Origin of the sequence: Bradyrhizobium sp. ERR14 (assembly GCF_014198235.1) — a bacterium.
Classification (GTDB): domain Bacteria; phylum Pseudomonadota; class Alphaproteobacteria; order Rhizobiales; family Xanthobacteraceae; genus Bradyrhizobium.
The window spans coordinates 57,672-170,085 of sequence record NZ_JACIHD010000011.1 but is presented as its reverse complement, the minus strand read 5'-3'; the positions used below and the strand labels follow the sequence as shown (position 1 = coordinate 170,085).

107 protein-coding genes and 1 pseudogene (2 of these 108 only partly in view) are annotated in these 112,414 nt (G+C 64.7%); 37 read left to right on the top strand and 71 right to left on the bottom strand.

Annotated features, from left to right (window positions below; all coding sequences use genetic code 11):
- Positions 1-1,586, top strand: partial view of an AsmA family protein gene (locus tag GGD62_RS27270; RefSeq protein WP_018317832.1) — the 3' portion only. The gene continues 355 nt to the left of window position 1, outside the view; only the last 1,586 of its 1,941 coding nucleotides appear in the window; the start codon falls outside the window, past its left edge; it ends in the stop codon at positions 1,584-1,586.
- A 110-nt stretch (positions 1,587-1,696) separates the two neighbouring features.
- Here GGD62_RS27270 and dctA read toward each other — a convergent pair whose 3' ends face one another.
- Positions 1,697-3,082, bottom strand: a complete 1,386-nt coding sequence (dctA, locus tag GGD62_RS27265; protein ID WP_183711170.1) for a C4-dicarboxylate transporter DctA — start codon at positions 3,080-3,082, stop codon at positions 1,697-1,699.
- Positions 3,083-3,151: 69 nt separating this feature from the next.
- The gene (locus GGD62_RS27260) at positions 3,152-4,225 is read right to left on the bottom strand and encodes a 4-oxalomesaconate tautomerase (RefSeq protein WP_183711168.1); all 1,074 of its coding nucleotides are present in this window, start codon (positions 4,223-4,225) and stop codon (positions 3,152-3,154) included.
- Between the two features lie 118 nt (positions 4,226-4,343).
- On the opposite strand from GGD62_RS27260, the gene GGD62_RS27255 reads away from it, so the two are divergent.
- The 5 genes from GGD62_RS27255 to GGD62_RS27235 all read left to right on the top strand — a co-directional run bounded on the left by GGD62_RS27255 (position 4,344) and on the right by GGD62_RS27235 (position 10,027).
- The gene (locus GGD62_RS27255; protein ID WP_183236209.1) at positions 4,344-5,324 is read left to right on the top strand and encodes a LysR family transcriptional regulator; all 981 of its coding nucleotides are present in this window, start codon (positions 4,344-4,346) and stop codon (positions 5,322-5,324) included.
- 395 nt (positions 5,325-5,719) lie between these two features.
- Positions 5,720-7,105: an ABC transporter substrate-binding protein gene (locus GGD62_RS27250; RefSeq protein WP_092254779.1), complete on the top strand. Its 1,386-nt coding sequence runs from the start codon at positions 5,720-5,722 to the stop codon at positions 7,103-7,105.
- Between the two features lie 95 nt (positions 7,106-7,200).
- Positions 7,201-8,073, top strand: a complete 873-nt coding sequence (locus GGD62_RS27245; protein ID WP_018317828.1) for a carbohydrate ABC transporter permease — start codon at positions 7,201-7,203, stop codon at positions 8,071-8,073.
- Positions 8,070-8,921, top strand: a complete 852-nt coding sequence (locus tag GGD62_RS27240) for a carbohydrate ABC transporter permease (RefSeq protein ID WP_018317827.1) — start codon at positions 8,070-8,072, stop codon at positions 8,919-8,921. Before GGD62_RS27245 ends, GGD62_RS27240 begins: the two co-directional genes overlap by 4 nt.
- 113 nt (positions 8,922-9,034) lie before the next feature.
- Positions 9,035-10,027, top strand: a complete 993-nt coding sequence (locus tag GGD62_RS27235; RefSeq protein WP_183236208.1) for a hypothetical protein — start codon at positions 9,035-9,037, stop codon at positions 10,025-10,027.
- On the opposite strand, the gene GGD62_RS27230 is transcribed toward GGD62_RS27235, so the two are convergent.
- The gene (locus GGD62_RS27230; RefSeq protein ID WP_183711167.1) at positions 10,028-10,525 is read right to left on the bottom strand and encodes a DUF6622 family protein; all 498 of its coding nucleotides are present in this window, start codon (positions 10,523-10,525) and stop codon (positions 10,028-10,030) included.
- A 58-nt stretch (positions 10,526-10,583) separates the two neighbouring features.
- On the opposite strand from GGD62_RS27230, the gene GGD62_RS27225 reads away from it, so the two are divergent.
- Both GGD62_RS27225 and GGD62_RS27220 read left to right on the top strand, forming a co-directional pair.
- A complete protein-coding gene (locus GGD62_RS27225) occupies positions 10,584-11,237 on the top strand; it encodes a hypothetical protein (RefSeq protein ID WP_312014300.1) in 654 nt (217 codons plus the stop codon).
- Positions 11,238-11,421: 184 nt separating this feature from the next.
- Positions 11,422-11,808: a hypothetical protein gene (locus GGD62_RS27220; RefSeq protein WP_018317823.1), complete on the top strand. Its 387-nt coding sequence runs from the start codon at positions 11,422-11,424 to the stop codon at positions 11,806-11,808.
- A 14-nt stretch (positions 11,809-11,822) separates the two neighbouring features.
- Here the strand turns inward: GGD62_RS27220 and GGD62_RS27215 are convergent, their stop codons facing one another.
- The 5 genes from GGD62_RS27215 to GGD62_RS27195 form a co-directional block, all read right to left on the bottom strand.
- A complete protein-coding gene (locus GGD62_RS27215; protein ID WP_091956459.1) occupies positions 11,823-12,635 on the bottom strand; it encodes an ABC transporter permease in 813 nt (270 codons plus the stop codon).
- A 4-nt stretch (positions 12,636-12,639) separates the two neighbouring features.
- Positions 12,640-13,554, bottom strand: coding sequence for an ABC transporter permease (locus GGD62_RS27210; protein ID WP_183236206.1), 915 nt, complete (start codon positions 13,552-13,554; stop codon positions 12,640-12,642).
- On the bottom strand, positions 13,551-14,720 hold the full coding sequence (locus tag GGD62_RS27205) for an ABC transporter ATP-binding protein (RefSeq protein ID WP_183711166.1): 1,170 nt from the start codon (positions 14,718-14,720) through the stop codon (positions 13,551-13,553). Before GGD62_RS27205 ends, GGD62_RS27210 begins: the two co-directional genes overlap by 4 nt.
- A 52-nt stretch (positions 14,721-14,772) precedes the next feature.
- Positions 14,773-16,251: a glycerol-3-phosphate dehydrogenase gene (locus GGD62_RS27200; protein ID WP_183711198.1), complete on the bottom strand. Its 1,479-nt coding sequence runs from the start codon at positions 16,249-16,251 to the stop codon at positions 14,773-14,775.
- A 138-nt stretch (positions 16,252-16,389) separates the two neighbouring features.
- Positions 16,390-19,077, bottom strand: a complete 2,688-nt coding sequence (locus GGD62_RS27195) for an EAL domain-containing protein (RefSeq protein WP_018317818.1) — start codon at positions 19,075-19,077, stop codon at positions 16,390-16,392.
- A gap of 202 nt (positions 19,078-19,279) precedes the next feature.
- Between GGD62_RS27195 and GGD62_RS27190 the strand changes: the two genes are divergently transcribed.
- Positions 19,280-20,383: an NAD(P)/FAD-dependent oxidoreductase gene (locus GGD62_RS27190; protein WP_179739049.1), complete on the top strand. Its 1,104-nt coding sequence runs from the start codon at positions 19,280-19,282 to the stop codon at positions 20,381-20,383.
- 174 nt (positions 20,384-20,557) lie between these two features.
- Here the strand turns inward: GGD62_RS27190 and GGD62_RS27185 are convergent, their stop codons facing one another.
- The gene (locus GGD62_RS27185; protein ID WP_026201910.1) at positions 20,558-20,737 is read right to left on the bottom strand and encodes a YdcH family protein; all 180 of its coding nucleotides are present in this window, start codon (positions 20,735-20,737) and stop codon (positions 20,558-20,560) included.
- Between the two features lie 329 nt (positions 20,738-21,066).
- Between GGD62_RS27185 and GGD62_RS27180 the strand changes: the two genes are divergently transcribed.
- The 3 genes from GGD62_RS27180 to GGD62_RS27170 all read left to right on the top strand — a co-directional run bounded on the left by GGD62_RS27180 (position 21,067) and on the right by GGD62_RS27170 (position 21,888).
- Positions 21,067-21,273 (top strand): YdcH family protein, encoded by a 207-nt coding sequence (locus tag GGD62_RS27180; RefSeq protein WP_008546179.1) that lies wholly within the window; start codon positions 21,067-21,069, stop codon positions 21,271-21,273.
- 121 nt (positions 21,274-21,394) lie between these two features.
- Positions 21,395-21,613 (top strand): hypothetical protein, encoded by a 219-nt coding sequence (locus tag GGD62_RS27175; RefSeq protein WP_026201909.1) that lies wholly within the window; start codon positions 21,395-21,397, stop codon positions 21,611-21,613.
- A 23-nt stretch (positions 21,614-21,636) separates the two neighbouring features.
- Positions 21,637-21,888 carry a hypothetical protein gene (locus GGD62_RS27170; RefSeq protein ID WP_018317814.1) on the top strand — a complete coding sequence of 84 codons (252 nt, stop codon included), beginning with the start codon at positions 21,637-21,639 and terminating at the stop codon, positions 21,886-21,888.
- On the opposite strand, the gene GGD62_RS27165 is transcribed toward GGD62_RS27170, so the two are convergent.
- Complete coding sequence (locus GGD62_RS27165; protein WP_183236203.1) at positions 21,885-22,610, bottom strand: GGDEF domain-containing protein; 726 nt, start codon at positions 22,608-22,610, stop codon at positions 21,885-21,887. The two genes, GGD62_RS27170 and GGD62_RS27165, sit on opposite strands and share 4 nt — an antisense overlap.
- 141 nt (positions 22,611-22,751) lie before the next feature.
- On the opposite strand from GGD62_RS27165, the gene purE reads away from it, so the two are divergent.
- On the top strand, positions 22,752-23,240 hold the full coding sequence (gene purE / locus GGD62_RS27160; protein WP_018317812.1) for a 5-(carboxyamino)imidazole ribonucleotide mutase: 489 nt from the start codon (positions 22,752-22,754) through the stop codon (positions 23,238-23,240).
- Positions 23,237-24,343: a 5-(carboxyamino)imidazole ribonucleotide synthase gene (locus GGD62_RS27155; protein WP_183711165.1), complete on the top strand. Its 1,107-nt coding sequence runs from the start codon at positions 23,237-23,239 to the stop codon at positions 24,341-24,343. The genes purE and GGD62_RS27155 overlap by 4 nt, the downstream gene beginning before the upstream one ends.
- 137 nt (positions 24,344-24,480) lie before the next feature.
- On the opposite strand, the gene aqpZ is transcribed toward GGD62_RS27155, so the two are convergent.
- Positions 24,481-25,203 carry an aquaporin Z gene (gene aqpZ, locus GGD62_RS27150; protein ID WP_183711164.1) on the bottom strand — a complete coding sequence of 241 codons (723 nt, stop codon included), beginning with the start codon at positions 25,201-25,203 and terminating at the stop codon, positions 24,481-24,483.
- Positions 25,204-25,464: 261 nt separating this feature from the next.
- Here aqpZ and rpsU point away from each other — a divergent pair, with 261 nt between their 5' ends.
- On the top strand, positions 25,465-25,761 hold the full coding sequence (rpsU, locus tag GGD62_RS27145; protein ID WP_008546194.1) for a 30S ribosomal protein S21: 297 nt from the start codon (positions 25,465-25,467) through the stop codon (positions 25,759-25,761).
- 271 nt (positions 25,762-26,032) lie between these two features.
- Positions 26,033-26,683 (top strand): tetratricopeptide repeat protein, encoded by a 651-nt coding sequence (locus GGD62_RS27140; protein ID WP_183711163.1) that lies wholly within the window; start codon positions 26,033-26,035, stop codon positions 26,681-26,683.
- A 25-nt stretch (positions 26,684-26,708) separates the two neighbouring features.
- On the opposite strand, the gene GGD62_RS27135 is transcribed toward GGD62_RS27140, so the two are convergent.
- From GGD62_RS27135 to GGD62_RS27080, 12 genes are all read right to left on the bottom strand, one after another.
- Positions 26,709-27,665, bottom strand: a complete 957-nt coding sequence (locus tag GGD62_RS27135) for a hypothetical protein (protein ID WP_183236199.1) — start codon at positions 27,663-27,665, stop codon at positions 26,709-26,711.
- A 92-nt stretch (positions 27,666-27,757) separates the two neighbouring features.
- Positions 27,758-28,042 (bottom strand): cupin domain-containing protein, encoded by a 285-nt coding sequence (locus GGD62_RS27130; protein ID WP_179739041.1) that lies wholly within the window; start codon positions 28,040-28,042, stop codon positions 27,758-27,760.
- A gap of 27 nt (positions 28,043-28,069) precedes the next feature.
- Complete coding sequence (locus GGD62_RS27125; protein WP_183711162.1) at positions 28,070-29,167, bottom strand: calcium:proton antiporter; 1,098 nt, start codon at positions 29,165-29,167, stop codon at positions 28,070-28,072.
- 50 nt (positions 29,168-29,217) lie between these two features.
- Positions 29,218-30,660: a sodium:proton antiporter gene (locus tag GGD62_RS27120; RefSeq protein ID WP_210317946.1), complete on the bottom strand. Its 1,443-nt coding sequence runs from the start codon at positions 30,658-30,660 to the stop codon at positions 29,218-29,220.
- A complete protein-coding gene (locus GGD62_RS27115; protein WP_183711194.1) occupies positions 30,650-31,447 on the bottom strand; it encodes an alpha/beta hydrolase in 798 nt (265 codons plus the stop codon). Before GGD62_RS27115 ends, GGD62_RS27120 begins: the two co-directional genes overlap by 11 nt.
- 217 nt (positions 31,448-31,664) lie before the next feature.
- On the bottom strand, positions 31,665-33,062 hold the full coding sequence (locus GGD62_RS27110; protein ID WP_183711161.1) for an NAD(P)(+) transhydrogenase (Re/Si-specific) subunit beta: 1,398 nt from the start codon (positions 33,060-33,062) through the stop codon (positions 31,665-31,667).
- A 38-nt stretch (positions 33,063-33,100) separates the two neighbouring features.
- Entirely contained in the window at positions 33,101-33,418 is a 318-nt protein-coding gene (locus GGD62_RS27105) for a proton-translocating transhydrogenase family protein (protein ID WP_018317801.1), read from the bottom strand.
- 11 nt (positions 33,419-33,429) lie between these two features.
- A complete protein-coding gene (locus GGD62_RS27100) occupies positions 33,430-34,557 on the bottom strand; it encodes a Re/Si-specific NAD(P)(+) transhydrogenase subunit alpha (protein ID WP_018317800.1) in 1,128 nt (375 codons plus the stop codon).
- Positions 34,558-34,694: 137 nt separating this feature from the next.
- The gene (locus GGD62_RS27095) at positions 34,695-34,847 is read right to left on the bottom strand and encodes an aa3-type cytochrome c oxidase subunit IV (protein ID WP_018317799.1); all 153 of its coding nucleotides are present in this window, start codon (positions 34,845-34,847) and stop codon (positions 34,695-34,697) included.
- Between the two features lie 97 nt (positions 34,848-34,944).
- Positions 34,945-35,340: a type II toxin-antitoxin system death-on-curing family toxin gene (locus tag GGD62_RS27090; RefSeq protein ID WP_179739033.1), complete on the bottom strand. Its 396-nt coding sequence runs from the start codon at positions 35,338-35,340 to the stop codon at positions 34,945-34,947.
- Positions 35,341-35,352: 12 nt separating this feature from the next.
- Entirely contained in the window at positions 35,353-35,577 is a 225-nt protein-coding gene (locus GGD62_RS27085; protein WP_179739031.1) for an AbrB family transcriptional regulator, read from the bottom strand.
- Between the two features lie 99 nt (positions 35,578-35,676).
- Positions 35,677-37,584: a M3 family oligoendopeptidase gene (locus GGD62_RS27080; protein WP_183711160.1), complete on the bottom strand. Its 1,908-nt coding sequence runs from the start codon at positions 37,582-37,584 to the stop codon at positions 35,677-35,679.
- A 127-nt stretch (positions 37,585-37,711) separates the two neighbouring features.
- Between GGD62_RS27080 and GGD62_RS27075 the strand changes: the two genes are divergently transcribed.
- The 3 genes from GGD62_RS27075 to GGD62_RS27065 all read left to right on the top strand — a co-directional run bounded on the left by GGD62_RS27075 (position 37,712) and on the right by GGD62_RS27065 (position 43,654).
- On the top strand, positions 37,712-39,208 hold the full coding sequence (locus GGD62_RS27075; RefSeq protein ID WP_018317795.1) for a sigma-54 dependent transcriptional regulator: 1,497 nt from the start codon (positions 37,712-37,714) through the stop codon (positions 39,206-39,208).
- Between the two features lie 347 nt (positions 39,209-39,555).
- Positions 39,556-41,769, top strand: coding sequence for a murein L,D-transpeptidase (locus tag GGD62_RS27070; RefSeq protein WP_183711158.1), 2,214 nt, complete (start codon positions 39,556-39,558; stop codon positions 41,767-41,769).
- Positions 41,770-42,037: 268 nt separating this feature from the next.
- The gene (locus tag GGD62_RS27065) at positions 42,038-43,654 is read left to right on the top strand and encodes a DUF882 domain-containing protein (protein ID WP_183236193.1); all 1,617 of its coding nucleotides are present in this window, start codon (positions 42,038-42,040) and stop codon (positions 43,652-43,654) included.
- Positions 43,655-43,780: 126 nt separating this feature from the next.
- Here GGD62_RS27065 and GGD62_RS27060 read toward each other — a convergent pair whose 3' ends face one another.
- From GGD62_RS27060 to GGD62_RS27050, 3 genes are all read right to left on the bottom strand, one after another.
- Entirely contained in the window at positions 43,781-44,206 is a 426-nt protein-coding gene (locus tag GGD62_RS27060) for a DUF1801 domain-containing protein (protein ID WP_183711156.1), read from the bottom strand.
- Between the two features lie 148 nt (positions 44,207-44,354).
- Entirely contained in the window at positions 44,355-44,627 is a 273-nt protein-coding gene (locus GGD62_RS27055) for a DUF2312 domain-containing protein (RefSeq protein ID WP_014492426.1), read from the bottom strand.
- 197 nt (positions 44,628-44,824) lie between these two features.
- A complete protein-coding gene (locus tag GGD62_RS27050) occupies positions 44,825-45,136 on the bottom strand; it encodes a DUF1244 domain-containing protein (protein ID WP_028140305.1) in 312 nt (103 codons plus the stop codon).
- A gap of 177 nt (positions 45,137-45,313) precedes the next feature.
- Between GGD62_RS27050 and GGD62_RS27045 the strand changes: the two genes are divergently transcribed.
- Complete coding sequence (locus GGD62_RS27045; RefSeq protein ID WP_183711154.1) at positions 45,314-45,907, top strand: DUF1036 domain-containing protein; 594 nt, start codon at positions 45,314-45,316, stop codon at positions 45,905-45,907.
- Positions 45,904-47,340, top strand: a complete 1,437-nt coding sequence (gene pyk, locus GGD62_RS27040; protein WP_018317789.1) for a pyruvate kinase — start codon at positions 45,904-45,906, stop codon at positions 47,338-47,340. The genes GGD62_RS27045 and pyk overlap by 4 nt, the downstream gene beginning before the upstream one ends.
- A gap of 151 nt (positions 47,341-47,491) precedes the next feature.
- Here the strand turns inward: pyk and GGD62_RS27035 are convergent, their stop codons facing one another.
- Positions 47,492-48,172 carry a TetR/AcrR family transcriptional regulator gene (locus tag GGD62_RS27035; protein WP_026201906.1) on the bottom strand — a complete coding sequence of 227 codons (681 nt, stop codon included), beginning with the start codon at positions 48,170-48,172 and terminating at the stop codon, positions 47,492-47,494.
- Between the two features lie 114 nt (positions 48,173-48,286).
- On the opposite strand from GGD62_RS27035, the gene GGD62_RS40965 reads away from it, so the two are divergent.
- The gene (locus GGD62_RS40965; protein ID WP_246800306.1) at positions 48,287-48,466 is read left to right on the top strand and encodes a hypothetical protein; all 180 of its coding nucleotides are present in this window, start codon (positions 48,287-48,289) and stop codon (positions 48,464-48,466) included.
- A gap of 140 nt (positions 48,467-48,606) precedes the next feature.
- On the top strand, positions 48,607-48,897 hold the full coding sequence (locus GGD62_RS40960) for a phosphatase PAP2 family protein (RefSeq protein ID WP_246800308.1): 291 nt from the start codon (positions 48,607-48,609) through the stop codon (positions 48,895-48,897).
- Here the strand turns inward: GGD62_RS40960 and GGD62_RS27025 are convergent.
- Complete coding sequence (locus GGD62_RS27025; RefSeq protein WP_018317786.1) at positions 48,890-49,054, bottom strand: Flp family type IVb pilin; 165 nt, start codon at positions 49,052-49,054, stop codon at positions 48,890-48,892. The two genes, GGD62_RS40960 and GGD62_RS27025, sit on opposite strands and share 8 nt — an antisense overlap.
- Before the next feature lie 415 nt (positions 49,055-49,469).
- On the opposite strand from GGD62_RS27025, the gene GGD62_RS27020 reads away from it, so the two are divergent.
- The 4 genes from GGD62_RS27020 (at position 49,470) to GGD62_RS27005 (ending at position 54,476) form a co-directional block, all read left to right on the top strand.
- Positions 49,470-50,960: a hypothetical protein gene (locus GGD62_RS27020; RefSeq protein ID WP_183711152.1), complete on the top strand. Its 1,491-nt coding sequence runs from the start codon at positions 49,470-49,472 to the stop codon at positions 50,958-50,960.
- A gap of 102 nt (positions 50,961-51,062) precedes the next feature.
- The gene (locus GGD62_RS27015; RefSeq protein ID WP_183711150.1) at positions 51,063-52,655 is read left to right on the top strand and encodes a hypothetical protein; all 1,593 of its coding nucleotides are present in this window, start codon (positions 51,063-51,065) and stop codon (positions 52,653-52,655) included.
- Positions 52,656-52,788: 133 nt separating this feature from the next.
- Complete coding sequence (locus GGD62_RS27010; RefSeq protein ID WP_183711148.1) at positions 52,789-53,784, top strand: glycosyltransferase family 2 protein; 996 nt, start codon at positions 52,789-52,791, stop codon at positions 53,782-53,784.
- Between the two features lie 8 nt (positions 53,785-53,792).
- On the top strand, positions 53,793-54,476 hold the full coding sequence (locus tag GGD62_RS27005; RefSeq protein WP_210317944.1) for a class I SAM-dependent methyltransferase: 684 nt from the start codon (positions 53,793-53,795) through the stop codon (positions 54,474-54,476).
- A gap of 2 nt (positions 54,477-54,478) precedes the next feature.
- On the opposite strand, the gene GGD62_RS27000 is transcribed toward GGD62_RS27005, so the two are convergent.
- From GGD62_RS27000 to tolQ, 11 genes are all read right to left on the bottom strand, one after another.
- A complete protein-coding gene (locus GGD62_RS27000; RefSeq protein WP_183711144.1) occupies positions 54,479-55,924 on the bottom strand; it encodes a hypothetical protein in 1,446 nt (481 codons plus the stop codon).
- Positions 55,925-56,094: 170 nt separating this feature from the next.
- The gene (ftsH, locus tag GGD62_RS26995; RefSeq protein WP_018317780.1) at positions 56,095-58,020 is read right to left on the bottom strand and encodes an ATP-dependent zinc metalloprotease FtsH; all 1,926 of its coding nucleotides are present in this window, start codon (positions 58,018-58,020) and stop codon (positions 56,095-56,097) included.
- A gap of 264 nt (positions 58,021-58,284) precedes the next feature.
- Positions 58,285-59,343 (bottom strand): tRNA lysidine(34) synthetase TilS, encoded by a 1,059-nt coding sequence (gene tilS / locus GGD62_RS26990; RefSeq protein WP_183711142.1) that lies wholly within the window; start codon positions 59,341-59,343, stop codon positions 58,285-58,287.
- Between the two features lie 77 nt (positions 59,344-59,420).
- Positions 59,421-60,467: a tol-pal system protein YbgF gene (gene ybgF / locus GGD62_RS26985; RefSeq protein WP_183711141.1), complete on the bottom strand. Its 1,047-nt coding sequence runs from the start codon at positions 60,465-60,467 to the stop codon at positions 59,421-59,423.
- Between the two features lie 201 nt (positions 60,468-60,668).
- The gene (gene pal / locus GGD62_RS26980; RefSeq protein WP_018317777.1) at positions 60,669-61,157 is read right to left on the bottom strand and encodes a peptidoglycan-associated lipoprotein Pal; all 489 of its coding nucleotides are present in this window, start codon (positions 61,155-61,157) and stop codon (positions 60,669-60,671) included.
- A gap of 321 nt (positions 61,158-61,478) precedes the next feature.
- Positions 61,479-62,204 (bottom strand): N-acyl amino acid synthase FeeM domain-containing protein, encoded by a 726-nt coding sequence (locus tag GGD62_RS26975; protein ID WP_018317776.1) that lies wholly within the window; start codon positions 62,202-62,204, stop codon positions 61,479-61,481.
- A 190-nt stretch (positions 62,205-62,394) separates the two neighbouring features.
- Entirely contained in the window at positions 62,395-64,725 is a 2,331-nt protein-coding gene (locus tag GGD62_RS26970; RefSeq protein WP_018317775.1) for a bifunctional diguanylate cyclase/phosphodiesterase, read from the bottom strand.
- 252 nt (positions 64,726-64,977) lie between these two features.
- Complete coding sequence (tolB, locus tag GGD62_RS26965; RefSeq protein ID WP_177237051.1) at positions 64,978-66,324, bottom strand: Tol-Pal system beta propeller repeat protein TolB; 1,347 nt, start codon at positions 66,322-66,324, stop codon at positions 64,978-64,980.
- 41 nt (positions 66,325-66,365) lie between these two features.
- Complete coding sequence (locus tag GGD62_RS26960; RefSeq protein WP_179739004.1) at positions 66,366-67,325, bottom strand: protein TolA; 960 nt, start codon at positions 67,323-67,325, stop codon at positions 66,366-66,368.
- Positions 67,326-67,329: 4 nt separating this feature from the next.
- A complete protein-coding gene (tolR, locus tag GGD62_RS26955; protein ID WP_018317772.1) occupies positions 67,330-67,779 on the bottom strand; it encodes a protein TolR in 450 nt (149 codons plus the stop codon).
- Positions 67,780-67,822: 43 nt separating this feature from the next.
- Positions 67,823-68,539, bottom strand: coding sequence for a protein TolQ (gene tolQ, locus GGD62_RS26950; protein ID WP_018317771.1), 717 nt, complete (start codon positions 68,537-68,539; stop codon positions 67,823-67,825).
- Positions 68,540-68,951: 412 nt separating this feature from the next.
- On the opposite strand from tolQ, the gene GGD62_RS26945 reads away from it, so the two are divergent.
- Positions 68,952-69,470 carry a DUF2231 domain-containing protein gene (locus tag GGD62_RS26945; RefSeq protein WP_183231684.1) on the top strand — a complete coding sequence of 173 codons (519 nt, stop codon included), beginning with the start codon at positions 68,952-68,954 and terminating at the stop codon, positions 69,468-69,470.
- A gap of 112 nt (positions 69,471-69,582) precedes the next feature.
- On the opposite strand, the gene GGD62_RS26940 is transcribed toward GGD62_RS26945, so the two are convergent.
- The gene (locus tag GGD62_RS26940) at positions 69,583-69,840 is read right to left on the bottom strand and encodes a hypothetical protein (RefSeq protein ID WP_018317768.1); all 258 of its coding nucleotides are present in this window, start codon (positions 69,838-69,840) and stop codon (positions 69,583-69,585) included.
- Between the two features lie 128 nt (positions 69,841-69,968).
- Positions 69,969-70,733 (bottom strand): serine acetyltransferase, encoded by a 765-nt coding sequence (locus GGD62_RS26935; protein ID WP_183711138.1) that lies wholly within the window; start codon positions 70,731-70,733, stop codon positions 69,969-69,971.
- Between the two features lie 322 nt (positions 70,734-71,055).
- Between GGD62_RS26935 and GGD62_RS26930 the strand changes: the two genes are divergently transcribed.
- Entirely contained in the window at positions 71,056-72,219 is a 1,164-nt protein-coding gene (locus tag GGD62_RS26930; protein ID WP_018317766.1) for an acyl-CoA desaturase, read from the top strand.
- Between the two features lie 89 nt (positions 72,220-72,308).
- Here the strand turns inward: GGD62_RS26930 and GGD62_RS26925 are convergent, their stop codons facing one another.
- The 7 genes from GGD62_RS26925 to GGD62_RS26895 all read right to left on the bottom strand — a co-directional run bounded on the left by GGD62_RS26925 (position 72,309) and on the right by GGD62_RS26895 (position 77,230).
- Complete coding sequence (locus GGD62_RS26925) at positions 72,309-73,010, bottom strand: peptidoglycan-binding protein (protein ID WP_018317765.1); 702 nt, start codon at positions 73,008-73,010, stop codon at positions 72,309-72,311.
- Positions 73,011-73,117: 107 nt separating this feature from the next.
- Positions 73,118-74,011, bottom strand: a complete 894-nt coding sequence (locus GGD62_RS41710) for a peptidoglycan-binding protein (protein WP_183711136.1) — start codon at positions 74,009-74,011, stop codon at positions 73,118-73,120.
- A gap of 403 nt (positions 74,012-74,414) precedes the next feature.
- Positions 74,415-74,906 (bottom strand): DUF2852 domain-containing protein, encoded by a 492-nt coding sequence (locus GGD62_RS26915; RefSeq protein ID WP_018317763.1) that lies wholly within the window; start codon positions 74,904-74,906, stop codon positions 74,415-74,417.
- 121 nt (positions 74,907-75,027) lie between these two features.
- On the bottom strand, positions 75,028-75,780 hold the full coding sequence (locus GGD62_RS26910) for a TetR/AcrR family transcriptional regulator (protein WP_018317762.1): 753 nt from the start codon (positions 75,778-75,780) through the stop codon (positions 75,028-75,030).
- A 129-nt stretch (positions 75,781-75,909) separates the two neighbouring features.
- The gene (locus GGD62_RS26905) at positions 75,910-76,275 is read right to left on the bottom strand and encodes a YciI family protein (RefSeq protein ID WP_018317761.1); all 366 of its coding nucleotides are present in this window, start codon (positions 76,273-76,275) and stop codon (positions 75,910-75,912) included.
- Between the two features lie 58 nt (positions 76,276-76,333).
- Positions 76,334-76,738: a YciI family protein gene (locus GGD62_RS26900; RefSeq protein ID WP_179738990.1), complete on the bottom strand. Its 405-nt coding sequence runs from the start codon at positions 76,736-76,738 to the stop codon at positions 76,334-76,336.
- Between the two features lie 126 nt (positions 76,739-76,864).
- The gene (locus tag GGD62_RS26895) at positions 76,865-77,230 is read right to left on the bottom strand and encodes a nuclear transport factor 2 family protein (RefSeq protein WP_183711134.1); all 366 of its coding nucleotides are present in this window, start codon (positions 77,228-77,230) and stop codon (positions 76,865-76,867) included.
- Between the two features lie 314 nt (positions 77,231-77,544).
- Between GGD62_RS26895 and GGD62_RS26890 the strand changes: the two are divergent.
- The 4 genes and pseudogenes from GGD62_RS26890 (at position 77,545) to GGD62_RS26875 (ending at position 81,605) form a co-directional block, all read left to right on the top strand.
- Positions 77,545-79,208: pseudogene (locus GGD62_RS26890) on the top strand (PAS domain-containing protein).
- 174 nt (positions 79,209-79,382) lie between these two features.
- Entirely contained in the window at positions 79,383-80,171 is a 789-nt protein-coding gene (locus GGD62_RS26885; protein ID WP_183711132.1) for an SDR family NAD(P)-dependent oxidoreductase, read from the top strand.
- A gap of 89 nt (positions 80,172-80,260) precedes the next feature.
- A complete protein-coding gene (locus GGD62_RS26880) occupies positions 80,261-80,698 on the top strand; it encodes a hypothetical protein (protein ID WP_018317756.1) in 438 nt (145 codons plus the stop codon).
- 544 nt (positions 80,699-81,242) lie between these two features.
- Positions 81,243-81,605 (top strand): hypothetical protein, encoded by a 363-nt coding sequence (locus GGD62_RS26875; RefSeq protein ID WP_183711130.1) that lies wholly within the window; start codon positions 81,243-81,245, stop codon positions 81,603-81,605.
- Between the two features lie 109 nt (positions 81,606-81,714).
- Here GGD62_RS26875 and GGD62_RS26870 read toward each other — a convergent pair whose 3' ends face one another.
- From GGD62_RS26870 to GGD62_RS26855, 4 genes are all read right to left on the bottom strand, one after another.
- Complete coding sequence (locus tag GGD62_RS26870) at positions 81,715-82,128, bottom strand: VOC family protein (RefSeq protein WP_183711128.1); 414 nt, start codon at positions 82,126-82,128, stop codon at positions 81,715-81,717.
- 30 nt (positions 82,129-82,158) lie between these two features.
- Positions 82,159-82,698, bottom strand: coding sequence for an SRPBCC family protein (locus GGD62_RS26865; protein WP_183711126.1), 540 nt, complete (start codon positions 82,696-82,698; stop codon positions 82,159-82,161).
- 138 nt (positions 82,699-82,836) lie between these two features.
- Positions 82,837-84,129, bottom strand: coding sequence for an RNA polymerase sigma factor (locus tag GGD62_RS26860; RefSeq protein WP_183258030.1), 1,293 nt, complete (start codon positions 84,127-84,129; stop codon positions 82,837-82,839).
- Positions 84,126-84,494, bottom strand: coding sequence for a YciI family protein (locus GGD62_RS26855; RefSeq protein ID WP_028138414.1), 369 nt, complete (start codon positions 84,492-84,494; stop codon positions 84,126-84,128). Before GGD62_RS26855 ends, GGD62_RS26860 begins: the two co-directional genes overlap by 4 nt.
- A gap of 140 nt (positions 84,495-84,634) precedes the next feature.
- On the opposite strand from GGD62_RS26855, the gene GGD62_RS26850 reads away from it, so the two are divergent.
- Positions 84,635-85,600 carry a glyoxylate/hydroxypyruvate reductase A gene (locus tag GGD62_RS26850; protein ID WP_018317749.1) on the top strand — a complete coding sequence of 322 codons (966 nt, stop codon included), beginning with the start codon at positions 84,635-84,637 and terminating at the stop codon, positions 85,598-85,600.
- A 206-nt stretch (positions 85,601-85,806) separates the two neighbouring features.
- Complete coding sequence (locus GGD62_RS26845) at positions 85,807-87,774, top strand: methyl-accepting chemotaxis protein (protein ID WP_183711124.1); 1,968 nt, start codon at positions 85,807-85,809, stop codon at positions 87,772-87,774.
- A 191-nt stretch (positions 87,775-87,965) separates the two neighbouring features.
- Here GGD62_RS26845 and GGD62_RS26840 read toward each other — a convergent pair whose 3' ends face one another.
- Positions 87,966-88,646 (bottom strand): TetR/AcrR family transcriptional regulator, encoded by a 681-nt coding sequence (locus GGD62_RS26840; RefSeq protein ID WP_183711122.1) that lies wholly within the window; start codon positions 88,644-88,646, stop codon positions 87,966-87,968.
- Positions 88,647-88,749: 103 nt separating this feature from the next.
- Here GGD62_RS26840 and GGD62_RS26835 point away from each other — a divergent pair, with 103 nt between their 5' ends.
- On the top strand, positions 88,750-89,394 hold the full coding sequence (locus GGD62_RS26835; RefSeq protein ID WP_092254634.1) for a glutathione binding-like protein: 645 nt from the start codon (positions 88,750-88,752) through the stop codon (positions 89,392-89,394).
- A 975-nt stretch (positions 89,395-90,369) separates the two neighbouring features.
- Here the strand turns inward: GGD62_RS26835 and GGD62_RS26830 are convergent.
- The 9 genes from GGD62_RS26830 to GGD62_RS26790 all read right to left on the bottom strand — a co-directional run bounded on the left by GGD62_RS26830 (position 90,370) and on the right by GGD62_RS26790 (position 102,275).
- Complete coding sequence (locus GGD62_RS26830; RefSeq protein WP_092254631.1) at positions 90,370-91,674, bottom strand: TRAP transporter large permease; 1,305 nt, start codon at positions 91,672-91,674, stop codon at positions 90,370-90,372.
- Positions 91,675-91,705: 31 nt separating this feature from the next.
- Positions 91,706-92,299: a TRAP transporter small permease subunit gene (locus GGD62_RS26825; RefSeq protein WP_092254628.1), complete on the bottom strand. Its 594-nt coding sequence runs from the start codon at positions 92,297-92,299 to the stop codon at positions 91,706-91,708.
- 10 nt (positions 92,300-92,309) lie between these two features.
- Positions 92,310-93,311: a TRAP transporter substrate-binding protein gene (locus GGD62_RS26820; RefSeq protein ID WP_183711120.1), complete on the bottom strand. Its 1,002-nt coding sequence runs from the start codon at positions 93,309-93,311 to the stop codon at positions 92,310-92,312.
- Between the two features lie 34 nt (positions 93,312-93,345).
- Entirely contained in the window at positions 93,346-95,004 is a 1,659-nt protein-coding gene (locus GGD62_RS26815) for a hydantoinase B/oxoprolinase family protein (RefSeq protein ID WP_183261279.1), read from the bottom strand.
- Positions 95,005-95,006: 2 nt separating this feature from the next.
- Entirely contained in the window at positions 95,007-97,091 is a 2,085-nt protein-coding gene (locus tag GGD62_RS26810) for a hydantoinase/oxoprolinase family protein (RefSeq protein ID WP_179738963.1), read from the bottom strand.
- A 141-nt stretch (positions 97,092-97,232) separates the two neighbouring features.
- Positions 97,233-98,054, bottom strand: a complete 822-nt coding sequence (locus tag GGD62_RS26805; RefSeq protein ID WP_179738961.1) for an NAD-dependent protein deacetylase — start codon at positions 98,052-98,054, stop codon at positions 97,233-97,235.
- Between the two features lie 74 nt (positions 98,055-98,128).
- Complete coding sequence (locus GGD62_RS26800) at positions 98,129-99,928, bottom strand: cation:proton antiporter (protein ID WP_183236169.1); 1,800 nt, start codon at positions 99,926-99,928, stop codon at positions 98,129-98,131.
- A gap of 116 nt (positions 99,929-100,044) precedes the next feature.
- Complete coding sequence (locus GGD62_RS26795) at positions 100,045-100,881, bottom strand: SDR family oxidoreductase (protein ID WP_183711118.1); 837 nt, start codon at positions 100,879-100,881, stop codon at positions 100,045-100,047.
- A 74-nt stretch (positions 100,882-100,955) separates the two neighbouring features.
- Complete coding sequence (locus tag GGD62_RS26790; protein ID WP_183711116.1) at positions 100,956-102,275, bottom strand: solute carrier family 23 protein; 1,320 nt, start codon at positions 102,273-102,275, stop codon at positions 100,956-100,958.
- 140 nt (positions 102,276-102,415) lie between these two features.
- On the opposite strand from GGD62_RS26790, the gene GGD62_RS26785 reads away from it, so the two are divergent.
- On the top strand, positions 102,416-103,750 hold the full coding sequence (locus GGD62_RS26785; protein WP_018317736.1) for a dicarboxylate/amino acid:cation symporter: 1,335 nt from the start codon (positions 102,416-102,418) through the stop codon (positions 103,748-103,750).
- A 186-nt stretch (positions 103,751-103,936) separates the two neighbouring features.
- Here the strand turns inward: GGD62_RS26785 and GGD62_RS26780 are convergent, their stop codons facing one another.
- The 9 genes from GGD62_RS26780 to GGD62_RS26740 form a co-directional block, all read right to left on the bottom strand.
- Positions 103,937-105,550, bottom strand: a complete 1,614-nt coding sequence (locus GGD62_RS26780) for an ABC-F family ATP-binding cassette domain-containing protein (RefSeq protein WP_183711114.1) — start codon at positions 105,548-105,550, stop codon at positions 103,937-103,939.
- A gap of 163 nt (positions 105,551-105,713) precedes the next feature.
- Positions 105,714-106,061 (bottom strand): RidA family protein, encoded by a 348-nt coding sequence (locus tag GGD62_RS26775; protein ID WP_027545617.1) that lies wholly within the window; start codon positions 106,059-106,061, stop codon positions 105,714-105,716.
- Positions 106,062-106,185: 124 nt separating this feature from the next.
- Entirely contained in the window at positions 106,186-107,313 is a 1,128-nt protein-coding gene (locus GGD62_RS26770) for an FAD-binding oxidoreductase (RefSeq protein ID WP_179738949.1), read from the bottom strand.
- Complete coding sequence (locus tag GGD62_RS26765; protein ID WP_183711112.1) at positions 107,310-108,728, bottom strand: NAD(P)/FAD-dependent oxidoreductase; 1,419 nt, start codon at positions 108,726-108,728, stop codon at positions 107,310-107,312. Before GGD62_RS26765 ends, GGD62_RS26770 begins: the two co-directional genes overlap by 4 nt.
- Positions 108,725-109,021 (bottom strand): (2Fe-2S)-binding protein, encoded by a 297-nt coding sequence (locus GGD62_RS26760; protein ID WP_018317731.1) that lies wholly within the window; start codon positions 109,019-109,021, stop codon positions 108,725-108,727. The genes GGD62_RS26765 and GGD62_RS26760 overlap by 4 nt, the downstream gene beginning before the upstream one ends.
- Before the next feature lie 28 nt (positions 109,022-109,049).
- Positions 109,050-110,186, bottom strand: a complete 1,137-nt coding sequence (locus GGD62_RS26755; protein WP_183236163.1) for an FAD-binding oxidoreductase — start codon at positions 110,184-110,186, stop codon at positions 109,050-109,052.
- A gap of 8 nt (positions 110,187-110,194) precedes the next feature.
- Positions 110,195-111,004 (bottom strand): ABC transporter permease, encoded by an 810-nt coding sequence (locus GGD62_RS26750; RefSeq protein ID WP_018317729.1) that lies wholly within the window; start codon positions 111,002-111,004, stop codon positions 110,195-110,197.
- Positions 111,001-111,876, bottom strand: coding sequence for an ABC transporter permease (locus GGD62_RS26745; protein WP_183711110.1), 876 nt, complete (start codon positions 111,874-111,876; stop codon positions 111,001-111,003). The genes GGD62_RS26750 and GGD62_RS26745 overlap by 4 nt, the downstream gene beginning before the upstream one ends.
- Positions 111,873-112,414: the 3' portion of an ABC transporter ATP-binding protein gene (locus GGD62_RS26740; RefSeq protein ID WP_183711109.1), read on the bottom strand. The gene runs 499 nt beyond the window's last position; the window shows 542 of its 1,041 coding nt (coding positions 500-1,041); its start codon lies off the right edge, out of view; the stop codon is at positions 111,873-111,875. The genes GGD62_RS26745 and GGD62_RS26740 overlap by 4 nt, the downstream gene beginning before the upstream one ends.

The window sequence follows — 112,414 nt, the reverse complement described above, 5'->3', positions numbered from 1 at the left end:
TGAAGCCGGACGGCCAGAGCAACTGGACGCCCTTCATCCAAACCATCGCGCGCACCATGAAGCCCGGGGCTGAAAACCAGCTCTCGTTCTCCGAAATCCGGATCCAGGACGGCGTGCTCGACTACCAGGACGCCGCCACGCACGGCACCGAGAAGTTCGAGGACATCGACCTGTCGCTGGCCTGGCCTTCGATCTCGCGCTCCTTCGCCGCGACCGGACAGTTCGACTGGCGCGGCGAGCGTGTCGACGGCTCGATCAGCTTTTCCGACTTCGTCGCCGCCCTCTCCGGCGAGCGCTCGGGCTTGAAGGCGCGGATCGCCAGCGCACCGCTCAAGCTCGCTTTCGACGGCAGCGTCGCCAACCGCACCAGCCCGATGATGGAAGGCACGCTGACGATCGACAGCCCCTCCTTGCGCAACGCGCTGCGCTGGACCGGGCAGCCGCAACCCGCCAGCGGCGGCTTCGGCCGCTTCGTGCTGAAGGCGCGCGCCAACGTCGTCGGCGCCTCGATCGCGCTCACCAACGTCAATGTCGAGCTCGACGGCAATGCCGCCGAGGGCGTCATGACCTACGCCAATAACGGCCGGCAGACGCTGCAGGCGACGCTCGCCGCCGACGCGCTCGACTTCACGCCTTATATTTCCACCTTCCGACTGCTCGCGAGCGGCGCGCGGGACTGGAACAGGCAGCTGTTCGATCTCAACGGATTGTCGACGACCGATCTCGACATGCGGCTGTCGGCAGCAAAGCTGACGGTCGGGCCGACCAGGCTCGGCCGCACCGCGATCGGCGCCAATCTGCGCAACGGCACGCTCGCACTCTCGGTCGGCGAAGCCCAGGTCTATGGCGGCATCGCCAAGGGCTCGTTCGGCATCGCGCGCTCCGACACCGTCGCCGACATCAAGGCGCAATTCCAGTTCACCGACGTCGACCTCCAGGCCTGCGCCACCGAACTGTTCGGCCTCAGCAAGCTATCCGGTCGCGGCAACATCAACGTGTCGCTCTTCGCCTCGGGCTCGAGCCCGTTCGGCCTCGTGCAGTCGCTCGACGGCAGCGCCACCGTCACCGGTCATGACGGCGCGATCTCGGGCTTCAATGCCGAGCAGCTGCTGAAACGCCTGGAGCGGCGACCGCTGTCGGGCGGCGGCAATTTCCGCAACGGTTCGACGCCTTACAACAATCTCACCATCGCCGTGAAATTCTCCGATGGGGTCGCCACCGCCGAGGACATCCGTGTCGAAGGGCCGGCGGCCAAGATTACGCTCACCGGCACCGCCTCGGTGCCGACGCGCGAATACGACATGAAGGGCGTGGCGAGCCTCAACAGCACGTCGGGATTCGAGTTGCCATTCGTGGTGCAGGGTCCCTGGGACGACCCCCTGATCTTCCCCGATCCGGAAAGCCTGATCCGCCGCTCGCCGGCCTCCGCGCCGCTGCTCGACATGCTGAAGGATCGCAAGGGGGGCGACGCCGTGCGCTCTGCGATCGAGCGCATCACCGGCAGCGGAAAGCGTCCTCCACCGGCGGAAGCGCCGACGGCGGAGAACGCCAAAGAGAACGTGAAGGAGAACGCCAAATCCAACTAGGCTGATCAACGCAGCCTTCGCGGATTTCCCCGAGCTCAACAAGCTCGACATGCCGGCGACTTGGCAAACCCGAATCGAGCAGTGCGGCCGATTTCATCCCGGAGGTGGCGTCAAGCGGCCGATTGCGTCGTCGAAATCCAGGCCTTGTCCCCCTGCAGCACGGCTCCTCCGCCGATCTTCGATCCGGCCGCGACCTTGAGAGAGCCACTCCCTCCCAGTTCGCGAGCCAACACCTCTCGGTCACAAGCGTCCTCCCACAGCGAAACGGTGATGGCTGCGACGCAGTTGCTGATCATACTGGTCAGCGCCCGCGCTTCCGACATGAAACGGTCGATGCCGACGAGCAGCGCAACGCCGGTCACGGGCAGATCCGGCATGACGGAGAGGGTCGCGACAAGCGCGACGAAGCCGCTGCCGGTGACGCCGGCCGCGCCTTTGGACGTCAGCAGCATCAGTCCGAGCATCGCCGCGATCTGCCCCCACGACAGGTGGATGTCGCAGGCCTGCGCGATGAAGATGGAGGCCAGGGTGAGATAGATGGCGCTGCCGTCCAGATTGAAGGAATAGCCCATCGGCAACACGAGTCCCGACACGCCTTTGCGGCATCCGAGCTGCTCCAGCTTGCGCAGCGCCCCGGGTAGCGCCGGTTCCGACGATGACGTGCCGAGCACGATCAGCAGCTCTTCCTTGAAGTAGCGGATGGTCTTCCACAGGCTGAAGCCATTCAGCCGCGCCAGCGTGCCGAGCACGACGACCACGAAGAATGAGCAGGCGATATAGAATGTCAGGATCAGCAGTCCGAGCGAGCCAATCGATCGAATGCCGTAGCGGCCCACCGTGAACGCCATGGCGCCAAAGGCGCCGAGCGGCGCGAGCTTCATGACGAAGCCAAAGGACACAAACAGGACCTGAGAGAAGGAATCGACGGCCTTCGTCACCACGGCGCCCCCATCGCCGGCACGGCTCAGGCCAAAGGCGACCAGGATGGAGACCAGCAGGACCGGCAGCACTTCGCCGTCGGCAAACGCGCCAAAGAAGGAATGCGGAATGATGTGCAGCATGAAGTCCGCAAATCCGGTCGCACTCGCCTGCTTGGTGAATTTCGCGGCCACCGACGGATCCAGCGTGCTGACGGACACATGCATGCCGACGCCCGGCTGGATCAGCGACACGGCGACCAGTCCGGCCAGCAATGCGAGCACGGTCAGCAGGTAGAACAGCGCCATGGATTTCACCAGCGTGCGGCCGACCTCGCGCGAATCGCTGATGCTGTTGATACCGCTGACGATGGTGCAGAACACGATCGGCGCGATCATCATCTTGACCAGCTTGACGAAGCCGTCGCCGAAGGGCTTCAGCGCGGCACCGAACTCAGGCCAGAGATGGCCGGTGAGGACGCCCAACATGAGACCGATCAGCACCTGGACGTAAAGAATCCGGTAGAATGGTTTTCGCGTCTCACCGTTCGCGGGCCCGACCAGCGCTTGCTTCTGCATTCTCGTTTCTCCCATGGCTCTGATTTTTCATGGCTCTGATTCTTGACGGCTTTGAAAAGCGGTCCGGCTTCAGGCCGCCAGGACCGAATGAGGGACTTGCGATCGACGGGCGAAGACATGGCCCTCGAGAATTCGCCGGGCTGTCCGCTGCACCCGGGCAACCGGGCCGGGCTCGAGCCGAACCACGAGCCGGCCGGAGGGATGGGCGAGGGTGATCGGTACCGGCGGTGCCAGCGATCCAACCATCTCTGCGGCGATCGTCCCGGGCGTCACACAGGCGGTCGCGATCGCGACGGCACCGGTCACCGCCAGCGCGCTATGGCAGTCGTGCGGCATGAAGTACCTGACGTTCAACGTCGCCCCGCTTGCGGGCGCGATCAGAACCGGCTTTGGAATCACCATTGACGCGGAATCCGGAAAACCCATCCGGCGTCCAGCCTCGATGCGCAAATGTTCGAGCCGCCCGCGGAAGGCGCCGTCGGCGAAGGCCGGAGGGGCCTCGCGGCCGGTCCATCCGAGATCTACCGCGCGGACCAGCATGACGGGCATGGCTGCGTCGATGCAGGTCACGTCGATCCCTCCGATGCGATCGACCGGACGTCCTGTCGGCAACAGACGGCCGGTGCGTGCGCCGGCGGCGTTGGGGAACGACAGTTCGATGGGCGCGGCCGTTCCCGGCACGCCGTCGATCCGCGCTTCTCCCTCATAGGTCACCCGTCCTCCCGGAGTGGCGACCGTCGCGTCGATCAGCTTGCCGGTGTTGACATTATGAATACGCACATGGGTGCGATCTGCGGTAGCGGCGACCAGGCCGGCTTCGATTGCGAATGGCCCGACCGCCGCAAGCATGTTTCCGCAGTTCGGCGAGGTATCGACGATCCCTTCACGGACCCTCACCTGGGCAAACAGGTAGTCGACATCGGCGCCGGGCACCGTTGCCGGTCCGATGATCGCGACCTTGTTGATCACGGCATTGCCGCCGCCGATTCCATCGATTCCCAGATCGTGCCCACCTCCCATTACCGACAACAACACCGCGTCGCGCGAGCTGGGGTCGGCCGGAAGGTCGCGGGCCAGGAAAAACGGTCCGCGCGAGGTCCCACCGCGCATGACCACACAGGGAATGGCAATCTGATCGTTCATGATGTTCTTCCGTTCGGCGACATGCCCGTCCGAACCAGAGCATCCTCCGTCCGAACTATTTTGTGAAATGCAAATATCTGAGGTATTATTTCGCTGTTCGACATAATGGAGCCCTGGCATGAACGCAGAACTGCTCGACCTCAAGGCGTTCATCACCGTCGCGGAGATGGGCAGCTTCGTCCGGACCGCGAAGGCGCTGAACTTGTCCCAGCCGGCGCTCAGCCGACGCATTCAGAAGCTGGAGGAAAGCCTTGGTGCGCCGTTGCTCGAACGGTCCACGCGCCACGTCAATCTCACCATGACGGGACGCGACTTCCTGCCGAAGGTCCGCCGCCTCATCGACGAGTTCGAGACCTCGGTGCTCGCCATCCATGATATCGGCGCGCGAAGTTCGGGTTTGGTCTCCGTGGCTGCGGTGCCGACGGCGGTGTTCTATTTTCTTCCGCGAGCGATCGGTCGGTTCGCCGAAGCCTATCCGCGAATTCGCATCCGCATTCTGGACATCGGCGCCAATGAGGGGTTGGAAGCGGTCGCGCGCGGAGAAGTCGACTTCGGCATCAATTTCATCGGCGCTTCGCATGCCGAAATCGAATTCGAGAAATTGGTTGAGGACCCGTTCGTGCTGGCCTGCCGCCATGACCATCCGCTAGCATCGCGCAAGCAGGTGAGCTGGTCGGAGATCGTGTCGCACCGGGTCATCACTGTCGGTCGCAACAGCGGCAACCGCGCGCTGATCGACAATGCGCTCGCGCGGCAGGGCCTGCAGCTGAACTGGTCCTATGAAGTCGCGCACCTCTCCGGCTCGCTTGGTCTGGTCGAGGAGGGATTGGGCATCGCCGTGCTGCCGAGGCTCGCGACGCCCGCCGCCGGTCATCCGATCATTCACACCGTTCGGCTGGTCGAGCCGGAAGTGTCGCGGACGATCGGAATCGTGCGCAGGCGCGGGGCGACGCTATCGCCGCATGCCAGCCAGTTTCTCAAGATGCTGCTCGAAGCATGGCGCTCTCCATTGCGGACGAGCGGGCAAGGCAGGTCGCGGCCCCGATCAACCGAGGCAAGTTCGAATGCCACTTCGACGGGGCCAAAGCGCAGACGCTGACAATTCACCCGCAGAACGGCGCCACACTGTTCCCGAGCCAAACCGGAACCCCTCGGATCGCCCCTGTAATGTCTTCAAAGGCATGTTGGATCCACCGCCGCGGCGGTGGCGCGGGTGCCTGCCACGTTGCACCCGGTGCTCGCACCGCTTACAACAGCCGGTCTTTCGGCGATCCGGCGTTTGACGTCGCGGATGGCCCGGCGAAGCCAGAACGCACAAGGCGAATTGATTGCCGCGAATTGATGCGGCGATTGGATCGATGCACGCGTTAAGCATCTCCGCAAGGCCCGTCCCCACGACCTATGTCTGACAACATGCCGCTAGATCGGGTTAACGCCATGCGCTAGTGTTTTATACGACCGGTTAAAAAGACCGGCCGTTTGAGGGAGAAAAACGTGAAATCCAAGGTTATTGGCGCAGTATCACTGGCGGTCGCTGCGGCCGGGCTGTTTGCAGCCGCTGCACCCGCATTTGCGCAGCAGAAGACGATCACGGTGTGGTGGGGCAAGGGCTTCTATCGCTCCGAAGACGACGCGCTGATCGAGACGATCAAGAAGTTCGAAGCCAAGACCGGCATCAAGGTCGAATTGTCGCAATACGCGATCCAGGACATGATTCCGAAGACGGTCGCCGCGCTCGATGCCGGCACCGTGCCCGATGTCGCCTATTCCGACTCTTATGACGTGCAGGCGCAGGGCAAGTGGGCCTATGAAGGCAAGCTCGAGGATCTCTCCGACGTGATGGAGCCGATCAAGGGCCGGTTCGTGCAGAACACGCTGGATGCGTCGATCCTCTATAACGACGTCACCAAGAAGAAGGCCTATTACGGTTTCCCGCTGAAGCAGCAGAGCATGCACGTCCAGATCTGGAACGACATGCTGGAGAAGTCTGGTTTCAAGCTCACCGATATCCCGAACGACTGGACCGGCTACTGGACGTTCTGGTGCGACAAGGTGCAGCCGGCGATCCGCAAAGCTACCGGCCAGCGCATCTATGCCGTCGGCCAGCCGATGGGCGTGGAATCCACCGACGCCTTCCAGTCGTTCTACACCTTCATGGACGCCTACCACGTCAAGCTGGTCGACGACGACGGCAAGCTCACGGTCGACGATCCCAAGGTTCGCGAGAACCTGATCAAGGCGATGAAGGATTACACCGACACCTACATCAAGGGTTGCACGCCGCCGTCCTCCACGACCTGGAAGGATCCCGACAACAACGTCGCCTTCCACAACAAAACCATCGTGATGACCCACAATTTCACGATCTCGATCGCCGCGAAGTGGTTCGAGGATTCCCAGAACCAGGCGCTCACGCCGGAACAGCGCGAAGCCGGCAAGAAGGCCTATGAGCAGGACATCGTGACGGCGTCCTTCCCGAAGGCGCCGGATGGTTCGACCATCCGCTACCGCTCCGACGTCAAGACCGGACTGATCTTCACCGCGGCCAAGAACAAGGCCGAGGCCAAGCAGTTCATCAGCTTCCTGCTCCAGGAAGAGAACGTCCGTCCCTACATCGAGGGTGCGCTCGGCCGCTGGTTCCCGGTGACGAAGGAAAGCCAGGAAAGCCCGTTCTGGCAGGCTGACAAGCACCGCAAGGCCGTCTACACCCAGTTCAAGGGCGGCACCGCGGCGTTCGACTTCACCAAGAACTGGAAGTTCACGATCCTCAACAACGAGAACGTGTGGGCGAAGGCGATGAATCGCGTCGTCAGTGAGAAGGTTCCGGTCGACAAGGCCGTCGACGAACTGATCGCCCGCATCAAGCAGGTCGCGGGCTGAATCATCCTTTACCTCTCCCCGCTGTGCGGGGAGAGGTATAAGAACAACACCGGCCGCGTTTCGCGGCCGGCATCTCTTTGAAGAGTCCGAAAAGAATGGCGATCACGCTCTCTGGCGACCAGGCAATCCCCGCCCCGCCCCTGTCGTCGCGGCTGACCCCGGCGCAGGTCTGGGGCATCGTGCTGCTTGCGCCCTATCTGCTCGTTTTCCTTGCCTTCGTCGTCTATCCCGTCGGCTACGGGCTGTGGCTGGCGCGGGCCCCGTCGAATTATGTCGCGCTTTACAACGATCCGATCTTCGCGCGTGCCGCGGTCAATACGCTGATCTTCCTGGTCATCGGCATCAACATCAAGATGCTGATCGCGCTATTCCTCTCCGGCTTCTTCGCCGTGCAGCGCCCCTGGATCAAATGGCTCTCGGTGATCTTCATCCTGCCCTGGGCGGTGCCGTCGATCCCGACCATCCTGTCGGTCCGGTTCATGCTCAATCCCGAATGGGGCATGGTCAACCATTTCATCTTCTCCCTGACCGGCGATGACGGCCCGAACTGGCTGAACGATCCGACCGTGGCACTGACCATGGCGATCGCGGTGCATATCTGGAAGTCGCTGCCGTTCTGGACGCTGATCCTGATCACCGGCCGCCTTGCGATCTCGCACGATCTGTTCGAGGCCGCCGAGGTCGACGGTGCGAGTTGGTGGCAGAAATTCCGCTACATCACCTGGCCGTCGATGCAGACGCTCTACGTCACCTGCACGCTGCTCTCGATGATCTGGACGCTCGGCGACTTCAACAGCGTCTATCTGCTCACCGGCGGTGGCCCGGCCGACCTCACGCACGTGCTGTCGACCCTCGGCATCCGCTATCTCCGGCTCGACCAGCTCTCGCTGGCCATGGCATCGATCGTCTGCGCAATGCCGTTCGTCCTGCCGCTCGTGTACTTCATGATGAAACGGTTGTCGCGATGAAGCTCCCTACCCTGCGCGAAGTCGCAACCGAAGCGCGGTTGCTGCTGATCGGCATTCCCGTCTTCCTCTGGACGATGATTCCGATCTACCACATGTTCCTGTTCGCGATCTCGCCGAAGGAGGACGCATTCTCCGGCAAGCTGTGGCCGGACCATCCCACGCTGCACAACTTCGAAATCGTGTTCAAGCAGCAGCACTACTTCCTGCGCGACTTCTACATACAGTTCTGGAACTCGCTGGTGATCGCGGCATCCGTCGGCGTGCTGACGCTGTTCATCGCCACCGCCGCGGCGTTCTCGATCTCGCGGCTGAAGGTGCCCGGCGGGCGGGTCGTGATGAATCTCGCGCTGTTCACCTATTTCATCCCGGCGGCATTCCTTGCCGTGCCAATGTACCGCACCATGGGCAATTACGGCCTGCTCAACAATCACTGGTCGCTGATCCTGGCGATGGTGACCATCGCCAGCCCCTACGCGATCTGGGTGCTCAAGCAGGCCTCCGACAAGCTGCCGGTCGAATTGGACGAAGCCGCCGTGATGGACGGTGCGACGACGCTTCAGATCTTCCGCTTGGTCTACCTGCCGCTGATGATGCCCTCGCTGGTCGCGATCGGCACCTATGCGGTGCTGCTGGCCTGGAACGAATATCTCTACGCGTTCCTGCTGCTCTCGAACGACCGCGAGATCACCCTGCCCGTCGCGCTCGGCAACTTCCTCGCCGCCGACGACTCGCCGTGGGAGCTGTTGATGACGACCGGCTTCATCTACGCACTGCCGCCGGCCGCGATCTACTATGCCTTCCGCCGCTACATGGTGGGCGGGCTCACGGCAGGTGCGGTGAAGTCCTGACGCGACAGGACGCATCGGGTCGCCGCAAGCAGGACGTTCGAGCGACAAGGTGGACAATTGCGGGTTGTCCACGCCTGCTCTAACCTCCGTGCCCCAATGCAGGGCACGGCATCATGCGCAGCAACGACGCGATCCATCTCGGCCTGATGCTGCTGGCGCTCGCGGCGGCCTATCTGATGCCGTTCGAGCTGTTGCTGCTGGCTTATGTCGTGCTCGGCCCGGCGCACTACTTCACCGAGATTTCATGGCTGCACGACCGCAGCTACTACCTGCCCCATCGCGGGATTGCGGCAGCCCTCGCAATCATCGCCGTGGTCGCGGCCCTGATCGACAACGCCTCCTGGTTCGGCTTTGCGATGTGGGGCGCGCTGATCGTCTGCGCCATGCTTGCGGCCACCACCTCGGCGATCGAGAGCATGTTGCTGTTCATGACGGCGATCGCACTGTCCGCGCTCATGTATTCGAGCGGATCCTCGCTCGCCGTGATCGGCATCCTGATTCCGACCTTGATCCACGTCTCGCTGTTCACGCTGATCTTCATGGTGCTCGGCGCGCACCGATCCGGCAGCCGCGTCCAGGCTGCGCTGGTGGCTGTCTACCTCGTCGCGATCGCTACGATTCTGCTGCTGCCGCCAACTGCTGAAATCCGGATCGCGAGCTTTGCCCGGGTCGGACAGGACTATTTCGGCAATGTCGGCCCGGCCCTCAGCCGGCTGTTCGGCGTGCCCGGCCTCGTCCTCGACACCAGGCTGACGAGCCTGCTCGCCTTCGTCTATACCTATCATTACCTCAACTGGTTCATCAAAGCCGACGTGATCCGCTGGACCGCGGTCCCGAAGGCGCGGCTGGCGGCGATGGCCGCCGCCAGCGCAGCTTCCACCGCGCTCTATTTCTACGACTACGCGTTCGGTTTCACCTTCCTGCTGGCGCTGAGCCTGATCCATATCCTGCTGGAATTTCCGCTCGACGCCCTGGCGCTGCGGCAGCTCGGGGCGGCGGCGCAGGGCGCATTGCGCGCGCGGTATGCCGCCCCCGTCGCAGCCACCGCAACGCGGCCGCGTCCCACAGGCACCAGAGGCTCGAAACGTCCGCCCCGGTCGCGCTGATCATCCGAGGGTGCGTTTTCGTCGATAGGTCATCACCAGCGCGATCGTCGAGCCGATGAAGTAGCCGGCGGTCGCGCCCGAGATGGCGCGGCCGATGATGATTGCCAGTGCGCGGTCGCTCGCATCGATCACCGAGATCACGCCGACCGCATATTGCAGTGAGAACACGACAAGGTTGCGGATCAGGGCAAACGCGCTGCCCTGGCGGATGATCTCACCTGTCGTGTGATCGACCTCGAAAGGACGCGGCGTCAGCACGCCCAGCGGCAGCAGTGCCAGCGCGGCCGCGATCCACGCGATCAGCGGCCACGCGTTGCCCTGAGGCCCGAAGCCGATCCGAGACATCCCCCAGACGATGAACACGACCGGCAGGATCAGCGCGCGCCAGATCGGCGTCGTGCGTGGCTGCATCGACTGGATACCTTGCCAGACCAGATAGGCGAACAAGATCCAGACCCATGGCGGGGTATGGGCGGCGATAGCGAGCCAGCTCTTCATGAGACCTCCAGTCCTACCGACCGGGCCGAGAAAGGCAAGAATCGGATTGACAACCTAAGTGTGCGCGCAGGATATTCTCTACTTATTGCCTGTGCCGCGTATTTTTCAATTCAATTGCCCGACGGATAGCAAAATGCTGCTACACCGACTGACGAGATTTGCCCTCATCGTGCTGATGCTTCTCTGCGGCGGCCTGGCTTGTGCGCAACAGCCTCCCGACAATCCGAGCCCCAGCGCCACCGCGACGCCCTCAGACGTCAGTCAAGATCAACGGATTACCAATCCGCCGCCGACGGGACAATCGCCCGCAAGCGTGGGGACCGGCAAGCCGGCGCAGCAACAGGGTTACATCACCTACAAGACGCCTTATGAATTCTGGTTGACCGGCCTCGCCATCGCATTGGTGGTCACAATGGCAATCCTGCTGTGTGTAATGGCGGCGATCGGCAAACTCACACAGGAGTTCTATAAGGCCTTCCTACTTCTCGTCGTGGTTTTTGCCGCGTTGTTCTTGATCGTAGCCGGCTACACCGACACGCAGACCGCACCCGTATTCAGTCTCCTCGGCACGATCGTCGGGTATATTTTCGGCAAGTCGGCGGCCGGGGCGGCCGAAGAACCTCAGGGCCAACCGCCAGCCCTCAATGCTGCCAACGCGGCTCCTCCCAATCAAGCGGCACCGCCGGGCACCGCGACCTCACCTAGAGGTTAACGTTAGACAAGAGGGCATCGTCATGGACTGCCTACGCACCGCAGTAGCGACCGCCGGCCTTATTCTGATTTCGGCGCCCCAGTTGGCATCGGCTCAATCAGCCTCGCCTGGAAATCTTGGTTTGCGAGCCCCAAATCCGCAGACCGCGATCGAGAGAAACGCGATAAGGCCTGATCTGGCCCCGATGACTCCCTATGTGACCCAGATGCCGCTCCAAGTCCCCGGACTTGCGCCGGGCCACGTTCCAACAGCCACAGGGCTGGCTCCGAATGGCAATCAAGGTCTCACCGTTCCCGTCCGCTCGCTCGCCGAGCCGGTGGTCGCAGCAAACAGCGTCGGCTTTTACAACGACGCCGGTCAGCCACTCGGCTTCCAGTTCGTTGTCGGGGGAGTTTCACAAAAGATCGAGCTGGCGCCACGGCAGATCCTGACCGTACAAGCCGATGCAGCCGGCAGCGAGCTCAAGGCCATCATCGGAACGGGAAATACCGACTTCCAGACCGTGTTGGCGCGCGGCAAGCTATACATCTTACGCGCGGACGGAGCCAAGTGGGTGTTGGCTGCTTTCTGAGAAGCGGGCCCCGCTTACAGCGGCGCGGCGCTCTCGCCCTGCGAGCTCGACAGTTTTGAGGCGAGCGAAGCGATCACGATCACCACCGCGATCAGGGCGATCACCAGCGTGCAGATCGCGTTGATCTCGGGTTTCACGCCCAGCCTCACCTCGGAATAGATCCGGATCGGCAATGTCGCCGAGCCGGGGCCGGTGGTGAAGCTCGCGATCACGAGATCGTCCAGCGACAGCGTGAAGGCCAGCATCCAGCCTGCGACGATCGCGGGGGCGATCAGCGGCAGCGTCACCGAAAGAAAGGCGCGCACCGGGTCGCAGCCAAGGTCCATCGCCGCCTCCTCCAGCGAACGATCGAGCGAGCCGAGGCGGGACTGCACGACCACGGCGACGAAACACATCGTCAGCGTGGTATGGGCGATCGTCACGGTCCAGAAGCCGCGCTCGGCGTTCAGCGCCACGAACAGCAATAGCAGCGACAGCCCCGTGATCACCTCGGGCATCACCAGCGGCGCGTAGAGCATGCCGGAGAACAGCGTACGGCCTCGGAAGCGCTCGCCGCGCGACAAGGCGACCGCGGCGAGCGTGCCGAGCAGCGTGGCGATGGTCGCCGAGGAGACCGCCACGCGAAAACTCATCCAGGCCGCCTCGATCATGGCGCGGTCGTTGAAGAACTCGTGATACCAGCGCAGCGACCAGCCGCCCCACACCGTCACCAGCCGCGAGGCATTGAAGGAATAGATGACGAGGATGAGGATCGGCAAGTAAAGGAACGCCAGCCCCAGCGCGAGCGAGGCGACGTTGAAACGGGACAGGCGCGAGACCTTGCGCATCGCGTCAGCGTCCCTGTTCCAGCTGCCGCTTCTGAAGCCGCTCATACAGCAGCAGCGGTACAAGCAGCACCACCAGCAGCACGATGGCCGCAGCAGAGGCGACCGGCCAGTCCTTGTTGGTGAAGAATTCGAGCCACAGGGTCTGGCCGATCATCAGCGAATTGGAGCCGGCCAGAAGGTCCGGGATGACGAATTCGCCGACGATGGGAATGAAGCACAGCAGCACGCCGGCACCGACGCCGGGCAGCGACAGCGGGAAGGTGACGAGCCAGAACACCTGCCACGGCGGCGCGCCGAGATCGGAGGCCGCCTCCTCCAGCACCGGCTCCATCTTGGCGAGCGTGGCGTAGAGCGGCAGGATCATGAATGGCAAATAAGAATAGACGATGCCGATATACATTGCGCTGTCGGTGGAGAGCCAGACCACGGGCTGGCTGACCAGATGTAGCGCCAGCAGGATCTGGTTCAGCAGGCCGTCGTGCTGGAGGATGTTGATCCAGGCATAGATGCGGATCAGGAACGAGGTCCAGAACGGCACGATCACCAGCACCATCGCCACCGCCTGCCAACTCTTCGGCAGCCGCGCCATGCCGTAGGCGATGGGATAGCCGATCAGCAGCAGCAGCGCAGTCGCGGTCAGAGCGACGGTGAGGCTGCGCACATAGGCGAACACATAGATGTCGTCGGAGACGAGCAGCCTGAAATTGTCGATCGACAGTGCGGCAAAGGCCGCCTTGAGCGCGTCCCACCCCGCCGTCGGGTCAAATACCGGCTCGTAAGGCGGCTGCGCGATCGCCGTCTGCGACAGGCTGATCTTGAGCACGAAGGCGAATGGCACCAGGAAGAACAGCGCCATCCAGACATAGGGCGCGATCGCGGCAAAGCGCGCCGGGCGCGCAAAGATGCGGCGGGAGCTCATGACGGCAGCACCACGCAATCATCCGGCGTGAACCAGGCGACGATTTGCTGGCCCACGCTATAGGCGTCGACATCCAGGCGGGCGCTGTTGGCGACCGAGGCCCGTACGATTCCGCCGGTATCGAGCTTCACTTTATAGGTCGTGGTGCCGCCGAGATAGCAGATGTCCGCGACCACGCCGTCCAGGCTGTTGATCGTGGTTTCACGACCGGCTTCGCTCACCGGGGCGCGGCGCGACAACTTGATCTTCTCGGGACGAATCGCGATCGAGAATCTTCCCGCACCGACCGGTTCGCGCGGCTCCGCCACCACCAGCGTCCCCGCATCACGTGTGCCAATGACCAGACGATGACCGTCGCGCAATTTCGTCTCGCCGTCGAACAGGTTGACGTCGCCGACAAACTCCGCGATCCAGCGCGAGCGCGGCGCTTCGTAGAGCTCGCGGGGCCTCGCGACCTGAGCGAGCTTGCCTGATTTCATCACGCCGATCCGGCTCGCCATCGTCATGGCTTCCTCCTGGTCGTGCGTGACGACGATGAAGGTCATGCCGAGACGGCGCTGCAGCTCCATCAGCTCGCCTTGCGTATTCTCGCGCAGCTTCTTGTCGAGCGCCGCGAGCGGCTCGTCGAGCAGCAGCAGTTGCGGCCGGCGCGCCAGTGCGCGGGCAAGCGCCACGCGCTGGCGCTGGCCGCCGGAGAGCTGATCCGGCTTGCGCTTCTCGAGCCCTTCGAGCTTCACCAGGGCGACCATCTCGGCCACACGGGTGGCGACGTCGGCGCGTGCCATGCCGGCGCGCTTCAGGCCGAAGGCAATGTTGTCGCGCACCGACAGATGCGGAAACAACGCATAATTCTGGAACATCATATTGATCGGGCGCTCATGCGGCAGCGCCTGCGCGATGTCCTTATCACCAAGCAGGATGCGCCCCTCGTCCGGCGCCTCAAAGCCGGCGAGCATGCGCAGCAGCGTGGTCTTGCCGCAGCCGCTGGGCCCGAGCAGCGCGAAGAATTCGCCGGCCTTGATGTCGAGCGAGACGCCATCCACCGCGCGGAAAGTGCCAAAGGTTTTGACGACGCCCTCGATGCGCAGCAGCGGCCGGCCCGCCGCGGGTGCGTCTCCATCGGCCGCACCTGTCGCGGCGTGCGTTTTGGGCAATTCGTCCGTCATGTTCCCTGCCAACCCCGATTCCGCCGCACGCTAGCGGCCGATCGGCTTTTGCTCAACCAATTAGCGGTGCATCTTTCACACCCGCCATGAACGCCGCCAGAGCGTCACGATCCGCCGCGGGCATGGTCAAGCCGAGCTTGGAGCGGCGCCAGAGGATATCGTCCGGAAAGCGCGCCCATTCGCTGGCCATCAGATAACGCACCTCGGCACCGGTCAGCTCGGGGCCGAACGCCGGGCCAAGTTCGTCGCGGGTCTTCGCCTCGCCTAGCACTGCGGACAACCGCGAGCCATAGGCTCCGACCAGACGCTGGGCTTCTGGCTCCGACAGAAAGCGCCAGCGGTCGCGCGCGAGGTCGACTTCGATGTCGAAACGGTCCCAGGCGAAATCTCCGCCGGGCAGCGCAGCTCCAGCAGTCCAGGGCGGCGACATCGGATAGAACGGCGTCAGCTTCGTCACCGCCCACTCCGCGCGCAGGCGCGAGGTGGTGACGTCGCCGCCGAACATCGTGAGCAGCGGCGCCTTGCGCCGGCGCGCATGGAACAGCATCGTGCCGTCGCGTCCGCGCACGGACGCCAGCGTCAGGTTGACGCCGGAGACCGTCCGGACCACGTCGGTCGGGGCGACGCGCTCACGAAAATAGCGGCTCGCCGCTTCGCAGAGATAGCCGACGTCGGCCCCAGGCATCGCCACGATTGCGGGATCGCCGGTGAAGGCGTGCGTGACCGTGCCGATCAGCGTGAAGTCGCGCTCGAAGGGCCGGGCAAAGATCAGCCGTCCATCATTGTTCTGAAAGACGTAGACGTTCTCGGAGTCGAACAGCCTGGGCACGATGATCTGGCTCATTTGCGTGGCCGCCATCGCGGGCTGCGGCTGCCGCAGCACGGTCTCAGCGACCATTGGCGTCCAGCCGCCGGTGGCGTTGGCCAGAGCCCGCGCCGTGACCGTGCGGCGGTGGCCGCGATCGACCACCGCGAGCCGCCAAATGTCGGTTCTGTCGGCACGGACGCAACGCGCACCGGTCCGGATCGCCGCGCCATGCTCAGCGGCATCCAGTGCCGTCAGCGCCACCAGGCGGGAGTCGTCGACAACGCAGTCCGAATATTCGAACGCCGTACCGAACGGGCGTTTCAGCGCGTTGCCGACCGGATGATGCGTGATGTCGATGGTCGCCGAGGGTGGCAGACCGCCCCGGTTCGTGAGACCGTCATAGACATAAAGGCCGACCCGCAGCAGCCATGGTGGACGCTCGTCGGCATGCGCGGGGATCACGAAGCGCATCGGCCGGACCAGATGCGGCGCGATCCGGAGCCAGGTCCGGCGCTCGGCCAGGGCCCGGCGCACCCGCCGGAACCGGCGCCGCTCCAGCACCGACAGATCGCCATGGATCAGCCGCGGTGTTGCCGAGGAGGCCGCGCCGCCGAGATCGCCCTGCTCGAACAGGATGACCCGCAAGCCGCGGCCGGCCGCATCGCGCGCGAGGCTGACACCGTTCAGCCCGCCGCCGATGATCGCGAGATCGTAATCCGCCATGAAGCCGTCGAATGGGAGCAAAGCGCCCCATCATCACTAGAGCCATTTCCGTTCCGATGAAATCGGAACGGGGCTCTAGATTCTTATTCTGACGCTTTTTCTTGACGCGAACCGGCGTCCACTTCGCTCGAAAATGCTCTAACCGGTCTTGAGCGCAAGCTCCATGAGTTCAGCGCGGCCGACCAGCCCGGCATATTTCCCGATCGGCAGGGGCTTGCCGAGCAGATAGCCCTGCACGCCGTCACAGCCCTCCTTGGCGAGGAAGGCGAGTTGCTCGACCGTCTCGACGCCCTCGGCAATGATCGACATTTCGAGGCCGTGGCCGAGATCGATCACCGCGCGAACGATCGCAGCCGATTGCGGGTTGCGGCCGAGATTGATGATGAAGGCCCGGTCGATCTTGATCTTGTCGAACGGGAACGCCTGGAGGTAGCTCAGCGAGGAGTAACCGCTGCCGAAATCGTCCATGGAGATGCGCACGCCGAGCGCCTTCAGGCGGCGCAGCAGCGCAAGGCCCCGGTCGAAATCCTCGATCAGCACACCCTCGGTGATCTCCAGCTCGAGCCGGCCGGGTGCAAGGCCGGTCTCGATCAGGATCGAATGGACGAGGCCGACCACGTCGCCGTGCATGAACTGCGCCGGCGACAGATTGACCGCGACCTGAAGCGGCTTCGGCCAGGACGCCGCCTCGCGGCAGGCCTGGCGCAGGATCCACTCGCCCATCTCGACGATCAGACCGCTCTCCTCGGCGATCGGGATGAATTCAGCCGGCGAGACCTGGCCGCGCACCGGATGCTGCCAGCGCGCCAGCGCCTCGAAACCGATGATCTCGCTCTCGGCAACGCTGTGGCCGGCGACGCCCTGCGGCTGGAAGGCAAGCGAAAGCTCGCCGTTCTTGATCGCCACCGACAGGTCCTGGTGCAGCACGCGGCGGTCGCGGATCTGATGGTCCATCTCGGGCTGGTAGAGGCTGATCGTGCCGCGCGACTTCTGCTTGGCGCGGAACAGAGCCGCACCGGCATTGGCGAGCAGCGAGGCGCCATCGGCGCCGTTGTGCGGGAAGATCGACATGCCGGTGGTGACGCCGGCGCGGACCGCACGGCCGTCGATCTGGAAGTCCTTCGCGACGGCGTCGCCAATCTGCTGCGCCAGTGCAAGACCTGCGTCCGGCTGCTTGCCGTCGATGATCAGGCCGAATTCGTCGCCGGACAGGCGCGCCACCACGCCGCCACGGGCGGAGTCCTGGAGCCGCTGGGCCACCTCGATCAGGAGCTTGTCGCCGAGCGCATGACCGAAGACGTCGTTGACCTCCTTGAGGCCGTCGAGGTCGACGCAGAGGACCGCGAACTCCTCGCCGGTGCCTTCGCAGGCCTCGATCATCTGGGTCAGCGCCTGGAGGAAGGCGGCGCGGTTCGGCAGATCGGTGAGGCCGTCGTGATAGGCCATGTGCGCCATGCGCGACTCGGTCTGCCGGCGGTCGGTGACGTCCTCGTGGGTCTTGATCAGATATTGCGGCTCGCCGGTATCGCCGAGCACCGTGGCACGCCGGGTCAGGAACAGCCGCAGGCCGTCCTTGGTGGAGATCGGATGCTCCTCGGTGATCATCCCGCGTTTCTTGATCGCGGCCTCGTCGCGCGCGATGATCAGCTTGGCTTCCTTGGGGTTGAAGATGTCGGACGCGGTCAGGCCCGTGGCCTCCTCGCGCCGGCGGTTGAGGATCGTCTCCGCGCTGCGATTGGCGAGCAGATAGCGGCCGTCCTTCACCTGCTCGACGATCAGCGCCACCGGGATGTTGTCGACCACGAGCTCGAGGAACTTCTTGGTGCTCTCCAATTCCTGCGACAGCGACCGGCGGTCGGTGATGTCCTCGAACACCAGCAGCAGAAACTCGGGCTTGTTGCTCTCGTTGCGGACCACGATCCGGATCGAGGCGACCATGCGCCGCTCGCCGCCGCGGTCGACCTCGAATTCGTTGCGGAACTGGCCGTCCGGGGAGTTGAGCGCCGCCCGGTCGGTCGCCTCGATAATGGCTGCCGAGACCGGCGCAAACAGCTCGCCTGCGTTCTTGCCGACGGCGTGATCCCGCGAGAACCCCCAGAATCGCTCATAGGCGCTGTTGGCGAAGATGTAGCAACCATCCTCGATGTTCTTCGCGGCCACGCAGGCCGGCACATGGTCCAGCACCGATTCCAGGAATTGCTTGGTGGAAGCGAGCTGTCGCGACAGCTTGCGCTGCTCGCTGACGTCCAGATGCGTCGCCACCGAGCCGCCGTTCGGCAGCACGAAAAACTTCACCAGGATGGCCCGGCCGTCGGGCAGCTCGGTGATCAGGCCGTTGTGGCTTGCCGCCTTCTCGTAGAACTCATCGTCGGAGATGCCGCCAAGCACCCCGCGCTTGCGCCTGAGCTCGAGAAGCTCATGGCCGTCCATATTGGCCCAGAGTTCCGACCGCGTCAGGCCGTAGATCTCGAGATAGCGGTCGTTGCAGAAGATGATGCGGCGCTGCGCATCCGTCATCACCACGCCCTGATTGAGATTGTTCATGGCGGAGGAGACGAAGGCGTTGCGCCGCAACTGCAAGCGCCTGGTCCGGCGCAGCGAGGAATGGATCCACAGCACGATCGCGGCGAGGAACGCGCAGACGACGATGCCCGCGATCAGGACCTCCCAGACCACGTTGGGATCGAGCTGGCCGAGATAGCTCGGCGCGGCGAAGCTGTCCGACAGCGCAAAGGCGCGCGCAGGCGCAACCGTGCCGGCCAGGCACACAACGGCCTGCACAGCAATCGGAAGCGTGCTGCCCTCGTGCCAGTTCTTCTCAGCCATCAGCCACCCGCGATTTCAACGTCGGATTGTCTGGCTTCACGCGTTTGGATCGGGTAAACGCCTGTACGCGCAACAGAAAAATGTGACGTGAAATACGGCAATTGCCCTGACATGATAAATTCTTCCTTAACGGAGAATGGCCCCGCGGCATTCTCTCCAGGCCTGACGCCACCGGCGCTTCCAGCGGACATCCTGCACAACCATGGATAGGGTCGATTGCGTGGTCATCGGAGCCGGCGTGATCGGGCTCGCGGTGGCTCGAAAGCTTGCGCAGGCCGGGCGCGAGGTCATCGTGCTCGAGGAGGCCGAGGCGATCGGCACCATCACCTCCTCGCGCAACAGCGAGGTGATCCATGCCGGCATCTACTACCGCGCCGGGAGCTGGATGGCGCGCATGTGCGTCGACGGCAAGCACGCACTCTACCGCTACTGCGCCGAGCGCGGCATCCCGCACAGGAATTGCGGCAAGCTGATCGTCGCGACCAGCCCGCAGGAGACCGCGAAGCTGCAATCGATCAAGGCGCATGCCGAGGCCAATGGCGTGCTCGACATGCAGCTGCTCACAGGCGAGGCGGCACGCGCGCTGGAGCCGGCGCTGGCCTGCGACGCCGCACTGCTGTCGCCCTCGACGGGCATCATCGACAGCCACGCCTACATGCTCTCGCTGCGCGGCGAAGCCGAGGAAGCCGGCGCGGCCTTCGCGTTTCACACCCCGCTGATCCGCGCCAAGGCGGCGAACGGCCTGATCGAGATCGACGCCGGCGGCGAGGCGCCAATGACGCTGCAATGCAGCCTCCTCGTCAACGCCGCGGGGCTCTCGGCGACGAATGTGGCGCGCAACATCGACGGCATGCCGCTGGACCGAATTCCACGGGCCTATCTCGCCAAGGGAAATTACTTCAGCTGCAATGCCAAGGCGCCATTCTCGCGCCTGATCTACCCGGTGCCCGAGCCCGGCGGGTTGGGAGTGCATCTGACGCTGGACATGGCAGGCCAGGCGCGCTTCGGCCCTGACGTCGAGTGGATCGAGACGATCGATTACGAGGTCGACCCGTCACGCGCCGAGCGGTTCTACCCGGCGATCCGCAAATACTGGCCGACGCTGCCTGACGGCGCGTTGATGCCGAGCTATTCGGGTATCCGGCCGAAGATCGTACCGCCCGCGGTGGCCACGCAGGACTTCCTGATGCAGGGCCCGCGCGATCACGGCGTCGCTGGCCTGATCAATCTGTTCGGCATCGAATCGCCGGGACTGACGTCATCGCTCGCGATCGCAGATCACGTCGCCGAGCTCGCAGACATCTGAAAGCGTTTTCGAGCGAAGCGGGTACCGGTTCGCGGCAAGACAACGCGTTCAGACAAAAACGAAACACCGCGCAAACTTCTTTGCACGGTGCGCACTTTGCTGCAGGGATGAGCGCAAAAGCTCTCACCCCTGCGGGATAAGGGTACGATCAACTCTACGCTGTTACGGGGGTCACTAGTGGAGCGTGTCGCCGTGCCTCAGACGCTCGATCTGGTCCTTGACCATCAACTTCCGGCGCTTCAACTCAACAATTTGCAGGTCGTCTGTTGAAAGGTGCACGAGAGCTTCGTGCAATTCGTTTTCGAGAAGTTTGTGCTTCCGCTCCAATTCAACGAGATGTGCCTGAATTGTCATTCGAAACCTCCTCGGTAGGGTTGAACCTCAGGATTCGATCCGGACAAGGAAGTGTACATCAGCGATTCGTTCTGTCGATGGGTAACCGTCGCCGCAGCTTCATTTTTGAAAATTCATATGTAACGAAGCGTGAGTAAAGGAACCGCGCGGGAAAAATCCATGATATCAATGCGCTTGCGCAGCGCCGCGGCGATCAGCGGAAATATGTCGCTGGAGATCGGCGAACGGTGGTCGCAGATCGCTTGCGATCACGCCGCGCAAGGACGATAATTTCCACAGGGCATCCACAGCCTTAATCCCACGCCTATCGGTTTTCGGCCACCGCAGACATGACCAATGAAGACGAGCGTGAGCTCGAAGCCGAGCTCACCCGGTTGCAGCAGGAACACCGAGATCTCGATGCGGCGATCGATGCACTGCATCAATCGCCCGCCCCCGACCTATTGCGGTTACAGCGCTTGAAGAAGCGCAAGCTGTTGTTACGAGACCGCATCGCGTTCATCGAAGACCAGATCACCCCCGACATCATCGCCTGACCTGCGAGCCGGCTTCCCTCGTGCGGATGAATCCGCTTGACTCGAATAGAACAAAATAGGAACATTTGAGCACCCCAGCGCCCCCAGGAAACGTCCAGCACAACTGACAAGGACAATGCAGATGTCGACCGCCGCCCTTCTCGACAACAGCCATTATGAACAGGCCTGCGATCAGGCGATCGCGATGTGCGACGGCAATCTGCGCAGCACCATCAAGGCGCTGATCATGGCCAACGAATATCTGGAGGCCGAGCTTGAGGAATTGCAGGCGGCGATTTCCGCCGGCTGCATTCCGGAGACCTCGCGCAGCAAGATGCGGAGCAAGAGCAGCGCCGCCTGAACCGTCAGCTATCGGAGCCGACCATGCCCGACGTCACCTACTACGTTGCATTGCCCTTCCTGATCGACGAGGACGGATCGCCGGTGGCAGGTGCGGCCGAGGAATGCCAGACATCGGCTGCCGCCCTGCGCCGTGCGGAAATGCTGGCGCACGGCGCCGGCCATATCGGCGCCGTCGCCTTCAGCCGCAGCGGCGATCCCCTGACCGGCGAGTTTGGCGACGCCAAATTGCTGCGGACATTCGGTAACGTACCGCCGGATCTCAGCGCGCTTTAGCTGCCGACCAGCCCGATCCGCGGCTCGTGCCGCCGGTGCGCCTTGCGCACATACATGGCGGCATCGGCCTCCTCCAGGGCACGACCCGCGTCGGACTGCGCTCCCAGCAGCGCGACACCGGCGGAGGCGCCCGCAGTCACGTGCTCGCCGCGAAAGACAAAGGACAATTCGTCGACCGCCTGCTCGAAGATGGCCGCCTTCGCCTTGGCGTCGGTCTCGCTGAGATTCCACAGCAGCAGCGCGAACTCGTCGCCCCCGAGCCGGCCGACCACGTCGGAGGCGCGGACCTGCCGCGTCAGCGTGGCGGCAATCGCCTTGAGCACCTCGTCACCGGCGCCATGACCGAACGAATCGTTGATCGGCTTCAACCTGTCAACGTCGAGCACGATCAGTGCCCCGCTGGCGCGGTAGCGCTTCATGTAGGCGATGGCGCGCGCCAGCTCGCGCTCGAAGCCGCGCCGGTTGGGAATCTCGAGCAGGAAATCGGTGTCGGCCGCAGCTTCCAGTTCCGCGACCCGGCGCTGCGCCTCCTTGAGCTTGGTCCGCAAGCCGCGGATCGTCGCCCTGACGGTATCCTTGGCCCCATCATCGCCCGACGCGTCACGCCCCGGCGGCTTCGCCGGCCGCCTGGTCAGCCGTTTTGGGGCGGTTTTGGATCGGCCGGCACTGGACTTCCGGCCCTTTTTGGCCTTCGCAGCGCCTGCCCTTTTTGGTTTCTTCATGGGCATCCTGCTCAATGAAGGCTTGCGGGGATTCACCAAGACAGGATAGTGGATTCCCTTCTCCTTGCCACCGCCTTGCGAGCCGCCGGCCGGAACCGTTAATCTGGCCTATCTTTCTGTTTTTCGGGCACAATTAACGTCATGACCGCGCCGATCGCCATCATCATGGGAAGCCAGTCGGACTGGGACACGATGCGGCATGCCGCCGACACGCTTGCCGCGCTCGGCGTCGCCGCCGACACCCGCATCGTCTCGGCCCACCGCACCCCCGACCGTCTCTTTGCTTTCGCCAAGGGCGCCAAGGCCGCGGGTTACAAGGTCATCATCGCCGGCGCAGGTGGCGCTGCACACCTGCCCGGCATGGCGGCGGCGCTGACCGAACTCCCGGTGTTCGGCGTTCCCGTCGAATCCAAGACGCTCAAGGGCCTCGATTCGCTCTATTCGATCGTCCAGATGCCCGCCGGCATCCCGGTCGGCACCCTCGCCATCGGCAAGGCTGGCGCGACCAACGCCGCGCTGCTGGCGGCGGCCGTCCTGGCGTTGTCCGACCCGGCCTTGTCCGATCGCCTCGCGGCCTGGCGCAAGGCGCAGACCGAGGCGGTCGCCGAGCGCCCGGAGGACAAGGCGTGACCGACACCAGGCAGGTGAAGCTGAAGCCCGGTGACACCATCGGAATTCTCGGCGGCGGACAATTGGGCCGGATGCTGGCCATGGCTGCGGCGCGGCTCGGCCTGCGGTGCCAGGTTTTCTCGCCCGATCCGGACTCGCCGGCCTTCGACGTCGTATTGAACGCGACCTGCGCCGAATATGCCGACGTCGAGGCGCTCGAACTGTTCGCCAACGACGTCGACGTCATCACCTACGAATTCGAGAACGTGCCATCGGCCGCCGCGATGGTGCTGGACGCGCGCCGACCCGTGCTGCCCAACCGCAAGATTCTCGAGACCACCCAGGACCGGCTCGCCGAGAAGGATTTCGTGACGCGGCTCGGCATCGGCACCGCAGCCTATGCCGACGTCACCTCCGTGTCCTCGCTGCGCGAGGCGATCGCCAGGATCGGCCTTCCGGCCGTGCTCAAGACCCGCCGCTTCGGTTATGACGGCAAGGGCCAGGCCATCATCCGCGAGGGCGACGACATCGCCAAGGTGTGGACCAGCCTCGCCACCAAATCGGCGATCCTGGAGGCCTTCGTGCCCTACGAGCGCGAGATCTCCGTGATCGCCGCACGCTCGGTCACAGGCCAGGTCGAGTGTTTCGACGTCACCGAGAACGAGCACCGCGACCACATCCTGAAGATATCGCGCGCGCCCGCGCCGATCCCGCCTGCGCTTGCCGAGGAAGCACGCAGCATCGCCGGCAAGATCGCGAGCGCGCTCGACTATGTCGGCGTGCTCGCTGTCGAGATGTTCGTGCTCGCCAACGGCACCGGCCCGAAGGTGCTGGTCAATGAGATCGCCCCGCGCGTGCACAATTCAGGGCACTGGACGCTCGACGGCGCCTCGGTATCGCAGTTCGAGCAGCACATCCGCGCCATCGCCGGCTGGCCGCTCGGCAAGCCCGTGCGCCACGGCGAAATCGTCACCATGACCAATCTGATCGGCGATGAGATCAATGATTACGAAAAGTGGCTGAGCGTGCCGGGCGCGACCGTGCACATCTACGGCAAGGGTACGCCGCGGCCCGGCCGGAAGATGGGCCACGTCACCGAAGTCAGGCCGACGAAAGGCAAGTAGCGGGACCGCAGCTTCGAGCTGCGATCCCGCTCCGCTCTAAAGCGCGATGAGATTTGGATGAATCGTCATCGCACTTTAGGTTGATGTTTGCGCATGATCTTTCCGGAAAACCGCTTCGCACTTTTCCGGATCATGCTTTAGGCCGTCTTCGCGCCTGCGACGACGCCCGTGGGCTCCTCGCTGAGCCAGCGATAGATCACCCCGCCCAGCGCGCCGCCGATCAGCGGTGCGACCCAGAACAGCCAGAGCTGCGCCGTCGCCCAGCCGCCGACGAACAGCGCGGGGCCCGTGCTGCGCGCCGGGTTCACCGAGGTGTTGGTGACGGGGATGCTGACGAGATGGATCATCACCAGCGCGAGCCCGATCGCGAGCGGCGCGAAGCCTGCGGGCGCGCGGCCATGGGTCGCGCCCATGATGATGAACAGGAACATCATGGTCATCACCACCTCGGTGAGGAAGCATACGATCATGCTGTACTGGCCGGGCGAATGCGCATCATAGCCGTTGGATGCGAAGCCCTTGCTGACTTCGAATCCGGGAGCTCCGCTCGCGATGACGTAGAGGAGCCAGGCGGCCACGATCGCGCCGGCCACCTGCGCGATCACATAGGGCAGGATCTGCCCGGCCGGAAAACGCCCGCCGGCGGCAAGACCGACCGTGACGGCCGGGTTGAGATGGCAGCCGGAGATATGGCCGATCGCATAGGCCATGGTGACCACGCTCAGTCCGAATGCGAGGGAGACACCGACCAGACCGATTCCGACCTGCGGAAAGCCGGCAGCGATCACCGCGCTTCCGCAGCCTGCGAATGTGAGCCAGAAGGTGCCGATGGCTTCAGCAGCGTATTTCTTGATATCCATGTGTAGTCCCCTGCTTTCAAGATTCCGGAACAAAGCTCCGGAAACGGCCCCATCCCTGGCGTCGAATCGCCCAAATCAGGGCCGCACAGAGGTATTTTTGCCTCATTTAATGGCTGAACTTGGCCCGAAAACCCGCTTGTCCGGTGGACATCCCGGGAATTGTCTGATACATCCGCGCCCTCAAGGTTAAGGGCTTGCGCGTTTTCGCCATCCCCTTCGTCTTACCAGAATTCAAATCCGATCCACTGAAGAGGATGCCGCGTGCAGGTTCTCGTTCGCGATAACAATGTCGACCAAGCCCTCAAGGCGCTGAAGAAGAAGATGCAGCGCGAGGGAATTTTCCGCGAGATGAAGCTCCGCGGTCATTACGAGAAGCCCTCCGAGAAGAAGGCCCGCGAAAAGGCCGAAGCCGTGCGCCGCGCGCGCAAGCTGGCCCGCAAGAAGCTGCAGCGCGAAGGCCTGCTGCCGATGAAGCCGAAGCCGGTGTTCGGCGCAGGTCCCGGCGGTGATCGCGGCGGTCGTGGCGGCCCGGGTGCAGGTCCGCGCGGACCGCGCTGATTAACCGAATTTTGCAAGATTTCAGTTTCGATGACGCGGGCCTCTGGCCCGCGTCATTGTTTGTGCGCGCTGCTCTTTGGGCCAGGCACCACGGATGCGGCACGCAAACGCGATGAGATTTGGATTGAACGTCGTCGCGCTTTAGTTTGTTGTTTGACCTTGATCTCTACGCAAGCGCGTTCCGCCTTTGTCGCGAGGGAAAACCGCTGCATACTTTTCGTCAACGCGGCCCTTCGGGTCCGGATCATGCTCTAGCGCGAGCGAACCGCAGATGGCCTCCCCCTTCCCCGAGCGCGGCTTGGCGCGGCGACGCCAGATCTGGCGGCAGCCGTGCGCGCTGGCCTTGATGGGGATTGCGCTATGCGGCTGCTCCTTCGATCTGGGATCGTTGATGCCGGAGAAGGACAAGCCGCAGGAAGCCCCCCAGGCGGCCGCGCCCGCCGAAAGCGCGGTGAGCGCCGGCAACGTCACCGAAGCTCAGGCCCACACTGCAAAAGCCCAATCCCTGGCCAAGTCAGGCGAGGTCGCGGCAGCGCTCGACGAGTTCAATCGCGCGGTCGGACTCGATCCCTACAATGCGCAGGCGCTGTATGGCCGTGCCCTGATCTACCAGGGCAACAATCAGCACGCCTTCGCCATCGCAGATTTCAGCGCTGCGAGCGGACTCAATCCCCAGAAGGTCGAGCCGCTGCTCGGCCGCGCCACCAGCTATCTCGCGCTCGGCAAGGTCAAGGAGGCCACGGCCGATCTGGATGAGGCCTCCGAGGCCGATCCGCACAACGCCCAGGTCTGGACCACGCGCGGACAGGCCTATGAGCGGCTGGGCGACAGGGCCAAGGCGGCGGCGTCCTACACCAGGGCTGTCTCGCTTCGCCCACGCGACGACGCCGCGCGCAGCGGTCTTACCCGCGTCGGCGGCTGACGGTTTTGACGGCGCAGGCGCCGTCTTAATCGGGGGTGGCGCTCTTCGGCAGAACCGAGTGGAACATCGACTTCATGCCCGACAGCATCTCGTCGGCGACATTGGTCTTCTTCGGCCGCGGCATGGAACCACCGGCGTCGGCGCGCAGATCGAGCGGTGGCGCGATCATCGGCACGGGAATGTCAGCCGGCGGCGTCATCCGATTCGGATCATCGTTGCCGACCGAGGCCGTGTAGGGCGGACTGGCCGGCGAGAAGCCATCCTTGCCATAGGCCTCCGGTGAGGGCGTCGATACCGTGATCGGCGGCGGCAGCGGACGGACCGCAGCCGGCTCCATGCTGACGACCCGCGGGGCCTCGGGCGTGCGGGCTGCTTCCCGCACGGCAGGCTCAGTCGGCCTCTCGGCTGACCTGGTCTCGGACGGCCTGACCTCGGCAGGTTTGGTTTCGGCAGACGACTTTCCTTCGGAAGACTTGCCCTCGGAAGATTTGCCCTCAGGAGTCTTGCGCAGGCGCTCGATCGCGGCACGCACGAGGTCGTTGGCGTCGGGGGCCGGAGCCGCAGCAGCCGGCGCCGAATTGGCCTCGACCACCGGAGCGGCGGGGGCGGGTGTGCTGGTGGCCGGGGTCGACTTGGCGACCGCCTTCTCGCGCGCCGACGGCTTGCCACGCGGGCTGGCCTCGGCCGGGGCCACATCGGCAGCCTTGTGCTCGGCGGACGGCTGATCGGCAGCCTTTTCGACCGCCGGCTTGTCCGTCACGCTCTTCTCGGGGATGCCTTTGGCCTTGACGCCGGGCGCAGGGAGATTGGCGACATCGGCGGGTTTGCCGTTCTTGCCGGCCTCGGCAGGGGCCACGACGGCCGCAGGGGCATCAGCCGCCGGCTTGGCGTTGATGTAGTGGTTAACGATGTACGCCCCGATGATCGTCGCGAGCACCGAGGGGAAAATATCCATCGAGATTTTAGCGAGGTATTTCAGCATTCCGGCCACTCCCCGCGCGATCTGATGCGGGAACTTTAGGGCATTGTAAGGGATCAACTGCGACGGATCGATGGCAAGTGTTAAGGCCGGATCTACGGCTTTAGCTCGATCTCAAGGAACACGATCTCGGTTGAGGTTTCGTTAAGTACGTCATGTTGGACGCCCGCCTTGCGGAAGTAGGATTTCCCGGCTGCCAGTTGCGCCTTGGACCGCTCGCCGCCCGGCGCCACGATGGTCATCTCCCCCGCGACGACGGGAACAATCACATAGTCCATGCCGTGGGTGTGATGCCCGGTGGCGCTACCGGGCGGAAGCCGCCATTCGGTCACCCGGACCTCCTCGTTGTCGACCTGGATCTCGGACTTGGCGGCAAGCATCTGGAACCTCTCTTGGGACGTCGCGCTTCAGGGCACGAAAACCATGAACGCGTAGACGGCAAATACCACCATATGGACCAGCCCGAACAGGACATTGGTCCTGCCGGTGCCGAAGGTCAGCATGCTCAGGAAGAAGGTCAGGAGCAAAAGCACACTGCCCTGGGCGCTGAGGCCGAGCGTGAGCTCCTTGTCGAGCGCGTAGGTGGCGACCCCCACCGCCGGGATGGTCAGCCCGATGGTGGCGAGGGACGAGCCGAGCGCGAGGTTGATGCTCTTCTGGAGGTCGTTCTTGCGGGCCGCCGATACGGCCGCGACGCCTTCCGGCATCAGGATCAGGAGCGCGACCAGAAGGCCGGCAAAGGCCGGCGGCGCGCCGATCTTGGCCGCGACGGCGTCCACCACCAGCGAGAACTTCTTGGCGAGCAGCACCACGGCCAGCAGCGCAATCAGCAGCAGCACGACGCTGACCACCAACATCCGGCCCGGCAGATGCGCCTCGCCGCTGCCGCCGTCCGCCCGTTCATGGACGAAGTAATCCTTGTGCAGGACGGTCTGGGTGTAGAGGAACACTCCGTAAAGCGCGAGCGTGACCACGTCGACGAAACCGAGCTGAACCGCCGAATAGACCGGCCCCGGCGCGGTGGTCGTGTAGTTCGGCATGATCAGCGTGATGGTCGCGAGCGCGAACAGGACGCTGAGATAGACGTTGGCCCCCGAGAGCTGAAAGCCCTGCTCGCGATAGCGCAGGCCGCCGATGAAGATGCAGAGCCCGACGAGGCCGTTGCAGACGATCATGACCACGGCGAACACGGTGTCGCGCGCCAGTTCCGGGGCGGGCTTGTCGCCCAGCATGATCGTGGTGATCAGCGCCACCTCGATGACGGTCACCGAGAGCGTCAGCACCAGCGTGCCGTAGGGCTCGCCGACCCGCTCGGCAATCACTTCGGCATGATGAACCGCGGCGAACACCGTGCCGAACAGGATGATGAGCAGCACGGTCGCGAAGGCGAGCCCGCCCAGCGACAGCGTGAAGACGTAGCCCGTCGCGCTGACGGCTGCGAACAACAGCACGGCCAGCGCCGGAAAGATCCAGGCCGACCGGGGCATCGGATTATGCGCGCTCATCTACCGGCTCCAATCACTGAAGACGAGCAGTAGCAAATCGGCCGGCAGATTCAATGCCAGCGCAGGATCGGGGCGACCGGCAGCAGCGTCAGCAGCATGAACAGCGGGATCAGCACGGCGCCGGCGCGCAAGAGATAGCCGAAGAAGCTCGGCATCTCGATGCCGTTCTCGCTCGCGATGCTGCTGACCATGAAGTTCGGCGCATTGCCGATATAGGTGAGCGCTCCCATGTAGACGGCGCCCATCGAGATCGACGCGAGCGTGCCCGACAGCTCGTGCATCAGCGTTTGCGGATCGCCGCCGGCAAGCTGGAAGAACAACAGATAGGTCGGCGCATTGTCGAGAAACGCTGACATCAGGCCGGTGAACCAGAAATAGGCGACCTCGCGCGGCGCACCGTCCGGTGCCGTCACGGCCGACAACAGCCAGGCGAAGGCGCCGTGGTGGCCGGCATTGAGCATGGCAATGACCGGGATGATGGCGACGAAGATGCCCGCGAACAGTTTTGCGACCTCGCGGATCGGCTCCCAGGTGAAGCCGTTGGCCTCCCTGTGCTCGTCCGGTGTCAACCACACCGACAGCGCCGCAATGGAAAGCAGCGCCACATTGCGCGCGATGTCTTCCAGCCCCAGCTTCGTTCCGAGAATGTCGAAAGCAACAGCGGGCTTCCACATCGCCGAGGCCAGCAGGCTCGCGACGATGGCTGCGATCAGCACGAGGTTGACGAGACCGCGAATGCGGACCGGATCCGCGGGACCGGCGTCGCTGAGCCGAGGTTCGCTGCGGAAGCGCCAGAAATCGATGGCGGTGAAGATCGCGAGCAGCAATCCGGCGACGATCGCGGTCTGCAGCCAGATGCTCCGCGTGGTCCAGAAGAAGTCGACGCCGTGCAGGAAACCGACGAACAGCGGGGGATCGCCGAGCGGGCTCAGCGCGCCGCCGACATTGGCGACCAGGATGATGAAGAAGATGATGACATGGGCATTGTAGCGCCGCGGCTGGTTGGCGCGGATCAGCGGACGGATCAGGATCATCGCGGCACCCGTGGTGCCGACAATGCTTGCACCCAGCGTGCCGAGCGCGAGGATGCCAGCATTGATCGCTGGCGTGGCCTTGATGTCGCCGGTAATGAGAATGCCGCCGGCCACGACATAGAGCGCGAACAGCAGCACGATGAAGCCAAGATATTCGGCGAGCAGAGCGTGCACGAGCACAGCCAGCGTGACCGCGCTTCCGGCAAAAATCACGAGTGAGACGAGCGCCGCCAGCGACCAAGCAGCGGCGATCTTGCCGTAATGATGGTGCCAGATTTTCGGAAACAACAGCGGTCCGAGCGCGATCGACAGCAACAGGCCGGCAAAGGGCAGCGCATAGGGCCAGCGCATCGCCGCACCATCGAGCCCGGCTGCGGCCCAGGCCGGCTGCGGCAACAAGGTGAGGATGGCAACGAGCGATACGGCCGGGATTCGCGTGACGAGTCGTTTATTGTCCAATGAAGCGCCTTGCCGTTTCGATCGCACCGAAGCTATCGAGATTGTCATGTCCGCCGCCCGCAAAGCGAACGAACTGCTTCGGTTCATGCGCGAGCGCGAACAGACGCTCTCCGAACACGATCGAAATGACAAGGTCATTGGTGCCATGCATCACCAGGAGCGGCACCGTGACGCGCGTGATCCGCTGGTCGGAAGGGAACGGATCGCGCATCAAGAGGCGCACCGGCACGAACCAGAATGACGAAGATGCAATGTCGGCCGTCGACGTATAAGGCGCCTCCAGGACCAGCTTTCCAACACGCTGTTCTGCGGCGAGCGCGACCGCCACGCCGGTCCCGAGCGAGAAGCCCCAGGCGACGATTCGTTCCGCCGTGTAGCGCGCCGTGGTGAAGGCGTAGGCGGCGGCGGCATCGCGCAGCAGCCCCTCCTCGCTCGGCGCGCCGCTCGAGCCGGCATAGCCGCGGTAGGACAGCGCGACGAGGCCGGTGCCATCTGCCGTCATGGCCTTGAAGCGGCTGACACGGCCGGCAAGAAAGTCGCCATTGCCCGGAAAATACAGGATCACGGGACGACCGGGCCTCGCCGGCACGTGCCAGACGATGATCTTCTCGCCATCCGAGGTGGTCAGGACATGCTCCTCCGCCTCGGGACAATCTGCCGCCTCAGGCGGGGTCCGCTTGGCGGTCGGTATCGGAAACAGCATCTCGCGCTGCCGGGCATAGAGCACGAGGAGCCCGGCGAGATAGACGGTCGCAAGCAGGATGACGGTCCATTTGGCGATGGTGATCATTGCGCGGCCGGCCCCAGGTTCAGCTCAGGGCTTGCGACGGCTCCGCAGCAATTTCATGACGTCGGGCCGGAGGCTCGCCGGTACGTCCCGGCAGCCGCATGCCGCCTTGTGGGCGGCATGCCATGCGACGCGCTGCTCGCGCGTCGCCTTGAGGGGCATGCGATGAGACCGGTGCCAATCCCTGTTGATGGCCACGGTCCGTTTCCTTCGCGTGCTACATCGCCTTGACGATGTTCTCGGTGACCTTCTTGGCGTCGCCGAGCAGCATCATGGTGTTGTCGCGGTAGAACAGCGGATTGTCGATGCCGGCATAGCCGGAGGCCAGCGAGCGCTTGATGAACATCACGGTGCCGGCCTTCCAGACCTGCAGCACGGGCATGCCGTAGATCGGCGAGGTCTTGTCCTCCTCGGCCGCCGGGTTGGTGACGTCGTTGGCGCCGATCACGAAGGCGATGTCGGCCTGTGCGAACTCGGAGTTGATGTCCTCGAGCTCGAACACCTCGTCGTAGGGGACGTTGGCTTCGGCGAGCAGCACGTTCATGTGGCCGGGCATGCGGCCGGCGACCGGGTGAATGGCGTACTTCACCTCGACGCCTTCCTTCTTCAGGATGTCGCCCATCTCGCGCAGCGCGTGCTGCGCCTGCGCCACCGCCATGCCATAGCCGGGCACGATGATGACCTTCTGGGCATTCTTCATGATGAAGGCCGCGTCGTCGGCCGAGCCGAGCTTGGCGGGCTTCTGCTCACCGCCGCCACCGCCGGCGGCCGCGGTCTCGCCGCCGAAGCCGCCGAGGATGACCGAGATGAAGGACCGGTTCATCGCGTGGCACATGATGTAGGACAGGATCGCGCCCGAGGAGCCGACCAGCGCGCCGGTGATGATCAGCGCGGAATTGCCGAGCGTGAAGCCGATGCCGGCCGCAGCCCAACCCGAGTACGAGTTCAGCATCGAGATCACGACCGGCATGTCGGCGCCGCCGATCGGGATGATCATGAGCACGCCGAGCGCCAGCGCCAGGATGACGATCAGCCAGAAGTCGAGCGCGCCGCCGGTGAGGACGAGGCGGACGATGAAGAACACCAGCGCCACCGCAATCGCGATGTTGATGATGTGACGGGCGGGCAGGATGATCGGCGCGCCGCTCATGCGCGCGGACAGCTTCAGGAACGCGATCACCGAGCCGGTGAAGGTCAGCGCGCCGATGGCGACGCCGAGCGACATCTCGACCAGGCTCTGCGGATGGATGTTGCCGGGGATGCCGATGTCGAAGGCTTCGGGCGCGTAGAACGCGCCGGCGGCGACCAGCACCGCGGCCATGCCGACCAGCGAGTGGAAGGCGGCGACCAGTTCCGGCATCGAGGTCATCGGCACGCGGCGGGCGATCACCGCGCCGATCGCGCCGCCGATGGCGATGCCGACGATGACGAGCACCCAGGCGAGGCCGTCTGCCGGCGGATGGTTGGCCAGCGTGGTGGCGACCGCAATCGCCATGCCGATCATGCCGAACAGATTGCCCTGGCGCGACGAAGCCGGGCTGGACAGCCCGCGCAGCGACAGGATGAACAGCACTCCCGCCACGAGATACAAAAATGCAGAGAGGTTGGCGCTCATCTCAGGTCCCCATTAATCCTTCAGCCCGAGGTGGCCGCTTACTTCGACTTCTTCTTGTACATCGCCAGCATGCGCTGGGTGACAAGGAAGCCGCCAAAAATGTTCACGCAGGCGAAAATGAGCGCGACAAAGCCGAAGGCGCGAGCCCAGCCCGAGCCACTCGAGACGTTCGCGACGCCGCCGGCAAGCAACGCGCCGACCACGATCACCGAAGAGATCGCGTTGGTCACGCTCATCAGCGGCGTGTGCAGGGCCGGTGTCACCGACCACACCACGAAATAGCCGACGAAAACGGCGAGGACGAAGATCGACAGCCGGAAGATGAAGGGGTCGACGACCTGTGCAGCATGCTCCATGGCGGGTCTCCTTAAACCTTCGGCTGGAAGTTCGGGTGGATGACGGCGCCGTCTTTCGTGAGCGCGGTCGCCTTGACCAGTTCGTCATCCCAGTTCACGGCGAGCTTCTTCTCTTTCTTGTCGACCATGGTCTCGATGAAGGAGAACAGATTGCGCGCGTAGAGGCTGGAGGCCGAGGCCGCGACGCGGCCGGCGACGTTGGTGTAGCCGACGATCTTGATGCCATCGAGGTCGACGACCTCGCCGGCCTTGGCGCCCTCGACATTGCCGCCGCGCTCGACCGCGAGATCGACCAGCACCGAACCAGGCTTCATCGACTTGACCATCTCGCCGGAGACGAGCTTCGGCGCGGGCCGACCCGGAATCAGCGCCGTGGTGATCACGATGTCCTGCTTCTTGATGTGCTCGGCGGTGAGCGCGGCCTGCTTGGCCTGGTATTCCCTGGACATTTCCTTGGCGTAGCCGCCGGCGGTCTGCGCGTTCTTGAACTCCTCGTCCTCGACGGCGAGGAATTTCGCGCCGAGCGATTCGACCTGCTCTTTGGTCGCGGGCCGCACGTCGGTCGCGGTGACGACGGCGCCGAGACGGCGCGCGGTCGCGATCGCCTGAAGGCCGGCAACGCCGACGCCCATCACGAACACCTTGGCCGCGGGCACGGTGCCGGCGGCGGTCATCATCATCGGGAAGGCGCGGCCGAACGCCTCGGCGCCCTCGATCACGGCGCGGTAGCCGGCAAGGTTCGCCTGCGAGGACAGCACGTCCATCACCTGCGCGCGCGTGATGCGCGGCATCAATTCCATCGCGAAGGCGGAGACGCCGGCATCGGCGATCGTCTTCAGCGCAGCCTCGTTCCCGTAGGGGTCCATGATGGCGATGACGAGCGCACCGCGCTTGTACTGCGCGAGCTCGGAGGCTTCAGGGCGCTTCACCTTGATGATGATGTCGGCATCCTTCAGCGCATCTGCGCTGACGGTGGCACCCACGGCGGTGAATTCGGAATCAGGCAGGCCCGATTTGATGCCGGCGCCCGGCTCGACGGCGATCTCGGCGCCCAGCGCCTTGAACTTCTTCACCGTATCGGGCGAAGCGGCGACTCGCGGCTCGAGCGGATCGATTTCCTTGGCAACGGCGATCTTCATAGGTCCTCCGGCGGCGCGGGACAGCGCGCGCGCAAACTAAGCGTTACTCCCGCGGCGTTCGATACCGGTTTTGGCACCGGCTTGGATGCAAATATTCTGGGCAGCTGCTGCCGCTGGCGTGTGCAGCCGCCGACAGATCAGGTCAGGAAGATCGCCATCAGGATCACGATGAGCGCGACCGAGGCCGTGCCGTACTTCACCAGCTTGATGAAGCCCTCGTAGGTCTGCTCGTGGGCAACGTAGTCGTTGCCGTCGGCGGTGCTGTACGCCACTTCGCTATGATCAGCCATGGATTGTCCCCAGTCGAAAGTCGAATTCTTGGGCTGGGATACCGCAAAGTTTCGGGCAGGGCAACGGCACCGGGACGCGGTTTTCCTGCAAATCAGGTCATTTGGAATCCCAATTGTCGCGGATCCAGCGGACGAGGCTCTGTTCGCTGACTTCACCGGCGGCGAGCGAGAGGATGATGGTTGTCGCTTCCGCAGGATCGGGAGTGAAGGCCACGCCGTTCTTGTGGAGGAAGACCATCATCGCCATGAAGGCGATGCGCTTGTTTCCATCGACAAATGCATGGTTTTTCGCGAGGCCAAATGCATATGCTGCGGCGAGTTCATCGATCGGCACCTGCTCGTACCGCCATTTATTGATCGGACGGTCCAGCGCCGAGCGCAACATGCCCTCGTCGCGCAATCCCGGCGCACCGCCGAAGCGGCGGAGTTGTCTACTGTGAATTGCGACGACCTGCTCGTAGGTGATCCAGAGCGGCTCCTGGAGATCGCCCATCTGCGTAGCAAGCTATTTTGCGAGCGCAGCGAGCGTGTCGCGATACTTGTCCATCACCTCGTCGGCGATTTCCATCGTCCGCTCGAAATCGGGGTCGTAGGGCAACAACTGAAAGCCACCGCCGGGTAATTCCACGATGTGCAATTGCTGTCCGCGCTTGAGATCGAGCCGCCGCATCAGCTCGCGCGGCAGCAGCAGACCGTCGGAATTGCCGATTTTCTTGATCTCGATCTTCATGGGTTGCCTCGAGGACGTTATACATATGTATAACACTTCTAGTCAGGCCGTTCAACAGGTGTTTTACGCCCTGTTTGGCGTCTGGAGCAGCTACCCACCTCAGCCCATCGCCTCCAGCTCGTCGATCATCCCGGCGATGACCGACAGACCGCCGTCCCAGAATTTCGGGTCCTTGGCATCCAGTCCGAACGGCCGTAGCAACTCGGAATAGTGCTTGGTGCCGCCGGCGGCGAGCATGTCGAGATAGCGCTCGGCAAAGCCCTCGTTCGCGTTCTCGTAGACAGCATACAGCGAGTTCACGAGGCAATCGCCGAACGCGTAGGCGTAGACGTAGAACGGTGAATGGATGAAGTGCGGGATGTACATCCAGTAGTTCTCGTAACCCGCCTTGATCTCGATCGCCGGCCCGAGGCTGTCGCCCTGCACCGACAGCCAGATCTCGCCGAGCCGCGTCGCGGTGAGCTCGCCGTTCTTGCGCTCGGTGTGGACCGCGCGCTCGAACGAGTAGAACGCGATCTGCCGCACCACGGTGTTGATCATGTCCTCGACCTTGCCGGCGAGCAGCGCCTGGCGCTGCTTGGCGCTCTTGGTCTGCGCCAGCAGCCGCCGGAAGGTCAGCATCTCGCCGAACACGCTTGCGGTCTCCGCCAGCGTCAGCGGCGTCGGCGCCATCAGCGCGCCGTTCTTCGCCGCCAGCACCTGATGCACGCCATGGCCGAGCTCGTGCGCGAGGGTCATCACGTCTCGCGGCTTGCCCTGGTAGTTCATCAGCACATAAGGGTGCGCCGAGGGCGTGGTCGGATGCGAAAATGCGCCGGGCGCCTTGCCCGGACGCACCGGCGCGTCGATCCAGCGATCGGTGAAGAAGCGCTCGGCGATATCAGCCATTTTGGGCGAGAAGCCGCGATAGGCCGTCAGCACCATGTTGCGCGCATCGGGCCAGCCGATGACGTCCGTCGCGGCAAAGGGCAGCGGCGCGTTGCGATCCCAATAAGCCAGCCGCTTCTTGCGGAACCACTTCGCCTTCAACGTGTAATAGCGATGCGACAACTTTGGATAGGCCGCCTGCACCGAGGCGACCAGCGCATCCACCACCTCGCGCTCGACGCGGTTGTTGAGATGGCGGGAATCCGCGACGTCCTGGAAGCCGCGCCAGCGGTCGGAGATGTCCTTGTCCTTGGCGAGCGTGTTGGTGATCAGCGCGAAGGTGCGCTCATTGGCCTTGAAGGTTTTTGCCAGTGCCTCGGCCGCGCTCTTGCGCTTGGCGCCGTCGCGGTCCTGCAGCAGATTGAGCGTCGGCTCGATCGCCAGCTCCTTGGCCCCGACCTTGAAGCGCAGTCCGGAGATGGTCTGGTCGAACAGCCGGTTGAAGGCGGAATAGCCGGTCTGCGCCTTCTCCAGGAAAAGCTGCTCGAGCTTGTCGTCGAGCTGATATGGCTTCTCCTTGCGCAGATCCTCGATCCAGGGACGGTAGTGCGCGAGCTCGGGCGCATGCATGGCCCGGTTCAAAATATCGTCATCGACACGGTTGAGCTCGAGCGCGAAGAACAGCAAATGCGTGGACGCCGCCGTCAGCCGCTCCGACACATCGCCGTAAAACTTTGAAATCGCAGGGTCGACGCTGTCGCCGGCGTGGATGAGCCCGGCATAGGAACCGAGCCGGCCGGCAAGATCGTCGATTGCCTCATAGCGTCGCACGGCTTCCGCGAGCCATTTTCCGCCATCTTCGTTTGCTGTCCCTGTCGCCAGCTTGCCCTTGTAGTCCGTCTCGAACGCGACGCAGTCGGCATCCATCTTTTCGAGATCGCGCGCCACTTCCGGCGCATCGATCCCGGAATAGAGATCGGCAAGGTTCCACTCCGGAAGCTTGCCGGTCTTGCTCGCAGGCTTTGCGCGTGAAGACCCGGAGGACTTCGTCTTGACGGTAGATTTCTTGGCGGCGGATGTCTTGGCAGCTGGCTTGTGGAGGGCGGACTTTTTAAGAGCAGGCTTGGAGCGCGAATTCATTGTGTGGGAAACCTGTGTTCAACAAGCGCGACGGCGGGCGGGGGCATCAAGGTTTAAGAGTGCGTTAATCGGCTTCGGCCAGAGTGCCCCGATTCGAGACAGATAGTAGTAGCGTGCGGGGAACACCATGGCTGCCAGTATTTTGATCGCCGACGACGACGCCGTAGCCCGCCGGCTGGTCGAGAACATGGTGCAGAAATGCGGCTATGAGACGGTCGTCGTGGACTCCGGTGACGCCGCGATCGCAGCCCTCACCGCGCCCGATGCTCCGGCCATCGACGCCGTCATCCTCGATCTCGTGATGCCCGGCCTCGACGGCATGGGCGTGCTGGCGAAAATCCGCGAAGCAGGTCTCAGCGTCCCCGTCATCGTGCAGACCGCCCATGGCGGCATCGACAACGTGATCTCGGCGATGCGCGCCGGCGCGGCCGATTTCGTGGTCAAGCCGGTTGGTGTGGAGCGGCTCCAGGTCTCGCTGCGCAACGCGCTCAACGCCTCCGCGCTCAAGGGCGAATTGCAGCGCATCCGGCACAGCCGCGAGGGCCGGCTGACCTTCTCCGACATCATCACCCGCGCCGAGGCGATGGCAGGCGTGATGCGCGCCGCACAGAAGGCGGCGAACTCCGCGATTCCCGTTCTGATCGAAGGCGAGTCCGGCGTCGGCAAGGAGATGTTCGCGCGCGCCATCCATGGCAGTGGCGAGCGCAAGGCCAAGCCCTTCGTCGCCGTCAATTGCGGCGCGATCCCCGACAACCTCGTCGAGTCCATTCTGTTCGGCCACGAGAAGGGCGCTTTCACCGGTGCCACCGAGCGGCACATGGGCAAGTTTGTCGAGGCCCATGGCGGCACGCTGTTTCTGGACGAGGTCAGCGAGCTGCCGCTGACCGCGCAGGTCAAGCTGCTGCGCGCGCTCCAGGAAGGCGCGGTCGAGGCGGTCGGCGGCCGCAAGCCCGTCAAGGTCGACGTCCGCATCGTCTCGGCCACCAATCGTCGGCTGCTGGAGCGGGTGAAACAGGGACACTTCCGGGAAGACCTGTTCTATCGCCTGCACGTGCTGCCGCTGACGATCCCCTCGCTCCGGGCCCGGCGCGAGGACATCCCGCATCTGCTCCGGCATTTCCTGGCGCGGTTTGCCGCCGAGGAGAACCGCGCGATCACCGGCATCAGCGGCGAGGCCATGGCCCATCTTGCCCAACTCGACTGGCCCGGCAACATCCGCCAGCTCGAGAATGCGGTCTACCGTGCCGTGGTGATGAGCGACGGCGACCAGCTCGGCCTCGGCGACTTCCCTCTGCTCGCTTCGCAGCCGCATCCCGTAACCGAGATTCCGACCGCTCCGCTGATGCTCGAGCCGGCGGCGACCCCTTCGGTGGTATCGGGCAATGAAATACCAATCGCGCCGCTCCCGGCTGTGGGAAATCTGGCCATGCTGACCCCCACCGGCGACGTCCGCGCGCTCGAGGACATGGAGAACGAGATCATCCGCTTCGCGATCTCGCACTACCGCGGCCAGATGTCCGAGGTGGCCCGCCGCCTCAAAATCGGCCGGTCCACCCTCTACCGCAAACTCGACGAGGCCGGGGTTCCCGGACATGGCGGGAAAAGCGGCGAGGAGACGCACTGAGCCTCATGCGAACGAGGGTTCGTGCGGCGATGCGAGACCGGCTGTAAGCCGTTCGCATGACGACAGAATTCGACTGCTTCTTGAACCGTGACTTGGAAGTGACAGACACAGGGAAAAGCGCGCTGGGCAGGCGCACAATCCGTTGCCAAGAGGCTCCCTTGAAGTCAGTTTGGCGTGAGTTGTCCCGGTTAGCGCTGGCTGCAAAACCGGGGCCTGTATATCGTCTGCGTATGAATCGTTGCGTGCAGGCGTGCAACTTTCGAGAGGCCGGCGCGATTTAGCCGAAGCTCAATAGGCGATAACAAAGCTGTTCCACGAGGGACAGTTCACCCGAGGGGTGCGACACAATGCGTGACTGTTTGAACCACCGTGCGGGCTTCGACCGTGTCTTGATGACGGTCGCGGCAACTTTCCTCACGGTGTCGGCCAGCTCGGCCCTGGCGCAGGATCAGGCGCGCAGCAGCGCCGCCGAGCTCGCGATCGAAGCCGCGATCCCGCGCCCCGAGCCGGCCAACGTCCCTCCCCCGACTGCATCCGACATCAAGCTCGACACCACCGCCACGGTTCAGGACTCCGCCAAGGAGCCGGCACAGGCGCCCGTAAAGGCTGACGTCGCACCGGCCCCGAACAAGGTCGAGACCAAGCCTTCCGACATCGCCACCACGCCCGCCACCGAGGCGCCGAAGAGCGAGACCGCCAAGACCGAACCTGCGAAGACCGAGCCTGCAAAGACCGAGCCGGCCAAGGCAGACACCGCCATGCCGGCTGCGCCTGCGGCACCCGCCACGGCTGCGGCCCCTGTCGCTGAGCCCGTGAAGGCCGCGAGCAACGTTGCCGCCGCCGACCAGCCGGTCGCCGACAAGCTCAGGGACATCATCGGCGCCAAGACCTCGCGCCATTTCGATCGCAAGAACGAGCGCGCGGCGATCGAGAAGTTTTATGGCGCCCGGGACTTCGCGCCGGTCTGGACGCAAAGCGGCAGCCTGACCACCGCGGCCAAGGGCGTCATCGCGCGGCTGAAGGACGCGGCGTCCGACGGCCTCAATCCCGCCGACTATCCGGTGCCGGACTTCGCCAGCGCCAGCACGCCCGATGCGCTGGCCGATGCCGAGCTCAAGCTCACCGCCAGCATGTTCGACTATGCGCGCCAGGCCCAGAGCGGCCGCATGCATTGGTCGCAGGTCAGCGGCGACATCCTCTATCCCGAGCATCCGGTCGACCCGAACGAGGTGCTCGCCAAGGTCACGACCGCGACGGACGCCTCCGCTGCGCTCGACAGCTACAATCCGCCCCACAAGCTTTACAAGGAGCTGAAGGCCAAGCTCGCGGAGCTTCGTGGTCAGGGCAGCGGCCCGGTGATCGAGATCGCCGATGGTCCGGCGCTGAAGTACACCCCGGCCAGCAAGAAGCAGGCTGAGATCGTCTTGGAAGATCCGCGTGTGCCGCAGCTTCGCGCCAAGCTCGGCCTTGCCGAGAACGCCAGCGACACCCGCTATGACGCAGCGGTCGCCGACGCCGTGCGAAAATTCCAGAGCGGCGCCGAGATGAAGGCGACCGGCATCCTCGACGACAAGACGGTGAAGGCGCTCAACACCCCGAAGCGCGACAAGCAGATCGACGTGGTGCTGGTGAACATGGAGCGCTGGCGCTGGCTGCCGCGCGATCTCGGCGCGCCCGCGCTGGGCGATGCCTATGTGATCCTCAACATTCCCGACTACACGCTGAAGGTGATGCAGCGCGGCCAGCAGGTCTGGACCACCCGCGTCGTCACCGGCAAGCCAGGCACGCACGCGACCCCGCTGCTCACGGAGACGATGAAGTACATCACGGTCAATCCGACCTGGAACGTGCCGCCGTCGATCGTCTACAACGAGTACCTGCCGGCGTTGCAGCAGGACCCGACCGTGCTCCAGCGCATGGGCCTCAAGCTCGAACAGAACCGCGACGGCTCGGTGCACATCTCGCAGCCGCCCGGTGAGGCCAACGCGCTCGGCCGCATCCGCTTCAACTTCCCGAACAAGTTCCTGGTCTATCAGCACGACACGCCGGACAAGAACCTGTTCGCCAGGGAAGATCGCGCCTTCAGCCATGGCTGCATGCGCGTGCAGAACCCGGATCAGTACGCGTCCGTGCTGCTCAACATCACCATGCCGAACGAGAAGTACACGCCCGAGCGCGTACGCAGCATGTACGGCAAGAGCGAGATCGACCTGAAATTCCCGACCCCGGTCCCGGTCAACATCACCTATCAGACCGCCTTCGTGGACGATGCCGGCAAACTGCAGTTCCGCAAGGACGTCTATGGCCGCGACGCGACCATGATCAACATCCTGAAGAACAACCGCGGCAAGGATCTCGAGGCCGTCGTTGCGCACTCGCAGCCGAGCTATTCGCGCCCGGCGACGACCCTGCCCTCGGGCGTGGCGGTGGCCAACAATGGCGGCGGCTTCGGGTCCTCCGGCCCGAACTTCTTCGAGCGGCTGTTCGGAGGCGGGGCGCCGACGCCCCCGCCGGCTCCGGTCGGCCGCCGGCCCCAGCAGCAGCGGGTGTTCACCCGGTAAGCCTGCGCGGACCCGGCTTTTCGAATTTCACAACGATATCAACGGCCCCATCCCATGGATGGGGCCGTTTAACGTTAACCATTGTCCACCAGGCTCCCGGCACCGGGCGTTTTTTTGCCACACTCAACGGGTTAGGATTGTAGTCTGACTTGGTTTGGGGGCGGGAAGGTCAACCTCGAATTAACCTTCTCGCTTTAAGAAAGCGTTCATCCTCTTTCGCGCTGCTACGGGGTTGGCGGGAGAGTCCATTTGAACGCTCGTCGACTGGGTGGGCTCATACGTGCTGACTGGTCTCGCACGCCAATTAACTGTGCTGTCGTTGTCCCATGCGGGAGTGAAGACCGGTTCGCGGATCGGCCTCGCTGCCGTATTGCTGCTTGCGGGCGCAGGCTCGGTTCACAACGCCGCCGCGCTGAACGAGACCAAGACGCTCTCCTTCCACCACACCCATTCCGGCGAAGACCTGACCGTCACCTTCAAGCGCGATGGCCGCTATGACGAAGCGGCGCTGAAGCAGCTCAACCACTTCCTGCGCGACTGGCGCACCCAGGACGAGACGGTCATGGACCGCCGCCTCTTCGATATCCTCTGGGAAGTCTACCGCGACGTCGACGGCAAGCAGCCGATCCAGATCATCTCCTCCTACCGCTCCCCCGCCACCAACGCCATGCTCCGCCGCCGCTCCTCGGGTGTGGCGCGCGCCAGCCAGCACATGCTGGGCCATGCGATGGACTTCTACATTCCGGGCGTGGCGCTGGAGCAGATCCGCTTCGCCGGCCTGCGCCTCCAGCGCGGCGGAGTCGGCTTCTATCCGACCTCCGGCTCCCCCTTCGTGCATCTGGATACCGGCAGCGTCCGGCACTGGCCGCGGATGACGCATGACCAGCTCGCCCGCGTCTTCCCGGACGGAAAGACGGTGCATCTGCCGACCGACGGCGTGCCGCTGAAGAACTATGAGCTCGCCAAGGCCGAGATCGAGCGCCGCGGCAATGGCGACGACTCCAGCAGCAGCAAGCCGAACTTCTTCGCCGCCTTGTTCAAGAGCAAGTCCGCCGCTCCGGCCGCCAGCAGCGACGAGGACGACGAGGGCGCGCCCGCCCCGGCCGCCAAGCCGGCGACACCGACCGTGGTCGCAGCCGCCGCCAAGCCCGCCGAACCGGTGCCGACGCCGCGTGCCAAGCCGCAGATCCCCACCGCGATCCAGCTCGCCTCGGCCGATGCGCAGCTCGTTGCACCGCCCAAGCCGAAGCCCGCGCCGGTGGCCGACAAGCCCGCTGCCGGCAAGCCGGAGACCCCGGCCGACATCATCAATGCCCGCGGCTTCTGGGATGATGTCCCGGCCGCGCCGCAGCAGGCGACGCCGGCGCAAATCGCTGCGCTGAAGGCCCGCCAGGCCCTTGCCGCCGCCGCCGATCCGCAACCGACCGCGAGCGTGTCCAACGCCGCCCTTCAGGCGCTGGCTTTTGCGCCGGCCGCCTCCCCGGTCGATCGCGCCAATGTCGTCGCCGCCTCCGCGCCGATTCCGCGCTCGGCCCGTCCCGCGTCGCGCAACATCGCTCAGGCGACCGAAATCAACACGGTGGTCGGCAAGAGCGTCGACGGCGCGGTCGCGACCGCGACCCGCCTCTCCGCCGCCAAGAGCGAGAGCATCTGGCTCAAGATCGTGATGCTGTCGCCGAGCGCCAGCCGCGCGATGTCGGTCACGCTGATGGGCGAGCTCGATACGGCGGCGCTGCGCGGCTATTTCGTCAAGCCGCAGGCCGTGATCGCGATGGGCTTTGTCGACGACCCGATGCACGGCCTGTCCTGCGACAGTTTTTCGGGCAGCGCGACCGCGAAGCTCCAGACGACATCGTTCGTCATGCGTACCGCCGCGCTGCGCTGAGGCGCCGAGCTACCTCCACGAATTCAGTCTCGTCGCCCGGACGGAGCGCAGCGCAATCCGGGAGTCGCGCCGCGAGCAACGACGGCCCCGGATTACGCTTCGCTCCATCCAGGCTACGAGAGCGCCCTACCGCGCTTTCCTCGCCCGCCGGTCCAGATGATACGTCAACGCCAGCGACAGGCAGACGGATAATTCCCGCTTCGGCAGCCGGCCCGCCACCGGCAACAGCAACGCCCGCGTCTGCCGGTACTCGAATTGATCGGGAAAGCGTTCGCGGAAGCTATCGATCAGCGTCGTCTTGCAATTGAACAGGATGGCGGCATGCGCGGAGTCTTTGACGCGGCCAAGCCGGATCGTCGAGCCGCTGCCGGTCTGATCGGTTAGATAAGCCGGCTCGCCCCATTTCAGCGTCTCGGTGAGCCGGCCGACCTCTTCATGCGCCGCGGCGGTCGCGAAGATCAGCGCACGCACCTGAAGCAGCCGCTTGCCGATCGGCGCCGGAAGAGCGCCGAAGGCACGGCTCACCTCGCGCGGCGGCGATGGCGCAGTCATTCGCGACTCCGTTCGCAAACGAAACACGCGCAATTTGTAGCCCGGATGGAGCGCGGCGCAATCCGGGGATTGCTTTAACACTGCGAGAGCCCGGATTTCGCTGTCGCTCCATCCGGGCTACGGCAGTCGTGCTTGAGGCGCCAACGCCTCAGAGCATGCCCAGCGCCTGCATGTAGGTCTCGAGGATGGTCTCGGCCTCGGCGCGCTCGTTGGGGTCCTGCTTGCGCATGCGCACGATGGTGCGCAGCGCCTTGACGTCGTAGCCATTGCCTTTGCTTTCGGCATAGACGTCGCGGATATCGTCGGAGATCGCCTTCTTCTCTTCCTCCAGCCGCTCGATGCGCTCGATGATGGATTTGAGCTGGTCCTTGGCAAATTTCGTCGCGGGCTCGTCGTCGCGGACGGCGGCGGAGGTGGCCATCTAGGTACTCCCAATGGAACTGGCAAAACGAGTGACGCCGGCATCCCTCACCGCGCGTGCTGGTAGACCCTTAGGGTTGGTACCGACGGCGTTCAAGGCAGCATCGCGCTCGTCCACAGCGCGCCCACACCTTCCTGCGGCGAGGCCAAGAAAGCTGTTGTGTGGTGCGACTCAGGCGAGGCGCGCGCCCGGGCCGTTCAGTGCCCGTGCCCGTGGGGATGGACCTTCTTCATCGTCTCGAGCTGTTCGGGCGTGGCCGTGCCCTGGTATTTCGACTTCCAGGTCTCGTAGGGCATGCCGTAGACGGCTTCCCGGCTCTCGTCCTTGCTTAAGGCGACGCCTTGGGCGTCGGCGGCTTCCTTGAGCCAGTTGGACAGGCAGTTGCGGCAGAAGCCAGCCAGATTCATCATGTCGATGTTCTGGACATCCGTCCGCGACTTCAGATGATCGACCAGACGGCGGAAAGCGGCCGCCTCGAGCTCCGTTCTGGTTTTGTCGTCGATTGCCATGGCTGTATCCCTGGTATCCCCTTGGGCCTGACCCGATGGAGGTCACCCTTACGGGATCAGGTGGGTCCTGTCACAGATTTTGCCATATCCCGGCGCAAACCGACCCGAACCCGGCCTTGAGGCAGTTCCCCGGCCCCTACGCCAAATCGTCAATGATCTGATATAGCTTCCGCGACAATGATCGCCGAATCTCCCCGCTCCCCCCTTCGCATGCTCGTCCGGTTGGTCCCGGTGCTGGCGATTGGCCTGCTGTGCTTGTGGGGCAGCCCCGCCTCCGCCGATTTCCGTCTCTGCAACAACACGTCGAGCCGGGTCGGCATTGCGCTCGGCTACAAGGACGCCGAGGGCTGGACCACCGAGGGCTGGTGGAACATCTCGTCCCGCTCCTGCGAGACCCTGCTGCGGGGAACGTTGGTCGCCCGTTACTATTACATCTACGCCATCGACTATGACCGCGGCGGCGAGTGGTCGGGGCAGGCCTTCATGTGCTCGCGCGACAAGGAGTTCACCATCCGCGGCACCGAGGATTGCCTCGCGCGCGGCTATGACCGGACCGGCTATTTCGAGGTCGACACCGGTGAGCAGCGGGCGTGGACGGTGCAGCTTACCGATGCCAACGAACAGCCGGCGCAGCAACGCGTACCCGGCCTCCCCGGTCCGGTTGGCCCGGGCGGGGTTCCGGGTTTGCCCAATAGCCCGCCCGGTGGTACGCCCCCCGCCCCGCCTGGCCTCCCGCCAGCTCCCTCGCCCCCGTCTGGAAATAAGCCATGAGGCGTCTTCGCCGTATCAAGATTCTCGCGACCCTGGGCCCAGCCTCTTCAGACCTCGCGATGATCCGCCGCCTGTTCGAGGCCGGCGCCGACCTGTTTCGCATCAACATGAGCCACACCCCGCATGACAAGATGCGGGAGCTGGTGGCGACGATCCGAAACGTCGAGAGCAGCTATGGCCGGCCGATCGGCATCCTGGTCGACCTGCAGGGCCCGAAGCTCAGGCTCGGCTCCTTCGCCGAAGGCTCGGTGCAGCTACAGAACGGCCAGACCTTCACGCTGGATTCCGACAAGGCCCCCGGCGACACCACGCGCGTCCACCTGCCGCATCCGGAGATCCTGGCGGCGCTGCGGCCCGGCCACGCGCTGCTGCTCGACGACGGCAAGGTGCGCCTGATCGCGGAGGAGACCTCGAAAGAGCACGCGGTGACGCGGGTCGTGGTCGGCGGCAAGATGAGCGACCGCAAGGGCGTCAGCCTGCCCGACACCGACCTGCCGGTCTCCGCCATGACCTCGAAGGACCGCGCCGACCTCGAGGCGGCGCTCGTCACCGGCATCGACTGGATCGCGCTGTCCTTCGTGCAGCGCGCCGACGACGTGATCGAGGCCAAGAAGATGATCCGCGGCCGCGCCGCGGTCATGGCCAAGATCGAGAAGCCGCAGGCGATCGACCGTCTCGCCGACATCATCGAGGCCTCCGACGCGCTGATGGTGGCGCGCGGCGACCTTGGCGTCGAATTGCCGCTCGAGCGCGTGCCGAGCCTGCAGAAGCAGATGACGCGGATGGCGCGCCGCGCCGGCAAGCCGGTCGTGATCGCAACCCAGATGCTGGAATCGATGATCCAGTCGCCGGTGCCGACCCGCGCCGAAGTCTCCGACGTCGCCACTGCCGTCTATGAGGGCGCCGACGCCATCATGCTGTCGGCGGAATCGGCGGCCGGCAAATTCCCGGTCGAGGCGGTCTCGACCATGAACCGCATCGGCGAGGAGGTCGAGCGCGATCCGATTTATCGTTCCGTGCTCACCGCGCAGCGCCCCGCGCCGGAATCCACCGCGGGCGATGCCATTGCCGACGCCGCGCGGCAGATCGCCGAGACGCTCGACCTGCCCGCCCTGATCTGCTGGACCTCATCGGGCTCGACCGCGGTGCGGGTGGCGCGCGAGCGGCCGAAGCCGCCGATCGTGGCGATCACGCCGAACATCACCGCCGGCCGACGGCTCGCGGTGGTCTGGGGCGTGCATTGCGTGGTGGCGGAAGACGCGCGCGACCAGGACGACATGGTCGGCCGCGCCGGCCAGATCGCGTTCCGGGACGGTTTCGTCCGCGCCGGCCAGCGCGTGATCATCGTCGCCGGCGTGCCGCTCGGCATCCCCGGCACCACCAACATGGTGCGCATCGCCTCGGTCGGCCCCGAGGGCGACGCGATCATGTAGGCCCGCCAGGGCACGCCAAACAAAAAGTCGAAAAACAACCCCATGCACAGTAGCCGGAGGGCCCGGCGAGCCTGCTGCGGTTTTGCGAAAAGGCTCGCTCAGTCAACCAGCTGAGCGCTGTCAGGCCGGCCGCTTCGTGCGCACCGCGATTTCACGCCCCAACGAGCGCCTTCGCGGTCGGCAGCAGCGTCTGCTGCACCACCAGACCCCGGGCGCGGGCGTCCATGACGCCGACGGCACGGAGCGCCAGCAGCGTCACGGTCTGCACTGCATCGCGCATCTTGACGGGATCATCGAGATTGTCAGGCGCAAGCGGCCCGACCAGGGCCTCATGCAGCGCGCCGAGCAAGGCGGTGGCAGCGAGTGCGGTGTCCTGCGCCGGCAGGTGACCGGCACGCACGGCTGCGTCGATCCGGGCGGCAATCTCGCCGGCAATCTCCCGCCGGCTGGCAAGGCGGGAGGCGCTGACATCGACATCAACAGGTTCGGCCAGAATGCCCCAGGCCAGCCGCCGCTGCGACAGGGTATGGACCGCCACGGTGGTGACGGCGGCCGCCAGCGCCGAGGACGGCCCCGGCGCGGCATCGGCCGCCCGGCGGATCGCCGCGAGCTCATCGCGGGAGACCTCGGCAATCAGCTCGGAGATCAGCTCGGCCTTGGAGGGGAAGTAGCGGTAGACCGTGCCGGCCGCGACATTGGCCCGGACCGCGACGGGCGCGATCTGCACCGCCGCCATCCCGCCTTCCGCCGCAGTCTCCCGCGCCGCCGTCAAGATCGCACTGCGCCGCGCCGCAAGGCGCTTCACCACTTGATGCGTCCGCCGATAAACCATGGCGCGCTTCCTGTCCCACACGCCTGCCGCACGCCCTGCGGCTAAACGCTTCGTCACGCAAAAGATGCAAATCGCCCCGCAAGGACTGAACAACTATTCAGGCGGGATGACAAGATGCAAATGCGTGGGAGCGCCACCGGAGAGGCCGCGCCGCAAACGCGCACCATGCTCGACACGGACTCCCGGACCGCCTGGCAGCTCTTCCACCTCAACTGGTTTCCGATTCTCGGGATGGCCACCCTGCTGGCGCTCGGCCTCCCCTCGACCGGACTGAGTCTCGAGCCGGTCGCCTAAGGTGTGACCCTGGCAATCGCCGCGGCGCTACTCGCGGCCGCCTATGGCCACCGGCTCGTCAAAGGCGAGCTTGCCGGCTGTTCTCTCTGTCCGGCATCGTCTCGTTTCCGACCTTTCACGCGGCGTCGGCCGTGCTCTATATGTGGGCGTTGTGGCCGGTGCGTGGCATCGGCGGCATCGTGGCCGTGCTCAGTCTGTTGATGATCGCGGCGACGCCGGTGATCGGCGCGCATTTTATCATCGACGTCGCTGCCGGCGCCGCGCTCGCCGCAGCCTCGATCTGGGCCGCGAAATTCTATCTCGACCGGAGTTACGGCGTGTGGGTCCGCAGCGCCGGCTTCGTTAGGGGCCTTGCCGGCCTCGCCCAAAAGAAAAGAGCCCCGTCAGCGACGAGGCTCTCAGAAATTCGCAGTTCGTCCGGTCTTACTTGAGGCCGGTCGAGATCGCGGTGAACTTGGTGTTCAGCGTGGTGCCGAGATTGTTGACGACGGTGATGATCGCCAGCGCGATGCCGGCAGCGATCAGGCCGTATTCAATGGCGGTGGCGCCGGATTCATCCTTGAGGAAACGCGCAACGAGGTTCTTCATAGAGTGCTCCAAATGAGTACACGAGGCTACAACTGATCTGGTCTTTTCGGCTTCCCAGCGCCGCCCGACCATGGAACCGAACGTAGAGGCAAAGAATTGCGCCGCAGTTAATTCGACTGCGTAAACACCGAGCGCTTCGCGTGTATTCGCCGATGGTAAATTGAAATCTAAAACAATCTGTTAAATTTGTCGGGACCTGAAACCGGCGTGGCCTGCCGGTTTACCCGAAGTTATGACCGCCCGTGGTCCAATGCCGCCCGCTCGGACTGGCGCGCGATGAGATAAATCGTTCATCGCGCTTCAGGTGATTGCTCGAGCATGATCTTCTCGGAAACCGCACCTCACTTTGCGCCAACGCGGCCCGCCGGGTCCGGATCATGCCCGACCGACAAGAACAACAGGACGACGAGGCGGCATGTCACTTTCCTTTGCCAACAGCATCGCGGCGCAGAGCCGCGCGAGGGCCCTGGTGCCGCTGTGTGTCGGTGCCGGCGTCTATCTGTTCTTCCTCTACCTCGGCGACACCCGGCTGCAGGACTCCGACTCGTTCTGGCAGGTGAAGATCGGGCAGTGGATCCTCGATCACCGCGCCATGCCCACCACCGACTTCTATTCGTTCACGCGAACGGGCGCGCCATGGATCTCGACGTCGTGGCTGTCGCAGGTGCTGTTCGCCTATTCCCATGCGCAATGGGACTGGGCAGGCCCCGTCATCCTCACCGCGGTCGCGGTCGCGGTCACGGTCGCGATCTTCATCTATCTGCTCGATGCTCAGATCGAGGCACCACGCGCAGTGCTGTTCGCGATGCTGGCGCTGCTGCTGTCGGCCCATCACGTGCTGGCGCGGCCGCATATCCTGGCGCTGCCCGTCATGGTGGCGTGGGTAGGCCTGCTGATGGCAGCTGCCGACCGCAAGAGCGCGCCGTCCTGGACTTGGCTGCCGCTGATGGCGCTCTGGGCGAATTTGCATGGCGGCTTCGTGCTGGGCCTCGTGCTGATCGGCCCGATCGCGCTCGAGGCTGTCGAGCACGCCGAGAAGGGCCGACGGCTCCAGCTGTTCATGCGCTGGGTGTTGTTCGGAATCGGCGCTCTGATCGCGAGCTGCTGCACGCCGTATGGCTGGCGGACGCTGCTGGGCGCGACCAATATTCTCGGCCTCGGCGAACTGCTGTCGCTGATCTTCGAATGGATGCCCGCGAACTTCTCCACGTTCACCCCATTCGAAGGCGCCCTGCTCGGCTTGATCGCATTCGGCTATTATCGCGGCCTGGTGCTGTCGGCGCCCCGGATCCTCCTGATCCTGTTCCTGACCTGGAGCGCGCTGACCCATGTCAGGAGCATCGAGGCATTTGCCTTCCTCGTGCCGCTGGTGCTGGCAAAGCCGCTCGGCGAGATGTTCCCGCGCGCGGCGCCTGACGCCGCCGGGGCCGGGCGCTGGCCCGCCCGCTATGTCACCGCGCTTGGCGCGCTGATGATCGTGGCGGCGAGCTGGACTTCGACGTCGCTCTACATGGCGCACCACCGCTTCAGCTTCACGACGACGCACACGCCGGTTGCGGCCGTCGACGTGCTCGAGCAACGCAAGGTGCAGCGCATCTTCAATGCCTACCAGTTCGGCGGCTATCTGATCTCGCGCGATATTCCGGTCTTCGTTGACGGTCGTGCCGAGCTCTATGGCGAGAAATTCGTCATGGACTTCTTCAAGGCGACGGAGGGCAAGAAGCCCGAATTGCTGCCGCGCCTGCTCGACGAGTACAAGATCGACGCGACGCTGCTGGTTGCCGATGCGCCGGGCCCGCAGATCCTCGACCAGATCAAGGGCTGGAAGCGGATCTATACGGACGACGTCGCCGTGATCCATGTGCGAGACCATGCGGACGGCGCGACCGCGGCGCCTTCGAAGTGAGAACCTACTTACGGGCGCGTACGCGTAATCGTGAGACGTCCTTCCAAAGGCGGCGTGGACGCGACCTGGCACACCACGCTCAAACCCCGGCGATCCCGCGACATGTCCTCTTTTGACAGGCCGATTTTGACAATCCCGGCTCGGCTCGGCTCGGAGCGGTCCCTTGCGATCGCCGTTCTTGCGGTGCTGGCGGCGGTCTCCTTTCTTCCGGTGCTGCTGACCCCCATTCCTGCGATGGTGGATTATCCCAATCACCTCGCCCGCATGTACATTCTGAGCCAGAGCGGCACCCCCGATGCCAATCCGCATTACGAGGTGGCCTGGGCCTTCTATCCCAACCTTGGAATGGATCTGCTGGTGCCGCAGCTGGCGCGGCTGATGAGCGTCGAGAACGCCACGCGGCTGTTTCTGCTGCTGAGCCAATTGCTGATCGTCGGGGGCGCGCTGCTGCTGGAATGGACCCGGAAGGGACGGGTCCATCTTGCCGGCTTCGCTGCACTCGCTTTCCTCTACTGTCTGCCGTTCAGCTGGGGCTTCGTGAATTTCGAGTTTGGCCTCGGCCTCGCTCTCTGGGGCATCGCAATCTATCTGATGCTGGCCGAAGGCCCATGGCCGCTGCGCTTCGTCGCCAACGTGCTGTTCGTCGCTGCGCTCTACGCGGCGCATTTCTTCTCGCTCGGCATCTACGGTGCGACGCTTGGCCTCTACGAGCTCTCGCGCATTCGTCAGCAGCGAATATCGTACCGGGTGGCGGCCGCGCGGCTCGGCGCGCTGGCCCTGCCGGCGCTTGTGTTGTTCGGGATCATGCAATTGACCGCGGGCTCGATCGGAAGCGAAGGGACGAGCTGGTTCTTCGGATTCAAGCCGATTTGGCCGCTGCGCATCCTGAACGGCTACAGCCTGACGGCATCGGCAGTGACCGGGCTGGCGCTGATGATCTCGTTGCTGTTCGCTGCAAGGCGCGGCGTCCTCAAGCTCGAGCCGGCCGGCCTCTGGCTGGCGATCGGCTTTGCACTGCTTTACCTCGTCATTCCCTCGAAGCTGTTCGGAACCGCGTTCGTCGACCTTCGCGTGATTCCCGCTGCAGCTCTGATCCTGCCGGCCTTCTGCTCGCTGTCGCTGCCCAGCCGGGCCTGGAGAACGGCTGCGCTCGCCGCGATCAGCGGCATCATCCTGATCAATCTCGCAGTCGTTTTCGCGGTGTGGCTGCCTTACCGCGCCGACTATGCGGCGATCATCGCCTCGTTCCAGAAGATCGAGCGCGGCTCACGCGTTCTCGTTGGCAGCACGGGCGACAATGGTGATCCGCCCTTCGCCGACCTCACCTCGTATCCGATGTACTATGCGCCGACGCTGGCCGTGCACTATGCCAACGCATTCGTGCCCAACCTCTTCACGGAAGCGGGCAAGCAGCCGGTGCGGCCACGCGAGGCCGTGCGCCGCCTTGCCATTCCCTACGGAGGACCGGTGCCGTCGGAGCTGCTTGCGGCGATCGCAACGAGACAGCCGCCGGGGGACGTTCCGCCGTTCATCCGCACCTGGTACCGGGACTACGACTATCTCTATGTGCTCGGACCGCCGGCCGCGAACCCGCTGCCGGATCTGCTGGAGGTGTTGGACACCTCGGGGCGATTTGTTCTCTACAAGATCCGCCGCAGGTCCCAGACCGACGCCGCGGCTGCACCGCATGGTTAATCGGGCATCGCCATTCCGTTCCGCCTCCGCCCTCAATCGCCCGAGGGCCTAGATCCTTAACAGTTGCGGCAAGGCGACCTTAACCACCGCCGAACTAGACTCCCGCCCCTGCAACCCAGCCGGATTCTCTCGCATGGCGGCCAATTCCAGATCGATCCGCTACAGCCTCGTCATCCCCGTGTTCAACGAGGAAGCCGTGCTGCCGGTCCTGCTGCGCCGGCTCGACCTGGTCTTGTCCCGGCTCGACGGTCCGGCCGAAGCGATCTTCGTCGACGACGGCAGCAGCGATTCCAGCTCGATCGTGCTCCAGGCGCTCGCCAAGCGCGATCCGCGCTTTCGCTATATCGGCCTGTCGCGAAATTTCGGCCATCAGGTTGCCATCACCGCCGGCATGGACGCCGCGGAAGGTGAGGCGATCATCGTGATGGATGCCGATTTGCAGGATCCGCCCGAAGTGATCGAGCAATTGATCGCAAAATGGCAGGAAGGCAACGACGTCGTCCACGCCCGCCGCCTGTCACGCGAAGGCGAAAGCCGGTTCAAGCGTGCGACGGCGCATCTGTTCTACCGGCTCCTCGGCAGGATGTCCTCGGTCGGCATCCCCGCCGATGTCGGCGACTTCCGCCTGATCGATCGCAAGGTGCTCGACGCACTCAGGCAGATGCCGGAGCAGGATCGATTCGTGCGCGGCATGATCGCCTGGCTCGGTTTCCGGCAGGCCGAGGTCGCCTTCCACCGCCTCGAGCGCGCTGCGGGCGAAACCAAATACCCGCTGTTCAGGATGGTGCGGCTCGCGGTGAACGCCGCGCTCGGCTTTTCCGATCTGCCCCTGCGGCTTGCGATCTGGTGCGGCTTGACGGTTTCGGGACTGGCCCTGCTCTACGGCGGCTGGGTGATCCTGCTGTGGCTCAGCAAGGACAGCCATCTCGTCACCGGCTGGTCGTCGACGATCGTCGTCGTCTCCCTGCTGTGCGGAATCAACATGCTGATGACCGGCATCGTGGGGCTCTATGTCGGCCGCATCCATGCCGAGGTGAAACGCCGCCCGCTCTATGTGGTGCAGACGCGCGCCGGCTTCGATCGCAACGAGGCGGCGGCAGCACCTGCCATCCACGCCGTCAACGAGTGACCCGGCGCATGAGCGAGCTCTTCGACGACTATCACGCCAACTACCGTGACGTTGTCCAGTCCTCGATCGACTTCTCCGGCTTGCCGCATGATTTCTTCATGCGCGCGAAGGCCGATCTGCTGCGCAGTCTGATCGCGCAGCGGCTGAACACCGAGAGGCCCGACATGCTGGACGTCGGCTGCGGCGTGGGCAGCCTTCATCCGCTGCTGCACGGCATGGTCGGCTGCTTGAGCGGTATCGACGTTTCGTCGGCCAGCCTGGCGCAGGCCCGCGCGGCCAATAGCGGGGTCGACTACCGCGAGTTTGACGGCCGCAGTTTTCCCTTCGAGGACGCCAGCTTCGATCTCGTGACGGCCATCTGCGTGATGCACCATATCGTGCCGGCCGAATGGACGCATTTCATCACCGAGATGCGGCGGGTGGTACGCCCCGGGGGGCTCGTCTGCGTGATCGAGCACAATCCCTACAACCCGCTGACACGTCTTGCCGTTGCCCGCTGTGAGTTCGACCGGGACGCCGTCCTGCTCAGTGCCGGCAAAACCCGAAAGCTGATGGCTGCGGGCGGCTTGCGCGAGATCGGCGCCCGCCATTTCCTGCTGCTCCCCTGGGACACCAAACCCGCGCGTCGCCTCGAAGATGCCCTGAGCGGCGTGTCGCTCGGCGGCCAATACGCGGCCTTCGGGACCGTCTGACTTTATCTTTGCGGCGTATCCCGCCGCTTGTGCACGACCGCCACGTCGTCGCTGTAGACGCGTTGCCACTGCGGCAGCCGGTCGAGCATCGCGACCGCCGGTGTCCGCGGCGCGAGCAGCGTCGCGCCAATGTCGTATTCGTCGAGCAGCTTGAGAAAATCTGCGAGGTCGACCAGCGCCAGGGCACGATTGTAGCGGTCGATGAACGGCCCGCCATACAGTTCGCCGCGACCATCGATAAAGGTGGGAATGCCGGCAAAGATCAAATAGCCGCCGAAGGAATAGTCGTTGAGCACACGCCCCGCCTTGGCGAGGTCGGCTTGAGCGATGGCAGCCTGAGGGGTGATGACGGGAGCCGGCCGTATGTCGCGCGCCAGCGCCACCCCGCTCATCGCGATCAGAACACCGAACGCGGCCAGATTCAGGCCACGCGACGCACCCTCCGCATCGTCCGTGATCCGCCCGCCGAACTTCCTGCCCAAGGGAGCCGCCAGATAGAGTGGCGCCAGCATGGCCAGCAGATCCGCGTTGCGGACCTGCGCCAGTGCGAAATGGAGCAGGCCGATCACCACCAGGGCCCGCACGACCGGCAGCGTCACGCCGCGCGCGAGCGCAAAGATGCCGGCCAGCAGCAGCAACTCGAAGCCACCGACATGGCTGAAATCCTGCGGCCGCCATTCCCCGATCCAGGCGAGCGCAGAGCCGAGGCCGAGCGTCGTCAGCGGCATTAGCAGCGGCTCCGGCCCGTGCGGCGTCAGGCAGGACGCTGCGAGGGCAAGGGCCGAGAAGGGCAGCCATCGCAGCAGCACGCGCGGCCATTCGCTTCGCTCCTCACGCAGCAGCGCCTCGAGCACCGCCGGACCGATCAGCCCGAGCGCGAGCACGACGCTGCCATGCAGATTGGTCCACAGCACCAGCAGCGGCAGCGCCCAGTATGGCGGAGGCCCGCCGCGATCCATGCAGCGCACCAGGGCAGCCGCCCAGATCACCATCACCGGCAGCACGAGGACATGTGGCCGCGCCAGCATATGCGGCGCGAGCAGGATGACGGCCGCGATCACCATCAGCAGCGTCAGGGCCGGCGAGAGCTCGCGCAGCAGGAAGAAGGTGAACAGGCCGAAGGCGAGCGCTATGGCCGCTGCTGCGACGACGACGACGCCGGGCCAGCCGGACAATGCGTAGGCTCCGGCGTAGACGATTTCCGAGAGCCATTCGAACGTGATCCAGGGCGCGCCATGCTTCGAAAACGAAAAGGGATCGCTCTCCGGCAGGGTGCCACGGGCGATGATCCAACGCCCGACCTCGATATGAGAATAGCTGTCGGGATCACCGAGCAGCCACGGCCCAACGATCAGCAGCAGGGCATAGACACCGAGGCCCACTGCCCAAGGGAGCGCTGCACGTGCCGAAAACGGTTGAACCGCGCTGTGGACGACCTGGTCAGTCATGGCGGGCCAAAATAGGCCGCAAGCGTTAAGTTCTTCTTTAGTGATTCCCGCGTTTGCCCCGGAAGCCGCGCGCCTCGCTCGCGCCGGGGACGCCCTGCATCCACGAACCGCCGGCCAACAAAAAACGCGGCGTTTCCGCCGCGTTTTGCAATCTCATCTGTCGCCCGCGATTACGCCTGCGGCTGCGGCTCCAGGCCGGGATCCGCATCGGGCCGCGGGCGCGGCGACTTGCCGGCCGGGGGCACCGCCGAGGCGCGCGGCGTGCTCGGCTCGAGCACGGACTCGCGGTTCGGCTTCTTGCCCTTGAGCAGATCGACGATCTCGTCGCCGCTCAGCGTCTCGAACTCGAGCAGGCCCTTGGCGAGAGCTTCGAGATCGGCGCGCTTCTCGGTGAGAATACGCGTCGCTTCGTTGTAGCCCTCTTCCACGAAACGCCGGATCTCGGTGTCGATCTTCTGGACCGTCGCCTCCGATGCGTTCTGGGTGCGCGACACCGACATGCCCAGGAAAACCTCGTCCTGGTTTTCGCCATAGGACACGGTGCCGAGCGCCTCGGACAGGCCCCAGCGCGTCACCATCATCCGGGCCAGGCGTGTCGCCTGCTCGATGTCGGAGGACGCACCCGAGGTCACCTTCTCGCGGCCGAAGATCAGCTCTTCGGCCACACGGCCGCCCATCATGATCGCGAGCCGCGAGGTCATCTGCTCCAGAGACATCGACAGCTTGTCGCGCTCGGGGAGCTGCATGACCATGCCGAGCGCACGACCGCGCGGAATGATGGTCGCCTTGTGGATCGGATCGGTCGCGACGACGTTGAGGCCGACGATGGCGTGGCCGCCCTCGTGATAGGCCGTCAGCAACTTCTCTTCCTCGGTCATGACGAGCGACTTGCGCTCGGCGCCCATCATCACCTTGTCCTTGGCCTCTTCGAACTCGGCCTGCGTCACCATCCGCTTGTTGCGGCGGGCGGCGGTCAAAGCGGCTTCGTTGACGAGGTTCATCAGGTCGGCGCCGGAGAAGCCCGGGGTGCCGCGCGCGATGGTCTTGAGGTTGATATCGGGGGCCAGCGGCACCTTGCGAACGTGAACCTTGAGGATCTGCTCGCGGCCGACGACATCCGGATTGGGCACCACGACCTGGCGGTCGAAGCGGCCGGGACGCAGCAGCGCGGGATCGAGCACGTCGGGCCGGTTGGTCGCGGCGATCAGGATCACGCCCTCGTTGGCCTCGAAGCCGTCCATCTCGACCAGCAACTGGTTCAGCGTCTGCTCGCGCTCGTCATTGCCGCCGCCGAGACCGGCGCCACGGTGACGACCGACCGCGTCGATTTCGTCGATGAAGATGATGCAGGGCGCGTTCTTCTTGGCCTGCTCGAACATGTCGCGGACGCGGCTCGCGCCGACGCCGACGAACATCTCGACGAAGTCAGAACCGGAGATGGTGAAGAACGGCACGTTGGCTTCGCCCGCGACCGCACGCGCGATCAGCGTCTTACCGGTGCCGGGAGGGCCGACCAGCAGCACGCCGCGCGGAATGCGGCCGCCGAGGCGCTGGAATTTGCCGGGGTCGCGGAGGAATTCGACGATTTCCTGAAGGTCCTGCTTGGCCTCGTCGACGCCGGCGACGTCCTCGAAGGTGACGCGGCCATGCGCTTCGGTCAGCATCTTGGCGCGCGACTTGCCAAAGCCCATCGCCTTGCCGGCGCCGCCCTGCATCTGCCGCGACAGGAAGATCCACACGCCGATCAGGGCGATGAACGGCAGCCAGGAGACCAGCAGCGAGACGAACCACGGCACGTTGTCGCCCGGCGGCTTCGCGGTGATCTGGACCTTGCTGTCATAGAGACGCTTCACCAGCGTCGGGTCGCTGGGCGCATAGGTCTGGAAGCTGGAGCCGTTGGTGAAGGTGCCGTGAATGTCCGGCCCCTGGATCACGACGTCGCGCACATTGCCGCGGTCGACCTCGCTCAGGAGCTGCGAGAAGGCGATGTCCTGCGAGGAGGCCCGCTGACCTGGATTCTGGAAGAGCGTGAACAACGCCAAAAGCAGCAAGACAATAATGACCCAGAGGGCGAAATTGCGCAGATTGGCGTTCATCGATCTTCCTTCGTGGTCGCGCGGATCGCGGCCTCATCCTTGGGCTCTACGAGGAAATCCCCAAGGAATCCTCATCGTTAGACGCATACAATTTAGGTGCCGCCCCGGTCGCTGCCAAGGGAACGAGATGGGACTATTTATCCCATCTTAGAGCGATTCCCGCTGAAATAATGGCGACCTGACCGGGGTTTTTCCTGCCTGGTTAAGGTGTCCTGACGGCACGGGGCCGAATTGGCCGGTGTCATGATCCGCCCACGCCCGCGCCTATCCGCCCTTGCGACGCCGGGCCGGCGCCGGTGCGATGTGGATACGCCCGCCGGCAAGGCTGATCAAGGCTCCCGCAAGGGTCTGCCTCATGGCCAGACGGCCGTTTGCGCCTGCGCGAGGGCTTGCGGCGATGGCCTGGTCGAGCACGGCCAGGAGAGATTCAATCTTGCCGAGTTCCGCCGGCCCTTCATGCCCGAGCGCGTTGATGGCCCGCAGCAGCAGCCGCAGCCGGACCTCCTCCGGCAGGCCGGCAAAGGTCGCGGCCTCGAAGCTTCGAACGCCAGCCTGCGGCGCATCGCCGCGATCCCGCAAACGGAGGAAGCGCTCGGCGCCGTCGGCCAGCACCTCGACCGCCGCATTGGCCCGCGCCAGCCGGGCCGCGAGCCGCACCAGCGTGCGGGCATCGCCACCCTCGGCCGCAAGCAGCGGCAGCAGCGCGCGCAGCCGCGGCCGGGTGAAGGCGGTGTCGCGGTTGGTGGGATCGTCGGCAAAGCCGATCCTGGCCCGCCTCAAGGTCGCGATCAGCTGCGCCTTCGGGACCTCGAGCAGCGGACGCGCCAGCACGATCCCGTCGCGCTCGCTGAGGGAGGCCATTGCCGACAGCCCGGCAAGTCCGCTGCCGCGCAACAGGCGCATCAAGAGGGTCTCGGCCTGGTCGTCGCGGGTGTGAGCGGTCAGCACATGGCTCGCGCCGACGGCACGCGCGGCCTGCGCGAGCAGGCGGTAGCGCGCCTCGCGCGCCGCCGCCGGCAGTCCGGTCTTCGGCTTTGCGCCGCGCCAGCGCAGGGTCCGGTGCGGCAATCCGAGCTCAGTGGCGAGCCGCTTGACCTCGCGCGCCTCACGCGCCGCCTCTCGCCGCAGGCCGTGATCGATCGTGACGACGGTGAGACGCGGGCCGCGCGCAAGACTGCGCTGCCAGCGCGCCGCGAGCCACATCAGCGCGACCGAGTCCGGCCCGCCCGACACGGCGAGCACCAGCGCCGGCGCGCGCTTCAGGCCGGCGAAGAGCCGCCTCGCCTCGCGTGCCGAGATCGGAGAATTGTCATCGTCTGACATGACGCGGGCCCTGACTGCCGCAGGCGGATGGTTACGATGTCTAGCGCAGCACCATCCGCATTGTCAGGACCCCGACGTCAGCACTTCACCCGTTTCTGCTCGCGGTCGACGGCGGCTTTGACGCCGGCGGAGGCGCGCGGATATTTGCAGCCGACCTCGCCGAAGGCGGCGCAGGCGGCCTCCTTCTCCTTCAGCGCGGCGAGCGACTGGCCGAGCCGCAGCAGCGCATCCGGAGCCTTGGCCGATTTTTCGTATTTGGTGGTGACGGCGAGGAAGGCTTCCGCGGAGTCCCGATATTGCTGGCGCTGGAAGTAGCTCTCGCCGAGCCAGTATTGCGCGTCCCCGAGCAGCGGGTCGCTCGGATATTTCTGCGTGAAGTTCTTCATGGTCTGCTCGGCGAGCGCGTAGTCCTTGCGCTGCATGTAGCCGATGCCGAGGTCGAACTCGTCGCGCGGCGTCGCCGAGGGCGGCAGGGTGGTCAGGCCAGCGCCGCCAGCCGGCGGCGGATAGCCGGATTGGGCCGGCGGATAGCCGGGCTGCGCGGCCGGGGGAGCGGCCTGCTGCTGATAACGGGGGCCGGTGTTGGCGAGATCGAGCGGCTCGCCGGCGCCGCGGCCGCCTGGTGCTCCCGACGGCATCGGCTGCGGGCCGCCGCCGAGCGCGCGCGGCGCACCGGGCGCGTTCGGGTTCTGGCTCGGATCGAAGGCATCGCCGCGGCGACGCGTGCCGGGAGCGCCGGGCGCCGGCTGCTCCTGAATGATCGGCGCCGGAGCGGCGCTCTGCGGCTGCTCGTAATTCGGCTGCACGGCCTGCTGCTGCGGCTGCTGGCGATAGCCGGGCGCGACCTGACCTGGTCCGACCTGGGCGGGCGGCATCGCCGCGACGTTGGGCGCCTGTCCGGGCGCGCCTTGGGCGCCGCCCTCGAGCGCCCGCAGCCGCTCTTCGAGCTGGCGGTTGCGGTATTGCAGCTCTTCGTTCTGGCCGGTGAGCTGGCGCAGCTGGTTCTCCAGCCGCTCGATCCGCATCTCGGGATCATCATCGGTCTGGGCGAAGACGGGCGTGCACAAGGGGAGCAGCGCGGCGATGGCCACGGCGCCTGTAAAGACCTTAAATCTGGATGACATCTTGCCCTGACGACGAAAGCGAAATGGCCTGCGACGGAACATGCGACGCGCCACACATTGAAGGGGAGTACGCCAAAAATGTGTCTGGCACCACGGGGATTCTGTCACGGATTGCTGAAACGAAACCGGCGCCCGAGAGGGCGCCGGCATAATCGGTCTTGGAAGATGAACGGCGCCTGACTGAGAGCCAGTATCTCGGCGTCAGGAGCTCGCGTTCAGCACGGTGACGGCACGACGGTTCTGCGACCAGCAGGAGATGTCGTTACAGACGGCGACCGGCCGCTCCTTGCCGTAGGAGATCGTGCGCATGCGGTTCGGATCGATGCCGCGCGAGGCGAGGAACGAACGCACCGACTGGGCACGGCGGGCGCCGAGCGCGATGTTGTATTCGCGGGTGCCGCGCTCGTCGGCGTGGCCTTCGACGGTGAAGCTGTAGCGCGGATAGGTCTGCAGCCACTGCGCCTGCTTCTCCAGGGTCACGATCGCCTGCGGGGTCAGATCGGTCTGGTCGCTTTCGAAGAACACGCGGTCACCCACGTTGACGACGAAATCCTGCTGACTGCCAGGCGTTGCCGCATTGGCCATCGCATCCGTCGCAGCATTCTTGTTGGCGCAGGCGCCCATCGACAGCGCGACGGCGAGCACCGCGACCAGCTTCAATCCCTGGAGGATACGCATAGGATGTTTCATTCCGGAGCCTCCACGCTCACGTTAGTCCACTGCTGTCCGGTCTACAGGGGGTTGGTTAAGCGAACGTTCCGTCAACCTTGACGGAACCTTGCCTCAGCCGATCAAATGCCCCCAACCAGCGAAAAGCACCCGTCATGGTTAATGGGTTGTAAATGTGGCGCGAGGGTGAAGGCAAGTCGCACCGGCCGGCAAAAACGCCGGCTTTCGCCTGAATTTTGGGCCCAGGACGTGATGCGTGGCGACGCGCGACGGGTAAGGGGTGACGGGCAAAAGGCCGAGCCCAGGCTCAAACCTGGCGCCGCATCCGCGCCACCGCCGACTTCAGGCGTGCGCGGCGTCCGCCACGAGCACCGGTCGCTGCGGCACCTGGCGCTGGCCGCCGCGCCCGAACAGCATCCGCCGCTCGAACGCGGTCGACCGCATGATCGGATAACGCTCGAACACCTTCTTGCGGAAGGTCGGGAAGTCCGCGGCCATCAGTCCGAACGGCTTGGTGAGGCCGGGAACCAGGCGGGGCTCGGCGATGGTCTCGTGCAGGAACACCCGCCGGTAGAAAGCCTGATGCTCGGGACGCACGATGGCGAGACCGAGATCGGCATTGAAATGCTCGCAGGCCATGTACGCGAGACGCGTCGTCAGATAGGGCAATTCCGGAACCCGCTTGACCTGGTCGGGATCGGCGACGAAGCGGGTCGGGTCGATCATGACCTCGCCGCGGTCGAGCCGCGGCAGCAGGATGTCGGGGAAGACATCGGCCGAGGTGGACTCGCGCCATTCCGATGTCAGCACGCTGATGCGCACCGAGCTGCAGAGCTCGCCATGGAGATAGACGCCGAAGGTCCACGCGTTCGGCAGCTCGTCGTAGCGGTCGGTCACCCGCGCATCGGCGGAGGGCTTGACCGCGCCCTCCCGCAGATAGGCGCGGTAGCGGAGATTGTAGATCTCCTCCTTCTCAGCGACGGTTTCCGCAAGATGATAATCGACGTCGGTCAGAAGCTCCGCTCCCCGTCCAACAGCCGAAATGACAGATCTGGCTGAGGACTGCATTCCAACTCCTTACCCACACTCACGTCGCGACATTCAAAGGCAATTCCCGCAAGACAACTTGCGCGCGCGCCATGATTTATTAACACCTTCTTAACAAGTATGCAAAGCAATCGAACGGTTAGGGTTAACCACCGTAGCACTACGGTACCCTGCAACAGCCTGAAATGTTGGGACGTTTTGAGAAACGGACTTAAGCGAAGGAGCGCGAGCTGGCGACGTGGAGCTGGCCTTCGCCGCGCCGTCCATGCGAGGCGTTGAGCAGCTGGCGCATCCGCACGGCGGGCACCGGACGGCTGAACAAATAGCCTTGCGCCTCGGAGACGGTGCCGTCGGCGCTGATCAGATCGAGCTGCTCATTGGTCTCGATGCCTTCGACCACGACGGCCATGCCGAGATCGGCGGACAGCCGCGCCACGCCGCGCAGCAGCGTCAGCGGGCGGTCGGTGTCGATGCCTTCGAGGAAGGATCGGTCGATCTTCACCTTCTGCATCGGGAAATTGTGCAGATAGCTGAGGCTGGAATAGCCGGTGCCGAAATCGTCGAGCGAAATGCGCACGCCGAGCGCATGCAATTGCGACAGGATGTCGTGGGTCAGCTGGGTGTTGCGCAGCAGGGAGGACTCGGTGATCTCGATCTCCAGCCGATGCGCCGGCAGGCCCGACACCTCCAGTGCGTAACGGATTTCGCTCAGCACGTCGCGCTGGTGGAATTGCTGCGGCGAGAAGTTGACGGCGACGCTGACGCCCTCCGGCCACTTCATGCATTCCATGCAGGCGCGGCGCAGGATCCAGCGGCCGAGATCGACGATCAGGCCCATGTCCTCGGCGACCGGGATGATGTCGATCGGCGAGACCGTGCCGCGCACCGGATGATTCCAGCGCAGCAGCGCCTCGCAGGTGGTGATCTTGCCGGACTTCAGATTGACCAGCGGCTGGTAGAACAGCTCGAATTCCTCGTTGGCGAGCGCCTTGCGCAGGTCGAGCTCGAGGATGCGGCGGGCCTCGACGGTCGCCGCCATCTCGTCGCGGAAGAAGCAGAAGGTGCCGCGGCCGTCGGCCTTGGCGCGGTACAGCGCCATGTCGGCATTCTTGAGCAGCGTATCGGCACTGGCATCGCCCGGCGAGGTCAGCGCGATGCCGACGCTGGCGCCGATCTCGACCAAATGATTGTCGATGCGGTAGCGCTCGCTCAGCCGCTCGACGATGCGGCGGGCCAGCGCGGCGGCGTCCTCGGGCGAGGAGATGTTCTGCTGGAACACGACGAATTCGTCGCCGCCGAAACGGGCGACGAAATCTTCGGGGCGCAGCATCTCGCGCAGACGGTTGGCGACGGCGCACAGCAGCTGGTCGCCGCAGGGATGACCGAGCGTGTCGTTGACCTGCTTGAACTGGTCGAGGTCGACGAACAGCAGTGCGGACAGCCGCTCGGCATGATGCGAATTCTTCAGCAGCCGCTCGATCTCGTCGTGGAAGCTGACACGGTTGGGCAGCGCGGTGAGCTCGTCATAACGGGCGAGATGGCTGATGCGGGCTTCCGCATTGGTGCGTTCGGTGATGTCTTCCAGCAGCAGCACCGTGCCGCCGCCGGTCATCGGCTGGAACGTCCAGGCCAGGGTGCGGCCGCGCGAGGAATCCGGATCCGCGGTGACGATCTCGCAGATCCGCGCATGCTCGATCTCGGCCAGGATCTGATCGCCGCTCTCCGCCGAGATCGACCCGGCGGAAACGCAGGCCGCCGCGATATCGGCGGCGGTGGCGCCGCGCTTGACGAGGTCCTCGGGCAAGGCCATCAGCTCGCCGAAACGATGGTTCATCACCGCAAGGCGGCCGTCGGCGCGGAACATGCACAGGCCGTGCGGCATGTTGTTGAGCGCGGTGTCGAACTGGCTCGCCAGCGCGGATTCGCGGAAGCTCGAGGTCAGCGCCTTGACGAAGATCGCATGCAGGCTGAGGTTGATGTTCTTCAGCCCGATGAAGAAGAACACCAGCAGGATGGCAAGACCGATGTGGTAGAAGCCGCCGTGCAGCAGCAGGGCGAGCGACATCGGACCGCAGGCCAGTGCGACGTGCCACTGGATCACCCGGGGCTGCCCGTAATTGCGGGCGGCGCCGCCCGCGGTGTAGCCGATGCCGATGGCGACACAGAGCATGTCGGCGACCGGATCGTTGTTGTTGTAGATGACGACGAAGGCCCACACACCGAGCACCGCTGCATAACTCAGCGCGCCGATCCAGTAACGCGGCTCCAGGTGCTTGGCCTCTTCGAATGACAGCACCTGGGTGCGGTTTTCATATCCGCGCATCTGGAACGCGCGCGCGGTGCCGATAGCGATCAGCAGAAACGCGAGCGGCCACAGCCAGACATCGCCCGTCTTCAACGCAGTCATCACCGCGGCCACGGCCGCGGAGGCCGAGCCGAAGAAGATCGCCCAGAAATTCTGCACCATGGAGTTGATGAGAGCGGCGTAGAGTATCGGCTCCAGCTCGTCTCGATCACTCTGCTTCTGGTCGGCCAGTTGCATTGGCTTGTTACGCGTCCTGTTTGGCGCGTAGTCTTACCCAGCCCAGATGAAGTCTTTCTGAGGGAACATCGTTAAAGTCGAGTTGTTTTTCGGTATCAGCGAACCGATTTCCGCTTAAATATCAAGCAACTAGGCAAGCCTTGCCGGGCACAAGGTGAAGGAAAGTTTGCTTGGCGCCGAGAAGTCGAAAAAATCGGCGCGTTTTTCGACAACATCGCGCGTCTGAACGCGCGATGTTTTAGCGTTCTCTTGTCAGCCCGCCGTCGAGGACAGCAGCGGCGACCATGCGGGGTCGGAGGCGAAGCCCGGCGTCGGCACCTTGAGCTCGTTGCGGCCAGAGATGTCGACGCTGTACAGCGACGGCCCGCCACTGCCGCCGGGATCGCGGAAGAACATCAGCACCCGGCCGTTCGGCGAGAAGGTCGGCCCTTCGTTGTGGAAGCCCGAGGTGAGCAGCCGCTCGCCGGAGCCGTCCGGCTTCATGACGCCGATCGAGAACTGTCCGCCGCCCTGCCTGGTGAAGGCGATGTAATCGCCCTTCGGCGACCACACCGGGGTCGAGTAGCTGGCGTTGGTATCGTCCTTGGAGAAGGAGATGCGCTGCGCCTGTCCTCCGCCCGCCGCCATCACGTAGATCTGCGACCTGCCGCCGCGATCGGACTCGAAGCAGATGCGGGTGCCATCCGGCGAGTAAGACGGAGACGTGTCGATCGCCGGCGTGTCGGTGAGGCGCGTGGTCGAGCGCGAGCGCAGATCCATCACGAACAAATTGGAATTGCCGCCCTGCTGCAAGCTCATGATGACGCGCTGGCCGTCCGGCGAGAAGCGCGGCGCAAAGGTCATGCCCGGGAAGTTGCCGACGATCTCGCGCTGGCCGGTCTCGATGTTGAACAGATAGACCTTCGGATCGCCCTGGCCGAACTCCATATAGGTGATCTCTTGCGAGTTCGGCGAGAAGCGCGGCGTCAGCACGAGGTCGGAGCCGCGGGTCAGGTAGCGCACATTGGCACCGTCCTGGTCCATCATCGCGAGCCGCTTGACGCGGCGCTCCTTCGGACCGCTTTCGTCCACGAACACTACGCGGCTGTCGAAATAGCCTTTCTCGCCGGTCATCCGCTCGTAGATCTGGTCGGAGATGATGTGGGCGATGCGGCGCCAATATTCCGGCGAGGTGAAATATTGCTGCCCGGCAAGCTGCTGGCCGGAGACCACGTCCCACAAACGGAATTCGGCCTTCAGCCGTCCGTCTGACTGCCGCGTCATGCGGCCGGTGACGAGGGCCTGCGCGTTGAGGGTCTTCCAGTTCTGGAATTGCGGCGCGACGTCGATGTTGCTGATGCGCTCGATGAAGGCGGCCTGGTCGATCGGCGCGAACAGGCCCGAACGCTTGAGATTGTTGGTGATGACCTGCGTGACGCCGTTGCCGACGTCGCCGTCGGACGGCGAGCCCGGCACGAAGCCGGTGATCGCGATCGGAATCGGCTGAAATGCATTGGGGTCGATGCGGATGCGGCCGTCCTGGCCTTGAGCGAAGGCACGTCCGCCCCCGAGCATCGCGAGCGTCGATCCGGTCAGGGTCATGAAGCGGCGGCGGTTCATCGATCGGACGTCATTCATTGCAAAATTCTTTTGTTCGGATGTCACAACATATCTTTCAGGCCGAAAGTCATCGGAATGAGCTTCCAGCTCTCGTACTGCTGCTTCGGCATGAACGAGTAGACCTGGCACTGCACGATGGCGCGCTTGGCGCTCTCCGCCACCGCCTGGGCGATCGACCGCGACGGTCCCCTCACCGCGACCACGATGGGCTCGGACGCCAGCGATCCGTCGATCTTCATGGGAATGTCGATGTCGGCTTCGTACTGGTCGGCATCCTGCCCGTTATAGGTCGGCGTGAAGCAGCGCTTGACCGCGCCCTGGAACGCACCGCGCCATGTCGCAACGTTGTTGGCAGCAGTCCCGGTCGCCGATCCCAGCGAGGCCGACGCGTTCAGCGCCGTTCCCGTGAGCTCGTGCCGGGTCGCGGCGCGCTTGTCGAGGTCGCGCTGGATCTGCGCGGGATCGAAGCTGCGCTCCTTGGGCTTCGGCTGCTGCTGCGGCTGCACCGCCGCGACCTTCTGCTCCACGGGCTTGGGCGGCGGCTTCTTGGTCTCCAGCTTCTTCTGCAGCTCGGCGATCGGATCTTCCTTGGCCGGATCAGGCTTCTTTTCCTGCGGCTTCGGCTCTTCCTTCGGCTTCGCCTCGGCGACGGGCTTCGGCGGCTCGGGCTTCTTTTCCACCGGCTTCTCGACCGGCTTCGGCGGCGGCTCTGGCTGCGAATTGGTCTTGATCAGCTCTTTCTTCTCGGTGACCTTGCCGACGGCGTCTTCCTCCGGCTTGGGCTCGGCGATCTTCTCGACCTTGGGCTTGGGCTCTTCCTTCTTGCCGGTCTTCTGCCCGGCCATCATCTTCGCGAGCTGATCGGTGGAGATGATGTCGATCGGGAGCGACTCTTCCGGCGCGACGTAGGCCTTGCTGCTAAAGGTGACGAGGCCCCATCCCAGCACGAGGACATGCAGGGCAATCGACGCAACAAGTGTCTTGTCGACGTTCACCTTCACCGGCCTATCCCTGATCCGCTTCCGTGACGAGGGCGAGCTTCTTGAATCCGGCGCCGGACAACTGGCCCATCACCCTGGCCACCGTGCCGTAATCCGCCTTCTTGTCGGCACGCAGATAGATGCGCTCCTCGAGCCCGCCGCGCGCGTCGGTGATCGCCTTCAGCTTGGGCACCAGCTCGTTGATCGCGATCTCGGCGTCGTTGATGAACACCTTGCCCTTGATGTCGATCGACATCTGGATCGGCTTCTGGTCGTTGTTTTCGAGGCTCTTGGCCTGGGTCTGCGGCAGGTCGAGCGGCACGCCGACCGTCAGCATCGGCGCCGACACCATGAAAATGATGAGCAGCACCAGCATCACGTCGACCATCGGCGTGACGTTGATCTCGGCCACGACGGGCTTGCGCCGGCCACGGCGCCCGCCGCCTCCGGACGAACTCGCAACGTTCATCGCCATGATCGCGTGCCCAAATTGCCCTTCACACTATACATGCCGTCCGTCAGCCCCGCTCGTCGATCTGACGCGACAGGATGGCGGAAAATTCATCAGCGAAGCCCTCGAGCCGCTGGGCCTGCCGGTTCACCTCGGAGGTGAACTTATTGTAGAAAATAGTGGCAGGAATGGCGGCGATAAGGCCGACCGCGGTCGCAAACAGCGCTTCCGCAATACCGGGGGCGACGACCGCCAGAGAGGTATTTTTCGACGCCGCGATCGACTGGAAGCTCGACATGATGCCCCAGACGGTGCCGAACAGGCCGACGAAGGGGCCGGCGGAGCCGACGGTCGCGAGCACCAGCAGCCGGCGTTCCAGCCGTTCGACCTCGCGCGCGATCGAGACGTTCATCACCTTGTCGATGCGCATCTGCAATCCCGCGACCGAGCGGGCCTGGTTCTCGAACGAGCGCTTCCACTCGCGCATCGCGGCGACGAAACAGGCCGCCATGGAATGCGTCGGCTTGGCCGAGAGGGTGCGATAGAGCTCCTCGATCGATTCGCCGGACCAGAAGGCCTGCTCGAAACGGTCCATCGAGCGGCGGGTACGGGCAAACAGGAAGATCTTGTCGATGGCGATCGCCCAGACCCAGACCGAGCAGGACAGAAGTCCCAGCATCACCGCTTTCACGATCCAGTGAGCCTGCCAGAACAGCGCGATCAGCGACACGTCCGCGGAAGCGGCAACCGGAAGGGCTGACTGAGCCACGTCGGCCGGATTCATAAGCAGTATCCTCTCAAGGCGATCGTTACCCGATGTGCCGGCCAGCAAATGGCTGCCGGTTCCCCAATGGCCGCGCTAGAACCGGCGCGGCCGGCAAGCCCGCTCAAAGCCTTGTCTTTCTGGGTGCAGGGGCTCGTCCAAAGCCGGCCGTCTGCATTCCCTGCCAAGATGTCAAAACTATGGGCCTTTGGCCCCGGGCCTTGACGGGTCTCGGCTTCGGGCTTTGGGCGCGACTGTCCGCCCTTACCAGAGCCCGGCGTTGGTTAATGCGAGGTTACCGCAGGCAAATTTGGCTGCCGGAAAGGTAGGCCGCGCAGGCAGTTGGATCGGCTTGGGTCCGGACACTTGGTCCGGAGGAACCAGCCCTCGCCCGAAAAATTGTCCCAAAAATCACTTTCCGCGAGGTCCTGCCATGACCATCAACCCCAAGACGACCGCCGCGATCGGCGATCACCCGCTCCACCCCATGCTCATCCCGTTCCCGGTCGCATGTCTGGTCGGCGCGCCCATCGCCGATCTCGCCTTCATCGGAACCGGCGACAATTTCTGGGCCAGAGCCGCGATGTGGCTGATCGGGGCTGGCATCGTCATGGCGCTCGTCGCGGCCGTGGCCGGCTTTACGGACTTCTTCAGCGAGCCCCGCATCCGCCGCCTCAACGATGCCTGGTACCACATGGTCGGCAATCTCGGGGCGGTCGTGCTGGCCCTGATCAATTTCTACCTGCGCTACGCCCAAGGCGCCGAGGCTGCGATCAAGCCGTGGGGCGTGGTGCTCTCCCTGATCGTGGTCGGCATCCTCCTGTTCACGGGATGGAAGGGCTGGGAGATGGTCTACCGTCATCACGTCGCGGTGCTGGATGCGCCGGGCCAGACCAGCTCGGAGCCGATCACGCCCCAGCATGGCGGCGAGAGCCATCGTCGCGCCGCCTGAAACCAGCGATCGCGTTACGGGCGAGCTCGCCGGCGCAGGCTGAGCACATAGAGCCAGCCGCCTGCCGCGATCAGCACAGGCAGAACAAAGAGCGCAAAGTCGCGGAGCAGGATCATGGGTCCAGCCCCGCTTCCGCAAACGAAACAGCGCGCCCAAGCGCGAAGGCGGCAAGCTGATAGAGGGCGCCGCTGAGAAAGACGTGCCACGCACCGCTTTCCACGAACTCCTGATAGGTCTTGACCTCGGTCGGCCAACCATTGAGGAACGCGATCGCGACCGGCAGCAAGCATCCGAACCGTTCGAACAGGTCCGAGGCACGCGCAAGCAGCGCGATGCGCTGCCTGGTCTCCTTGCATACGATAGTGGTCATGGTCGTACCCGTCGGCGCAGGCGAAAAGGCGCCGTCTGGGCTTGGTCGGGCCTCATCGCGATTCGGTTCTAAGGCGCCTGTCTTTTTGCGCGGGCGCATGGATTGGAACGTCGCGCTCTCGGTGAGCGTCAGGCCGCGGAAGCGGGTTCGGGGCAGTTGGTCAGACGCGCGGGATTGCCGATTGCCGTGCAGCCGGCGGGCACGTCACTGATCACGACCGTCCCGGCGCCGATCTTGGCGAAATCGCCGACCTCGATGTCGCCGAGGATGGTCGCTCCGGAGCCGATGAAGACGCCGCGGCCGATGCGAGGCGAGCGCATCGGCAAGTCGCCATGGCGCCCGATGCTGACGTTCTGAAGGATGGTGACCTCGTCGCCGATCACGACATTGGCGCCGATCACGATCCCGGTGGCGTGGTCGAGATACACCGACGATCCAAGGGTCGCGGCGGGATGAATGCTGACCTGCAGGACGTTCGAGGCCTCGTTCTGCAACAGCAGCGCCGCGTCGCGCTGGTCATGACGCCAGAGCCGGTGCGAGACGCGCCAGGCTTGGAGCGCCAAATAGCCCTTGAAATGCAGCAGCGGCGGCAACAGGCCGGCGACGGCGGGATCGCGGAGCACGATCGCCTGCAAGTCGCGGCCGGCCGCTTCGATCAATTCCGGCGCGCCACGAAAGGCGTCGATAGAAAAGGCCATGAAGCGTGCCTGTTCGGCGGCGTTGCCGCCAAGCCTGCGCCCGATCAGATCGGCCAGAGCCGCGGCAAAACTATCATGCGCCAGCACCGCATCGGCAAGCGACTTGCCGAAGACGGGATCGGATGCGCACACACGCTGCGCCTCCGCGCGTATATTCTGCCAGAGACGATCATTCGTTGCGGTCGCAGCTGCCATCAAGGCCGCCTCCGGTGCTTTGGTGCTTCCTTCACGTGTCGAATATAGGCTGCGGGCAACCCGCGCGCCACGCGGCGGCCGCAATGACTACCTGAGCACCATGCCGCAGCTCCCCGTGGGGCTACGAGCTTGCATGCCAGCCATCCGCGACCATATAGTCAGTCGAATTTTCGGCCGACGCTGCTTTGGCCGGGATGATCACGCAAAGCAGCTCGCTCAAGCCCCGCGGTGGTCCGCCACCCGCGGGTTTTTCGTACCCGGCAGCCCTCAATGCTGCCGATGCAAAATCCCGGATCCCCGTTACCTGAGGTCACGCTGAAACATGTTGCCCAACGCGCCCGCCGACGACCACCACGACGACGTCATGTACCCGTCCGCCATACCGTTCGTGCTGGTCCATCTCGGTTGCTTTGCGGCGATCTGGTCAGGCGTCACGTGGCAGGCCGTCGCGATCTGTGGGGCGCTGTATGTCGTGCGGATGTTTGCGATCGGGGCGGGCTATCACCGCTATTTCTCGCATCGGGCTTTCGCCACCGGCCGCGTGTTTCAGTTCATCCTGGCCTGCCTTGCGCAAAGCACCGCGCAGAAGAGCGTGTTGTGGTGGGCGGCCAAGCACCGGCATCATCATCTGCATTCCGACACCGAACTGGATGTGCATTCGCCGCGGCAGCGCGGTTTCCTGTACAGCCATCTCGGCTGGATCTTTTACCGGGAGCACGACGGGACTGATCTCGTGAAAGTCGGCGATCTCACGGTCTTTCCCGAGCTGATGTGGCTGCATCGGCTGGAGCTGCTGCCGGCCTTCGTGCTTGCAGCGCTCTGCTTCATGGCGGCGGGGTGGTCGGGTCTGATCGTCGGCTTCCTGTGGAGCACGGTGCTGGTCTATCACGCGACCTTCTGCATCAATTCGCTGGCCCATGTGCACGGACGCAAGCGCTACGTGACGGGCGACGACTCCCGCAACAACTGGCTGCTGGCGCTGCTCACTATGGGCGAGGGCTGGCACAACAATCACCACGCCTATCAGAGCAGCGTGCGGCAGGGTTTTCGCTGGTGGGAGATCGACGTCACCTATTACGTGCTGAAGGTGTTGTCCTGGTTCGGAATCGTCTGGAACATGAAGGCGCCGCCCGAACAGGTGCTGCGCAACGAGCAGCCGCTCGGCGCCCGCGTCATCAATCGGGCCGCACGCGAGCTTGCCGGGCGGTTCGACGCGCCGAAGCTTGCCCATGCGATCTCTTCGGCGCTGCACCGCGCCGACCCGACCCAGCTGCAGCTGCCGACGCTGCACGACATCCTCAATCGCGCGCATGACGGCGTCGACGCGCTGACACACCTGCATCTGCCGAAGATACCGACCCGCGAGGAGTTTCTCGCCGAGGCCAAGGCGATGTTCGCACGAACGCGATCGCTCAACGAGATCGTGGATCACGCCTACGAACACTTCCTGGCTTCGGTTCACGCGCAGCTCGCCACCGCGCGCTGAAGCCGGCGGTCATGCGATGCAGCCCGGCGCGCGTCATGGCGCCGGGATGCTTCCGTCGCGCGCGCGGCAGGTGAAAATCCCGCCGATCCCTAGAGTTCGATCTTCAACCGTTTTGCGGTCTGCGGTCCTACCTGTCCGTCGACAATGAGTCCTTTGGTCGCCTGAAACGCTGCGACCGCCGCCACCGTCAGGTCATTGTATTCACCGTCGATCGGCCCCGGATTGAATCCCAGCTCTTTCAAAGCGCGTTGAATGTCCCGAATGACGGACGCCTTCATGTTCGGCTGCCCAAGCGCATACAGCTGGCTCGGCTCAGCCAGGTCGAGTGCTCCACCCGCCGCCCCATACGTAAAGTTCGGCAGCAAGACGCCGGTATCCCAATTCCGGCCCGACACCTTGCCGCGACGAACGCCATAAGCGGTGCCCATCGCCTCCACGGTGCCGCCCTCGCCGTCACAAACGACGATGTGCCCCATCATGCCCGGTCCGGGCGGGTAGCGGAGAAGAATGCCGCCCACCGTTGAAGCTGCCTGCCGCCACGGCACGCGCTTTCCGAGTTTTTGTGAATCGCTCTTCCAGGCGCCGGTATAGGCTTCGACCGTTGCAGGATTGCCGTTGTCGTCGACGCATCCGTACAGGATGCCACCGACCTGATACACCAGCCAGGACATGAACTCCGCGCAGTCCCATGGACCGTGCCAGTTCTTGTTGTTCTTGGGAACGCAGACATTGACGTATTTCTCGCCGATGCGGGACTCGGCCAGCTTCAGCATCTTTTCGCCGTCGGTCATGCTCAATTCCTTCTGCGCAATGAACTTGCTAAAATTCGGCCCTCAATAATCGAGACATCTATTCGCGAAGCTCCGGCGAACTTCGCGCGTCAAAAGGCGGCACGCTCTTAGGGGCGCTCTGAAGCCGTCCGGGAATTCAGGCGGAGATTCAACGCCGCCTGCGTCACCACGCCTGCATTTCCATCGACCGGGATCTTGGCGTGGTTTTGAAACCACTCGACCGCCTGCGCCGTGGCGGGACCATATCGTCCATCCACGACAAGCGCCGGCTCAGCCCCGAGATCGTTCAGGGCCTCCTGAAGCTCGCGCGTTTCATCCGAAGTGGTTGCGGCTTTCCAGGCCACCTGGTTCGCGCCGCTCTTGCCTACTGCGCTCCACACGATCTCGAAGAGCTCCGTGCGTCCGCTCAGGCCGTTGTAACCACCGTTGATGAGCCGCGTGATCGTACGGATGTCGTTCCGATCCGCATACGCGTTCAGGCCTCCCTCATTCCATTCGTGCAGGGCGGGAAGCAGAGCCGCTTCGGGTGAGACAATCAGATCCGGGTTATTGTAGAAGTCCACGCCTGCGAGCTTGCCCATGCGCAGGTAGTTGGCGCCGCCCGTCGTCTGCAACAGGCCGCCGCCGCGATATTTGTATCCGTCTCCGGGCTTGCTGTTGCCGAGCTCCTTCGCCTTCTTCGGATTACCCAGTCCATAGACGCGCTCGGCCAAGGCACGATCATTGTTGAGATATTGATCGACCTCGTCGGGCCGGATGGCCGCGCTATGATGGCCGATGCCGAAAATCTCGAGAAGTCGCGCCGAGGTTTTGTATTTGAGGCTCTCGAATAGAACGGTACCGCGGCCGGTTTCATATAGCGCCTGAGCGAGGAAGTGCGCGATGCGAAGCGGAGTGTTGATCTTGAAGCGGTCGAAGATTTCGTCGCCGTCTTCAAAAGCCTTGAGGTAATTGGGATAGCAGCGAGGGGCTACCTTCCGAACGATCGTTACGATCCGCACGAAAATACTCCCTAATAATATTCAGCCAAATATCATCGAGTGAAAACGTACTTAGATTATGCATAGCACCCTTTGGTTGCAAGAGAAGATTCGATTTCTGGACAGGCCGCATTGCACCAGTCAGGGGGCATTTTGCAGCAACGTCCGGTTTAGTTACGACCAGTTGTTGCTGCCATAAATTACAACCCGATCTTGAGACAGGGCTAGGCCCGGCACGACGAGCAATGCGAACAATGATGGCGGCCGAAACCGGCCAACGCCTGCTCTCTCTCGCGCGCGCGAGAGATTGAACCCAAAAACCAAACCGCCCGCCTGCGGGTTGCGCAGACGGGCGGCTCGGGGCCATCAGGACTTTGGGGGCATGCGCCTGAAGGCTTTGAGAGGTGTCAGTCAGCCTTGAAGGTCAGCCCTGCTGCTGGTCGGTCGGCGGCGGGGTCGGACGCGTCTTGTGCTGCGCCATGAACTGGTCGAACTCTTCCTTGTCCTTGGCGTGACGCAGACGGTCGAGGAAGTTCTTGAACTCGACCTGCTCCTCCTCGAGCCGCTGCAGCGTCTCGGTGCGGTACTCGTCGAAGGCGCGGTTGCCGGAGGACGGGGGGCCGAAGCCAAAGCCGAAGCCGCGGCGCTCCATGCGGCCGCGCATGCGGTCCATCTTGTACTGCATCTTTTCCATCTTGTTCTGCCAGCGATCTTGGTGGCTCCAGCACGACATTCTTCTGCTCCCGAGTGTGAAAAAGAGAAGGGCAAGTCCGATCGGCCACCAGATGATGAAGCCGAGGATGGTCACGGCGATCCAGCCGGGATGCCAGGGCGTATCGAGCATGCGGGGACGTTCGTACTGTTGGTATTGGTCCGAAGGGCCGCGCCAGCGATTAACGTCAGCGGTATAGGCCATTTCCCATCTCCATCACGGCACCAGCGCCGTTGTGAATGTAAATAACATTTACATAGCTAGACCATCCCGCGATTTTGTCAAGCTGGCCGCCAGACACGCCCGCGTGATCATTTGCGTAATTTTATTTCGGCTTGCCCCAAGGACCACCTGGAGTGCCGCCGGGCGGCACGCCTGAACCGGAGGGCACCTCCGGGGGCACCGGCGGCGGCTCGGCGCCCTTGCCCGCAGGACGACGGTCGGTCGGGAAGCCGAGGCCGCGCAGATAGATCAGCACCTCGGCCTCGAGCAGTTCGTCCGGCGACATCGGCAGTTTTCGTCGCGCGGCGTCGCCGCGGGAGAACAGCGAAGCCACGCCGTGCGCCATCGACCAGATGTGCAGCGCCATCATCATCGCCGGCGGCCGCGGCGTACCCGGCGGCGTCAGCGCCGCGAGCCGCTCGGCTGCAGCGCGAATGATGTTGAAGGCGCGTTCGCTGGCGGCCTGAAGCGCGGGATTGGCATCGACCGGCACGCCCGATTCGAACATCGCGTTGTAGAACGCGGGCTCCTCACGGGCGAAGGCGAGATAGGCTTTGCCGACGCGCTCGAACGCGGTGACCGTGTCGGGGCGCCCGTCGTCCCAGGCCGCGGTCAGGCGCTGCTCGAACTGCTCGAAGCCGCGCTGGGCGATCGAGGACAACAGCTCGTCACGGTCGCGGAAATGCCGATAGGGCGCCGCTGCGCTTACGCCGGCCATGCGTGCGGCATCGGCGAAGGTGAAGCCGGCCGCGCCCTTCTCGGCGATCAGCCCCAGGGCGGCCTGCAACAGGGCTTCCTTCAGATTGCCGTGGTGATAGCCGCGCTCGGCGCGGCGCTGCTCCTTGCGCCAGCTCATGTGAACGATCTTTACATGAGCCGGCGCTGAAGGTCACTAGCAGGAATCGGGCGTGATTAACCCCGTACTTTCACGGGCGATGCCGGGCCGGAGCGACGGCATCGCACCCGGAATTGGCCTCGTCCGCAGCTACATCTGCGGAATCGGCAGCACGGGCATGACCTCGATCGCCTCGCCCGGGAAGATCGCAAAATGCGGATGGTTCTCGAACAATTTTGCAGCTTCCTCCTGCGAGGCAGCCCGCACCACCGTAAAGCCGGTCAGCGCATTGCTGATCTCGGTAATGCCGCGTCCGTCGATCCGGCGGGTCTTGCCGAGCGGGCCGCCCATCTCGACAATGACGTCCTTATGCTTCTCGACCCAGCCGTGCCAGGCGGCCATGCCCTCGCGCTCTTTTGCCTTCCGTTCCGCCTCGGGCATCGCATGCCAGGCCTTCATCTTTTCGCCGCTCATGCTGCCGAGATAGACGGCGAGGAATTTGTGTTCGGTGCTCATCGGTTCTCTCCTTGTTGATTGACTGACGACAGACGCGATTTCATCGCGATCGCTGTGGCTACCTCTTCAGGTCGCCGAAACCGGCCGCGGCCTCCTGCACGTCGGGCGGAAAGTCGCTCATCTCCTGGACTTGCCGGATCTCGATGATCTCGTTGGCCGAAGCCGGACACTTCTTCGCCCAGGCGATCGCCTCGGCGCGCGAGGCGACCTCGATCATCCAATAGCCGCCAAGGACTTCCTTGGCTTCAGCGAATGGGCCGTCGGTCACGACAGGCTCGCCGGTCGCAAACGAAACCCGCGCGCCCATCGAGGGCGGATGCAGGCCATCGAGCGTGATCAGCACGCCCGCGTCCTTCAGCGCCTCGTTATAGCGCATCATCGCCGCGACGCGTTCGGGATCGAGCTGGACGTCCGGCGGCGCGGCCTCGTAGCCGAGCGGGATCATCAACATCATGAATCGCATGGGTCGTATCCTGGCTTCTGCGGTGGTTCCGGGATGCGCCGTGAGGCGCAGGCCCGCTCGCCTTCAAGACGAACGAACCCTCACGGAACCGACACGTCCGCGGAAATAATCTGGAGGGCCCCGGCCCTAGCGCGGCTGCGGCAGGAAACGACCATCCCGCCGGGCAGCGCCGAAATAGACATCGATGCGCCGGACCTTGCCGCCTGCGAAGGTGAAGAACTCCGTGTTGCGAAAACTCCTGCCATCTGTCGCAAGGCAGAGATAAGTGACGAAGGCCTCCTCGCCCCGGACGAAGATGCGCTCGATGTCATGCCGTGCGATCCAGCCGCTGTCGCTCCAGCAGCGTTCGAAATAGGTCGGCTTGTCCAGGTCGTCGTCGAACGGGCTGGTGAAGCGGAAATCGTCGGCCAGTGCGTCGGCGACCCGCTGCCGGTCGTTGGCGAGATAGGCGGCGAAGAGGTCTCGGATCAGGCGTTCGCGGTCGTCGGGCATCAATGGTCTCCGCAGCGAGCATCTTGTTGAAGACGGTTCGCCCTCGACCGCGCCGACACCGCCATGCGAGGCGACGCGAAAAAATATCTCGGCTGCGCCCCCGTACAAGTACGGCTCCGCGTTGTGAACTCCACCGTGCATATAAACCAAGAGCAGCTGTCAGTTGAAGTAGTTGGCTATTGCTCGTGAAATCGCGGAGCTCGTCGCGGCGTGTTCCGGAATTTACCGATGCTCAAGGATAGCATGCAACTTTCAGCTCAGGGGAAACGGAATGGCGATCCTGTCGGATCGCGTCCGAGCATTGCGGGGCTTACGTGTTCAATTTCCTGAGCAAGAAGGTCAGGCACGCCATCGCGGAGGTCGAGGCGCTCGACCGGTCGCAAGCCGTGATCGAATTCGGTCTCGACGGCACCATCCTCGACGCCAACGAAAACCTTCTCAAGATGAGCGGCTATACGCTTGCCGAGATCAAGGGAAAGCATCACAGCATCTTCGTCAACCCGGCCGAGCGCGAGAGCGCTCGCTACCGCGATTTTGGGCCAGCCTGAACCGCGGGGAATTCCAGACCACGCAATACAAGCGTTTCGGCAAGGGCGGCAGGGAAGTCTGGGTCCACGCGTCCTACGCCCCGCTACGCGACGAAAACGGCAAGGTGGTCAGCTTCATCAAGTTCGCCACCGACATCACGGCCTATAAGATCAAGGCCATGGAAGAGTCCGGCAAGATCGCCGCGATCAACCGCGCGCAGGCCGTGATCGAGTTCAACATGGACGGTACCATCGTCACCGCCAACGAGAATTTCCTTGGCGCGATGGGCTATTCGCTCGATGAGATCAAGGGCAAGCACCACTCCATGTTCGTGACACCAGAGGACCGTGCGAGCCCGGCCTATGCCGCGTTCTGGGCCAAGCTGAACCGTGGCGAGTTCGAGGCTGCCGAATACAAGCGGCTCGGCAAGGGGGCTAAGGAAATCTGGATTCTGGCCACCTACAATCCGATTCTCGATGAGAACGGCAAGCCGTTCAAGGTGGTGAAGTTCGCCACCGACGTCACCGCGCAGAAGATGAAGGCGGCCGACAATGACAGCCAGCTCGCCGCGATCCAGAAGTCGCAGGCGGTGATCGAGTTCAACATGGACGGCACGATCTGCACTGCCAACGAGAACTTCCTGAAGGCGATGGGCTATCCGCTGGCCGAGATCAAGGGCCAGCACCATTCCATGTTCGTCGAGCCGAACGAGAAGAATTCGGCCGCCTACCGCCAGTTCTGGGAAGCACTCAATCGCGGCGAATACCAGGCCGCCGAATACAAGCGCATCGCCAAGGGCGGCCGCGAGATCTGGATCCAGGCGTCCTACAACCCGATCTTCGATCTCAACGGCAAGCCGTACAAGGTGGTGAAATACGCCACCGACATCACCGCGCAGGCGATCGGCCGCAAGAAGGCCGACAACGCGCGCGGGCTGATCGATGCGGTCGCGGCCGGCAGCGAAGAGATGAGCGCCTCGATCCGCGAGATCTCCGAGACCATGACGAAGTCGCGCGAGACGTCCAAGGTCGCGACCACAAGGGTCGAGTCCGCCGACCTCCAGGCCCAGAAGCTGACGGCCGCCGCACAGGCCATGAGCGGCATCGTCGAGATGATCTCGGGCATCACCAGCCAGATCAATCTGCTCGCGCTCAACGCCACGATCGAATCGGCCCGCGCCGGCGAAGCGGGACGCGGCTTTGCGGTGGTCGCCTCCGAGGTGAAGAATCTCGCGAGCCAGGCCAAGCAGGCGACCGACACGATCACGTCCGAAATCGACGCGCTGAACACCATCTCCGGCGACGTCGCGAGCTCCCTCACCGCGATCAAGGCCGCGATCGCAGGCGTCAACGAGTTCATCGCCTCCACCGCAGCCGCGGTCGAGGAGCAGAGCATCGTGACCGCGGACATGTCGGCCAACATGCAGCGTGCCTCGGCGGAGCTGGCGTAAGGACGACTTCCCCGCCATGTTTCGTCATCCTTCGAGGCGGCCGCCTCAGGGTGACGGATTTGGCATTTTTCCAGCTGCACGCAGCCCTCGCCTGCCCCTTCCTCGTCAGCACAAAAGCGCAGTAAAAGGAGCCTGCACTCCTGCGCCCATATGCTACTCGAGGACAATTCTCCCATGCCGCAAGCCCCGCAAAAAATCGCTCTCGTTACCGGAGCCGCCCGCGGCATCGGGCTTGCGACCGCGAAGAAGTTCCTGGCCGAGGGTTGGCGCGTGGCGCTGCTCGACATCGAGGGCGAGTTGCTCGGCCGGGCGGTCGCCGAAATCGACCAAGGCGAGGCAACGCTGGCGCTGACCTGCGACGTCTCGGATGCCGCCGCAGTGAGCGATGCAATGGAGGCGGTCGAGCGCCGGTTCGGCCGACTGGATGCACTGGTCAACAATGCCGGCATCGCGGTGTTCGCACCGCTGATGGAGACGTCCGAGACCGATTGGCGCCGCGTGCTCGAGGTCAATCTCACCGGCCCGTTCCTCTGCACCAAGGCCGCGGTTCCCTTGATGCGCGAGGGCCATGGCGGCGCCATCGTCAACATCACCTCGATCTCGGCGGTGCGCGCCTCGACGCTGCGCTCGGCCTACGGCACCAGCAAGGCCGGGCTCGCGCACCTGACCAAGCAGCTCGCGGTCGAGCTCGCCTCGCTCAACATCCGCGTCAACGCGGTTGCGCCGGGGCCGGTCGACACGGCGATGGCGAAGCAGGTGCATACCAAGGAGATCCGCGCCGACTATCACGACGCCATTCCGCTCAATCGCTACGGCCTGGAGGAGGAGCTTTCGGAAGCGATCTACTTCCTGTGCTCGGCAAATGCGAGCTACATCACCGGCCAAATTTTGGCCGTTGATGGCGGCTTCGATGCGGCAGGTATCGGCCTGCCCACGCTGCGCGGCCAGCGCCGCAACGGATAGGTCCGGAAATTGTAGGGTGGGTTAGCACTGCCGCTGCGCGGGCCGCTGGGCGTAACCCACCCTACGGAACCGATTTAGGTGGAGACTTCATGCGACGCATCTCTTTGCTCAACGCCCTGATGCTTGCATTCGCGCTGCTCGCCACCGCGCCGGCGTCCGCCGAAATCCGCATCATCCAGTCTCCCGGCGGACAGGTGGGGCCGTTCCTCGATTTGTTCGAGAAAGTGCGCGAGAGCGGCGAGCGCGTGGTGATCGACGGCCCCTGTCTGTCGGCCTGCACGCTGGTGCTGAGCATCGTACCGGGCGAGCGCATCTGCGTCACCAAGCGCGCCGTGCTCGGCTTCCATGCGGCACGTTCGGTCGACCGGCGCGGGCGCTTTTATGCCGAGCCGGAAGCATCGGTCGCGGTGCTTGCCGCCTATCCCGGCCCAGTGCGCGACTGGATCAGCCGCCGTGGCGGCCTCACCTCGCGGCTGCTCTTGCTCAAGGGGCGCGATCTCGCCGCGATCTATCCGCGCTGCCGCTGACGAATGTGGCAGCCGCCACGGATGTGACGTGAATGAGTTCTGTGAACCGCGTCGCGTCACATCAAAGGCATTTGGCTTGGCCGGCCCGAGGCCACACGGCAGGTTCCCTGTGTCGCACCCAATGTGCGCACCGGGGTCTCCACGCCATCACACTTTGGCTGCCGTCAATAAAGAGTCTGGATCACCGGCCCCAGCTTCATGCTGACGCAGATAAGCATCCCCCACAGGGCAAAATTGATCTGTAGCGCCGCCGCCATCGGTCGCTCCCCTTCCAAGTGACGTCCACCCCAGCTTTTTAGATTTTGTGATTCACCAATAGCGATTCTGACGTGCAGATTACAGCCCAATATTGCGTCAATTGTTGTGCGATGCAGTCCGCATGGTTTCACGAAGCGGCCTCACTGCTCCCGCAAAGTGATGCGAATCGTGAGTTCATTCCTCGGCCACGCCCGCCTTTTCGTTTGCCTTAAGTTCCATTTGACCGATGCCATGCAAGTTTCCCGTGTGGAAGCTTGCGCATTGCGCATCGAACTTTGGGTCCGGCATGATACGACGCGGCTTCATCTTGCTTACTTTCTGCACAGCGCTGCTTGGATGTGCAGTCGCATCGGCGCAGGAGCGTCGTCCGATCGCATGGGATGGCCTCGGCCAGGACCCCAACAAAGCCTCGCATCGCCCGCATGTCGCGAAGCGGCGCGCGACGAACCCCGCGCCCGCGGCAGTTGATCCCAATCAGGAACGGGAACGAGTGCTCGGCACCTTGCGGCCATATTCGGAGGCGTGGTGGGCGGTCCATGACGAGATCGAAGCCGAGAACGACAAGCAGCTCGGCACCAAGCTCGTGATCTGCCCTCGCTGCGTTCAGTCGCCGCAGCAAAGCGAGGACGTGACCGGATCGATCCGTTGAGCGAGCTCACGACCGATCCGGGTATGACGCGATAAATCCAGGCGTCCCCTCTCCCGCGACAGTGGAGAGAGGGGATCGCAATTCCACAGATCGTGCAGGCTCGCGCCTGTCACATTCCTTCGGCCGGGCAGTTCACCATCCAGGGAATGCCGAACTTGTCGACGCACATGCCAAAGCCCTTGGCCCAGAACGTCTTGCTGAACGGCATGGTGACGGTGCCGCCATCGGCGAGTGCATTGAACTTACGCTCGCCGTCCGCAGGGTCCTTGACGGTGAGCGAGATCGAAAAGCCTTGCGGCTTGGCGAAATGCTCCGGCGGCGCGTCGGAAGCCATCAGCACGCTGCCGTCGGGCAGCGACATCCGCGCATGCATGATCATCTTTTCGCGGCCGGGCGCGGCGGGCATGTCCGGCGGCGCGTCCGATGACCGCATCATGGCGTCGATCTTGCCGCCCAGGACCTTGGCGTAGAAGTTGAACGCAGCTTCGCAGGTGTCCTGATAGAACAGATAAGCGTTGAGCATCGTTTCTCTCCTCTTCGTTTGCAGTGAGGCTTATTGCTTCTCGGCCAGCTTCTTCAGGCTGGCGAGGCCGGCATCGAAATCCTTGCCGATCATGCTGTCCATGTTGATGAACACCTGCATGATCTTGGACATGAACGGAGCCGGACCGTACATCGCCCATGTGACCAGAGTAGCATCGCCTTGCGGCACAAAGGTGAACTCGGCGGTGTTGTGACCTTCGAACGGCCGCTCGAAATCGAGCTTGATGCGAAGCTTGGACGGCCCGGTCGCCTCGAGGATCTCCATGCGGCCGGCGCCGACATTGTTGTTGCCATCCCAAGCATAGGTCGCGCCCTTGCCTCCCTCAGATCCACCGAAGGTGCGCTTCATGGCGGGATCGCGGGTCTCATAGGGGGACCAGTTGGTCCAACGGCGGAAATCGGCGACCTGTGGATAGATCGCTCCGGCTGGCGCCTTCACCGCGAGGCTCCGCTCGACGCGGAAGGTGTCAGATTTTGTCAGGGCAAAGGCGAGGACGCCCGCGATTCCAATGGCGAGCACGACGGCGATGACGGCAATGGCTTTCAGCATGAAGGGGCTCCGTGGGTACGGGCTTAGGACGAACGGGAACGGCAGGAGCCGACAATTGCCGGAATGAAATTTTGCACGCTACCCACCCCACGTCATGGCCGGGCTTGTCCCGACACGATGATGTGGAGACAGACGGGTCTACTTCACTTTCGCGCCCTGCCGCGCGCCCGCCTTCGGCTGGCTGTCCCGGATCAGGCGATCGATGTGCATGCGAATGTGGGCCGCTTCTGCGGACGTGTTGGCAAGCGCGATGGCGCGGTCGAAGGCGACACGTGCCTCGTCGTTGCGGCCGAGCTGCATCAGGAAGGCGCCGCGCACGCCGTAGAAATGGAAGTAGTTGGCGAGCTTCGGCGCAAGCGGCTCGATCAGATCGAGCGCGGCTTGCGGCCCCCGCACCTTAGAGACCGCGACCGCGCGGTTGAGCGTCACCACGGGAGACGGCTGCACGACCTCGAGCGCGCCGTAGAGCAGGTCGATCTGCGCCCAGTCGGTCTCCTCCGGCGTCGACGCGCGGGCATGCAATGCAGCGATCGCGGCCTGGATCTGATAGGGCCCGCTGCGGCGGTGGCGCATCGCCTTGTCGATCAGCGCCAGCCCCTCCGCGATCATGGTGCCATTCCACAGCGAACGGTCCTGGTCGTCCAGCAGGATCAGCGAGCCGTCGGCGGCAAAGCGCGCGGCACTGCGCGCATGCTGCAGCAAGATGAGCGCCGTGAGCCCCATGATCTCCGGCTCGCTCGGAAACAGCCTGAGCAGCAGGCGCCCCAGCCGAATCGCCTCCTCGCAAAGCGGCTTGCGGATCTCCGCGGTGTCACCGCTCGCCGAATAGCCCTCGTTGAAGATCAGGTAGATCATCGCCGCGACGCCGGCGAGCCGCTCGGAGCGCTCGATTGCGCCGGGCGCTTCGAACGGCGTCCCGGCTTCGGCGACCTTCGCCTTGGCGCGGGTGATGCGCTGCTCCATCGCCGCGTCCGAGACCAGGAAGGCGCGCGCGATCTGCTTCACGGTAAGCCCCGAGACGATGCGCAGCGCCAGCGCGATCTGCTGCGTCGCCGGCAATTGCGGATGGCAGCAGATGAACATCAACCGCAGGATGTCGTCGCGGTAGTGCGAACCGTCGAGCCGTTCGGCCAGCGCGCCTTCGGCGTCGTCGAGATCGGAGATCGCCTGGTCGTCCTCCGGCAGCGGCTGCTGCTTGCGGGTCCGGCGCACCTCGTCGATGGCGGCGTTGCGGCCGACCATGATCAGCCAGGCTGCAGGATCGCGCGGCGGCCCGTTCTGCGGCCAGGACTTGAGCGCGCGCAGCGAGGCGTTCTGGAACGCCTCCTCGGCGGTGTCGAGATCACGGAAATAACGCAGCAGCGCGCCGACCGCCTGGGGTCGCGCCGAGGTCAGCGCGGTCTCGATCCAGCCGGTGTCGGCCTCGCTCACGTCAGGTTTCCTCCGGGCCGGAACACGCCGACGGGACGCACCTCATAGGCGCCGCCGGGATTGGCAGCGCCAAGGTCGCGCGCGACGTCGAGCGCCTCATCGAGATTCTTGCAATCGACGATGTAGAAGCCGAGCAGCTGCTCCTTGGTCTCGGCATAGGGGCCGTCCAGCACCAGCGGCGGATCTTCCTTCCGCAAGGTCGCAGCGGCCGTGGTCGGCAGCAGCCGCGCCACCGGCCCGAGCCGGCCTTGGCTCGTGAGCTTCTCCTGCACCACGGCGAGCTTCTTCATCACGGCCTCGTCCTGCTCCTTGCTCCAGGAGCCGACGAAGTCCTCATCGTGATAGCAAAGGATGGCATAAAGCATAGGCGACACTTTCCTCGTCTGTTCTAAAGACGCGCCAATATGCCCCGGCCCGACAGAACTGCGGAAAAAATTTGCGAGAAAAATCCGGCAGATCGTGCCAAGGAGGGCCTTCGTAAGCGGAACCCGACGAGGCAATTCGAATGACCAAGGGCACACTGGCCGTCCTGATCAACAGCACGCAGCAGAACTGGTTGCCGGAGCGCTGGAAGGCCCGGTTTGATGCTGTCTGCGGCGGCCGCCGTGTAGTGCTGCTGCCGGATTCCACGCTCGATCCGGCCGAGGTGCACTATGCCACGGTGTGGAAGCCGGTGCCGGGCGATCTCGGCGCCTTCCCCAATCTGCGGGCGATCTTCAATCTCGGTGCCGGCGTCGATGCGCTGATGGCGGACAAGAGCCTGCCCGATGTGCCGCTGGTCCGGGTCGCCGTACCCGACCTGACCGGCCGCATGACCGAATATGTCGTGCTGCACGTACTGATGCACCACCGCCAGGAGCTCTATTTGCGGGACTCGCAGCGCGCAAAACGCTGGGAGCCGAAATATCAATGGCCTGCCAGCGCCGTCACGGTTGGCGTCATGGGGCTTGGCACGTTAGGAGCGGATGCGGCCGACGTGCTGCGCCGGCTCGGCTTCCGCGTCGCCGGCTGGAGCCGCAGCCCGCGCGCGATCGACGGTGTCGAATGCTTCCATGGCTCGGCCCAGATCGATGCGTTCCTGCGCGCGACCGACATCCTGGTCTGCCTGCTGCCGCTGACGCCGGAGACGCACGGCATCCTCAACCGCGACGTCTTCACCAAGCTCAACCGCAACAGCCCGCTCGGCGCCCCGGTGCTGATCAATGCGGGCCGCGGCGGCTTGCAGAACGAGGCCGACATCCTCGCCTGCCTCGACGACGGCACGCTGGGCGCCGCCTCGCTTGACGTCTTCGTGCAGGAGCCGCAGCCGGCGGACAGCCGGTTCTGGACCCATCCCAAGGTGGTGCTGACGCCGCACAACGCAGCCGACACCGATGCGGATGCGATCTCGGCCTATGTCGCCGAGCAGATCGCACGGTTCGAGGCCGGCGGCGCGTTGGAGAACGTGGTGGACCGGGCCAGAGGGTATTAGGCGCCGGGATTTTCGCGAGCACCGTCACCTCATATTCAGTGTCGTCCCCGCCTAGTGCGCAATTGCGCACGGGCGCGGGGACGACACCGCTTGTCGGGCAGACAGCCTCCCCCCACAACCACCGCGTTCCGCCGGTATCCCGTTCACTCTCTCTTAGCGAGAAGTTGATAAGCGGTGTTAACCAACGCTCAAACAACGAGTCGGACATGCGCGCGAGCCTCGGCCTCAGGATGCGGATCACGGTTGCCCTCGCGGTGACGGCGGCGGCAACCGCCCTGTTCGCCGTGCTCGGAGCGATGTGGATCATCGCTGGGATCATCGACCGCGCCGACCAGCGCGAGCTGCACAGCCATTATGATGCCCTTCAGTCGCGCATCGCCGAGGAATCGCACCGGGCCGCCGCAATGAGCACGGTCGTGGCTGCAATGCCGGCGACGCAGGATGCGATGGCCAGGCAGGACCGCAACGCCCTGATAGCCCTGTTCGGGCCGGTCTTTGCCGCGACCAAATCGGAATACGGTGTCGAGCAATTCCAGTTCCATGTGGCGCCGGCGACCTCGTTCCTGCGCGTGCACCAGCCCGCCAAGTTCGGCGACGACCTCAGCGGATTCCGCAAGACCGTCGTCGTCGCCAACCAGGATCGCAAGGTCGTGGTCGGCCTCGAAGGCGGCGTTGCCGGGCTCGGCATTCGCGGCGTGGTGCCGATCGCGCAAGGGGCTAAGCATCTCGGCTCGGTCGAATTCGGCCTGACCTTCGGCCAGTCCTTCCTCGACGACTTCAAGACCAACCGCCATGTCGACGTCGCCTTCCACCTCGCCGACGGCTCGGGCTTCAAGCTGTTCGGCGGCACGCTGAAGGGCAAGAGCTTCTTCGACGCGGCCGATTACGGCCGCGCTACCACAGGCAGCTTCACGGTGAAGCGGGCCAAGCTCGACAACACGCCGGTGGCAGCGCTGCTCGGACCGATCAAGGATTTTTCCGGAAAGCCGCTCGGCGCCGTCGAGCTGGTGATGGACAATGCCGATTACGAGGCCTCGGCCGACCGCGCCTGGATGCTCGCGATCGCGATCGCCGCGATCGGGCTCGTGCTTGCCGCCATCGTCGGCTATCTCATCGCCCGCAGCATCTCGCGTCCGATCCTCTCCATCACGTCCGTCATGCGCGAGCTCGCAGACGGCCGGACCGACGTCACCATCCCCGCCAGCAAGGCGAACGACGAAGTCGGGGCGATGGTGAAGGCGGTCGCGGTGTTCCGCGACAACGCCGTCAACTTTGGCAAGCTTCAGGCCGAGCAGCTGGAAGCCAAGGCGCAGTCCGAAGCGGAGAAACGGCGCGCCTTCGCCGCGCTTGCCGACAATTTCGAGGCCAGCATCCGCGACGTCGTCACCACGGTGTCCTCAGCTGCGGTCGAGATGGAGCATACGGCGCGGTCGATGTCGGCCATCGTCGAACAGTCCCGACAGCAGACCCGCGCGGTGTCGTCGGCCTCGACACTGGCCTCGGAGAATGTGCAGACCGTCGCGGCGGCGGCGGAAGAGCTGTCCTCGTCGATGACCGAGATCAGCCGGCGCCTCGCCCACGCCACCGAAGTGGTGGGCAAGGCCGCGAGCGACGGACGGCGCTCGAACGAGCGCGTGCAGAGCCTGGCGGACGCGGCGCAGAAGATCGGCGACGTGGTCTCCTTCATCAACGGCATCGCGGGCCAGACCAACCTGCTGGCGCTGAACGCGACGATCGAAGCGGCGCGCGCGGGCGAAGCCGGCCGCGGCTTTGCCGTGGTCGCTTCCGAGGTCAAGGCCCTGGCGACGCAGACGGCGAAGGCGACCGAGGAAATCGGCGCCCAGGTCCACGCGGTGCAGGGCGAGACATCAGGCGCTGTGGACGGCATCCAGTCGATCTGCGCGACGATCCAGCAGGTCGACGAAATTTCCGCCGCGATCGCCGCAGCAGTCGGCCAGCAGGGCACGGCGACGCAGGAGATCGCCCAGAACGTCCAGCAGGCGGCTGCCCGCACCGGCGAGGTCTCGCAGAACATCTCCGGTGTCACCGCGGGCATCGCCGCGACGGGCACGGCGGCCGAGGAAGTGCTGGGTTCGGCGATCGAGCTGTCGAAGCAGTCGCAGCGACTGCGGGACGAGGTGGATCGCTTCCTCGCGCAGATCCGCGCGGCGTAGTTGGGACGCAGGATCGCGCAGCATACTCACTGTCGTCCCCGCGAAGGCGGGGACCCAAACCGCGTGATCTAACAATAGCGCGCGGTGTTCGTCTCGAAGACTCTTCAACTGCGCATCTTCGCCAAACCGCTCCCTGGGGCTATGGGTCCCGGATCTGCGCGCGCTTTGGGCGCGCTTGTCCGGGACGACAGCTAGGGCTTGCCTCCCACCATCACGTCGATCGCGCCCTTCACGATCGCCTCCAGCTCCTTGCGCGACACGCGCGCGCGCGAGCGGATGGCGATGGTGTGGACGGTGGCTGATGCGATCTGTGCCAGCACGACCGGATCGGCGCTCTCCGGCAGCTCGCCCTTCTCCTTGGCGCGGCGGAAGCAGCTCGCAAAGGCCTTGTCGAGCTCGGTGAGACCGTCGAGCACCATGGCGCGAATCTCGGGATCGCCAACGGCTTCTGACGCCGCGGTCACCACCGTGAAGCAGCCGCGCGGGCCGGTCTCGCCGGAGAGATAGATGCTCAGCGCGGAGGCGAAGATGCGCTCCAGCCGCTGACGCACCGGCATCTCCTCGCGGAAGATCGCGGCCATGGAAGCCCGTGCGTCCTCGCGGTAGCGTTGATAGCTCTTGATGTAGAGCTCGCGCTTGTCGCCGAAGGCGCCGTAGAGACTCGGTCGGTTCATCCCGGTCGCTTCGCTCAAATCATCGAGCGAGGTCGCGGCAAAACCCTGCTTCCGGAACAGGTCGAGCGCCTTGCCGAGTGCAACGTCAGGCTCGTAGGCACGCGGACGGCCGCGGCGCTTAGGTTGGCCGCCGCGCTCGGGTTGGCCGCGGCGCTCGGGCTCATTGGCAGCAGTTGGCGGCTTCGATTTTTGTACCATTTCGCAAATTAATCCTTGACCGACCTCATATTATGCAAGATGGTACAAAAATCAATCTGGCCAGGTTGAGCGAAATCCCAGGAATTGCCCAAGGAGGCTACAGATGGATCTCTATTTCTCGCCGCTCGCCTGTTCGATGGCAACCCGCGTCGCGCTGTATGAAGCCGGTGCCGAGGCCAACTATCTCGAGGTCGACCCACCGACCAAGACGGTGCTGAGCGACGGCTCCGATTTCCGCGCCGTCAATCCGATCGGCCTGGTGCCGACGCTGCGCACCGACGAGGGCGTGGTTCTGACCGAGAACGCGGCAATCCTGCAATACGTCGCCGACCGCTTCCCGCAATCCGGGCTGGGCGCCGCAGAGGGCATCGAACGCACCCGCCTGCATCAATGGCTCTGCTTCGTCGGCACCGAGCTTCATAAGGGCCTCTTCATCCCGCTGCTCGACCGCAAGGCGCCGCAGGAGGCCAAGGCCTATGCCCTCGAGAAGAACCTGTCGCGACTCGACTATCTCGACAACTACCTGAAGGGGCGCGACTTCCTGCTCGACCATTTCAGCGTCGCCGACGCCTATCTGGTCACGGTCATCAACTGGACCATGGCGACGCCGCCGATCGAGCTCGCGAAATGGCCGAACGTGAAGGCCTATTACGAGCGCCTGCGCCAGCGGCCGTCAGTCGCGAAGGCGGTTGCGGAAGAGTTCGAGCTGTACAAGGCCGAGCTCGCGCGCAAGAAGGCGGCGGCGTAAGCCGAGCTGAACACCCCTTCGCTCTTGCTCGCGCAAGTCGTCCCGGTCGACAAGCCGGGACGACGTTTGGCGCGCCTCTCTCGTGTCCCGGACGCGCGGCAGCGTTCTTACGCTGCTGCGCTGCATCCGGGGCACGAGACCGTTGTTGGCGATGGTTCGCAGGATGGGTAGAGCGAAGCGAAAACCATCAACGCCTTTTCCACGTTGAAACATGATGGGTTTAGCAAGGGCTCTACCCATCCCACAGCATCGTTCCATCTGCACACACCTTCGCGTTCTCGCGGCGTTCGCCCGAGCTTTGCTGATCTCTTCCGCCCTTTGAAAGCAAGGGCGCAGGGAAGGCCGGGCGCCGGCTGGCACCCGAAGTCCCGCGTGTGCTAAAGAAGCGCGCACGGGGTGGACGACAGGTGACGCCGGGACATCCCGGCCTTCCCTGCGCGGATGGTTTTCACGGTGTCCTTCGTGCTCTCCCCGGGGAGCGATGCACTATTGCCCCCGTCGCCTTGCGGATGATCGATGCGCGCCGGTTGGCGCGACATCTCCGCAGGACTTGACGCACAGACCCCGGGCGTCAGGACCACACGACTTCTCCGTCCGCGCACATCCCCATCCGCATTCCCGATTGCTGGCGTGCGCTCGCCATCGAGACTGGACAGAGACGCTGTCAGCGCCGTGTCGTATCGCGCCTGTCGCTGCTCACGGTTGCCCGCCCTGCAGCCACCATTCGCGCCGACGCCGTCGCGGCCACCGCATCCCGACCCGCGTCCCGTGACGATCGCGAAACGCCCCTTGTGGCGGGCGGGATGGCGCGGGTTGTACGGCAAAACCGAACTTCTGTAAATTCGAATATTTTTGCAAGAAGCTATCGACCCAGCGCTTGCGTGTTTTGGCTGTCGGGCAACACAACGGATGGTAGGTGGGACGAGCCGGGCGGCCTGGCCGCGGAGCTATCGAAAGTCGGCGACGAGATGTCGATTACCCGTACAGCACCCGCGGTAAAATCGTGACGATGCCGGGCCAGAGGGTCAGCAGCAGCACGAAGCCAACCATGATCATGAGATAGGGCATCGTGACGCGCGCGATGTAGCCGAGGCCGTCCTCGGTGAGGCCCTGGATGACGAACAGGTTGAAGCCGACGGGCGGCGTGATCTGGGCCATCTCGACCGCGAGCACGAGGAAGATGCCGAACCAGATCTCGTCGAATCCCGCCCCCTTCACGATGGGCAGCACGATCGGCAAGGTCATCACGATCATCGAGAAGCCGTCGAGGAAGCAGCCGAGGATCAGGTAGAAGACGATCAACACCACGATCAGCATGAAGGGCGACAGGCCGAGCCCCTTGACGAAGGCGGCGACGGCCTGCGGGATGCCGAGAAAGGCCGCGGCATTACCGAGGATCGAGGCCCCTAACACGATCAGCGCGATCATCGAGCAGGTCACGACCGAGCCGATCAGCACGTCGCGCATCACCTGCTGCGACATCGCGCCCTGCGCCCAGGCCACCAGCGCGGCGCCGAGCACGCCGACGGCGGCGGCTTCAGACGGCGTCGCGAGCCCGCCATACATCGAGCCGAGCACGCAGGCGATCAGGAACAATGCCGGCGCGAGATCCTTCAGCGCGGCGAAGCGCTCGCTCCACGGCACCTGCGAGAGTTTTGCTTCGGTCTCCGGCACCATGGTGCGGTCGAGGCTGGTGTGCAGCATCACCCAGGCCATGAATGTGGCGGCCAGCAGGAATCCCGGCAGCACGCCGGCGGTGAACAGCTTCAGGATCGAGACGTCGCCGAGTACGCCGTAGATGATCATGATGTTGGACGGCGGGATCAGGAAGCCGAGCGTGCCGGCGCCCGCGAGCGAGCCGATCGCGATGTCGCGCGAATAGCCGCGGCGCAGCAGCTCGTTGAGCGACATGCGGCCGATCACCTGCGTGGTCGCGGCCGACGAACCGGAGATCGCCGCGAAGATGGTGCAGCCGATCACGTTCACATGCAGCAATCGACCGGGCAGCAACCCCGCCCAGGGCGCCAGTCCTTGAAACAGCGAGCGCGACAGACGGGTGCGGAACAGCAGCTCGCCCATCAGGATGAACAGCGGTAGCGCCAGCAGCTCCTGCGTGGTCAGGATGTTCCAGGCATATTGCGGCAACAGCTTGTCGAGCGGGATCGAGCGGAACATCGCGAGCAGAAGCGTCGCGGTGAGCGCTAGCGTGAGGCCGATCCACACGCCGCAGGCAAGCAGCGCAAACAGGATCGCGAACAGGGCGACGACTTCGATGGTCATGCGATCTCGAATCCGGGTGCGGGCGCGGCTGTCATTCGACGGGCGAGGCCTTCATGCGATGATCCTCCAGCGGCAGACCGAGCACGGCCTGGATCGCGCGCGCCAGGAACTGGAGGGTCAGCAGCAACATGCCGAAGGTGACGACGGCTTCCGGAAACCACAGCGGCGTATCGCTGGAGGTCGAGACCTGGCCGCGCGTGTACGCGGCAAAGGCGAACTTCGCCATCGCTGACGTCAGGAACGCCATAAAAGCGAAGCCGGCCAACGCCGAGAGGATCTCGAGCCCGCGCTGCACCGGCACTGGTGCATTCTTCAGCAGCAGCACGACGCGGATGTGGCCGCCGACGCGCAAGGTCATGGCGGCGCCGAAGGTGAAGGAGGCCGCCATCAGATAAGACGAGTACTCCCAGGCAATCGAGATTGTCGGCGGGAAGAACGGCAGGAAGTTCGAGAGGAAGCGCGTTGCGACCTCGCACAGCATCAGCAACGTCAGCATCAACAGGCAACCGCCGCCGATCCAGCCGTCGAGCCGGCCGAGACGGTCGATGCCGTCGAGCAGGATGCGCAGCGGCACTGGTGCCGCCGCATTGAGGCTTTGCGGTGCTTCGGGAGAAACGCTCACCACGATCCCGCCCTCAGCCGCGCTTCATTTCGGCGAGATAGGACCGCACCGGTTTGTCGGCCGCCGGCACGCGCTTGAGGAAGGCATCCAGCTGCGGCGCGGTCTTGGCGCGGATATCCGTCATCATCGCGTCCGAGACCGGCACCACCTCCATGCCGCCCTCCTTGAGGCGGTTGAGGCTGTCGACGTCGGCCTTGAGCGAGTTCGCCCAGAAGCCCGGCTCCATCTTTGCAGCGATATCGCCCACGAGCTTCTGCTGATCCGCGGGAAGCGCCTTCCAGGAATCCAGATTGACGGTGAGCATCTGCGACGACCAGACGTGGTTGGTCGGGTAGACGTATTTCAGGAATTCCCAGAACTTGCCGTCGACGCCTGATACCGACGAGGTGGAGACGCCGGCGACCGCGCCGGAGGCGAGCGCGGGAATCGTTTCGCCCCAGGGGATCATCACGGCGGCCATGCCGACCGCATTCAGCATATCGACCGCATTCTTGTCGGGCACGCGGATCTTGATGTTCTTCAGGCCCTCGACGTCGGCGACCTTCGCCTTGAGGTGCAGATACTGCGTCGGCCACGGCACGATGTAGAGGATCTTCTGGTTGTTGCGCGCCGCGATCTTCTCGTACTCCGGCCGCACATATTTGTGCAGCACCTTCAACTCGTCCACGGAGCCGCAGAGGAACGGGATGCTCTCGACGCCCATGAAGGGCTCGTCGCCGACCTGCTGAATGTTGAGGACGTCGGCGAGCGGCACCAGGCCGTCGCGCACGGCGCGCAAATGCTCGGGTCCCTTGAAGCCGAGCTGGCCACCGGCCTTCACGGTGATCGCGACCGAGCCGCCGGTCTGCTTCTTCACCTCCTCGGCGAAGGCCATCGCATTATGAGTGTGGAAATTGCCGTCGGGCCAGACCGTCGACATGTCCCAGCTCGTCGTCGCCGCGCGGGCGCGGGTCGAGATGTGGCCGGCGGCGAGCAGCGTCGCTGCGCCCGCGGTGAAGTTCCGTCGCGTGATCATTGCACCCCTCCGTTGACCCAAGCGCACTGACACGTCAGCGCGCGTACCCATAAACTGCAGCCGCATTGTCGGCGGACACGAGCCCGCTTTCGATATCGTCCTTGACCGCCGCACGATCGCGCGTCGTGGGAGCACCGATGCCGGCGCCGCCGGGCGTCAGCACCACCAACCGGTCGTCCGGCGGCACCTGCTGAAAGCCCTTGCCACGCAGCTTTTTTCCGGACTTGAGGCCGACATAGCCGGCCTCGCCGTTCTGGCCGCCATCGCGTCCGCGCGGCGGATGATCGATGCGGTCGAACGCCGCCAGGATGTCGAACGGCGCATCGACGCCGCTGCCGACCTCGATGATCTGCCCAAGGCCGCCGCGGGTGCGCCCTGCCCCGCCGGAATCCGGACGCAGCTCCTTGCGCCAGAAGATCAGCGGCGTCTGCGTCTCCGCGATCTCGACCGGCGTGCCGCGCACGCCGCTGGGATAGGCGGTGGCCGACAGCCCGTCCTTGCCGAAGCGCGCACCGGTGCCGCCATTGGAGGTCACCGCCATCGAGAACCCGTAATTGCCGCCGACGCCGGAGCGGGTCTGGCCGCGGACGTTGAGATTCCACAGGCACGAGGTGCCTTCAGCGGGCACGCGCTCGGGAATGATCTGACGCAGGCAGCCGAACACGACGTCGGGCAGCATCTGGCCGATGATGTGGCGCGAGGCGACCGGCGCGGGCTTCGGCGCATTGAGGATCGCGCCTGCGGGTGCCGATACCGTCAGCGGCGACAGCGAGCCGGCATTGTTGGGAATCTGCGACGCGACGACACAGCCGAGCCCGAACACGGTGTAGGCGGTGGTGTAGGACAACGGCACGTTGATGCCGAACTTCGAGGCCGCGGAGGTGCCGTCGAAATCGACATGGATGCCCGCATCCGAGATCGTCAGCGTCGCCGCCAGCGTCACCGGGGCATCATAGCCGTCGACCACCATGGTGTTGCGCCAGCTGCCTTTCGGCAGCTTTGCGATCTCGGCCAGCACGGCCTCGCGCGAGCGGTCGCAGATGTAGTCGCCGAGCTCGTCGAGCGTGTCGATACCGAACTCGGTCATCATCTCGACCAGGCGCTCGCAGCCGACGTCGTTGCAGCCGGCCAGCGAATAGGTGTCGCCTTCGGTATCGATCGGCAGTCGCGTGTTGGTGCGGATCATCGCCATCAGCGTCTCGTTGACGACGCCCTGGTCGATCAACTTCAGCATGGGGATGTAGAGCCCCTCCATGAACACGTCGGTGGCGTCGGGGCCGAAGCCGATGCCGCCGATGTCCATCAGGTGGCTGGTGCAGGAGAACAGCGCGACCGGCTTGCCGTCCTTGAAACACGGCGTCGTGACGACGAAGTCGTTGAGATGACCGGTGCCCATCCAGGGATCGTTGGTGATGTAGGCATCGCCCTCCTTCATCGTCTCGATCGGGAAATGGTTGATGAAGTGCTTGACCGACTCCGCCATGGAATTGACGTGACCGGGTGTGCCGGTCACCGCCTGCGCCAGCATCCGCCCCTTGAGGTCGAACACGCCGGCCGAGAGGTCGCCGCATTCGCGCACGATCGGGCTGAAGGCGGTGCGGAGCAGCACCTGCGCCTGCTCCTCGACCACGGCGATCAGCCGGTGCCACATGATCTGAAGGTCGATCAGGCTCGCGCCATTTGCCTTGCTCATGATCAGGCCGCCTTTCGTTCCATGACGATGCTGCCGGCACCGTCGATATGGGCGTCAAAACTGGTGGAGACGAAGGTCGAGGTCTCGTCCTCCGCGATCACGGCCGGGCCTGCGATGGTCGCGCCCGGCGCCATGTCCTCGCGGCGATAGAGCGGGATCTCGATCAGCTCGCCGGCGCGGCCGTCGAAGAATTTGCGGCTGCCGACAGCCTTCCCTGCGGGCTTGCGCGTGACGGCCGCAACGGTGGGCGGATTGCGCGCCTCGGTGGTCGCGAGCACCGACCAGCTCAGCACTTCGATGGCGGCGCCCGGAATCGGCCGCTCGAACATCGCGGAATAGTCCGCCTCGAACTTTTGGCGAAGGCCGGCGAGATCAGCCGTCGTCAGCCGCCGGTTCGGCAGCTCGACCGAGATCTCATGGCCCTGGCCGACATAGCGCATGAAGGCGGCACGGCGCTCGCGCACCGGCGCACCGGCGGCGCCAGGCTCGACCAGCGCGCGCGCCTCGGTCACCATCTCCTGCAGGAGATCCGACACCGCCTCAGTGTCGAAATCATCGAGCCGGACATGTCGGCTGCGCACCAGCTCATAGGCGATCGGAGCGGCAAGAAAGCCGACGGCCGAGCCGACACCGGCATTGGACGGCACGATCACCCGGGACACGCCGATCTTCTCGGCAACGCGCGCCGCATGCAGCGGCGCGGCACCGCCAAAGGCGATCAAGGTGTGCTGGCCGACGATCTCGCCGCGCTCGACCGCATGGACGCGCGCCGCGCTCGCCATGTTCTCGCAGACGACCTCGTGCACGGCATAGGCCGCAGTCTCTGCCGACAGGCCCAGCGGCTCGCCGACATCGCGCAGCAGCGCCTGCTTCGAAAGTTCCGGGTCGAGCTTGATCGTCCCGGCCGCAAACGCATCGGGATCGATCATGCCGAGCGCTACGTCCGCATCGGTCACGGCCGGACGCTGGCCGCCGCGGCCATAGCAGGCCGGGCCCGGCTCGGACGAGGCACTCTCGGGCCCGACGGTGACGCGCTTCATCGCATCGACATGCGCGATCGAGCCGCCGCCGGCGCCGATCTCGACCATCTCGATCACGGGAATACGCACCGGCAAGCCGGAGCCTTTGAGGAAACGCGCGGCGCGATCGACCTCGAACACGCGCGAGGTCTCGGGCTGGTACTTTTCGATCAGGCAGATCTTTGCCGTGGTGCCGCCCATATCGAAGGACAGGACCTTGCTCTCGCCAAGACGCGCCGCGATCTGCGCCGCGAAGATTGCGCCGCCGGCAGGCCCGGACTCGACGAGGCGCACCGGAAAGCGCCGTGCCGTCTCGATCGAGGTGACGCCGCCACCTGACGTGACGAGGTAAATCGCGCCGCGGAACTGCTCGACCTGCAAGGCGTCGGCCATGCGGGCGAGATAACCGTCGATCAGGGGTTGCACATAGGCGTTCGCGACCGCTGTCGATGTGCGCTCATACTCGCGGATCTCCGGGCAAACGGCCGAAGACACGGTTACGGAGATGCCCGGCATCTCCTCGGCCAGGATCGCGGCCGCACGTCGCTCGTGCTCGGGATTGGCATAGGAGTGCAGGAAGGCGATCGCAACGCTCGCGACGCCCAGCTCACGCAATTTCGGCGCGAGTGCACGCACCGACGCTTCGTCGAGCGGGAGACGGACCGCGCCGTGGGCGTCGACGCGCTCGGGCACGGTGAAACGCAAACTGCGCGGCGCCAGCGGCCTCGGCTTGTCGATTCCGAGATCATATTGGTCGTAGCGGCTTTCGGTGCCGATATCGAGCACGTCGCGAAAGCCTTCGGTCGCGATCAGGGCCGTCTTGGCACCGCGGCGCTCGATGATGGCGTTGGTCGCCAGCGTGGTGCCGTGAATGAAGACGTCGATGTCGCTGATATGCGCGCGCGCATCGGCGAGAATGAGACGCATCCCGTCCAGCACGGCCTGTTCGGGACGCTGCGGCGTCGTCAGCACCTTGCGCGTCTTGCGATCCTGACCCACGTCCAGCACGATGTCGGTGAACGTGCCACCGATATCAACGGCAAGCCGCACCTCGGCTCCCTCAAGCATTCCAAATTCTCCGCGCTGATCGTCAAGACTGGGGTCGAAAGCGCAGCAATTTCCATGCCATGGACGACGAGGACAACGCCGCGCCCGGCCATTCTGCTTGCCACCTATGCAATAGGCAAGACGTGTTCGGCGCTGGCGCGATCAGAGCAGGAATGCAAGCGCCGCCTCGCAGCGCTCCTCGACCTTCAGCGTCAGGAGATCGTCGGCGCGGGTGCGGCCGAGATTGACCGCCGCAATCGGAATATTGCGCTGCGCGGCAGCCTGCACGAAGCGAAAGCCGGAATAGACCATCAGCGAGGAGCCGACGACGAGCATGGCATCAGCCTGCGCCAGATGATCCTTCGCGGTGGCGACGATGTCGCGGGGCACGTTCTCGCCGAAGAACACGACGTCGGGCTTGAGGATGCCGCCGCAGGCTTCACAAGGAGGCACCTGGAAGGACGAAAAATCCTCGTGCTCCAGATCAGCGTCGCCATCGGGTGCATCGGCCGCATCGAGCGTCAGCCATGCGGCGTTCGCGCGACCAAGCGCGTGCTGAAACTCATCGCGCGGCGTCTTGCGGCCGCAGCCCATGCAGCGGACCAGGTCGAGCCGGCCATGCAGGTCGATCACCTGCCTATGGCCGGCGGACTGATGCAGCCGATCGACATTCTGAGTCAGCAGCATCCCGCACCGGCCGTTGGCCTCGAGCCGGGCCAGCGCGTGATGCGCATCGTTCGGGCGAGCCTGGCCGAACCGCCGCCAGCCGATCAGGCTGCGCGCCCAATAGCGCCGCCGCGTATGCTCGTCCGACATGAAGGACTGGAAGTTGACCGGCTGGGTCCGCTTCCAGTCGCCGTTGCTGTCGCGATAATCGGGAATGCCCGAATTGGTGCTGCAGCCGGCGCCGGTCAGCACGAACAGCTTTTCGTGCCGGCCGACGAAATCCTGGAGCGGGGAGCTTGCCCGTGGAGCGTTTGCCATGGCGCAGATGTAGTCTGCGCGGGCCGGTTTTGCCAGATCATCGCAGTCCGCGGCGCATAGCGACCCCGGATGGGCTATCGCGGGGATTGGCGGCCGGTGAGATCGAGCGGACGCGCTTTCTCTTGCCCGGCAACGCGGGCGGCTTGCTGCAGCGTCAGCCGGAATTCATCCCGCTTCTCGTGCACCGAGGCTATCGCATGCCCAACCGCAACTCCGAGGCCGACCAGTGCGGCTTCGGAAAGCTGCAGGCTTGCCTCGATGGTTTCCGGCACCGCATCGGTTGCGCCGATCGCATAGAGGTGGCGGGCATGGTCGGCGTCCCGCGCACGTGAAACGATCAGCACATCCGGCCGCACCGCCCGGATCCGCTCGACGACAGCATCGATCGCCGGCCGCGACTGGATGGTAATGATCACACCGGTCGTCTGCATCAGGCCGCAAGCTTCGAGGAAACCCGGTTCCGTCGCGTCACCAAAATAGACCTTGTGGCCGTCGCGGCGGTCGCGCGCCACGGCGACTGCCTCGTGATCGACCGCGATGTAGTTCAGGCCGTGGCTGGTGAGCAGCGAACAGACGACTTTCCCAACGCGGCCGTAGCCGACCACGATGGCCTGCGCCCGGTCGCCGGGCGGCCGAACCGCCAGTTCGGGATCGGGCGAGCGCTCAGGACCCAGCTTCGCGGCCAGTCGGCGTCCGAGCATGCTCAAGAGCGGCGTCAAGGCCATCGTCACCGCGGTGACGGCGACGGCAAAGCTCGACACGCGAGGCTCGATCAAGCCGCCGGCCACCGCCATCCCGATGCTGACGAACGCGAATTCACCGACGGGACCCAGCAGGAAGCCGATCTCGATCGCCGTCGCCCAGGACAGCTTGAACAGCCGGCCGAGGAGGATTAGCACGATCGCCTTGCCGACGAGAATGCCAATGACCGCGGCCAGCAGCCAACCAGGCTCGCGCATGAACACGCGGAAGTCGATGGCCATGCCGACCGTGAAGAAGAAGATGCCCAGCAGCAGACCCTTGAACGGCTCGACGGTGGCCTCGATGGCCTTGCCATATTCGGTCTCCGCCAGCATCAGTCCCGCAACGAATGCTCCGAGCGCCATCGACAGGCCTGCCTGGTGCGCGGCAATCCCTGCGCCGACGATGACGAACAAGGTCGCGGCGACAAACAGCTCCGTCGAATGGGTGCCAGCAACCATCTGGAACAGCGGCCGCATCAGCAGCCGCCCGAGCAGAGTGAGGACAGCGACGGCCAGCGCGGCCTTCAGCATTGCGCTGGAGATGTGCGTCAACACCGAGTCGCCGCTGCCGGCGCCGAGCACCGAGACGAAAACCAGAATGGGAACGACTGCGAGATCCTGGGCCAGCAGCACCGAGAAGGTCGCGCGGCCGGCAGTGGTCGCAAGTCGTTTCTCAGTGGACAAAAGCTCGAGCACGATCGCCGTCGAGGACAGCGCAAGGCTCGCGCCCAGGATGACGGCCGTATCCGAGCTCTGCCCGGTGAGAAGCGCCGCGCCAAAGATCATGGCGGACGTCGCCAGCACCTGCAGGCCGCCAAGCCCGAACACCAGGCGTCGCATCGTGACGAGCCGCCTGAAAGACAGCTCGAGCCCGATCAGGAACAGCAGGAATACGATGCCGAGATTGGCGATCCCCTCGACGTTCTGCGCGTCCGCGACGGTGAACCAGTACAGGAACGGAAGGTCCTTGACGAGCGAGCCGAGCCCGAGCGGGCCGAGAATGGCGCCGGCGCCGAGATAGCCCAGCACGGGATTGATGCCCCAATGGCGGACGATCGGCACCACGACACCGGCCGTGCCGAGGACCACCAGCGCGTCGCTGTAGGCATTGATGTTGATGCTTGTGGTCACGAGCCCTTCATGTGTCGACGCTTGCCAATAGCGGCAGCGTCGTCCACGGTCGATAGCACACGGCGCCGCAGACCCCTACCCGGACCAACCGCCATCCTCGCAGTCCCAAACCGAGATCAACTCGCCCAGTTCTCGCGAAACTCGGGGAATAGCGTCAGGCCTCCGCAAGCGTAGAGGGTCTGCCCGGTGATGTAGCTCGCATCATCGGACGCGAGGAAGGCGAACACGGCGGCGATCTCCTCCGGCGTGCCGACGCGTCCCATGGGAATGTGGCTGGTGACGACGCCGCGCTTTTCGGGATCGCCGGTCCAGGCCGCGTTGATCGGCGTGTCGATCGCGCCAGGACCAACCGCGTTGACCCGAATGCCGCGGCCGGCGAATTCCAGCGCCAGCGTGCGCGTCAGATTGGCCATGCCGCCCTTGCTGATCGAATAAGCGAGATAGCCGGGCTTCGGGATGATCTGGTGGACGCTGGAGCAGTTGATGATGGAGCCCCCTCCGCCGCGCGCGACGAAGTGCGCGAGCGCCTTCTGCGCGCAGAGCACGGCGCCGTTGAGATTGACGTCGATGATCCGGCGATAGGTCTCGACGTCGAGCGCCTCGCTCGGCGATTCCTTCTGGAAGCCGGCATTGTTGACGAGACAATCGAGACGTTTCCAGCGCGAAAGGATTGCCTCGAACATCGCAGCAATCTCTTGCCCGTCGGCGACATTGGCCTTGACGATGCAGTGATCGGGCGCGCCGTGGCCGCGATCACTCGAAGCGGCCCGCGCGAGCGCGAGCGTCTCCTCCGCCCGCTCATCGTGCTCGAAATAATTGATGGCGACGGTTGCGCCTTCCTGGGCGAGCCGGATGGCGACGGCGCGGCCAATGCCTTGCGAGGCGCCAGTCACCAGGGCGTATCGGCCAACTAGGCGCGAGGGAAAGGAGGTCGAGCGATCGGTTTGCGGCATGGATTTTCTCCGGGGATGCTCATCATCGACGGACGGCGCGTTTTGTTCCATCCCCTTTCGTGCATCCCTGGGATTCATTCCGCGCGCCGCGCCAACGGCGAGGTCAGGATCTGATAGAGGATGATGGCGCCAAAAGTTGCGGTGCCGATCCCGCCGATCGTGAACGCGCCGAATTTGAGCGTGAGGTCGCCCGCCCCGGCGGTCAGCGCCACGGCGACGGTGATCAGGTTTGCAGGATTGGCGAAGTCGACCTTGTTCTCGACCCAGATCCGGCCGGCCATCGCCGCAATCAGCCCGAACAGCACGATCGAGAGGCCGCCAATGACGGGCCCCGGGATCGACAGGATCAGCGCGCCGAATTTCGGCGAGAAGCCGAGCAGGATCGACACGATGGCGGCGAAGGCAAACAGCAATGTCGAATAGACCTTCGTCGCCGCCATCACGCCGATGTTTTCGGCATAGGTGGTGACGCCGGTGCCGCCGCCGCAGGCCGCCACGATGGTAGCCAAGCTGTCGGCGAACAGCGCGCGGCCGAGATAGGCGTCGAGACTCCGGCCCGTCATGGCGCCGACGGCCTTGATGTGACCGAGATTCTCGGCGACGAGAATGATCGCAACCGGCGCGATCAGGAAGATCGCATCGGCCTGGAATGTCGGCGTGGTGAAGCTCGGCATGCCGAACCATGCCGCGGCTGAGAGTTGCGCGAAGTCGATCGGCTTGCCGAAACCGAGGCCGTTGGCGAACAGCAGGTACAGAAGATATCCGCCGATTGCACCGAGGATGATCGGCAGGCGGCGCCACAGGCCTGGAGCTGCAACGGCAACCACGCCGATGATCAGGACGGTCGCGAGACCGATTCCGGTGTCGAACGCATTCGCGCTCACCGCCTTGACGGCTACGGGCGCGAGGTTGAGGCCGATCGCGGCGACTACGGCACCGGTGACGGCCGGCGGCAGCAGCCGCTCGATCCAGCCGACTCCCGACCACATCACGATCAGCGCGATCACACCATAGAGCACTCCGGCTCCGACGATGCCGCCGAGCGCGATCGAAATATTGGGATTCGCCCCCTGTCCGGTATAGCCGGTGGCGGCGATGACGACGGCGATGAACGCGAAGCTCGAGCCGAGATAGCTCGGCACGCGCCCGGCGACGATGACGAAGAAGATCAGCGTGCCGATGCCGGAGAACAGGACGGCGACATTGGGATCGAAGCCCGTCAGCAGCGGCGCGATGATCGTCGAGCCCGACATCGCGACGCAGTGCTGGAGACCGGAGACGATGGTCTGGCCCCATGACAGCCGCTCCTCCGGCATGATCACGCCTGAGGTCTTCAACGCCCAACGCGGGAAATAGCCTTGCTGTTGCCGGCCGGAGCCTGATGAAGTCGACATGTTCCCCCCAGTTGCGCTGCAGCGACCGATCTTCGTGCGAACAGACAAAAATGTGATTGTCGCTTCTGCGGCGACCATCACATGATGCAAGCCATGCAAGATCGAAATCACGCAAAATCAATGCGTTCCGGGGCCACTCTATGACACAAGTCGCGATCCAGCCAGCCATCCATCGCCGGCATCAGCCCTGGTACAAGATCCTCTACGTGCAGGTGCTGATCGCAATCGTGCTCGGCGTGCTGATCGGCTATTTCTACCCCGATCTCGGCAAGGCCTTGAAGCCGCTCGGCGACGGCTTCATCGCGCTGATCAAGATGATGATCGCGCCGGTGATCTTCTGCACTGTCGTGCACGGCATCTCCTCGATGGGCGACCTCAAGCGCGTCGGCCGGGTCGGGCTGAAGTCGCTGATCTATTTCGAGACGGTCTCGACCGTCGCGCTCGCGGTCGGCCTCCTGGTCGGCGAGATTCTCCAGCCCGGGCACGGCTTCAACATAGATCCCGCCACGATCGATCCGAACTCGGTGGCCACCTACGTCACCAAAGCCAAGGAAGAGGGCATCGTCGCCCATCTGATGGCGATCATCCCCGACAGCTATTTGGGCGCGATCGCGCGCGGCGACCTTTTGCAGGTGCTGCTGATCTCGATCCTGTCCGGCTTCGCCATCGCCTTCCTCGGCAAAGCCGGCGAGCCCATTGCGGACGCGATCGACAAGGCCGCAAAGATGTTCTTCGGCATCATCCGCATCATCGTGCGCGTCGCCCCGATCGGCGCGTTCGGCGCGATGGCGTTCACGGTCGGCGCCTACGGCCTCGGTTCGCTGATCAACCTCGCCGCTCTGATCGGCACGTTCTATCTCACCAGCATGCTGTTCGTGCTCGTGGTGTTAGGGGCGATCGCGCGGCTCGCCGGCTTCTCGATCCTCCGCTTCATCGCCTACATCAAGGACGAGCTGCTGATCGTGCTCGGCACCTCGTCCTCCGAGACGGTGCTGCCGCAGATGATCCAGAAGATGGAGCATCTCGGCGCCTCGCGCTCCGTGGTCGGCCTCGTGATTCCGACCGGCTACAGCTTCAACCTCGACGGCACCAACATCTACATGACGCTGGCGACGCTGTTTCTGGCGCAGGCGACCAACACGCATCTGACCATCTGGCAGGAGCTCGGCATCCTCGGCATCGCCATGATCACCTCGAAGGGCGCCTCGGGCGTGACCGGCGCCGGCTTCATCACGCTCGCCGCGACGCTCTCGATCGTGCCTGACATCCCGATCCAGTCGATCGCGATCCTGGTCGGCATCGACAAGTTCATGAGCGAATGCCGCGCGCTGACCAATCTGATCGGCAACGGCGTCGCCTGCGTCGTCATCAGCATCTCCGAAGGCGAGCTCGATCGCGAGGCGCTGCATGAGACCATGGCCCATCCGCTCGAGATCGGCGAAGCGCTCGAGCCGGGCGGGAGTGCAGCATCGTAGGTTGCAAACCGGCCGGCTCAGCGCGATTCCGACGCGGTAGTTTCCCGGAGTGGTCAATTGCTGCGGGACGCGTCACAACAGTTGCGTTGGGATCACGGATTGATACTCATTTTTTCCACCCGACGCGCTGGGGGCAGGGCGTCGGGTTTTTGAAAATCACTACCATATCAGGACCGCCGGGCGGGATCAGACGATCCCGCCATGAGTGCGCAGGACCTTGGCGGCGAGGTCGAGCCGTCGCGTGACCCCGATCGCCTGCAAGAACGCTTCATCATGACTGACGACGAGCAGCGCGCCGTCATAGGCCATCAAGCCTGCTTCGACCGCTTCGATGGACTCGATGTCGAGATGATTGGTCGGCTCATCCAGGATCAGCAGCGACGGAGGCGATGACCCGCCCAGCACGCAAGCGAGGCCCGCCCGAAACATTTGCCCGCCACTGAGGCTTCCGGCTGCCTGTAAGGCGGCGTCGGCGCGAAACATGAACCGCGCCAGCGCGGCATGGCATTCGTTCGCGCCCGCCTTCGGATTGAGGCGCCGAAAATTGTCCAGGATGGAGATCGCGGGATCGAGCAGGCTGACCTTCTGATCGAACAGCGCGAAATCCGGCCTGACCCGCAGGGTGCCCGAGAGCGGACGCAGCTCGCCCGCGATCAGCTTCAGCAGTGTCGTCTTGCCGGAGCCGTTGGGCCCGACCAGCGCGACGCGCTCCGGACCGACGACGGCGAATGAGAGATCGCGCAGGACCGGTTGCTCCGGCCGGTAGCCGGCGCTGACGCCGTCGAGCCAAAGCACCTCCCTGCCGGCCGGCAGGCCGGTCACGGGCAGCTTGACGGAGAGCGGCTGAAGAATTTCGACGCGCCGGCGCGCCTCGTCGACAGCTTGAAGCGCCTCCGCGCGCTGCCGCTCGGCGATTTGTGCGGTCTTGCCGCCGGTATCCTCGCTGCGATCCTTGCGCGCCCCGGCCAGGATGCGCGGCATGTCGCCCTTGGCGCGCTTCTTCCTGCCGCCGCTGTCCTTGCGCGCTTTCTTCTCCGCGGCCTCCTGCGCCTTGCCGTCGATCTCGAATAGCCGTCTCTCGGCATGCGCGAGGTCGTGCCTGACGGCAGCGAGCTCGACGGCTTTCTGTTCGCGGTAACGGCTCCAATTGCCGCCGTATCGCGTGGCTCCGAGCGACGTCAGCTCGACGACCGCATCCATCGCTTCGAGTAGGTTGCGGTCGTGGCTGACGATGATCGCGCCACCGCGCCAGGCCGCGAGGAGATCGATCACCGCCTTGCGGCCGTCCTGGTCGAGGTTGTTGGTGGGCTCGTCCAGCAGCAGGAAGTCAGGCTCGGCAAAGACCAATGCGGCGAGACGGACCCGCGTGATCTGGCCGCCGGACAACCGCTCCAGTTCGGTCTCGGGAGCGAGATCGAACCCGAGACGTGCAAGGGCGACTTGCAAGCGCGCTTCGAGAGTCCAATCGACCTCGGCGAGGTCGTCGGCCGAAGCTTCGCCGCGCTCAGCCTGGCGAAGCAACGCGAGTTGATCCCGCGCTCCGAACAGATCGGCCACCGTCGCGCCCGCTGAGAGCTGGACATCCTGGCGCAGCAAGCCAACGGATCCGGTGACGGCGACATGTCCCGCGGGGGGACGGTGCTCCCCGGAGATCGATGCAAGCAGCGTGGTTTTCCCGACGCCATTGCGGCCGACGAGGCCGGTCCGCTCGGCGCCGAACGTCAGATCGAGGTTGGAAAAGAGAGAACGGCCGTCAGGCGTGCACAGCGACAGATTCGACAGGATGATTGAAGCAGGCATGGAATTCCCCGTGAGCAAGGCGGATTGGCTTTGCGGTCGGGGTAAAATCCATGGCTCTCGAATGTCCTGATTGAGGGAGCCTCTAAGTATTACCTTCCAAAGGCGAGATCAAGGCACCGCGCGAGGGACGACGGCGCGGAGAGCGCCGACGTCCCTGTCGCGTTCAGCCCTTCAGTGCGGTGACCACCACCTCGATCAGCGCGCTGCCGCCGAGATCGGCAACGCCGACCGTGGCACGGGTCGGCAGATTGTCGCCGAAGAACTCGGTCCAGGCCGCGTCCATCTCCTTCTTCTTGGAGAGATCCGTGACGAAGATCGAGGCGCTGACGACGCGGCTCTTGTCGGTGCCGGCTTCCTTCAGATAGCCGGCGATCTTGCCGAGGATGTTGCGGGTCTGGTCACCCATCGAGACCGAGGTGTCGTCGGCAATGGTGCCGCCGAGGAAGACAAAGCCGTTGGCCTCGACGGCGCGGTGCATGATGGGCGTGCGGATGCTGCGGGTGATGCTCATGATGTCCTCTTGTTGCTAGAGCGTGACGAGATTAGGTCGAGATCGCGAAGACGGTGCGCTCCCTCCCCCGCAAGCGGGAGAGGTTGGAACGAGCCCGTTTTGGGATTGCTCCGACAAATTGGCCTCATGCTCCGAGCGTAGTGGGATGAAAACGGTCGATGCCGAGATCGCCGACGCGGGTCTGGGTGCCGCCATTGACGATCAGCTCCGCCATCACAGCGCCGGCGCCGGGGCCGAGCTGAAAGCCGTGCAGCGAGAAGCCGAACTGGTGATAGAGCCCCCTGTGACGGCTGCTCGGCCCGAACACGGGAATATCGTCCTTCATCTTCGCCTCGATCCCGGCCCAGGCACGAACGATGGTGGCGCTGCGCATCACCGGGAACAGCTCGAACACGGTGCGGGCGCTGATGGCGAGGCTCTTCCAGTCCAGCACCGTCTCGTTGCGATCCTGATAGGGCGTCGCCAGATGGCCGCCCCCGATCAGCACGGTGCCATTGGAGAACTGCTTGAAGGAGAGTTTGCGCCCGCGCAGGATCACGACGGGGTCGATGAAGTGCGGCACGCGCGAGGTGATCATCAGCATCGGCGCCACGGTCTCGACCGGCACGGGCTCGCCGAGCGCAGCCGCGATCTTGCCGGCCCAGGCGCCGGCGGCGTTGACCAGCACCGGCGCAGCAAAGGTTTCAGTGCCGACATCGACATGCCAGAGCCCATCGCTGTAGCGGATGTTGCTGGCGGCGACGCCCTCGCGCACGGTCGCACCCAGCTGTCCGGCCCTGCGGCGGAACGCCGTCGTCGTCTGCGCCGGATTGGCGGCACCGTCGCGGCGTGAGACCACGCCGCCGGGACAGCTTTCAGCCACCGCCGGCACCAGCCGGCGCAATTCAGTCGCGTCGATCAGCTCTTCGTGGGTGAAGCCGAGCGCATTGAGTTCGGCCACGCGCGCGCGGCAAACGCTGAGCTCCTCCTCGTTCTCGGCGACCAGCACCTGGCCGTGGCTCTCGAAGCTGCAATCGTCGTCGAGCAGATCCCTGATCTTCTCCCAGATTCCCATCGAGCGGATCGAAAGCGGAATTTCCGGGATGTGTCGCGCGAGCTGGCGGACGCCGCCAGCATTGACGCCGGAGGCGTGGCGTCCGGCATAATCCTTCTCGATCAGCACCGGCTTGAGGCCGGCAAGGCACAAATGCAGCGCGGTGGAGCATCCGTGGATGCCGCCGCCGACGACGATCGCATCCACGCATCTTGTCATCCGCGCACCACCGCTTTGATATCGGCCTCGCTCTTCGGAACGGCCGCGAGCTCGGCGAGCGTGATCGGCTTGACCGGCGCGCGCAGCCGGTAATAGCCGATCTCCTGCGGAGTCTTGCCGCGCGCCTGCGCCATCAGCTCGGTGACGGTGAGGCCGCAGAGCCGGCCCTGGCATGGGCCCATGCCGGTGCGGCGATAGGCTTTCAGCTGATTGGGGCCGGTTGCACCGATGGCGACCGCGTCGAGAATGTCCTTTGCCGAGACCTCTTCGCAGCGGCAGACGATGGTGTCGCCGGAGGGAATCCGGAACTGCGGCGCGGGGCGGAACAGCGTGTCGAGGAAGACGCGGCCGCGCTCCGCCCTGGTGAGATCGGCACGCAACGCTGCCATCGACGGCAGTTTTGCGGCGGCCGCGGGTGCCAACGCTTCGACCGCTGCACGCGCCGCAATGCGGCCCCGCACCACGGCTGCATTGGCACCACCGATGCCGGCGCCGTCACCGGCGATCGCGATACCCGCGACCGACGAGCTGCCGCTGGCATCCAGCACCGGCGACCAGCACAATTGCAGATCGTCCCAGCGATGCTCGACACCGGCTGCCATCGCGAGGTTGACGTTGGGCACGACGCCCTGATGCAGCAGCAACAGGTCCGCAGGAATGGTGTCGCGCTTGCCGCCGGCGACATAGCTGACGCTGGCGAGCTGGCCGTCGCCGGCCGCCGAGAGCTCCGTGACGCCGGAGACGACCTGCACCTTGGCCTTCACCTCGCGCATCATCGCGAGGCCCTTGGAGAAATAGGGCGAGGTCAGGAAGGCGAAGGCGTGCGGCAGCGCTGCGAAGTAATTGCTGCGCTCGGTGGTGTCGAGGATGCGATCGATGCGGCCGCCGAGGCGCAGGATCTGCGCGGCAAGCAGCCAGAGCAGCGGCCCCTGCCCCGCAATCACGGTGCGGCCGTCAGGCACGAGAGCCGAGGATTTCAGCATGGTCTGCGCCGCGCCCGCGGTCATCACGCCCGGCAGCGTCCAGCCGGGAATCGGAAACGGCCGCTCCAGCGCGCCGGTCGCAAGGATCACGCGCTGCGCCTTGACGAAGGCGGACGCGCCGCCGACCGAGACGGCGATCTCGAGGTTGCGGTCCAGGCTCCAGACCGTGGCACGATGGATGACCTCGGCGCTGGTCGTACGCAGCGCCTGCACGAGATCGGCACCGACCCAATAATCGGCGCCGAGTTGATTGCGATCGGTCACCGGTGTGGACGAAATTGCGCGGAACACCTGGCCGCCCGGGCCGATGTTCTCGTCGAGCAGCAACGTCGAGAGGCCGGCTTCGGCGGAGGTCGCAGCGGCAGCAAGGCCCGCTGGCCCGGCGCCGATCACCACGACATCATAGGCTTCGCGTTTGGGAGCCACAGTCATTTTCCGATCTCCCGCTTGCCCTTCTGAATCTCGATCTGCATGCCCTCGGCGACAGGCACGAGGCAACCCTGGCGGTTGCCGACACCGTCGATGGTGACGAGGCAGTCGAAGCAGACGCCCATCATGCAATAGGGCAGACGCGGCGCGCCGCTCACCGCAGTCGAACGCCGCGCGTCCAAGCCGGAGGCAAGCAGCGCGGCAGAGACGGTGTCGCCCTGGCGCGCGGCGACGGCAACGCCGTCGACGAGGATCTGCACCTGCGGACGTTTGTCCTGTTCGGATCTCTTAAACATGGGATGCCTCGTGGCTCCTTAAAATTCTCTAATAGCCGCTGTTGTTCGCAGCACCCGCGTCGCCGAAGCGGCTGGCGGAGAACGCACCGACCAGCTCCGGCTCGAGCGCGCCTTGTGCGACCATGCGCGCGATCTCGAAGGCATGGTTGGAGGCCAGCGTCACGCCGGAATGGCAGCAGGCGACGAATGCGCCGGGATGCGTCTCCGACTGGTCGTAGATCGGAAACCCGTCCTGCGGCATGACGCGGATGCCGGCCCAGCTCCTGACCACGTTGAGCCGCGAGAGATGCGGGAACATGCGCTGCGCGCGATCGGTCATCACGGCGCTGATCGAATGCTTCAGCGCGCGATCGTCGAGCTCGTCCTCCTTGCTGTCGCCGATCATCACCGTGCCCTCGTCGGTCTGGCGGATCGTGGTCAGGGGATGCGGCAGGAACGGCATGGTGCGCTCGGTCACCACGATCTGGCCGCGGGTCGGGCCCATCGGCGCGTAGAGGCCGACCATCGGCGCCAGCGTCTGGTTGGCATTGCCGGCAGCGAGCACGATCTTGGCCGCGCGCAGCTCGCCCTTCGGCGTGGTCAGGTGGAATTCGCCGCCGCTCTTGCTGATCGCCGAGACCGGACGCTCCGGGAAATAGTCGATGCCGAATGCCCTGAAGCCGGTGTGAAAGGCGCGGAACGTGCGCAGCGAATTGACGTGGCCGTCGAGCGGGCAATAGCTGCCACCGGAAACCTCCGGTCCGATCAGCGGCAGCGACTTCTTCACCTCGGATGCGGAGAGCATCTCCATCTTGTAGTCGGCAGCACCGGCCTGGTTGTGCATCCGCTTGACCAGCTCGGTTCGCTGGCCGAACTCGTCCTCGCCGAGGGTGAGGTGAAAGCCGCCATTCTGCTGAAGCGAGACATCAAGGCCAGTCTGCTGTTTCAGCTCGGAAGCAAGCCGAGCCCACGCCTGCGACGCCTGCACGGTCCACACCGTATAGGCTGGCATGCCGAGCCCCTTGCTCTGCACCCACACCAGCGCAAAGTTCGCGCGCGAGGCGCGCTTGGTGATGTCGCCCTCGTCGAGCACGGCAACGGACTTGCCGAGCCGGCCGAGGCCCCAGGCAATGGCGGAGCCGAGCAATCCGCCGCCGACCACGGCGACGTCGTAATCCGTTCGCATAAGTTCTCCTATCGCCCCGTATCGCCGCCCTTGCCGGCGAGCACACGGTCGAGCCCGTAGAAGCGGTCGAGCAGAATGAGAGCGGTCATGGTCACAGCGATCACGCAGGCCGAGACCGACGTCACCAGCGGATCGATGTTGTCCTGGATATAAAGGAACATGCGCACCGGCAACGTCTCGGTGCCGGGTGCCGCGAGGAAGACGGTCATGGTCAGATCGTCGAAGGACTGGATGAAGGCGAGCGCCCAGCCGCTGATGACGCCGGGCAGGATCAGCGGCAGGGTCACGCGGCGAAACAGCGTCCAGCCGCCGGCGCCGAGCGAGACCGCGGCTATCTCGACCGTGCGGTCCATGCCCGTCGCGGCCGCAAGCGTCAGCCGCAGCGCGAAGGGAAACACGATGATGACATGCGCGATGATCAGCGCGGCAAAACTGCCGCCGAGGCCGGCCGAGGTGAAGAAGCGCAGGAAAGCGATGCCGAGCACGACATGCGGGATCATCAGCGGCGAGAGGAACAGCGCGGCCAGGGCATCGCGGCCGCGGAAGCGATAGCGCGCGATCGCCAATGCCGCCGGCACCGCGAACAGCAGCGCGACGAATGATGATAGCGCGCCGAGGCCAAGGCTGACCCAGAAGGCGTGGATGAATTCGGGATAGTTCGCGATCGTCCTGAACCAGCGCAGCGAGAAGCCGTTGGTCGGCAGTGACAGGAAGCCTTCGGGCGTGAAGGCGACGAGACAGACCACCAGGATCGGCGCCACCATGACGATGACGAAGAAGGTATGGAAGATCAGCGCCAGCGGGCCGTTCCGTCTCATCGGAACACCTCCGCGTAGCGCCGCTCGATCAGCGCGTTGCTGCCGACGACGATCAGCACCAGCGCGACCAGCAGGAGCGTGGCGACCGCCGCACCCAGCGGCCAGTTCAGCGTGTTGAGAAATTCGTCATAGGCGAGCGTCGCCGCGACCTTGAGCCGGCGGCCGCCGATGATCGCGGGCGTCGCAAACGCGCTGGCCGAGAGCGAAAACACGATGATCGCACCCGACAGCACACCCGGCATGATCTGCGGCATGATGATGCGCCGGATGATGGTGGCGGCACCCGCACCGAGCGACATCGCGGCATTCTCGATCTGCGGATCAAGCCGCTGCAGCGCAGCCCACACCGAGAGCACCATGAACGGCATCATCACATGGGCGAGCGCGATGATCATGCCCGTCTCGGTAAACATGAAGGGAATGGGGGAACGCATCACCCCGAGCGACATCAGGAGCTTGTTGACGAGGCCGTTGTTGCCGCCGAACAACAGCGCCCAGCCCAGCGTGCGCGCCACCACGGAGATCAAGAGCGGCCCGAGAATGACCAGCAGGAAAAAACTCTTCCAGCGCCCGCTCATGCGGTTGAGGATGTAGGCTTCGGGTGCCCCGAGCAGCGCGGTGAGCAGCGTGGTCAGGATCGCGATCCGAAAGGTCCGCCAGAACATTTCGGCGTAATAGGGATCGGTCGCGATCTCGTGCCAGTTCTTGAGGATGAAGACCGGCTCGATGCCCTTGTATTGGCCCCAATCGTGGAACGACAGCATCACGGTCATCGCCAGCGGAATCAGCAGCACGCCGACGAACAGCATCAGGGCGGGCGCCGTCAGCGCCCACGGCGCACGCGCGCTGCGCTCCTCGGCGACCGCGCTCATGCGCCGGCCCTCGCGCGGACGCTCATGTCTTCGGGCCGCCAGCTGAGACGCACGGCCTCGCCTTCGCCTGGTTGCGTCGTGCCGTCATTCTGGCGGATCACGATCGCGGGGCCGCATTCGCTGTCGCACTGGAACAGCCAGTGATTGCCCTGGAAGATGCGCGTGACGATCTTTGCGCTAAGGCCGGCATCGCCGAAGCCGATTCTTTCAGGACGGATGCTGACAGTGACGGGGCCGCTGAGGCCCGCCGGGGCCGGCGCGCTCCAGGAGCCCGCCGTCACCCGCGCTGGCGTAGTGGTCCGATCGACCGCCGCGGCAAAATCGTTGGTCTTGCCGAGAAATTGCGAGACGAAGGCCGAGGCCGGCTTCTCATAGGTCTCCTGCGGCGTGCCGATCTGCTCGATCTTGCCCTGGCTCATCACCACGATGCGGTCGGACAGCGACATCGCCTCGTTCTGGTCATGGGTCACGAGGATCGTGGTGGTGCCGATGGTGCGCTGGATCTGGCGCAGCTCGATCTGCATCTCCTCGCGCAGTT

Bases quoted from the DNA above. Each gene is read 5' to 3' on its own strand.
- dctA (WP_183711170.1), bottom strand. From the start codon at position 3,082: ATGCAGAAGCAAGCGCTGGTCGGGCCCGCGAACGGTGAGACGCGAAAA.
- GGD62_RS27260 (WP_183711168.1), bottom strand. From the start codon at position 4,225: ATGAACGATCAGATTGCCATTCCCTGTGTGGTCATGCGCGGTGGGACC.
- GGD62_RS27255 (WP_183236209.1), top strand. From the start codon at position 4,344: ATGAACGCAGAACTGCTCGACCTCAAGGCGTTCATCACCGTCGCGGAG.
- GGD62_RS27245 (WP_018317828.1), top strand. From the start codon at position 7,201: ATGGCGATCACGCTCTCTGGCGACCAGGCAATCCCCGCCCCGCCCCTG.
- GGD62_RS27240 (WP_018317827.1), top strand. From the start codon at position 8,070: ATGAAGCTCCCTACCCTGCGCGAAGTCGCAACCGAAGCGCGGTTGCTG.
- GGD62_RS27235 (WP_183236208.1), top strand. From the start codon at position 9,035: ATGCGCAGCAACGACGCGATCCATCTCGGCCTGATGCTGCTGGCGCTC.
- GGD62_RS27230 (WP_183711167.1), bottom strand. From the start codon at position 10,525: ATGAAGAGCTGGCTCGCTATCGCCGCCCATACCCCGCCATGGGTCTGG.
- GGD62_RS27220 (WP_018317823.1), top strand. From the start codon at position 11,422: ATGACTCCCTATGTGACCCAGATGCCGCTCCAAGTCCCCGGACTTGCG.
- GGD62_RS27215 (WP_091956459.1), bottom strand. From the start codon at position 12,635: ATGCGCAAGGTCTCGCGCCTGTCCCGTTTCAACGTCGCCTCGCTCGCG.
- GGD62_RS27210 (WP_183236206.1), bottom strand. From the start codon at position 13,554: ATGAGCTCCCGCCGCATCTTTGCGCGCCCGGCGCGCTTTGCCGCGATC.
- GGD62_RS27205 (WP_183711166.1), bottom strand. From the start codon at position 14,720: ATGACGGACGAATTGCCCAAAACGCACGCCGCGACAGGTGCGGCCGAT.
- GGD62_RS27200 (WP_183711198.1), bottom strand. From the start codon at position 16,251: ATGGCGGATTACGATCTCGCGATCATCGGCGGCGGGCTGAACGGTGTC.
- GGD62_RS27195 (WP_018317818.1), bottom strand. From the start codon at position 19,077: ATGGCTGAGAAGAACTGGCACGAGGGCAGCACGCTTCCGATTGCTGTG.
- GGD62_RS27190 (WP_179739049.1), top strand. From the start codon at position 19,280: ATGGATAGGGTCGATTGCGTGGTCATCGGAGCCGGCGTGATCGGGCTC.
- GGD62_RS27185 (WP_026201910.1), bottom strand. From the start codon at position 20,737: ATGACAATTCAGGCACATCTCGTTGAATTGGAGCGGAAGCACAAACTT.
- GGD62_RS27180 (WP_008546179.1), top strand. From the start codon at position 21,067: ATGACCAATGAAGACGAGCGTGAGCTCGAAGCCGAGCTCACCCGGTTG.
- GGD62_RS27175 (WP_026201909.1), top strand. From the start codon at position 21,395: ATGTCGACCGCCGCCCTTCTCGACAACAGCCATTATGAACAGGCCTGC.
- GGD62_RS27170 (WP_018317814.1), top strand. From the start codon at position 21,637: ATGCCCGACGTCACCTACTACGTTGCATTGCCCTTCCTGATCGACGAG.
- GGD62_RS27165 (WP_183236203.1), bottom strand. From the start codon at position 22,610: ATGAAGAAACCAAAAAGGGCAGGCGCTGCGAAGGCCAAAAAGGGCCGG.
- purE (WP_018317812.1), top strand. From the start codon at position 22,752: ATGACCGCGCCGATCGCCATCATCATGGGAAGCCAGTCGGACTGGGAC.
- aqpZ (WP_183711164.1), bottom strand. From the start codon at position 25,203: ATGGATATCAAGAAATACGCTGCTGAAGCCATCGGCACCTTCTGGCTC.
- GGD62_RS27140 (WP_183711163.1), top strand. From the start codon at position 26,033: ATGGCCTCCCCCTTCCCCGAGCGCGGCTTGGCGCGGCGACGCCAGATC.
- GGD62_RS27135 (WP_183236199.1), bottom strand. From the start codon at position 27,665: ATGCTGAAATACCTCGCTAAAATCTCGATGGATATTTTCCCCTCGGTG.
- GGD62_RS27130 (WP_179739041.1), bottom strand. From the start codon at position 28,042: ATGCTTGCCGCCAAGTCCGAGATCCAGGTCGACAACGAGGAGGTCCGG.
- GGD62_RS27125 (WP_183711162.1), bottom strand. From the start codon at position 29,167: ATGAGCGCGCATAATCCGATGCCCCGGTCGGCCTGGATCTTTCCGGCG.
- GGD62_RS27110 (WP_183711161.1), bottom strand. From the start codon at position 33,062: ATGAGCGCCAACCTCTCTGCATTTTTGTATCTCGTGGCGGGAGTGCTG.
- GGD62_RS27105 (WP_018317801.1), bottom strand. From the start codon at position 33,418: ATGGAGCATGCTGCACAGGTCGTCGACCCCTTCATCTTCCGGCTGTCG.
- GGD62_RS27100 (WP_018317800.1), bottom strand. From the start codon at position 34,557: ATGAAGATCGCCGTTGCCAAGGAAATCGATCCGCTCGAGCCGCGAGTC.
- GGD62_RS27095 (WP_018317799.1), bottom strand. From the start codon at position 34,847: ATGGCTGATCATAGCGAAGTGGCGTACAGCACCGCCGACGGCAACGAC.
- GGD62_RS27090 (WP_179739033.1), bottom strand. From the start codon at position 35,340: ATGGGCGATCTCCAGGAGCCGCTCTGGATCACCTACGAGCAGGTCGTC.
- GGD62_RS27085 (WP_179739031.1), bottom strand. From the start codon at position 35,577: ATGAAGATCGAGATCAAGAAAATCGGCAATTCCGACGGTCTGCTGCTG.
- GGD62_RS27080 (WP_183711160.1), bottom strand. From the start codon at position 37,584: ATGAATTCGCGCTCCAAGCCTGCTCTTAAAAAGTCCGCCCTCCACAAG.
- GGD62_RS27075 (WP_018317795.1), top strand. From the start codon at position 37,712: ATGGCTGCCAGTATTTTGATCGCCGACGACGACGCCGTAGCCCGCCGG.
- GGD62_RS27070 (WP_183711158.1), top strand. From the start codon at position 39,556: ATGCGTGACTGTTTGAACCACCGTGCGGGCTTCGACCGTGTCTTGATG.
- GGD62_RS27060 (WP_183711156.1), bottom strand. From the start codon at position 44,206: ATGACTGCGCCATCGCCGCCGCGCGAGGTGAGCCGTGCCTTCGGCGCT.
- GGD62_RS27055 (WP_014492426.1), bottom strand. From the start codon at position 44,627: ATGGCCACCTCCGCCGCCGTCCGCGACGACGAGCCCGCGACGAAATTT.
- GGD62_RS27050 (WP_028140305.1), bottom strand. From the start codon at position 45,136: ATGGCAATCGACGACAAAACCAGAACGGAGCTCGAGGCGGCCGCTTTC.
- GGD62_RS27045 (WP_183711154.1), top strand. From the start codon at position 45,314: ATGATCGCCGAATCTCCCCGCTCCCCCCTTCGCATGCTCGTCCGGTTG.
- pyk (WP_018317789.1), top strand. From the start codon at position 45,904: ATGAGGCGTCTTCGCCGTATCAAGATTCTCGCGACCCTGGGCCCAGCC.
- GGD62_RS27035 (WP_026201906.1), bottom strand. From the start codon at position 48,172: ATGGTTTATCGGCGGACGCATCAAGTGGTGAAGCGCCTTGCGGCGCGG.
- GGD62_RS40965 (WP_246800306.1), top strand. From the start codon at position 48,287: ATGCAAATGCGTGGGAGCGCCACCGGAGAGGCCGCGCCGCAAACGCGC.
- GGD62_RS40960 (WP_246800308.1), top strand. From the start codon at position 48,607: ATGTGGGCGTTGTGGCCGGTGCGTGGCATCGGCGGCATCGTGGCCGTG.
- GGD62_RS27025 (WP_018317786.1), bottom strand. From the start codon at position 49,054: ATGAAGAACCTCGTTGCGCGTTTCCTCAAGGATGAATCCGGCGCCACC.
- GGD62_RS27020 (WP_183711152.1), top strand. From the start codon at position 49,470: ATGTCACTTTCCTTTGCCAACAGCATCGCGGCGCAGAGCCGCGCGAGG.
- GGD62_RS27015 (WP_183711150.1), top strand. From the start codon at position 51,063: ATGTCCTCTTTTGACAGGCCGATTTTGACAATCCCGGCTCGGCTCGGC.
- GGD62_RS27010 (WP_183711148.1), top strand. From the start codon at position 52,789: ATGGCGGCCAATTCCAGATCGATCCGCTACAGCCTCGTCATCCCCGTG.
- GGD62_RS27005 (WP_210317944.1), top strand. From the start codon at position 53,793: ATGAGCGAGCTCTTCGACGACTATCACGCCAACTACCGTGACGTTGTC.
- GGD62_RS27000 (WP_183711144.1), bottom strand. From the start codon at position 55,924: ATGACTGACCAGGTCGTCCACAGCGCGGTTCAACCGTTTTCGGCACGT.
- ftsH (WP_018317780.1), bottom strand. From the start codon at position 58,020: ATGAACGCCAATCTGCGCAATTTCGCCCTCTGGGTCATTATTGTCTTG.
- tilS (WP_183711142.1), bottom strand. From the start codon at position 59,343: ATGTCAGACGATGACAATTCTCCGATCTCGGCACGCGAGGCGAGGCGG.
- ybgF (WP_183711141.1), bottom strand. From the start codon at position 60,467: ATGTCATCCAGATTTAAGGTCTTTACAGGCGCCGTGGCCATCGCCGCG.
- pal (WP_018317777.1), bottom strand. From the start codon at position 61,157: ATGAAACATCCTATGCGTATCCTCCAGGGATTGAAGCTGGTCGCGGTG.
- GGD62_RS26975 (WP_018317776.1), bottom strand. From the start codon at position 62,204: ATGCAGTCCTCAGCCAGATCTGTCATTTCGGCTGTTGGACGGGGAGCG.
- GGD62_RS26970 (WP_018317775.1), bottom strand. From the start codon at position 64,725: ATGCAACTGGCCGACCAGAAGCAGAGTGATCGAGACGAGCTGGAGCCG.
- tolB (WP_177237051.1), bottom strand. From the start codon at position 66,324: ATGAACCGCCGCCGCTTCATGACCCTGACCGGATCGACGCTCGCGATG.
- tolR (WP_018317772.1), bottom strand. From the start codon at position 67,779: ATGGCGATGAACGTTGCGAGTTCGTCCGGAGGCGGCGGGCGCCGTGGC.
- tolQ (WP_018317771.1), bottom strand. From the start codon at position 68,539: ATGAATCCGGCCGACGTGGCTCAGTCAGCCCTTCCGGTTGCCGCTTCC.
- GGD62_RS26945 (WP_183231684.1), top strand. From the start codon at position 68,952: ATGACCATCAACCCCAAGACGACCGCCGCGATCGGCGATCACCCGCTC.
- GGD62_RS26940 (WP_018317768.1), bottom strand. From the start codon at position 69,840: ATGACCACTATCGTATGCAAGGAGACCAGGCAGCGCATCGCGCTGCTT.
- GGD62_RS26935 (WP_183711138.1), bottom strand. From the start codon at position 70,733: ATGGCAGCTGCGACCGCAACGAATGATCGTCTCTGGCAGAATATACGC.
- GGD62_RS26930 (WP_018317766.1), top strand. From the start codon at position 71,056: ATGTTGCCCAACGCGCCCGCCGACGACCACCACGACGACGTCATGTAC.
- GGD62_RS26925 (WP_018317765.1), bottom strand. From the start codon at position 73,010: ATGACCGACGGCGAAAAGATGCTGAAGCTGGCCGAGTCCCGCATCGGC.
- GGD62_RS26915 (WP_018317763.1), bottom strand. From the start codon at position 74,906: ATGGCCTATACCGCTGACGTTAATCGCTGGCGCGGCCCTTCGGACCAA.
- GGD62_RS26910 (WP_018317762.1), bottom strand. From the start codon at position 75,780: ATGAGCTGGCGCAAGGAGCAGCGCCGCGCCGAGCGCGGCTATCACCAC.
- GGD62_RS26905 (WP_018317761.1), bottom strand. From the start codon at position 76,275: ATGAGCACCGAACACAAATTCCTCGCCGTCTATCTCGGCAGCATGAGC.
- GGD62_RS26900 (WP_179738990.1), bottom strand. From the start codon at position 76,738: ATGCGATTCATGATGTTGATGATCCCGCTCGGCTACGAGGCCGCGCCG.
- GGD62_RS26895 (WP_183711134.1), bottom strand. From the start codon at position 77,230: ATGCCCGACGACCGCGAACGCCTGATCCGAGACCTCTTCGCCGCCTAT.
- GGD62_RS26885 (WP_183711132.1), top strand. From the start codon at position 79,383: ATGCCGCAAGCCCCGCAAAAAATCGCTCTCGTTACCGGAGCCGCCCGC.
- GGD62_RS26880 (WP_018317756.1), top strand. From the start codon at position 80,261: ATGCGACGCATCTCTTTGCTCAACGCCCTGATGCTTGCATTCGCGCTG.
- GGD62_RS26875 (WP_183711130.1), top strand. From the start codon at position 81,243: ATGATACGACGCGGCTTCATCTTGCTTACTTTCTGCACAGCGCTGCTT.
- GGD62_RS26870 (WP_183711128.1), bottom strand. From the start codon at position 82,128: ATGCTCAACGCTTATCTGTTCTATCAGGACACCTGCGAAGCTGCGTTC.
- GGD62_RS26865 (WP_183711126.1), bottom strand. From the start codon at position 82,698: ATGCTGAAAGCCATTGCCGTCATCGCCGTCGTGCTCGCCATTGGAATC.
- GGD62_RS26855 (WP_028138414.1), bottom strand. From the start codon at position 84,494: ATGCTTTATGCCATCCTTTGCTATCACGATGAGGACTTCGTCGGCTCC.
- GGD62_RS26850 (WP_018317749.1), top strand. From the start codon at position 84,635: ATGACCAAGGGCACACTGGCCGTCCTGATCAACAGCACGCAGCAGAAC.
- GGD62_RS26845 (WP_183711124.1), top strand. From the start codon at position 85,807: ATGCGCGCGAGCCTCGGCCTCAGGATGCGGATCACGGTTGCCCTCGCG.
- GGD62_RS26840 (WP_183711122.1), bottom strand. From the start codon at position 88,646: ATGGTACAAAAATCGAAGCCGCCAACTGCTGCCAATGAGCCCGAGCGC.
- GGD62_RS26835 (WP_092254634.1), top strand. From the start codon at position 88,750: ATGGATCTCTATTTCTCGCCGCTCGCCTGTTCGATGGCAACCCGCGTC.
- GGD62_RS26830 (WP_092254631.1), bottom strand. From the start codon at position 91,674: ATGACCATCGAAGTCGTCGCCCTGTTCGCGATCCTGTTTGCGCTGCTT.
- GGD62_RS26820 (WP_183711120.1), bottom strand. From the start codon at position 93,311: ATGATCACGCGACGGAACTTCACCGCGGGCGCAGCGACGCTGCTCGCC.
- GGD62_RS26815 (WP_183261279.1), bottom strand. From the start codon at position 95,004: ATGAGCAAGGCAAATGGCGCGAGCCTGATCGACCTTCAGATCATGTGG.
- GGD62_RS26810 (WP_179738963.1), bottom strand. From the start codon at position 97,091: ATGCTTGAGGGAGCCGAGGTGCGGCTTGCCGTTGATATCGGTGGCACG.
- GGD62_RS26805 (WP_179738961.1), bottom strand. From the start codon at position 98,054: ATGGCAAACGCTCCACGGGCAAGCTCCCCGCTCCAGGATTTCGTCGGC.
- GGD62_RS26795 (WP_183711118.1), bottom strand. From the start codon at position 100,881: ATGCCGCAAACCGATCGCTCGACCTCCTTTCCCTCGCGCCTAGTTGGC.
- GGD62_RS26790 (WP_183711116.1), bottom strand. From the start codon at position 102,275: ATGTCGACTTCATCAGGCTCCGGCCGGCAACAGCAAGGCTATTTCCCG.
- GGD62_RS26785 (WP_018317736.1), top strand. From the start codon at position 102,416: ATGACACAAGTCGCGATCCAGCCAGCCATCCATCGCCGGCATCAGCCC.
- GGD62_RS26780 (WP_183711114.1), bottom strand. From the start codon at position 105,550: ATGCCTGCTTCAATCATCCTGTCGAATCTGTCGCTGTGCACGCCTGAC.
- GGD62_RS26775 (WP_027545617.1), bottom strand. From the start codon at position 106,061: ATGAGCATCACCCGCAGCATCCGCACGCCCATCATGCACCGCGCCGTC.
- GGD62_RS26770 (WP_179738949.1), bottom strand. From the start codon at position 107,313: ATGACAAGATGCGTGGATGCGATCGTCGTCGGCGGCGGCATCCACGGA.
- GGD62_RS26765 (WP_183711112.1), bottom strand. From the start codon at position 108,728: ATGACTGTGGCTCCCAAACGCGAAGCCTATGATGTCGTGGTGATCGGC.
- GGD62_RS26760 (WP_018317731.1), bottom strand. From the start codon at position 109,021: ATGTTTAAGAGATCCGAACAGGACAAACGTCCGCAGGTGCAGATCCTC.
- GGD62_RS26755 (WP_183236163.1), bottom strand. From the start codon at position 110,186: ATGCGAACGGATTACGACGTCGCCGTGGTCGGCGGCGGATTGCTCGGC.
- GGD62_RS26750 (WP_018317729.1), bottom strand. From the start codon at position 111,004: ATGAGACGGAACGGCCCGCTGGCGCTGATCTTCCATACCTTCTTCGTC.
- GGD62_RS26745 (WP_183711110.1), bottom strand. From the start codon at position 111,876: ATGAGCGCGGTCGCCGAGGAGCGCAGCGCGCGTGCGCCGTGGGCGCTG.